The organism is Inquilinus limosus DSM 16000, from assembly GCF_000423185.1.
Taxonomy (GTDB): Bacteria; Pseudomonadota; Alphaproteobacteria; order DSM-16000; family Inquilinaceae; genus Inquilinus; species Inquilinus limosus.
In genome coordinates this window covers 56,652-150,116 of the sequence record NZ_AUHM01000019.1, presented here as the reverse complement: position 1 = coordinate 150,116, position 93,465 = coordinate 56,652, and the positions used below count along the sequence as shown (strand labels likewise).

86 protein-coding genes and 1 other RNA gene (1 of these 87 cut by a window edge) are annotated in these 93,465 nt (G+C 69.7%); 56 read left to right on the top strand and 31 right to left on the bottom strand.

Translation table 11 applies throughout. The annotated features are described in order from the left end of the window. Together aac(6') and G537_RS0117800 are read left to right on the top strand one after the other, a co-directional pair. Positions 1 to 328 (top strand): aminoglycoside 6'-N-acetyltransferase (aac(6'), locus tag G537_RS42965; RefSeq protein ID WP_081688884.1); only part of this gene is annotated, 328 nt, incomplete at its 5' end. A 518-nt stretch (positions 329 to 846) separates the two neighbouring features. Continuing rightward, positions 847 to 1,833, top strand: a complete 987-nt coding sequence (locus G537_RS0117800; RefSeq protein ID WP_034852075.1) for a methyltransferase — start codon at positions 847 to 849, stop codon at positions 1,831 to 1,833. 310 nt (positions 1,834 to 2,143) lie between these two features. Here the strand turns inward: G537_RS0117800 and G537_RS0117795 are convergent, their stop codons facing one another. Then, the gene (locus G537_RS0117795) at positions 2,144 to 2,761 is read right to left on the bottom strand and encodes a uridine kinase family protein (protein ID WP_162146123.1); all 618 of its coding nucleotides are present in this window, start codon (positions 2,759 to 2,761) and stop codon (positions 2,144 to 2,146) included. A gap of 824 nt (positions 2,762 to 3,585) precedes the next feature. Here G537_RS0117795 and G537_RS0117790 point away from each other — a divergent pair. After that, positions 3,586 to 4,095 (top strand): AAA family ATPase, encoded by a 510-nt coding sequence (locus tag G537_RS0117790; protein WP_026871272.1) that lies wholly within the window; start codon positions 3,586 to 3,588, stop codon positions 4,093 to 4,095. A 446-nt stretch (positions 4,096 to 4,541) separates the two neighbouring features. On the opposite strand, the gene G537_RS0117785 is transcribed toward G537_RS0117790, so the two are convergent. The 3 genes from G537_RS0117785 to G537_RS0117775 all read right to left on the bottom strand — a co-directional run bounded on the left by G537_RS0117785 (position 4,542) and on the right by G537_RS0117775 (position 7,778). Then, entirely contained in the window at positions 4,542 to 5,459 is a 918-nt protein-coding gene (locus G537_RS0117785) for a homocysteine S-methyltransferase family protein (protein WP_034852073.1), read from the bottom strand. 256 nt (positions 5,460 to 5,715) lie between these two features. Beyond that, complete coding sequence (locus G537_RS0117780) at positions 5,716 to 6,384, bottom strand: response regulator (RefSeq protein WP_026871270.1); 669 nt, start codon at positions 6,382 to 6,384, stop codon at positions 5,716 to 5,718. Next, positions 6,381 to 7,778 carry a histidine kinase gene (locus tag G537_RS0117775; protein WP_026871269.1) on the bottom strand — a complete coding sequence of 466 codons (1,398 nt, stop codon included), beginning with the start codon at positions 7,776 to 7,778 and terminating at the stop codon, positions 6,381 to 6,383. Before G537_RS0117775 ends, G537_RS0117780 begins: the two co-directional genes overlap by 4 nt. 199 nt (positions 7,779 to 7,977) lie before the next feature. Between G537_RS0117775 and G537_RS0117770 the strand changes: the two genes are divergently transcribed. The 3 genes from G537_RS0117770 to G537_RS38540 are packed head-to-tail and all read left to right on the top strand — an operon-like array spanning position 7,978 to position 9,943. Next, positions 7,978 to 8,718 (top strand): MotA/TolQ/ExbB proton channel family protein, encoded by a 741-nt coding sequence (locus tag G537_RS0117770; RefSeq protein ID WP_026871268.1) that lies wholly within the window; start codon positions 7,978 to 7,980, stop codon positions 8,716 to 8,718. After that, positions 8,715 to 9,347, top strand: a complete 633-nt coding sequence (locus G537_RS38545) for a hypothetical protein (RefSeq protein WP_034852070.1) — start codon at positions 8,715 to 8,717, stop codon at positions 9,345 to 9,347. Before G537_RS0117770 ends, G537_RS38545 begins: the two co-directional genes overlap by 4 nt. Continuing rightward, on the top strand, positions 9,344 to 9,943 hold the full coding sequence (locus tag G537_RS38540; RefSeq protein WP_051248554.1) for a hypothetical protein: 600 nt from the start codon (positions 9,344 to 9,346) through the stop codon (positions 9,941 to 9,943). The genes G537_RS38545 and G537_RS38540 overlap by 4 nt, the downstream gene beginning before the upstream one ends. A gap of 6 nt (positions 9,944 to 9,949) precedes the next feature. On the opposite strand, the gene G537_RS0117755 is transcribed toward G537_RS38540, so the two are convergent. Beyond that, on the bottom strand, positions 9,950 to 10,408 hold the full coding sequence (locus G537_RS0117755; protein ID WP_026871267.1) for a YcgN family cysteine cluster protein: 459 nt from the start codon (positions 10,406 to 10,408) through the stop codon (positions 9,950 to 9,952). Continuing rightward, on the bottom strand, positions 10,405 to 11,805 hold the full coding sequence (locus tag G537_RS0117750; RefSeq protein WP_026871266.1) for an amidase: 1,401 nt from the start codon (positions 11,803 to 11,805) through the stop codon (positions 10,405 to 10,407). Before G537_RS0117750 ends, G537_RS0117755 begins: the two co-directional genes overlap by 4 nt. A gap of 147 nt (positions 11,806 to 11,952) precedes the next feature. Between G537_RS0117750 and pxpB the strand changes: the two genes are divergently transcribed. The 6 genes from pxpB (at position 11,953) to G537_RS38535 (ending at position 17,561) form a co-directional block, all read left to right on the top strand. Beyond that, positions 11,953 to 12,663, top strand: coding sequence for a 5-oxoprolinase subunit PxpB (gene pxpB / locus G537_RS0117745; protein WP_026871265.1), 711 nt, complete (start codon positions 11,953 to 11,955; stop codon positions 12,661 to 12,663). Then, complete coding sequence (locus G537_RS0117740; RefSeq protein ID WP_026871264.1) at positions 12,660 to 13,667, top strand: 5-oxoprolinase subunit C family protein; 1,008 nt, start codon at positions 12,660 to 12,662, stop codon at positions 13,665 to 13,667. Before pxpB ends, G537_RS0117740 begins: the two co-directional genes overlap by 4 nt. A gap of 10 nt (positions 13,668 to 13,677) precedes the next feature. Further along, positions 13,678 to 14,538, top strand: coding sequence for an alpha/beta fold hydrolase (locus G537_RS0117735; RefSeq protein ID WP_026871263.1), 861 nt, complete (start codon positions 13,678 to 13,680; stop codon positions 14,536 to 14,538). Between the two features lie 120 nt (positions 14,539 to 14,658). Further along, entirely contained in the window at positions 14,659 to 16,248 is a 1,590-nt protein-coding gene (locus G537_RS0117730) for a peptide ABC transporter substrate-binding protein (RefSeq protein WP_026871262.1), read from the top strand. A gap of 208 nt (positions 16,249 to 16,456) precedes the next feature. Next, positions 16,457 to 16,930 carry an NUDIX domain-containing protein gene (locus tag G537_RS0117725; RefSeq protein ID WP_026871261.1) on the top strand — a complete coding sequence of 158 codons (474 nt, stop codon included), beginning with the start codon at positions 16,457 to 16,459 and terminating at the stop codon, positions 16,928 to 16,930. Positions 16,931 to 16,934: 4 nt separating this feature from the next. Continuing rightward, complete coding sequence (locus G537_RS38535) at positions 16,935 to 17,561, top strand: HD domain-containing protein (protein ID WP_051248552.1); 627 nt, start codon at positions 16,935 to 16,937, stop codon at positions 17,559 to 17,561. Between the two features lie 145 nt (positions 17,562 to 17,706). Here the strand turns inward: G537_RS38535 and G537_RS0117715 are convergent, their stop codons facing one another. After that, on the bottom strand, positions 17,707 to 18,573 hold the full coding sequence (locus tag G537_RS0117715) for a LysR family transcriptional regulator (protein ID WP_026871260.1): 867 nt from the start codon (positions 18,571 to 18,573) through the stop codon (positions 17,707 to 17,709). 93 nt (positions 18,574 to 18,666) lie between these two features. Here G537_RS0117715 and G537_RS0117710 point away from each other — a divergent pair, with 93 nt between their 5' ends. Both G537_RS0117710 and G537_RS0117705 read left to right on the top strand, forming a co-directional pair. Beyond that, positions 18,667 to 19,260, top strand: coding sequence for a cysteine hydrolase family protein (locus tag G537_RS0117710; RefSeq protein WP_034852068.1), 594 nt, complete (start codon positions 18,667 to 18,669; stop codon positions 19,258 to 19,260). Positions 19,261 to 19,325: 65 nt separating this feature from the next. Further along, positions 19,326 to 19,700 carry a 4a-hydroxytetrahydrobiopterin dehydratase gene (locus tag G537_RS0117705; RefSeq protein WP_026871258.1) on the top strand — a complete coding sequence of 125 codons (375 nt, stop codon included), beginning with the start codon at positions 19,326 to 19,328 and terminating at the stop codon, positions 19,698 to 19,700. Positions 19,701 to 19,860: 160 nt separating this feature from the next. Here G537_RS0117705 and G537_RS0117700 read toward each other — a convergent pair whose 3' ends face one another. Together G537_RS0117700 and G537_RS0117695 are read right to left on the bottom strand one after the other, a co-directional pair. Further along, positions 19,861 to 20,316, bottom strand: a complete 456-nt coding sequence (locus G537_RS0117700; RefSeq protein ID WP_051248550.1) for a dihydroneopterin aldolase — start codon at positions 20,314 to 20,316, stop codon at positions 19,861 to 19,863. Positions 20,317 to 20,512: 196 nt separating this feature from the next. After that, positions 20,513 to 21,652 carry a succinylglutamate desuccinylase/aspartoacylase family protein gene (locus G537_RS0117695; protein ID WP_026871256.1) on the bottom strand — a complete coding sequence of 380 codons (1,140 nt, stop codon included), beginning with the start codon at positions 21,650 to 21,652 and terminating at the stop codon, positions 20,513 to 20,515. Positions 21,653 to 21,921: 269 nt separating this feature from the next. On the opposite strand from G537_RS0117695, the gene G537_RS0117690 reads away from it, so the two are divergent. Beyond that, complete coding sequence (locus G537_RS0117690) at positions 21,922 to 23,229, top strand: ammonium transporter (protein WP_026871255.1); 1,308 nt, start codon at positions 21,922 to 21,924, stop codon at positions 23,227 to 23,229. A gap of 302 nt (positions 23,230 to 23,531) precedes the next feature. Here the strand turns inward: G537_RS0117690 and gap are convergent, their stop codons facing one another. Together gap and tkt are read right to left on the bottom strand one after the other, a co-directional pair. Continuing rightward, positions 23,532 to 24,539 (bottom strand): type I glyceraldehyde-3-phosphate dehydrogenase, encoded by a 1,008-nt coding sequence (gene gap / locus G537_RS0117685; RefSeq protein WP_026871254.1) that lies wholly within the window; start codon positions 24,537 to 24,539, stop codon positions 23,532 to 23,534. A gap of 202 nt (positions 24,540 to 24,741) precedes the next feature. Beyond that, positions 24,742 to 26,733 carry a transketolase gene (tkt, locus tag G537_RS0117680; RefSeq protein WP_081688878.1) on the bottom strand — a complete coding sequence of 664 codons (1,992 nt, stop codon included), beginning with the start codon at positions 26,731 to 26,733 and terminating at the stop codon, positions 24,742 to 24,744. A gap of 355 nt (positions 26,734 to 27,088) precedes the next feature. Here tkt and G537_RS44680 point away from each other — a divergent pair, with 355 nt between their 5' ends. The 25 genes from G537_RS44680 to serA all read left to right on the top strand — a co-directional run bounded on the left by G537_RS44680 (position 27,089) and on the right by serA (position 51,108). Then, entirely contained in the window at positions 27,089 to 28,372 is a 1,284-nt protein-coding gene (locus tag G537_RS44680) for a glycoside hydrolase family 3 protein (protein ID WP_211230418.1), read from the top strand. 212 nt (positions 28,373 to 28,584) lie between these two features. Continuing rightward, the gene (locus G537_RS45070) at positions 28,585 to 29,112 is read left to right on the top strand and encodes a glycoside hydrolase family 3 C-terminal domain-containing protein (protein ID WP_245579048.1); all 528 of its coding nucleotides are present in this window, start codon (positions 28,585 to 28,587) and stop codon (positions 29,110 to 29,112) included. A gap of 84 nt (positions 29,113 to 29,196) precedes the next feature. Further along, positions 29,197 to 30,294 (top strand): Ldh family oxidoreductase, encoded by a 1,098-nt coding sequence (locus G537_RS38525; RefSeq protein WP_051248548.1) that lies wholly within the window; start codon positions 29,197 to 29,199, stop codon positions 30,292 to 30,294. 36 nt (positions 30,295 to 30,330) lie between these two features. Then, positions 30,331 to 30,561 carry a hypothetical protein gene (locus tag G537_RS0117665; protein ID WP_026871252.1) on the top strand — a complete coding sequence of 77 codons (231 nt, stop codon included), beginning with the start codon at positions 30,331 to 30,333 and terminating at the stop codon, positions 30,559 to 30,561. Positions 30,562 to 30,565: 4 nt separating this feature from the next. After that, complete coding sequence (locus tag G537_RS0117660; RefSeq protein WP_026871251.1) at positions 30,566 to 30,898, top strand: cell division protein ZapA; 333 nt, start codon at positions 30,566 to 30,568, stop codon at positions 30,896 to 30,898. Positions 30,899 to 30,911: 13 nt separating this feature from the next. Next, a non-coding RNA gene (gene ssrS / locus G537_RS42685) (6S RNA) lies at positions 30,912 to 31,072 on the top strand. A gap of 22 nt (positions 31,073 to 31,094) precedes the next feature. Further along, complete coding sequence (locus G537_RS0117655; protein WP_034852066.1) at positions 31,095 to 31,685, top strand: 5-formyltetrahydrofolate cyclo-ligase; 591 nt, start codon at positions 31,095 to 31,097, stop codon at positions 31,683 to 31,685. 18 nt (positions 31,686 to 31,703) lie between these two features. Then, the gene (locus G537_RS0117650; protein ID WP_026871249.1) at positions 31,704 to 32,543 is read left to right on the top strand and encodes a TIGR00282 family metallophosphoesterase; all 840 of its coding nucleotides are present in this window, start codon (positions 31,704 to 31,706) and stop codon (positions 32,541 to 32,543) included. Positions 32,544 to 32,760: 217 nt separating this feature from the next. Further along, complete coding sequence (locus G537_RS0117645; RefSeq protein WP_026871248.1) at positions 32,761 to 33,510, top strand: YebC/PmpR family DNA-binding transcriptional regulator; 750 nt, start codon at positions 32,761 to 32,763, stop codon at positions 33,508 to 33,510. A gap of 59 nt (positions 33,511 to 33,569) precedes the next feature. Continuing rightward, a complete protein-coding gene (gene ruvC / locus G537_RS0117640) occupies positions 33,570 to 34,079 on the top strand; it encodes a crossover junction endodeoxyribonuclease RuvC (protein WP_026871247.1) in 510 nt (169 codons plus the stop codon). Continuing rightward, positions 34,076 to 34,699 (top strand): Holliday junction branch migration protein RuvA, encoded by a 624-nt coding sequence (gene ruvA / locus G537_RS0117635; protein ID WP_026871246.1) that lies wholly within the window; start codon positions 34,076 to 34,078, stop codon positions 34,697 to 34,699. Before ruvC ends, ruvA begins: the two co-directional genes overlap by 4 nt. Continuing rightward, the gene (ruvB, locus tag G537_RS0117630; protein ID WP_026871245.1) at positions 34,696 to 35,739 is read left to right on the top strand and encodes a Holliday junction branch migration DNA helicase RuvB; all 1,044 of its coding nucleotides are present in this window, start codon (positions 34,696 to 34,698) and stop codon (positions 35,737 to 35,739) included. The genes ruvA and ruvB overlap by 4 nt, the downstream gene beginning before the upstream one ends. Then, positions 35,736 to 36,167, top strand: a complete 432-nt coding sequence (gene ybgC / locus G537_RS38520) for a tol-pal system-associated acyl-CoA thioesterase (RefSeq protein WP_034852064.1) — start codon at positions 35,736 to 35,738, stop codon at positions 36,165 to 36,167. Before ruvB ends, ybgC begins: the two co-directional genes overlap by 4 nt. Before the next feature lie 11 nt (positions 36,168 to 36,178). Continuing rightward, complete coding sequence (gene tolQ, locus G537_RS0117620) at positions 36,179 to 36,910, top strand: protein TolQ (RefSeq protein ID WP_034852063.1); 732 nt, start codon at positions 36,179 to 36,181, stop codon at positions 36,908 to 36,910. After that, positions 36,910 to 37,434 carry a protein TolR gene (tolR, locus tag G537_RS0117615; protein ID WP_026871243.1) on the top strand — a complete coding sequence of 175 codons (525 nt, stop codon included), beginning with the start codon at positions 36,910 to 36,912 and terminating at the stop codon, positions 37,432 to 37,434. Before tolQ ends, tolR begins: the two co-directional genes overlap by 1 nt. A 9-nt stretch (positions 37,435 to 37,443) precedes the next feature. After that, the gene (locus G537_RS43695; RefSeq protein WP_155888643.1) at positions 37,444 to 38,610 is read left to right on the top strand and encodes a cell envelope integrity TolA family protein; all 1,167 of its coding nucleotides are present in this window, start codon (positions 37,444 to 37,446) and stop codon (positions 38,608 to 38,610) included. 16 nt (positions 38,611 to 38,626) lie between these two features. Continuing rightward, positions 38,627 to 39,940 carry a Tol-Pal system beta propeller repeat protein TolB gene (gene tolB / locus G537_RS0117600; RefSeq protein ID WP_211230417.1) on the top strand — a complete coding sequence of 438 codons (1,314 nt, stop codon included), beginning with the start codon at positions 38,627 to 38,629 and terminating at the stop codon, positions 39,938 to 39,940. Positions 39,941 to 40,062: 122 nt separating this feature from the next. Beyond that, positions 40,063 to 40,539, top strand: a complete 477-nt coding sequence (gene pal / locus G537_RS0117595; RefSeq protein WP_026871240.1) for a peptidoglycan-associated lipoprotein Pal — start codon at positions 40,063 to 40,065, stop codon at positions 40,537 to 40,539. Between the two features lie 234 nt (positions 40,540 to 40,773). Next, complete coding sequence (gene ybgF / locus G537_RS0117590; protein ID WP_026871239.1) at positions 40,774 to 41,655, top strand: tol-pal system protein YbgF; 882 nt, start codon at positions 40,774 to 40,776, stop codon at positions 41,653 to 41,655. Positions 41,656 to 41,658: 3 nt separating this feature from the next. Continuing rightward, positions 41,659 to 42,960 carry a tRNA lysidine(34) synthetase TilS gene (gene tilS, locus G537_RS38510; protein WP_081688876.1) on the top strand — a complete coding sequence of 434 codons (1,302 nt, stop codon included), beginning with the start codon at positions 41,659 to 41,661 and terminating at the stop codon, positions 42,958 to 42,960. An 89-nt stretch (positions 42,961 to 43,049) separates the two neighbouring features. Beyond that, positions 43,050 to 44,987: an ATP-dependent zinc metalloprotease FtsH gene (ftsH, locus tag G537_RS0117580; RefSeq protein ID WP_051248562.1), complete on the top strand. Its 1,938-nt coding sequence runs from the start codon at positions 43,050 to 43,052 to the stop codon at positions 44,985 to 44,987. Between the two features lie 298 nt (positions 44,988 to 45,285). Further along, complete coding sequence (folP, locus tag G537_RS38505; protein WP_064742163.1) at positions 45,286 to 46,314, top strand: dihydropteroate synthase; 1,029 nt, start codon at positions 45,286 to 45,288, stop codon at positions 46,312 to 46,314. A 268-nt stretch (positions 46,315 to 46,582) separates the two neighbouring features. Further along, positions 46,583 to 47,941: a phosphoglucosamine mutase gene (glmM, locus tag G537_RS0117570; RefSeq protein WP_026871236.1), complete on the top strand. Its 1,359-nt coding sequence runs from the start codon at positions 46,583 to 46,585 to the stop codon at positions 47,939 to 47,941. A 276-nt stretch (positions 47,942 to 48,217) separates the two neighbouring features. Continuing rightward, positions 48,218 to 49,402, top strand: a complete 1,185-nt coding sequence (locus tag G537_RS0117565) for a phosphoserine transaminase (protein WP_026871235.1) — start codon at positions 48,218 to 48,220, stop codon at positions 49,400 to 49,402. Between the two features lie 128 nt (positions 49,403 to 49,530). Further along, entirely contained in the window at positions 49,531 to 51,108 is a 1,578-nt protein-coding gene (gene serA / locus G537_RS0117560) for a phosphoglycerate dehydrogenase (RefSeq protein ID WP_026871234.1), read from the top strand. A gap of 137 nt (positions 51,109 to 51,245) precedes the next feature. Here the strand turns inward: serA and G537_RS0117555 are convergent, their stop codons facing one another. Genes G537_RS0117555 through G537_RS0117540 form a run of 4 tightly spaced genes read right to left on the bottom strand, consistent with a single transcriptional unit; the run spans position 51,246 to position 55,820 of the window. Continuing rightward, a complete protein-coding gene (locus tag G537_RS0117555; RefSeq protein WP_026871233.1) occupies positions 51,246 to 52,187 on the bottom strand; it encodes an ABC transporter substrate-binding protein in 942 nt (313 codons plus the stop codon). A gap of 53 nt (positions 52,188 to 52,240) precedes the next feature. Next, complete coding sequence (locus G537_RS0117550) at positions 52,241 to 53,242, bottom strand: ABC transporter permease (RefSeq protein ID WP_026871232.1); 1,002 nt, start codon at positions 53,240 to 53,242, stop codon at positions 52,241 to 52,243. Next, positions 53,239 to 54,798, bottom strand: a complete 1,560-nt coding sequence (locus tag G537_RS38500) for a sugar ABC transporter ATP-binding protein (RefSeq protein ID WP_051248535.1) — start codon at positions 54,796 to 54,798, stop codon at positions 53,239 to 53,241. Before G537_RS38500 ends, G537_RS0117550 begins: the two co-directional genes overlap by 4 nt. Continuing rightward, on the bottom strand, positions 54,795 to 55,820 hold the full coding sequence (locus G537_RS0117540) for a LacI family DNA-binding transcriptional regulator (RefSeq protein WP_245579046.1): 1,026 nt from the start codon (positions 55,818 to 55,820) through the stop codon (positions 54,795 to 54,797). Before G537_RS0117540 ends, G537_RS38500 begins: the two co-directional genes overlap by 4 nt. A gap of 245 nt (positions 55,821 to 56,065) precedes the next feature. Between G537_RS0117540 and G537_RS38495 the strand changes: the two genes are divergently transcribed. Further along, a complete protein-coding gene (locus G537_RS38495) occupies positions 56,066 to 57,979 on the top strand; it encodes a calcium-binding protein (RefSeq protein ID WP_051248533.1) in 1,914 nt (637 codons plus the stop codon). A gap of 29 nt (positions 57,980 to 58,008) precedes the next feature. On the opposite strand, the gene G537_RS38490 is transcribed toward G537_RS38495, so the two are convergent. Further along, the gene (locus G537_RS38490) at positions 58,009 to 58,656 is read right to left on the bottom strand and encodes a TetR/AcrR family transcriptional regulator (RefSeq protein WP_034852060.1); all 648 of its coding nucleotides are present in this window, start codon (positions 58,654 to 58,656) and stop codon (positions 58,009 to 58,011) included. A gap of 150 nt (positions 58,657 to 58,806) precedes the next feature. Between G537_RS38490 and G537_RS38485 the strand changes: the two genes are divergently transcribed. Both G537_RS38485 and G537_RS0117520 read left to right on the top strand, forming a co-directional pair. Then, positions 58,807 to 59,943 carry an HlyD family secretion protein gene (locus G537_RS38485; protein ID WP_051248531.1) on the top strand — a complete coding sequence of 379 codons (1,137 nt, stop codon included), beginning with the start codon at positions 58,807 to 58,809 and terminating at the stop codon, positions 59,941 to 59,943. A gap of 25 nt (positions 59,944 to 59,968) precedes the next feature. Next, positions 59,969 to 61,573: an MDR family MFS transporter gene (locus G537_RS0117520; RefSeq protein WP_026871230.1), complete on the top strand. Its 1,605-nt coding sequence runs from the start codon at positions 59,969 to 59,971 to the stop codon at positions 61,571 to 61,573. Between the two features lie 45 nt (positions 61,574 to 61,618). Here G537_RS0117520 and G537_RS0117515 read toward each other — a convergent pair whose 3' ends face one another. Continuing rightward, complete coding sequence (locus G537_RS0117515; RefSeq protein WP_081688874.1) at positions 61,619 to 62,479, bottom strand: DUF2189 domain-containing protein; 861 nt, start codon at positions 62,477 to 62,479, stop codon at positions 61,619 to 61,621. A gap of 269 nt (positions 62,480 to 62,748) precedes the next feature. Here G537_RS0117515 and G537_RS0117510 point away from each other — a divergent pair, with 269 nt between their 5' ends. From G537_RS0117510 to G537_RS0117485, 6 genes are all read left to right on the top strand, one after another. Beyond that, the gene (locus tag G537_RS0117510; protein WP_026871228.1) at positions 62,749 to 63,138 is read left to right on the top strand and encodes a c-type cytochrome; all 390 of its coding nucleotides are present in this window, start codon (positions 62,749 to 62,751) and stop codon (positions 63,136 to 63,138) included. 357 nt (positions 63,139 to 63,495) lie between these two features. After that, entirely contained in the window at positions 63,496 to 64,329 is an 834-nt protein-coding gene (locus G537_RS0117505) for a cytochrome c oxidase subunit II (RefSeq protein ID WP_026871227.1), read from the top strand. Between the two features lie 99 nt (positions 64,330 to 64,428). After that, complete coding sequence (gene ctaD, locus G537_RS0117500) at positions 64,429 to 66,192, top strand: cytochrome c oxidase subunit I (RefSeq protein ID WP_026871226.1); 1,764 nt, start codon at positions 64,429 to 64,431, stop codon at positions 66,190 to 66,192. 11 nt (positions 66,193 to 66,203) lie between these two features. Beyond that, on the top strand, positions 66,204 to 66,908 hold the full coding sequence (locus G537_RS0117495) for a cytochrome c oxidase subunit 3 (protein WP_026871225.1): 705 nt from the start codon (positions 66,204 to 66,206) through the stop codon (positions 66,906 to 66,908). Between the two features lie 15 nt (positions 66,909 to 66,923). Further along, positions 66,924 to 67,652 carry a heme-copper oxidase subunit III family protein gene (locus G537_RS0117490; RefSeq protein WP_026871224.1) on the top strand — a complete coding sequence of 243 codons (729 nt, stop codon included), beginning with the start codon at positions 66,924 to 66,926 and terminating at the stop codon, positions 67,650 to 67,652. Between the two features lie 11 nt (positions 67,653 to 67,663). Further along, positions 67,664 to 68,035 (top strand): cytochrome C oxidase subunit IV family protein, encoded by a 372-nt coding sequence (locus G537_RS0117485; RefSeq protein WP_026871223.1) that lies wholly within the window; start codon positions 67,664 to 67,666, stop codon positions 68,033 to 68,035. Positions 68,036 to 68,072: 37 nt separating this feature from the next. Here the strand turns inward: G537_RS0117485 and G537_RS0117480 are convergent, their stop codons facing one another. Both G537_RS0117480 and G537_RS0117475 read right to left on the bottom strand, forming a co-directional pair. After that, a complete protein-coding gene (locus G537_RS0117480) occupies positions 68,073 to 69,683 on the bottom strand; it encodes a M20/M25/M40 family metallo-hydrolase (RefSeq protein WP_026871222.1) in 1,611 nt (536 codons plus the stop codon). A gap of 20 nt (positions 69,684 to 69,703) precedes the next feature. Next, complete coding sequence (locus G537_RS0117475; protein ID WP_026871221.1) at positions 69,704 to 69,955, bottom strand: Lrp/AsnC ligand binding domain-containing protein; 252 nt, start codon at positions 69,953 to 69,955, stop codon at positions 69,704 to 69,706. A gap of 65 nt (positions 69,956 to 70,020) precedes the next feature. On the opposite strand from G537_RS0117475, the gene G537_RS45430 reads away from it, so the two are divergent. Beyond that, on the top strand, positions 70,021 to 71,925 hold the full coding sequence (locus G537_RS45430) for a calcium-binding protein (protein ID WP_162146122.1): 1,905 nt from the start codon (positions 70,021 to 70,023) through the stop codon (positions 71,923 to 71,925). A 6-nt stretch (positions 71,926 to 71,931) separates the two neighbouring features. Here the strand turns inward: G537_RS45430 and G537_RS0117465 are convergent, their stop codons facing one another. Next, positions 71,932 to 72,957 carry a LacI family DNA-binding transcriptional regulator gene (locus G537_RS0117465; RefSeq protein ID WP_026871220.1) on the bottom strand — a complete coding sequence of 342 codons (1,026 nt, stop codon included), beginning with the start codon at positions 72,955 to 72,957 and terminating at the stop codon, positions 71,932 to 71,934. Positions 72,958 to 73,285: 328 nt separating this feature from the next. On the opposite strand from G537_RS0117465, the gene hisE reads away from it, so the two are divergent. Next, positions 73,286 to 73,618: a phosphoribosyl-ATP diphosphatase gene (gene hisE / locus G537_RS38475; protein ID WP_051248528.1), complete on the top strand. Its 333-nt coding sequence runs from the start codon at positions 73,286 to 73,288 to the stop codon at positions 73,616 to 73,618. A gap of 103 nt (positions 73,619 to 73,721) precedes the next feature. Here the strand turns inward: hisE and G537_RS38470 are convergent, their stop codons facing one another. Further along, entirely contained in the window at positions 73,722 to 75,032 is a 1,311-nt protein-coding gene (locus tag G537_RS38470) for a calcium-binding protein (protein WP_051248527.1), read from the bottom strand. Between the two features lie 399 nt (positions 75,033 to 75,431). Between G537_RS38470 and G537_RS0117450 the strand changes: the two genes are divergently transcribed. Further along, the gene (locus tag G537_RS0117450) at positions 75,432 to 75,911 is read left to right on the top strand and encodes a cupin domain-containing protein (protein WP_026871219.1); all 480 of its coding nucleotides are present in this window, start codon (positions 75,432 to 75,434) and stop codon (positions 75,909 to 75,911) included. Positions 75,912 to 75,945: 34 nt separating this feature from the next. Beyond that, positions 75,946 to 77,445, top strand: a complete 1,500-nt coding sequence (locus tag G537_RS0117445) for a M81 family metallopeptidase (protein ID WP_026871218.1) — start codon at positions 75,946 to 75,948, stop codon at positions 77,443 to 77,445. A 163-nt stretch (positions 77,446 to 77,608) separates the two neighbouring features. Here G537_RS0117445 and G537_RS38465 read toward each other — a convergent pair whose 3' ends face one another. The 3 genes from G537_RS38465 to G537_RS0117430 form a co-directional block, all read right to left on the bottom strand. After that, the gene (locus G537_RS38465; RefSeq protein WP_051248526.1) at positions 77,609 to 80,740 is read right to left on the bottom strand and encodes an efflux RND transporter permease subunit; all 3,132 of its coding nucleotides are present in this window, start codon (positions 80,738 to 80,740) and stop codon (positions 77,609 to 77,611) included. Positions 80,741 to 81,090: 350 nt separating this feature from the next. Next, on the bottom strand, positions 81,091 to 82,332 hold the full coding sequence (locus tag G537_RS0117435) for an efflux RND transporter periplasmic adaptor subunit (RefSeq protein ID WP_026871217.1): 1,242 nt from the start codon (positions 82,330 to 82,332) through the stop codon (positions 81,091 to 81,093). 181 nt (positions 82,333 to 82,513) lie between these two features. Continuing rightward, positions 82,514 to 83,410 carry an AraC family transcriptional regulator gene (locus tag G537_RS0117430; protein ID WP_026871216.1) on the bottom strand — a complete coding sequence of 299 codons (897 nt, stop codon included), beginning with the start codon at positions 83,408 to 83,410 and terminating at the stop codon, positions 82,514 to 82,516. Between the two features lie 134 nt (positions 83,411 to 83,544). Here G537_RS0117430 and G537_RS0117425 point away from each other — a divergent pair, with 134 nt between their 5' ends. Next, on the top strand, positions 83,545 to 84,300 hold the full coding sequence (locus tag G537_RS0117425) for an SDR family NAD(P)-dependent oxidoreductase (protein ID WP_026871215.1): 756 nt from the start codon (positions 83,545 to 83,547) through the stop codon (positions 84,298 to 84,300). 66 nt (positions 84,301 to 84,366) lie between these two features. Here the strand turns inward: G537_RS0117425 and G537_RS0117420 are convergent, their stop codons facing one another. The 3 genes from G537_RS0117420 to G537_RS0117410 form a co-directional block, all read right to left on the bottom strand. Further along, complete coding sequence (locus G537_RS0117420) at positions 84,367 to 85,524, bottom strand: iron-containing alcohol dehydrogenase (RefSeq protein WP_425402298.1); 1,158 nt, start codon at positions 85,522 to 85,524, stop codon at positions 84,367 to 84,369. A gap of 139 nt (positions 85,525 to 85,663) precedes the next feature. After that, positions 85,664 to 87,049, bottom strand: coding sequence for an aldehyde dehydrogenase family protein (locus G537_RS0117415; RefSeq protein ID WP_026871213.1), 1,386 nt, complete (start codon positions 87,047 to 87,049; stop codon positions 85,664 to 85,666). A 106-nt stretch (positions 87,050 to 87,155) separates the two neighbouring features. Next, entirely contained in the window at positions 87,156 to 88,253 is a 1,098-nt protein-coding gene (locus G537_RS0117410; protein WP_026871212.1) for a nucleoside hydrolase, read from the bottom strand. A 141-nt stretch (positions 88,254 to 88,394) separates the two neighbouring features. Between G537_RS0117410 and G537_RS38460 the strand changes: the two genes are divergently transcribed. Next, positions 88,395 to 88,901 carry a GNAT family N-acetyltransferase gene (locus G537_RS38460; RefSeq protein WP_051248525.1) on the top strand — a complete coding sequence of 169 codons (507 nt, stop codon included), beginning with the start codon at positions 88,395 to 88,397 and terminating at the stop codon, positions 88,899 to 88,901. A 44-nt stretch (positions 88,902 to 88,945) separates the two neighbouring features. Here the strand turns inward: G537_RS38460 and G537_RS0117400 are convergent, their stop codons facing one another. From G537_RS0117400 to G537_RS0117385, 4 genes are all read right to left on the bottom strand, one after another. Further along, complete coding sequence (locus G537_RS0117400) at positions 88,946 to 89,938, bottom strand: methyltransferase (protein ID WP_026871211.1); 993 nt, start codon at positions 89,936 to 89,938, stop codon at positions 88,946 to 88,948. 106 nt (positions 89,939 to 90,044) lie between these two features. Further along, a complete protein-coding gene (locus G537_RS0117395; protein WP_026871210.1) occupies positions 90,045 to 90,461 on the bottom strand; it encodes a nuclear transport factor 2 family protein in 417 nt (138 codons plus the stop codon). A gap of 30 nt (positions 90,462 to 90,491) precedes the next feature. Next, positions 90,492 to 91,427: an aldo/keto reductase gene (locus G537_RS38455; protein ID WP_155888641.1), complete on the bottom strand. Its 936-nt coding sequence runs from the start codon at positions 91,425 to 91,427 to the stop codon at positions 90,492 to 90,494. Further along, the gene (locus tag G537_RS0117385) at positions 91,424 to 92,524 is read right to left on the bottom strand and encodes a type III polyketide synthase (protein WP_026871209.1); all 1,101 of its coding nucleotides are present in this window, start codon (positions 92,522 to 92,524) and stop codon (positions 91,424 to 91,426) included. The genes G537_RS38455 and G537_RS0117385 overlap by 4 nt, the downstream gene beginning before the upstream one ends. Before the next feature lie 705 nt (positions 92,525 to 93,229). Here G537_RS0117385 and G537_RS0117380 point away from each other — a divergent pair. Then, positions 93,230 to 93,465 carry the 5' end (the start) of an NADPH-dependent FMN reductase gene (locus G537_RS0117380; protein ID WP_064742162.1) on the top strand. Its footprint extends 340 nt past the window's final position, so only the first 236 of its 576 coding nucleotides appear in the window; its start codon is at positions 93,230 to 93,232; its stop codon lies beyond the right edge, outside the window.

Sequence of the window (93,465 nt, the reverse complement as noted above, 5' to 3'; positions counted from 1 at the left end):
CGGAGACGGCCGAGCTGTCGCGTTCATCTGTGAAACCAATGAAGGCGAAGTGATCGGATTTGCTGAAGGCACGCTGCGCAGTGATTACGTCAATGGATGCAAAACCTCTCCCGTTCTCTTCCTTGAAGGAATCTATGTTCTGCCCGGCCACAGGCAAAAGGGCGCGGCGCGACTGCTCTGCGATGCAATTGCCGAATGGGGCGAGTCTATCGGCTGTGCTGAGTTCGCATCCGATGCCCTATTGGACAACGTCGTGAGCCACAAGTTTCATGCGGCGCTAGGTTTCGAGGAGACAAAACGCGTCGTCTTCTTTCGCAAAAGCCTGTAGGACCACTCTCCGCCCTTTGCCGTCGGCCAGGCCGAACTGCGGGCACCGGAAGCGGCCGTCGACTCGGTGCGGAAAAGCCGATCTGACCCGATTGAACCCAAAGCGATCCTGTCCGCTTCGGGGCAAGATTGGATCGCCGGAAATGTCCGCTTCCGGGTAGCCAGGAGGGCCGGTGATCGACCGCAAAGAGCCGGATCCGGCCTCCGGGATGTCACCTCCGACGACCCGGCTGCCGCGCCATCCGACCGCAAAGTGTGAGAAGCGAAAGCCAAGCCCAGCGCCCTGAATGACCGCTTCGTAGGAAGGCGGGCATGGCCGGCTGCCACCCTATGCAGCCCGTCAGGCGAGCCGGTGCGCGAGCAGAAATGCCATGGTACCACGCCGCGATGTGCGGCCTCTTGTCTTGCCATCTGACCATCCGCATTGCAGGTGGAATGCGGCATGGAACAACCTGGCGGAAGCAGCGAGGCTTCCAAGCGGCTTCAAAGTCGGCCCTGGATCGCGGAAGGGGGGGTGACGTGGTGGATTCTGATCGGATCGACAACCTGATCGCAGCGGTGCCCCCCGCCTTGGCGCTTCTCGCCGGGCTGGACCTTGGCATCTTCACCCGGCTCGGTGGCAGCGCGATGACTGCCGACAGCCTCGGGGCCGCGCTCAAAGTCGAGCCCGATCGTCTGTCGCGGCTCCTCTACGCGCTCGCCAGCATCGGTCTCCTCGAAGTCAAGGATGGCCAGTTTCGCAACGGAGCCGAAGCGTCGGCCTTCCTCGACGCGTCCAAGCCGACCTATCGCGGCGGCGATCATGCGCTCCTGCGCGAGCTCTGGGGAGCCGACCTGCTGACCGCAGAGTCGCTGCGACAGAACCGGCCCGCTGCGCTGCACGACTTTTCCGAAGCGGGGCCCGAGGCCGCGGCGTCCTTCAGCCGCATGCTCGCACCGGGCGGGGTGATTTTCGGCCGAGATCTGGCCCGGGAGATGGATCTCTCGGCGATCGGTTCGGTGATCGACATCGGCGGGGGCCCTGGGACCACTCTTGTCGGACTTCGCGAGCGGCGGCCGCAGATCGCGGCGACGCTGATGGAACTCCCAACGGTCGCAGCGGTCGCGCGAGATATCCTGTCAGAATACGGTGCCGACGACGTGATTGTCGAAGAGGGGGACATAACCGTCGCGCCATCGATCGGTCGGCACGATCTGGCGATCCTGAAGGCCGTCGTCCAGGTCCTTCCGCCGGACCAGGCGCGCAGCTCGATTCTGAACGCGGCGCGTTGCCTCACACCCGGAGGCGAGATCGCAATTGCGGGGTGTGGTGTCGTCGATGACGACCGCCTCGGCCCGCCTGAGGGTGTCTTTCTGAATCTCACCTTCCTGAACCTCTATCGCCACGGCGAATCGTACACTGAGGGTCAGTATCGCGCGTGGATGACCGAGGCTGGATTCCAGGATATCTCCAGGTCGCGCCTGACGGACGGCTGCACATTGTTTCGTGCGCGCCTCACCGGCTGATCGTGGCTGGATGGTTGGTTTCGGACGCAAGGCTCTCCGACGCGTCCCGCCCCTATCCGGGCAGCCCTGCAACCTTCAGCGCCGAGAGCGTTCGCTCGAGGTTCTCCGTCACACGATAGCCGAGCGCAAGGCGCACATGGCCGATCCTGATCGTCCGCAAAGAGTAACATGCCAGAAGTCGTGCTTTTGATCAGCGATCGGCGGCTGCGGGTCGAGTCGGGTCAGGTCCGCTTCGCGGCGCCGAGGGTGACGACCGCTTTCGGACTCCCTGCTGTTGACCTAGCCGGCCGAGAGGGCGGGAACGCGACATTCAGCAGGCATCCCGCCCTGCCACACGAAGCTCGGCACGCTCCCAAGGTTTGGTCTGCAGATAGAGGTTCACACTTGGCAAGAACAGTTCACGCCATTCCCGTTGCCAAGCGCCCACACCTCGCTGAAGCGCTGCTGAAAGTGTGGTTGCTGCGTCGCTGTCGACCCAGATCCGCAAGTCGTATAGCGGCGCCAACTCGGGGTGCAGCGCCGAGACGCCCTCAATGATGACAGGCTTCACGAGCCGGATGGTCCGGGGCTCATCTCGCACCCGGCCCGATTCCCAATCATATGGTCGGAAGGTGCATTTTTTGTCTCGGGCCAGGGACTTCACCGTTTCGAGGAACTCATCGTAACGGATGTAGTCGAAGGGAAACGATGGCTGGTTCCGAGACCGCCACTCGCTCTCGGGCTTTACGAAGTCGTCCAGGTAAATGCAGTCGGCGTGCAAAGCCCCGGCGATCCGCTCGGCGAGAGTCGACTTGCCCGACACTGGAAACCCGTCGATTGCAATAAGGCGCGCCGCGGGGTTCGCAAGAGCCAACGCTACTGCGTCATCAAAGCTAAGCTCTTGGCCGGCGAGTGGCTTCATCCGTCTGAGCATCGCCGACAGGACCATCGTCCACAACTTCCGGATTGGGTCGCATCCGGTCATGTCCGCTTCGTAGAGCCGGCTGGGACGGCCCGGGCGGATCGAGAAGGGCTGGTTCTGCGGGATCGAGCGATGCCCGGTATCGGGGCGCCTCAGCTATGGCCGGAAATGGCGCACCTCGGCCTGGTCGCGCCGGCCGAGAAGGGCAGAAAGCTGACACCGAGGCCCTTCATGAATCCCGCTCCTCAGCGTAGCGTAACGCTATGAGCATCGAATTCGTTCGTCCATGGAGACGGCTTCCAGATAGTGATGAGGCAACCGCTATCCAGCGTCGCCTCGAGTTCGAAGTCACCCAGGTGCACCCGTTATGGGACAAGGGGCTCGGGTCATCGGCCGAAGCGACGCAAACGATGATATCGTTGTTGCTTTGAGTGATGGCCGATACGCCATCGTCCACTTGGTCTGGGGTGAAGCTCCGGGTAACGCTAGGTGGCCGGCCACCTATTTCTTCTCTTTGGCCGATGAGATTTCACGCGCTATGCACGATTGGTCACGCGAAGCCGGCTATCTCAATGAGGAATAGTAAGGTCAGCCTTTGGATCGATCGGGTTACGTCCGCTTTCCGGAGCCGAGGGCGCTGACCGCTCTGGGGTAGCCTCCCGCCGGCCCGGCTGACCGAAGAGGGTGGAAAGCGGTCGATCACGCTGTTGTATGACTGACGTAGGACGGCACCACTTGTGTCCGCTGGCACCCCGGGGGCACGTGGCCGTTTCAGAACGGGAGCAACCGAGTGAAGGCAATCGCGCCGTCACACCCGACGGCCCGTGAGGGACCGGTCAACGAGAGCAGAAATGGGCGTCAGGAACTATTTGATCGAAGGCGTTTCCGGCACCGGCAAAACCGCGGTGTGTGAAGAGCTGCGACGGCGCGGTTACCATGCCATTAACGGTGACCGGGAGTTGTCTTATCAAGGCGATCCAGAGACTGGCGACCCGCTGGATGGCTTTGTGCACGAGCACCATATTTGGGATGTAGACAAGGTCAAATCCTTGGTCGCCGATCAACGCAACGCGATTTCCTTCTTCTGCGGCGGCTCCAGAAACTTTCCCCGCTTTATCGATTTGTTTGACGGGGTCTTCGTTCTCGAGGTCGATGTCGACACGTTGAACCGGCGGCTTGCCGGGAGGCCGGAAGACGAGTGGGGCGGAAGATCGAGCGAACGGGAGCTGATTGCGCGACTGCATGCAACGAAAGAGGATGTTCCGAAGAATGCGGTGAGCATCGACGCCACCGCGCCACTCGACCGTGTTGTCGACGAAATTCTCTCGAAATGCAGAGAGGCAGACCAGGGGGGCCACTAGCAAGCTCCGTGCCCTCCGCTGATCCGGCCGGGACTCCTCGACGCGAGCACCCGGACCACCGCGTTGAACCGACTTCCGGCGTCTCAGCGTGAACTTCGGTTTCGGGTCGCATGCGGTCAGTAGGCCATAGACCCCGCCGGATCAGAGTAAGTGGCGCACGAGAACGAGGTGTTTGGTCCCGGCATTTGGCAGAGTGAGTTGAGCCTGAATCGCCGGGGCTCATTGTCCAGATCTCGCAGGTACACACGAAGTGTGTGTGATACCGACGCCCCGTGATCGGACTCTCCTGCGAAAGAACCGTCATTGCGAGGAGGCGAAGCCGACGAAGCAATCCATGCCTCCGCTCGTGCGGCCCTGGATTGCTTCGCTGCGCTCGCAATGACGATCCTTTCATAGGCTCACCGGTATGAGGCCGGTGAGGGTCTCGAGACGGCGCCCGGCAGCCCTCAGGCCGCCGCCAACTCCGGCAGGGCCGCGCGGATGCGGGCGATGTGCTCCGGACCGATGCCGCAGCAGCCGCCGACCAGGGTGGCGCCGAGCCCGACCCAGCGGCGGATCCAGCCGAGATAGCTGTCGGGGTCGAGATCGGCCCGCAGCTCCGACAGGCCCTCATTGGCCGTCGCATCTTCGGGCTGAGGCGGGAAGGCGTTGGCGTAGACGCCGATCCGGGCCAGCGACCGTGCCTCGCCGATGATCCGGGCCGCCACGGCGACTGCGTCGCCCATCGCCTCGGGCTGGCTGCAGTTGAACAGCACCGCCTCGGCGCCGAGATCGAGCGCGGCCCGCACCGCCTCCTCGACCGGCTCGCCGGAGCGCAGCTGTGGTGCGCCGGGTTCGGGCCGCTCGTCCTCGATGGTGTAGGAGATCCACAAAGGCCGGCCGCGCCCGGCGACGGCCGCGGCCGCCGCGGCGACCTCGCGGATCGAGCTTTGGGTCTCGGCCAGCCAGAGATCGACATGCGGCGCCAAGCCTTCGACCAGGACCCGGGCGATCTCCGGCGCGCGCTCCGGCTCGAACAGGTCGGGGCGGTACGATCCGAACAGCGGCGGCAAGGACCCCGCCACGCGCACCGGCGTGCCGGCCGAAGCGGCGGCCTGCCGGGCCAGCCGGCCTGACAGGTCGGCCAGCTCCCGGCCCCGCGCGGCGAACCGCTCCTCGCCGATATGGAAGGGCACCAGCGCGTAGCTGTTGCTGGTGATCACCTCGGCCCCGGCGGCGATGAAGGCCTCGTGGGCCGCCTGCACCGTCTCGGGCGCCTCCATCAGCGCCAGCGCCGACCATTCCGGCTGCCGGAACGGCGCGCCCATCCGGGCCAGCTGCCGTCCCATGCCGCCATCCAGCAGCGTCACGCCGGGTCCTGACATGTCGACTCCGTCGGTTCTGTTCGGAATCCGACACTGCAGCCTCGACGGCTCGGCCGCCAACACAAACTGACGGCCGAAGTTATTGACTCGTCATGGCGAACCCCGCCCCTTACGCCTATTCGGGGGCGCGGCCATCCAGCGGCTCGATCTCTGGATGGCCACGGCGCTTCGCGCCTCGCCATGACGGGGAAGGGGCCGAAGAGGCGATCTCAAGGACACTGGTGCGGCTCGTCCTCCGCATCCTGGGGAGCCTCAATCACTTCGGCGCGGTCGCCGGACCCTGCGGCCCGGCCTGGACCAGGCCCATGCCCATGGCCAGCCATACCAGATGGGCGTCGGTGCGGGCGCCGACCTTGGCCTTGATCTGGTAATGGTAGTTGCGGACGGTCTTGAGGCTGAGATGCAGCGAGGCCGAGATCTCCTCATCCGACCAGCCCGAGGCGAGGAGGCGGAGGATCTCGGCCTCGCGCGGGCTGAGCTCGTCCAGCGGAGAGCTCGGCCGGGAGAGGCGCTCGGCGGCGATCTCCTGGGCCACGTCGTCGCTCATGGCCCGGCCGCCCCGGGCCACGACCGCGACCGAGCTGACCAGCTCGGCGGCGTCGCTGCCCTTGGTGACGTAGCCGGCGGCGCCGGCCTCGAACGCCTTCAGCGCGAAGCCGGCGCCGCTGTGCATGGTGAAGACGAGGATGCGGGCGTCGCGGTCCCACTGCCGGATGTGCCGCAGCGCCTCGATCCCGCCGACGCCGGGAAGCGACAGGTCCATGACCACGACGTCGGGCTTCGTCCTCTGATAGGCTTGGTAGGCGGAGGCGGCGTCGTGGGCCTCCGCCACCACCCGGTAGCCCGGCGTGCGCTCCAGCAGCCGCCGGTAGCCTTCCCGCACGATGGGATGGTCATCGACCAGGAGGATGGTGAGCTCGGTCACGCCGGAACCGCCGCAGCCGGTGTCTCCGCGGCGGGCATCAGGGGGATCAGGGCCGCGACACGGACACCCCAGCGCGCCTGGCTGATCGACAGGCTGCCGCCCAGCGCCGCCACCCGCTCGCGGATGCCGAGAAGGCCGTAGCCCGGCGCCCAGTTCAGCCGGGCCAGGGTGCCGCCGCCATCATCCTCCACGCTGACGGCAACGGCGTCGCGTCCCTCCGCATCGACCCGCTGCACCTGCAGGCGGACATCGCGCGGCTTGCCGTGGCGGGCGGCGTTGGTCAGGCATTCCTGGGCGATGCGGTAGATGCTGAGGCTGGTCGCCTCGGGCAGCCCGGCGAGGCTGCCGACGATGTCGAGATGGAAGGCCGCTCGCCGGTCCTTCTGCGCGTTCCACCCGGCGACCAGCCGCGCCAGGCTGGCCTCCAGGCCCAGCTCCTCCACCTCCTGCGACCGCAGCCGGGCCAGCGCGCCGCGCAGCGTCGCCGCCATACGCTTGCTGGTGTCGCGGATCGAGCGCGCATCCTTCGCGATCTCCGGCCGGTCCGCCGCCTCCATCTCGATCACGGTGGCCAGGGCGCCGACGGCGGCGAGGCATTGGCCGAACTCGTCATGGAGGTCCCGCGCCAGGGCGCGGCGCTCCTCCTCCTGCACCTGGAACAGGCGGTTGGTCAGCGCCACGCGCTGCGCCGTGGTTTCGGCCAGGCGGGCGGTCAGGTCGTTGACCGCGCGGGAGATCCGGTCGAACTCCGCCGTCCCGTAGCGGGGCAGGCGGTAGCTGTAGTCGCCGCGCTCCAGGCGGCGCAGCCCGGCGATGATGGTCCGGGCCGGCATCAGCGAATGGCCGATGAACAGGGCGGCGAGGATGCCGATGCCGGCGGCGAGCAGCGCCGCGACGCTCAGCACGACGGCGATCTGGTGCCAGGCCTGGCGGACCGCGGCGCCCCGGTCCGGCTCGGCGGTGACGACGCCGGCCAGGGGCTGCCGCGCGGACAGGGGCCGCTCGGTACGGGAGTAGGGGCCGAAGACGTGGTCGTAGAAGGCCCGGAACCATGCCGGCGCCGGAGCGCCGATCGCCTCCAGCTGGCTGCACAGGCGCCGCGGCGCCTCGTCGCCCGGGGAGAAGGTCACGCAGACGCCCGGCGAGATGACCTTCATCGTCGCCATCGTCTCCCAGTCCGGCGGCGGCACCAGATGCTCGCGGCGAAGCCCGCCGCGCCACAGCAATTCGCGCCAGTAGAGCGTCTCCAGGGCGCCGGCGACCCGGTCGGCGGAGGCCGCCGCCTCCTTCTCGATGGCCCGATGCGTGTCGACCAGCACCCAGCCGACGGCGCAGGCCAGGCAGAGCAGGACGACGCCGGCGAGGCGCAAGACGAGATGAACGAACAGGTTCATTTTTCGCTCTCGTCCGAATGGATCTTGCTCATCCTGACCCTGCGGTCCCCGGCTGGCAAGCGCACCGGCCCGGGCCGGCCGGTCCTGAGGCGCAGTTCGGGCATATTGCCCAAAGCGGCTCGGGATCGATGCCCAGGCCTTCCGGCCGGCCCAGCCGATAGGCTCCGGATCCGTTGCCTTGAGCGTCGGAGCCCTCCGCATGAGCGAGCGCAGAGTCGAACTGGCCGGGCGCGACCCGCTGCTGCCCTGGCTGATCTTCACCGGCGTCAGCCTCTTCGCCTTCGTCCTCTTGTGGTATTTCGGCCTGATCGGGCGGATGGTCGCCAGCGACCCGACCACCATCTCCTCGATCATCTCGCTGCTCTATGTCGCGAGCAGCCTGCATTGCCTGTGGCGCGTCCTCGTCATCTCGCGGGAGGGCGATGCGGCCGTGCGGACGGCCCGGGCCGTCGTCCGCGACGGGAGGGGGATCCTCGAGCCCGCCGGGGAGGGGCTGCCGCCCGGCCTGGTCTCGGTCCATATCCGCGATCTCGTCACCAAGGCCGGGCTGCAGCGGGGCGAGCGCCTGGACCAGACGCTGCTGCTGCGGGTCCTCGCCAGCCGGCTGCGCGGGTCGAACGCGTTCGGCGCCTTCGCCAGCGACGCGCTGATGAAGCTCGGCCTGCTGGGCACCATCATCGGCTTCATCATGATGCTGGCGCCGATCGCCGGGCTGGACACCGAGAACCGGGAGGCGGTGCGGTCGTCGATGTCGCTGATGAGCGACGGCATGGCGGTCGCCATGTACACGACGCTGGTCGGACTGGTGGGGTCGATCCTCCTCAAGATCCAGTATTCGTTCCTGGACAGCGCCACGGCCAGGATCTTCGCCTTCGCCGTCGATCTCACCGAGGTGCATGTCGTCTCGGCGCTCGAAGGCCGCGCGGCCGCCGCCGAATGATCGACGATTTCGACCTCCTGCCGCGCGACGAGGCCTTCGACCCGTTCAGCGTGGTGCTGTTCAAGGCCCTGCAGATCCTGGCCTTCCTGTTCTTCATCGTGCTGCTGATCGTCGCGCCGGAGGCGAAGACCGGGAAGGTCGACAGCAAGGCCGAATTCCTGATCAGCATGGACTGGCCGGACAACCACCCCGACGATTTCGACATCTTCGTCCAGGACCCGCTCGGCAACATCGTCTGGTTCCGCCGGCGCGAGGCCGGCTTCATGCTGCTGGACCGCGACGACCGCGGCGGCCTCAACGACTTCGTCATGGTCAACGGCCGGAAGGTGCCGACGGCGACCCGGCAGGAGCTGGTCAGCATCCGCGGCATCGTGGCCGGCGAGTACACGGTGAACGTCTATCACTTCACCGCGCTGACCGGTCAGAAGGTGCCGGTGACGGTGACCGTCCAGAAGCTCAACCCCGTGGTGACGATCGTCGCCAAGGAGACGGTCGATCTCGACCAGGGCGGGGCGGAGAAGACCGCCGTGCGCTTCACCCTGGACGCGACGGGCGCGGTCACGGAGACCAGCCATATCGCGCGATCGATCCTGCAGACCTTCCACAACTCCTGGCGGAACGGCGGATGATGTCGCTGCAGACCAGCGTTCTCGGCCTCTCCCTGGCCTATGCGCTGCTGAGCGTGCTGCTGCTCGCCGTGATGATCCGGCTGCCGGTCCGGCGGCTGTTCAAGATCGCCGCTGTCGCCACGGCCAGCGTCTTCTATGTCGTGGTCTTCTTCGCGACGCAGGGCCTGCTCGGCTGGTCGGCGCCGGTGGCCGTGCCGGACCGGTTCCAGGTGCTGTGGACCCGCGTGCTCGAGCCGAACCCGGCGCGCGGCGAGCCCGGGGCGATCCATCTCTGGCTGGAGGAGCTGGACGACGCGAACCTGCCGAGCGGCGTGCCGCGGGCCTATCTCCTGCCGTATTCGCGGGAGCTGGCCGGCCGGGTGTCCGCGGCGCAGGCGGAGATCGAGAAGGGCAATCCGCAGGGCGGCCGGTCGCAGTTCTTCGGCAACCCGGTCCACAACGCCGGAGTGATCGGCCCGGTGAACGCCGGCGCGCCGCCGGGGGGCGACCCGTCGGGCGGCGGGCTGCTCGATCCGGAGTTCCTCGGCGGCCAGTCCAAGTCGGTCGAGCTGGCGCCCCTGCCGAAGCCGGTGCTGCCGCGGAAGGACATCCCCTAAGGGCTCTTACGCCGGCCAGTCGACGATGTGGTACTCGTACTCGTCCTCCTCGACCTCGGTCTCGGAGATCACCTTGCCGCGCACGCTGATGCCGGCGACGTGCACCGTCTCCGGGTCGCCGGAAACCAGCGGGTGCCACCAGTACAGATCGTGGCCCTCGGCCAGCAGGCGGTAGGCGCAGGTCGAGGGCATCCAGCCGAGATGGTCGACATTCTTCGGCGTCAGCCGGACGCAGTCGGGCACGTAGCGCCGCCGGGTGGGGTAGTGCTTGCAGCGGCAGCTGTGCAGGTCGAGCAGCTTGCAGGCGATGTCGGTGTAGTCGACATTCGGCGTGTCCGGCGGCTCGTCGGCGTCGCGCAGCTTGTGCAGGCAGCAGCGGCCGCAGCCGTCGCACAGCGACTCCCACTCCGCACGGGTCATCTGGTCCAGGCGCTTGCGGCGCCAGAAGGGTTCGGCTTCGGTCACGATCGGGCGAGGGGCGGCAGCGGCGCCGGCCGCACCGCCTCGAAGGCGCGGGCGGCGCGCAGCACCAGCGCATCCTGGAACATCGGGCCGACGATCTGCAAGCCGATCGGCAGGCCCGACGCGGTCAGGCCGCAGGGCACGCTGGCCGCCGGCTGCTGCGTCAGGTTGAAGGGGTAGGTGAAGGGCGTCCAGTCGGCCCAGGTCGACCCGTCCGGCGCGGTCGGCAGGTTCTGCCCGGCGGCGAAGGCCGGGATCGGCAGGGACGGCATCAGCAGCAGGTCCCAGTCCTGGTGGAACCGGTTCATCGCCACGCCCAGCCGGCCGCGCGCCAGCGTCGCCTTGGTGTAGTCGAGCAGCGGGATCGCCGCCCCCTCCGCCGCCACGGCGCGCAGGCCCGGGTCGATCAGCGCGTGCTTCTCCTCGGGGATCGAGGCCAGCAGCGTGGCCGCACCGACGAACCAATGGGCGCGGAAGATGGGGCCGGTGTCGGGCAGGTCCAGCGTCACCGTCTCGACCCGGGCGCCGAGGTCGGCGAAGACCTCCACCGCCTGGGCGACCGACGCCGCGACCTCGGGGTCGACCGGGGCGCCGTCCAGGGTCGGGGCATAGGCGATGCGCAGCCCGCGCACGCCGTCCTCCAGCCCCTTGGTGAAGTCGGTCGCCGGGAAGGGCAAGGCGGTCCAGTCGCGCGGGTCGGGCCGCGCCATCACCGACAGCATCAGCGCCGCGTCGCGCACCGTGCGGGTCATCGGCCCGATATGGGCGACCGTGCCGAAGGGGCTCAGCGGGTAGGCCGGCACCCGGCCGAAGCTGGGCTTGAGGCCGAAGATGCCGGTGAAGCCGGCCGGGATGCGGATCGACCCGCCGCCGTCGGTGCCGATGTTCAGCGCCGCCATGCCGGCCGCCGCCGCCACCGCCGCGCCGCCGGAGGAGCCGCCGGGCGTCTTCGTCGTGTCCCAGGGATTGCGGGTGATGCCGGTCAGGGCCGAATCGGTGACGCCCTTCCAGCCGAATTCCGGCGTGGTGGTGCGGCCGACCAGCACCGCCCCGGCCTCGCGCAGCCGCGCCACCGACGGCGCGTCCTGGTCCCAGGGGCCGGACGGATCGACGGTCTTCGACCCGCGCAGCGTCGGCCAGCCGCGGGCCAGAACCAGATCCTTGACCGAGGTCGGCACGCCGTCGATCGGGCTCAGCGGCCGGCCCTCGCGCCAGCGCGCCTCCGACTGCCGCGCCGCGGCCAGCGCCTCCTCGGCATAGACGCCGCAGAAGGCGTTGAGCTGCGGGTCCAGCCGCTCGATCCGGGCGAGGCTGGCCTGCGCTGCCTCGACCGGGGACAGGTCACGGGCGGCGTAGAGGCTCGACAGCTCGGCTGCCGACAACAGGGCCGGATCGGTCACGCAAGGTCTCCTGGGTCGCGGGGCAGGGCGGCGCACGGGGCACCGCGCCCATCATCGCCGCCCCGGCGGCGGGATCAAGAGCCGTCGCGGCTTCCGCCCGCGGCGCCACCGCGCTATGGCTTGGCGGCCGGTAGAGAGGAGAGCCCCGTGACCGCTGCGTCGATCGCCGTGATGACCGAGACCGCGATGGTGGTGCGCTTCGGCGAGACCATCGATCCCGTGATCGCCGATGCGATCCACGCCCTGACCGCCTCGCTGGAGGCCGACCCGTTCCCCGGCTTCGTCGAGGCCTCGCCCGGCTTCGCCACGCTGGCCGTGTTCTTCGACCCCGACGCCGTGCCGCGTGACCGCGACGAGCCGCCGGCCGCCACGGTGCAGCGGCTGCTGGAGGCGCGCCTCTCCCACCCCGGCCGGGCAGCCGCGGCGGAGCCCCGGCTGGTCGAGATCCCGGTCGCCTATGGCGGCGCCTTCGGCCCGGACCTGGCCGAGCTGGCGCAGCATCACGGCCTGACCGAGGAGGAGGTGGTCGCGCTGCATTCCGGCGGCGAGTACCGGGTGCACATGATCGGCTTCAGCCCCGGCTTCCCCTTCCTCGGCGGCCTGCCGGACCGGCTGGCGACGCCGCGCCGCGCCTCGCCGCGGCTGAGGATCCCGGCCGGCACGGTCGCGATCGGCGGGCCGCAGACCGGGATCTATCCGATGGAATCGCCGGGCGGCTGGAACCTGATCGGCCGCACACCGCTGGCCCTGTTCCTGCCGCAGCAGGAGCCGCCCAGCCTGCTGGCGGCCGGCGACCGCGTCCGTTTCCGCCCGATCGCGGCGGGGGAGTTCGAGGCCCTGGCCGGAGACGCCAAGTGACCATCGCCGTTCTCGAACCCGGCCTCTTGTCGACCGTGCAGGATCTCGGCCGCTTCGGCCATCGCCGCCACGGCGTCGTGGTCGGCGGCGCGATGGACCGGCGTTCGCACGCCGTCGCCAACATCCTGGTCGGCAACGATCCCGGCGCCGCCACGGTCGAGATGACGCTGATGGGCGCCGCCCTTCGCTTCGAGGCCGAAGCGCTGATCGCGCTGGCCGGCGGCGGCATGCGCGGCGCGATCGGCGGCGAGCCGGTGCCGGTGCGCCGGCCGGTGCTGGTGCCGAAGGGGGCGGAGCTGCGCTTCACCCCGACCAATATCGGCTGCCGTACCTATCTCGCGGTCGCCGGCGGCATCGCCGTGCCGCCGGTGCTCGGCAGCCGCTCGACCTATCTGCGCGCCGGGCTGGGCGGGCTCGAAGGCCGGGCGCTGAAGGCGGGCGACCGGCTGCCGGCCGGCGCGCCGACGGCGCTGGGCGAGCGCTTGAGGAAGCTGCTGGCGGCGGAGCGGGGCGACCGGCCCTTCGCCACCACCGGCTGGTCCGCCGCGTCCGATCTCGATCCGTCGCTGCGGCGGTCGCCGCATGTCCGGGTGCTGCCCGGGCTGCAGGCGACGGCGTTCGACCGCGACAGCCTGGCCGCGTTCCATGGCGAGCGCTTCACGATCAGCCCGCGCTCCGACCGCATGGGCTACCGGCTGGACGGGCCGGAGCTGCGCCTGTCGCAGCCGCGCGACCTGCTGTCCGAGGCGGTGACCACCGGCACGGTGCAGGTGCCGCCGGAGGGCAAGCCGATCGTGCTGATGGCCGACGCCCAGACCACCGGCGGCTATCCCCGGATCGCCCAGGTGATCGATGCCGACCTGCCGGTGCTGGGCCAGCTGCGCCCCGGCGACTTGCTGCGTTTCGTCCCGGTCGGGCTGGCCGAGGCGGAGGAGCGGCGCCGGCAGGCGCGGCTGGACCTGCGCCGCCTGGCCGCCGGGGTGGCGGTTCACGCCGGACTGTGAGGGGGACTGCATGCGCGCGAAGATCCGCGACACCGAGATCTGGTTCGACATCGACGGCGCCGGGCTGGTGCCGGACGGCAGCACGATGCGGGAGCGGCCGGTCGGGTTCCTGATCCATGGCGGCCCGGGCTCCGACCACAGCGGCTTCAAGCCGAGCATGAGCCCGCTGGCCCAGCACATGCAGCTGGTCTATTTCGACCACCGCGGCCAGGGCCGCTCCGCCCGCGGCGACCCGGCGCGCTACACGCTCGACGAGAATGTCGAGGACATGGAGGCGCTGCGCCGCCATCTCGGCTTCGGGCCGATCGCCAGCATCGGCACCAGCTATGGCGGCATGGTCGCGATGGCGCACGCCGCACGCTATCCGGAGGCGGTGTCGCATCTGGTGCTGATCGTCACCGCCGCGCATGCCGGCTTCCACGAGCGGGCGCAGCAGATCCTGCGCGAGCGCGGCAATGCGGAGCAGGTCGCGGTCGGCGAGATGCTGTGGGCCGGCGGATTTCGGAGCGAAGCGGATCTCGAAGCCTATTACGCGGCGATGGGGCCGCTCTATTCCCGCCGCTACGACCCGGCGGCAGCCGCGGCGACGCGCGGCCGGGCGATCCACTCGCCCGAGGCGATCAACCGCGCCTTCGGTCCTGACGGCTTCCTGCGCCGGCTGGACCTGCGGCCGGAACTGGCGCGGATCACCGCGCCGACCCTGATCCTGGCCGGCCTCCACGACTGGATCTGCCCGCCCGAGTTCTCGGAGGAGATCCACCGCCTGATCCCGGGCTCGACGCTGCGGATCTTCGAGAACAGCAGCCACTCGATCCGGGTCGACGAGCCGGAGGCGCTGCGGGCGGCGATCGCGGGGTTCGTGGCGGGGTAGGAGGCCTTGTGTTGGGTTCGCATTCGCGAACCCAACCTACGATTCAGCAAAAATCTTATGTTGTTGATCTGCATTCCACATGGTGGCACGCCTTCCGGCACCAGAAGGAAGGACGATTCGATGCGCCATCACGGCAAGATCCTCACCGCCGGCCTGCTCGCGGCCGCGCTCTGGAGCGGCGCGGCGGGGGCCGAGACCCTGCTGTCCCGCGGCAATGGCGGCCAGCCGGAGACGCTGGACGTGCACAAATCCGTCGGCATCCCGGAAGCCTGGATCGAGCTCGACCTGTTCGAGGGGCTGCTGGCGCCCGGGCCGAAGGGCGAGCTGGTGCCGGGCGCGGCCGAGAGCTGGACCGTCTCCGACGACGGCCGGACCTACAGCTTCAAGCTGCGCGCCGACGGCAAGTGGTCGGACGGCGGCCCGGTCAGGGCGCAGGATTTCGTCTATTCCTGGCGCCGGCTGGTCGACCCGAAGACGGCGGCGCCCTACGCCTATTTCCTCGACCGGGTGGCCGGCGCGAAAGAGGTGCGGCTGGGCCAGAAGCCGCCCGAGGCGCTGGGCGTGCGTGCGGTCGACGACCGCACCTTCGAGGTCCACCTCGTCGGCCCGACCTCCTACTTCCTGTCGATGCTGGTCAACAACGCGACCTTCCCGGTGAACCGGGCCAATGTCGAAAAGTTCGGCGACGCCTTCGCCCGGCCGGGCAACCTCGTCTCGAACGGCGCCTATGTGCTGGTGGACGACGTGCCGCAGTCGCACATGACGCTTCGCAGGAACCCGCAGTTCCATGACGCGGCGAACGTCAAGGTCGACGCCGTCCGCTACGTGGTGACCGAGGACCTCGACAGCGAGCTGGCGCGGTTCAAGGCCGGCGAGCTCGACGTCACCAGCGAGGTGCCGAGCCAGCAGGTGCCGGCGCTGAAGCAGAGCCATGCCGGGGAGCTGCACATCGCGCCCTATCTCGGCATCTACTTCTACGCCATCAACCTGAACCACGAGCCGTGGAAGAGCGGCCCGGAGCTGCGCCGCGCCCTGTCGCTGGCCGTCGACCGCGACGTGATCATCGACAAGGTGTTTCAGGGCAACCAGACCCCGGCCTACAGCTTCGTGCCGCCGGGCACCGACGGCTTCCCGGCCTGGCAGCCGGAGGAGGCGGGCTGGACCCAGGCGCGGCGCGACGAGGAGGCGAAGGCGCTGCTGGCCAAGGCCGGATTCGGGCCGGAGAAGCCGCTGCAGGTGAAGATCACCTACAACACCTCGGAGAACCACAAGAAGATCGCCGTGGCGATCGCCGCGATGTGGAAGCAGAAGCTCGGGGTCGAGGCCACGCTCGAGAATCTGGAATGGTCGACCTACCTGACCGTCCACCACCGGAAGGAGTTCCAGGATTTCGCCCGCACCGGCTGGATCGGCCAGTACAACGACGCGAACTTCTTCCTCGAGCTGCAGCGCAGCGGCATTGGCGAGCTCAGCACCTCGGACTATGCCAACCCCGCGTATGACGCGCTGCTCGACCAGGCCTCGGCCGAGACCGATGCGGCCAGGCGGGGGCAGATCCTGCAGCAGGCGGAGCGGATGATGATCGCCGACACGCCGGTGATCCCGCTGTTCTTCTACACCAGCCGGCACCTGGTCTCGCCGGCGGTGAAGGGCTGGGAGGACAATCTGCGCGACCTGCACCCGACCCGCTGGCTGTCGGTCGAGCGGTAGGGAAGGCCCCTCTGTCGGTGGTCGGGGCCTCCTTCGCCGCCATTGCGAGGAGGCGAAGCCGACGAAGCAATCCAGGGGCCTGAGCGAGCCGCCCTGGATTGCTTCGCTGCGCTCGCAATGACGACATTGACGACGGGGAGAAGATGTCTGGGCCGCCTTGCCTCTCCGGCGGTTGACACGGCACCGCTCCGCCGGGTCATCTGCGGCCATGAATCCGGCCCGCCGCACCCTGCCGCTCCTGCTGCACCGCGCCCACAACGCCTATCTGCGGCTGCGCAAGCCGCTGACCCTCGGCGCCCGCATGGTGGTGCGGGACGGGGATGGGCGCTTCCTCCTGGTCCATCACACCTACCGGCCCGGCTGGTTCTTCCCCGGCGGCGGGGTGAAGAAATGGGAGAGCTTCGAGGCCTGCGCCGTGCGCGAGGCACGGGAGGAGGCGGCGGTCGAGGTCGAATCGGTCGACCGGCTGTTCGCCGTCTATGCCCATTTCGACGAGCTGCGCTGCGACCACGTCGCGCTGTTCCTGGCCGACCGCTGGCGCCCCTCCGGCGGCCGCCTGTCCTTCGAGATCGCCGAGGCCCGCTTCTTCCCGGCCGACGACCTGCCGCGCGACATCCACGGCGCGACCCACCGCCGGATCCAGGAGATCCTCGGCCTCCGCAGCATCGACCCCGTCTGGTGACGACATGACCGAAGCCGCCCCGCCCGCCGACCGCCTGGCCCAGATCCAGGAGTTCCTGCTGGTCTGCGACAAGTTCAAGCAGGTCACCCGGCAGAACTACCTGACCGACGGCAGCCGGCGCGAGACCGATGCCGAGCACACCTGGCACATGGCGCTCTACGCCCTGCTGCTGAAGGACGAGATCGGCTTCGAGGTCGACATCGCCAAGGTGCTGTCGCTGGTGCTGACGCACGACCTGGTCGAGATCTACGCCGGCGACACCTTCGCCTATGACGATGTCGGCCGGCAGGATCAGGCGGCGCGCGAGGCCGAGGCGGCGGCGAAGCTGTTCGGCCTGCTGCCGCCGGACCTGCGCGACAAGGTGCATGGCTGGTGGACGGAGTTCGAGGCCGGCGAGACGCCGGAGGCGCGCTTCGCCCGCGCGCTCGACCGGCTGCAGGCCTTCGCCCAGAACGTGGTCAGCGGCGGCAAGTCCTGGCACGAGCACGGCGTCACCCGGACCCGGACCTTCAGCCGGATGCAGGAGGCGCTGGACAGCGACCCGACGCTCCGCCTGCTGGTCGAGCGGCTCTACGCCCGCGCCGACCGGGAGGAGAGCTGGGTGCCGGAGCCTGCTTCTGCAGGCAGCTAGTCAGGCGGATAGGCCGGGACCACCCCCTCACCCCTGAGGAGAGGTGAAGGAAGCGCTGCTTCGATTCCCCTCTCCTCGGGGAGAGGGAGGGGCCCGACGCCGAAGGCGGCGGGAGGGTGAGGGGGCGACCTCACCGTCGAGCCGATCAATCCACTTCGGTCTGAACGCCCTCCAGCCTTCCACGGTCTTCCGCCAGAACTTCAGCCAGCCAGTCGGCCACCGCCCGGATGCGCGGCACGTCCCTGGCCGGGCCGGGCAGCACCAGCCAGAGCTCGCGCGTGACCACCGGGACGGGACCTGACAGTCGCTCCAGATCCGGCTCGCCATCGGCGACGTAGCAGGGGAGAACGGCGCGGCCGAGCCCGGCCTTGGCGGCCGCCAGCATCTCGGTCCCGCCGCTGACCCGAAGCGCCGGTTCCAGCCCGCCCGGCTGGTCGCGCAGCCAGACCATCTGCGCCACCGCCTCATGTGCCTCATCCAAGGCGATCCAGCCGTCGCCGGCGGCGCCGCGGGCGCGATAGACCGCATGGCCGATCCGGGCGCCGAGCCGCGCCGCCAGGTTGCCGGCGCGCGGCCGCGCCAGGCGCAGGGCGATGTCGGCGTCGCGGCGCTCGAGATCGGCATTGGTCTCGGCGCCGAGGATCGTCGGCTGCAGGCCGGGATGGCGCCGCTGCAGCGCGCCCAGGCGCGGGATCAGCCACTCCGCGGCGAAGCTGGGCAGCGCCGCGATCCGGATCGGGCCGGAAACCGCGGCGTCGCGGTCGCGCGCCGCGTGCTCGATGGCGATCGCCGCACGCTCCATCGTCTCCGCCTGGGCCGCCACGGCGGCGCCGACCGGTGTCGGCCGGAAGCGCCGGTCGATGCGCTCGAACAGCGGCGTGCCCAGCGCCGCCTCGGCGGCGGCGAGGCGGCGCGACACGGTGGTCTGGTCGACGCCCAGCGCCTGCGCCGCGGCCGAGGCGGTGCCGTGCCGGGCGATCGCCAGGACGAAGCGGGCGAGGTCCCAATCCATGCCTGCAATATTGCAGCTTCAATCGGCAGAATCTCGGCTTTTCTGCAGAGCCGACCGGCGCCAGCTTCGGGCCATCGCAACCGGAGATCATTGATGCTTCCCAAGACCCTGCTCGACCATGCCGGCATCCGGCCGGAACCCGCCGCCCTGTCGGAGGCGGTCCTGGTGCTGATCGACATGCAGCGCGAATACAGCGACGGCCAGCTGTCTCTGCCCGGATGGGAGGCTGCGGTCGAGGAGGCCGCCGGCCTGCTGGCCCGGGCGCGCCGCCTCGGCACCCCGGTCATCCATGTGCTGAACGAACGGAAGGGCGGGCTGTTCGACGTCGACGGCCCCTATGTCGCCCCGATCGCCGCGGTAACGCCGGCGGCCGGGGAGGTGGTGGTGAGGAAGGGGCTGCCCAATGCCTTCGCCGGCACCGATCTGGCCGAGCGCATCGCCGCGACCGGCCGCGGCAAGCTCGTGACGGTCGGCTTCATGACCCATATGTGCGTCGACGCCACCACCCGTTCGGCCGTCGACCACGGCCTGTTCACGACGGTCGTCGCATCGGCCTGCGCCAGCCGCGACCTGCCGGACCCGCTCGGCGGCGTGCGGCCGGCAGCGGAGGTGCACCGGGCGGCGCTGACCGCCCTGGCCGACCGCTACGCCGTCGTGGTCGCCAAGGGGGATGCCGTGCCCGACTGACGCGCTATCCTTCCGGGATGTGACGGCGGCCCGCCGGTGCCGCCGGTTCCCTCGGGAGGATTGCCATGGCCGCGAAGCTCCAAGCCTATCCCGCCGCCGAGGTCGAGGCCCGCCTGCGCCGCGACCTGCCGCACTGGCGCTACGAGGACGGCAGCATCCGCCGGCGCTACGAGACCCATGGCTGGAAAGGCACGATGCTGGCGATCGGCGCCATCGGCCACCTGGCCGAGGCCGCCTGGCACCATCCCGAGATCGCCGCCTCCTGGGGCTGGGTCGAGGTCCGGCTGAACACGCATGACGCCGGCGGCGGCATCACCGACCGGGACTTCGCCCTGGCCCGCAAGATCGAGGAGGTGGTGGCCTGGCGGCCGGCCCGCGAGGGCGCGGGGCTGGAGGGCACGCCCATCGACCCGCGCTTCGCCTACATCAAGTACGAGTGAGTGACGCCGTAGAGAGCCGGCCAAGCCGATCCCAAATCGTCATGGCGAGCGAAGCGTGGCCATCCAGTCCCACGGCCGGAGCTGACTCCGCCAACCTGGATGGCCACGCCCCTTCGGGGCTCGCCATGACGGTTCTGGGAGCCACCCGGCCGGCGACGTCTCAGCCCTCGCGGCGGCGCTCGAAGCGGACGCCGATGGAATCGGCCTCGGGGAAGACGTCGAGCTTCTCGATCTCGGCCACCGCCCAGACCACCATCGGATGGGCCATGGCGAGGTCGAGCACGTGCTCGGCCACCGTCTCGATCAGCCGCACATGCTCCTTCTCTGCCAGGGCCCGCAGGCCCTGCACCAGCCCTTCATAGGAGGGGACGCGGCCGATGTCGTCGCCGATGCCGCCCGGCAGCAGCTCGACCTCCATCTCGACGCTGATGCGGACGCGCTGGCGCCGCTCCTCCTCATGGGCGTAGACGCCGATCGACATCGGCACGATGAAGTGGCGCAGCCGGATCAGATAGGTGGCCGGGCGCGCCGGCTCGGCCGCGGGGAAGGCGGATGACGCAGGCTTGGTCCCGGCGCGCGTGACGAGCGGGATCGGGGTACGGGACGGGGCACTCATGGCTCGGGCTATCCGATTGGCGGACGCCGGCCGTGGCTCTGCCGGCCGCGGGTCCGTTGGCGAGGCACGGGCAGTCTGGCCGTGCGGTCTCCGAGGAAGAGGCATCCTGCCGCGATCCGGCCGGGAAGGCGAGAGGGAAGTGCACGCGCCGCGCGCATGGCTCCCGCCAACCGGGCGGAGCGGCCCGGGGCGGCTCTCAGCTGGTCAGCAGGTTCGATCCGCGGCCCTCGATCGGCTCGGCGCCGGCGATCTTGGCGACGATGTCTCCCGGCCGGACCAGGCGATGGATGCAGAGCGACCACAGGACCCCGTCGACTCCGGCGTGCAGCGGCGTGCGCGCCCGGGCCGGGTCGGCGGTGGGGTCGACGATATCGGCGACATGGTCGCCGCGGCGCAGCCGGGCGCCGAGCGGTTGGGCATAGGCGATGATGCCGGCGACCGGGGAGCGCAGCATCTCGTTGCCGGCCAGCGGCGTGGCGCCGCACAGCGCCTCGGGCAGCGGCCCGGGGTCACCGGCGACGACGCCGCGGCGCTGCAGGAAGCGCAGCAGCGCCTCGGCATCGGCCTGGGCCGTGCCGTCGTCGACATCGGCCTGGCCGCGCAGCTCGATCGTCGCCGCCAGGCAGGCCGGCGGCAGCGGATGCCCGTCGCCGAGCAGCTTGCGCAGGACCCACCAGGGCGCGGAATTCGCCTCGTCGAACGGGTTGTCGCCGGAGTCCTCGGCCAGCAGCACCACCTCGGCGCGCAGATCGCGGGCCAGGTCCTCGGCGTCCGGCCACAGCGGCGTGCCGAGATAGACGTGCACCGGCGCCTGGTTGTCGCAGTGCAGGTCGAGCACGAAGTCGGCGTCGATCGACAGGCCGAGCAGCAGCTTTCTCAGCGCGCCGGTCTCGTCGGCCGGCTGCTGCTCCGCCAGCGCCGCCAGCAGGGCGGCGCGCACCAGCCGGATGTTGCGGTCGGCGTCGTCGGTGAGCTGGCCGGCGATGCGCGGCGCCACGATCGGGGCCAGGTCGGGGTAGTGGCGGTTGAAGTTGCCGCGCCCGTCCAGGGCGAAGCGGCCGACATGGTACTCCAGCACCGATTGCGACAGCCCGATCGGGTTGGCGGCCGGCACCACCACGATCTCGCCGCGGATCGCCCCGGCGGCGTCCAGCGCGTCGAGGCGGCGCAGCAGGTGATGCGCCGCCAGCATCCCGGGCAGCTCGTCGGCATGCAGGCCGGCCTGGATATAGGCCTTGGGCCGCGCCCCGGGCTGGCCGTAGCCGTAGACGGTGATGGCCCGGCTGGTTCCGGGGGCGCTCGAAGGCAGCGGGATCTGGCGGACGGTCTTGCTCATCTCGGCACTCTGGACAAGGGCGCCGCACCCTAGCGCGGCGGCAGCCGGAAGGCACTAGTTGTGCATCTGTCCAAATTTTAATCAGTGCTGTGCCAATCGCTCATAATTTCATCAATTGCGCGTGATCAACCTGCTGCGGCGCTGGGCGCGGCCCGTGCCGGCAAAATCGGCACGGCACTTGCTTGAACCCCGGCGAAGGGCGGTTCGTGCCGGTGCCGACAGGGCGGCTGCCGACCGTCAGCCGGGAAGATGAGGCTGGAGAGAACTCTATGAAGCGGACGTTTTGGGGATTGGGAGGCGTAGCTGCCGCCTTGCTGACGGCGCTGCCGGCCTGGGCGCAGGATGCGGCGGCGACGCCGACGCTGAGCTCGGGTGACACGGCCTGGATGCAGACGTCGATCGCGCTGGTCCTGATGATGACCATCCCGGGGCTGGCGCTGTTCTATGGCGGCATGGTCCGCAAGGCCAATGTGCTGTCCATCCTGATGCAGTGCTTCGCCATCACCTGCCTGGTGAGCATCATCTGGATGGTGCTGGGGTACAGCCTCGCCTTCGGTCCGGGCGGCGCCTATGTCGGCGACCTGTCGCGCGGCTTCCTGAAGGGCCTGTCGGTCGACGCGCTGAGCGGGACGATCCCCGAGAGCGTGTTCATGATGTTCCAGATGACCTTCGCGATCATCACGCCGGCGCTGATCGTCGGCGCCTTCGCCGACCGCATGAAGTTCTCGTCGCTGCTGGTCTTCATCACCCTGTGGTCGATCATCGTCTATTCGCCGGTCGCGCACTGGGTCTGGCAGTCGAACGGCTGGCTGTTCGGGGCCGGCGTCCTCGATTTCGCCGGCGGCACGGTGGTGCACATCAATGCCGGGATCGCCGGCCTCGTGGCCTGCATCGTGATCGGCAAGCGGCACGGCTACGGCGCCGGCGTGGTGCACGCCTTCGCGCCGCACAACCTGGTGCTCAGCGTGATCGGCGCCTCGCTGCTGTGGGTCGGCTGGTTCGGCTTCAACGCCGGCTCGGCGCTGGCGGCGGGCGGGCTGTCCGGCATGGCCTTCGCCGTGACCCATATCGCCACCGCGGCCGCGGCGCTGGCCTGGATGTTCGTCGAGTGGGGCGCCAAGGGTAAGCCGAGCGTGCTCGGCGTCATCTCCGGCGCCGTCGCTGGCCTCGTCGCCATCACCCCTGCCTCCGGCTTCGTCAACCCGACCGGAGCGCTGGTGATCGGCATTGTCGCCGGCATCGTCTGCTACTTCGCCGCGACCTCGGTGAAGAAGGCGCTGGGCTACGACGACTCGCTCGACGTCTTCGGCGTGCACTGCGTCGGCGGCATCGTCGGCGCGATCCTGACCGGCGTCTTCGCCGATCCGTCGGTCAACTCGCTCGGCACCGGCCTGCTCTACGGCAACCCCGGCCAGGTCTGGATCCAGATCGAAGGCGTCCTCGCCACCCTGATCTGGAGCGGCGTGGTCACCGCGGTGCTGCTGGTCCTGATCAAGGCGGTCATGGGTCTGCGGGTTTCGGAAGAGGCGGAGCGCGACGGCCTCGACCTCGCCCTGCACGGCGAGGCGGTGCAATAGCGCGTCGCACCGGATGGCGGCCAGACTTGGGGCGTCCCTCGGGACGCCCCTCTTTTTTGCCTGCCAGTGATACCAGCAGCCTTTGAGAACGACTCCCGGCCCCTCTGTCGTCATGGCGAGGCGCGCAGCGCCGTGGCCATCCAGGGGGCGGGGCGGTGCGAGCGGCCCTGGATGGCCGCGCCCCTTCGGGGCTCGCCATGACGGATCGGTATTTCGGGCAGCCGGTATGATCTGCCGAATCTTCAGGCAAAAAAGAGGGCGGCCGAAGCCGCCCTCTCGTGTTCCGGAACCGAAGCTCCGCGTCAACGGGCCTCGGACATGGCGATCACGGTGTCGCCCATCCGGTTCGAGAAGCCCCATTCGTTGTCGTACCAGCTCATCACCCGGACGAAGGTGCCGTCGATCACCTTGGTTTCCTTGATCGCGAAGATCGAGGAATGGGTGTCGTGGTTGAAGTCGGTCGACACCAGGTCCTCCTCGTAGAAGCTGAGGATGCCCTTCAGCTTGCCGCCGGCGGCCTGCTTGATCGCCGCCGAGATCTCCTCGACGGTGGTCGGACGCTTGGCGACGAACTTGAAGTCGACGACCGAGACGTTCGGCGACGGCACGCGGATCGAGGTGCCGTCCAGCTTGCCCTTCAGCTCCGGCAGCACCTTGCCGACCGCCTTGGCGGCGCCGGTCGAGGTCGGGATCAGGTTCAGCGCCGCGGCGCGGGCCCGGTGCAGGTCCTTGTGCATCGTGTCGACGATGCGCTGGTCGCCGGTGTAGCTGTGGATCGTGGTCATGAAGCCGTGATCGATCCCGATCGCCTCGTGCAGCACCCAGGCGACCGGCGCCAGGCAGTTTGTGGTGCAGGAGGCGTTGGAGACGATCTTGTGCTCGGCCTTCAGCTTGTCGTGGTTGACGCCGTAGACGACGGTCAGGTCCTCGTCGGTCGCCGGGGCCGAGATCAGCACCTTCTGGGCGCCGGCCGCCAGATGCTTGGCGGCGTCGTCGCGCTTGGTGAAGATGCCGGAGCATTCGAGCGCGATCTCGACGCCGAGATCGCCCCAGGGCAGCTGGGTGGGGTCGCGCTGCTGCAGCGCCTTGATGCCGCGGCCGTTGACGAGCAGCGTGTCGCCCTCGGCCCCGACCTCGAACGGCGCCCGGCCGTGCACGCTGTCGTATTTCAGCAGATGCGCGTTGGTCTTGACGTCGGCGAGGTCGTTGATCGCGACCACCTCGATGTCCTTGCGCCCGGATTCGATCAGCGCCCGCAGCACCAGGCGCCCGATGCGCCCGAACCCGTTGATGGCAACTTTCACGGCCATGTCGTCTTCTCCGATCCGATGATCTCGTACCGATAGCCTATAAGGACCGACCCGTCCCCCTCCTTGTCATGCCCGTCCTCGGACTTGATCCGAGGATTGATCCGGGCATCCAGGGCGGCCAGAGCCGCTCTCGGTGGCCCCTGGATCGCCGGGTCAAGCCCGGCGATGACAACTCAGGAAGGGGCGGTCCTCGGTATCCGCGTTACAGCTTGGCCTTGGCGGCGGCGACGACCGCCTCGGCCGTGATCCCGAAATGCTTGTACAGCTGGTCGTACGGGCCCGAGGCACCGAAGCCGGTCATGCCGACGAAGGCGCCCTCCGGACCGATATAGTGATCCCAGCCCTGGCGCACACCCGCTTCCACGGCGATGCGGACCACGCCCTGGCCCAGCACCCGGCGGCGGTAGTCCGACGGCTGGCGGTCGAACAGCGACGTGCAGGGCATGGAGACGAGGCGGGTGCCGATGCCTTCGGCCTCCAGCGCGTCGCGCGCTTCCTTGGCGATCGCGACCTCGGAGCCGGTGGCGATCAGCAGCACGCGCGGCGTGCCGGTCGCCTCCTCCAAGATGTAGCCGCCCTTGGCCGAGAGGTTCTCGGCGTTGGCGTTGCGGCGCAGCGTCGGCAGGTTCTGGCGGGTCAGCGCCAGAACCGACGGGGCATCCTCGGTCTCCAGCGCGATCTGCCAGGCCTCCGCCGTCTCGACCGCGTCGCAGGGGCGGAACACCAGGAGATGCGGGATCGCCCGCAGCGCCGCGACATGCTCCACCGGCTGGTGGGTCGGGCCGTCCTCGCCGAGGCCGATCGAGTCATGGGTCATGACGAAGACGACGCGCTGGCGCATCAGCGCCGCCAGGCGGATCGACGGGCGGGCGTAGTCGGTGAAGGTCAGGAAGGTGGCGCCGTAGGGGATGATGCCGCCATGCAGGGCCAGCCCGTTCATCGCCGCCGCCATGCCGTGCTCGCGCACGCCGTAGCGGACATAGCGGCCGTCGTACTTGCCGGGCTCGATGTCGGTCGAGACCTTGGTCTTGGTGTTGTTCGACGGCGTCAGGTCGGCCGAGCCACCAATCAGCTCCGGGATCGCCGGCACCAGCAGCTCCAGTACCTGGCCCGAGGCGACGCGGGTGGCCAGGCTCGGCTTGGCCTCCGAGGTCTCGGCCTTGAACTTGGCCAGGATGCCGTCGAGGCCGGAGGGCAGGGCGCCGGTCATGGCCTGGCGGAAGGCGGCGCGGGTCTCGGCCGGCGTCTTCAAGAGGCGGGCGTCCCAGGCCAGGCGCTCGGCCTCGCCGCGCTTGCCGATCTCGCGCCAGGCGGCCAGGGTCGCCTCCGGCACCTCGAAGGGCGGGTAGGTCCAGCCGAGATGCTCGCGGGCCGCCGCCACCTCGTCCTTGCCGAGGGGCGAGCCGTGGGTGGCGCTGGTGCCCTGCTTGTTCGGGGCGCCCCAGCCGATGATGGTCTTGCAGGCGATCAGGCTCGGCCGCTGGTCCGCCAGCGCCGCGTCGATGGCGGCGGCGATCGCCTCGGTGTCGTGGCCGTCGATGCGCTGGACGTGCCAGCCATAGGCCTCGAAGCGCTTCTGGGTGTCGTCGCTGAAGGACAGCTTGGTCGGGCCGTCGATCGTGATGCTGTTGTCGTCGTAGAACACGATCAGCCGGCCGAGCTTCAGGTGCCCGGCCAGCGAGCAGGCCTCGTGGCTGATCCCTTCCTCGAGGTCCCCGTCACCGCAGGTGACCCAGGTGTGGTGGTTGACCAGGTCGTCGCCGAAGCGGGCGTTGAGGATGCGCTCGGCCAGCGCGAAGCCGACGGCGTTGCCCAGCCCCTGGCCCAGCGGCCCGGTCGTGGTCTCGATCCCGGCCTCGTGATCGACCTCGGGATGGCCCGCGGTGTGGCTGCCCAGCTGGCGGAACCGCTTGATCTCGTCGAGTGTGATCTTGCTGTTCCCGGTCAGGTACATCAGCGAGTACAGCAGCATCGAGCCGTGGCCGCCGGACAGGATGAAGCGGTCGCGGTCGGCCCAGGTCGGGGCGGCGGCGTCGAACTTCAGATAGCGGCTGAACAGCACCGTGGCGACGTCGGCCATGCCCATCGGCATGCCGGGATGGCCGCTCTTCACCGCCTCGACCGCATCCATGGACAGGAAGCGGATGGCGTTCGCCATGTCTGAGTGGGTCACGGTCCGGGGGCTGTCGCTCATGGCATCGATCCGTTGCGGGCACGGGGATCCGACGATGGCCCGCCCGGTCTCTCGTCAAGGCAGGTGCTCGTCGGGGCGGGCGGCACCATGCAGCCCCGGTCGCCCCGCGTCAATGCCACCAAATGCCCATTTCGGGCCGAAAATGCCGGCGGAAAGGTCGGACATTGGCGACGCGGACTACCCCGGTAAACCCACGACCGATAACCAGCCTCATCGGCTTGAAATCGTAAAGTTTTAGAGAATTCAAATCGAAATCTCGGAATCTCTCTGCATAAACATTCTCGGTCGCGGATTTGAATTGATGAAACGTGGAATCGCTCTATAGCGAGCAAAGATATCGGAGGAGGGGAGGACAATGCGTAGGTCTCGTTTCTGGTCCGCCGCGGCCGCCATCGGCCTGGGCGGATGGCTGGCCTGCGGCCCGGCCTTTGCCGATGCGACGCCCGGCCTGGCCGCGCGCTCGGCGCCGGTGCTGACGGAGCGCGGTTTCCAATACAAGGACCTGAACCGCAACGGCCGGCTGGACCCCTATGAGGACCGGCGCCTGCCGCCGGCGGTGCGGGCCCGGGACCTGGTCCGGCGCATGACGCTGGAGGAGAAGGCCGGCCAGATGCTGCACGCCACGCCGGCCTCGACCGCCACCGGCGACGGCTGGACCGCGGACTCGCTGTCGTCGCTGCTCGCGGGCCGGCATGCCGGCGCCATGATCAGCCGCCTGTCCGGCACGGCGGAGGCGCAGGCCAGGGCCGCCAACGAGGCGCAGGAGATCGCCGAGCAGACCCGGCTGGGCATCCCGGTGATGCTCAGCTCCGATCCCCGCAATCATTTCCAGTACGTCCCCGGCGCCAGCGTCGAGAACAGGGCCTTCTCGCAATGGCCGGAGACGACGGGGCTGGCGGCGATCGGCGACCCCCGGCTGGTGCGCCGCTTCGGCGACATCGCCCGGCAGGAATACGAGGCGATCGGCCTGCGCATGACCCTGTCGCCGCAGGCCGACCTGTCCACCGAGCCGCGCTGGCCGCGCATCAACGGCACCTTCGGCGAGGACCCGGATCTGGCGAGCCGCCTGGTCGAGGCCTATGTCGCCGGCTTCCAGAACGGCGAGCGCGGCCTGAACCGCGGCAGCGTCGTCGCCGTGGTCAAGCACTGGGTCGGCTACGGCGCCGCGGTCGACGGCTTCGACGGCCACAACCACTACGGCCAGGACCTGACCTTCCCGGCCGGCCGCTTCCAGGACCATGTCCGCGCCTTCCGCGGCGCCTTCGCCGCGAATGTGGCCGGGGTGATGCCGACCTATTCGGTGCCGCCCGCGGGCCTGACCCTGTTCGGCCGGCCGCTGGAGCGGGTCGGCGCCGGCTTCAGCAAGCAGCTCCTGACCGACCTGCTGCGCGGCCGCTTCGGCTTCGACGGGCTGGTCCTCAGCGACTGGGCCATCACCCAGGACTGCGACGCCAACTGCCGCGACGGCTGGCCGGAGGGGCAGGCGCCGGGCTTCGCCGGCTTCGGCACGCCCTGGGGATGGAGCAGGCCACGGTCCAGCAGCGCTTCGTCAAGGCGATCGACGCCGGCATCGACCAGTTCGGCGGCACCAGCGACGACCCGGCGCCGATCGTGCAGGCGGTTCATGCCGGCCAGGTGAGCGAGCGCCGGATCGACCAGTCGGTGGTCCGGATCCTGGAGCAGAAATTCGCGCTCGGCCTGTTCGAGAACCCCTATGTCGACGAGGCGGCGGCCGGCCGCATCGCCGGCAATGCCCGCTTCGTCGCGGAGGGGAGGGCAGCCCAGCAGGCCTCGCTGGTGCTTCTCGAGAACAAGCCGGTGGCGGCGCGCGGCGCCGGCCGCGGCCGGCCGATGCTGCCGCTGAACCCGTCGCTGAAGCGGGTCTGGCTGCACAATGTGGATGCGGCGACGGTCAAGGCCCGGGGCTTCACCGTGGTCGACGACCCGGCCCAGGCCGATTTCGCGCTGGTGCGGACGGCGGCGCCCTACGAGATCCTGCACCCGAACTACACCTTCGGCAGCCGGCAGCACGAGGGGCGGCTGGACTTCCGCGACGGCGACCCGGATTACGAGGCGATCAAGCGCGCCTCGGCCGTGGCGCCGACGGTGGTCACCGTCTATCTCGACCGGCCGGCGGTGCTGACCAATGTCAGCAGCCGCGCCGCCGCGTTGATCGGCAATTTCGGGATCACCGACGACGCGCTGCTGGACGTGCTGCAGGGCAAGGCCCGGCCGCGCGGCCGCCTGCCGTTCGAGCTGCCGTCCTCGATGGCCGCCGTCCTGGCCCAGGCGTCGGACGCGCCCTATGACAGCCGGGCGCCGCTGTACCCCTTCGGCTACGGCCTGCGCTACCAGGGGCATATCGCCTCGTCCCGATAAGGTCTGGAGCCCCTCTCGGCTGTGCGCTAGACAGGTCGGACAAAACGGCCAGGGCGACGGCCGAGAGGGATTCGGAGAGACGGGATGGAACGGTTCGAGGGCGTGCGCCTGCAGCGGGCGGTGCTGGAAGACTTCGCGGCGGCGCTGCTGCGCGGCGCCGGAATGTCTGCGGACAGCGCGGCGGCGACGGCGCGGGCGATGACCGACGCCTCGGCCCGCGGCGTCGACACCCATGGCGTGCGGCTGGTGCCGTTCTACCTCGACCAGCTCGAGAACCGGCGGGTCAACCCGACCCCGGCGGTGACCGCGACGCGCACCGCGCCGGCCTGCGTCGTCGTCGACGCCGATGGCGGCCTCGGCCATCTCGCCAGCTACCGCGCCGTCGAGGAGGCGGCGCGGGTGGCGGAGGAGACGGGCCTGGCCGCAGCCGTCGTCACCCGCTCGGCCCATCACGGCGCCACCGGCGTCTACACCCTGGCGGCGGCGAAGCGCGGCTTCGTCGCCTTCGGCTGCACCCATGCCGATGCGCTGGTGGTGCCGCATGGCGGGGTGAAGCCCTTCTACGGTACCAACCCGGTCAGCTTCGCCGCCCCGGCGCCGGGCGAGGAGCCGGTGCTGCTCGACATGGCGACCAGCGCCGTCCCGCTCAACCGCGTGCATCTGCGCCGCGACACCGGCACGCCGCTGCCGCCGGAGGTCGCGGTCGGCCCCGACGGAATCGCCACCACCGACCCGCATGTCGCCACCGGCCTGATTCCGGTCGGCGGCCTCGGCTACGGCTACAAGGGCGCCGGCCTCGCGATGATGGTCGAGATCCTGTGCGCGGCCCTGACCGGCATGCCGCACGGCCTGCGCATGGGCAAGTTCACGGGGCCGGGCAAGCCGGTCTCCATCGGGCACTTCTTCCTGCTGCTGAAGCCGCAGGCCTTCGCCGCGACGGGCTTCGAGTCGTCGATCGGGGCGATTCTCGCCGATCTGCGGGCGCAGCCGGCCCAGCCGGGGCAGGAGGTGATGGCGCCGGGCGACCCGGAGAAGCGCGAGGCGCTCGAGCGCGCGGCGCTCGGCGTGCCGCTCGACCGCCGCACCTGGGAACGGCTGGTCGCCTTCGCCGGCACCGTCGGGGTGGCCGTGCCCGAGGCTCGTCCCGATGCTTCCGTTGACGCAGACCGGAGCGGCGCATAGTTTCACCCGGATGACGCTGGATCTGGAGTCCCGCCGATGAGCGGGTTGGCCGCCGAGCTGGACCGCCTGGAACGCGCCCTGGAGCGCCTGGACGCCGCCGTCGCGGCCCAGGCGGAGCGTCGCCAGAAGCAGATCGACGAGATCGCGGACCGCGTGCGCACGCAGGCGATGACCGAGATCGAGACCGAGCTGCGCGAGGACACGGCGACGGTGGCGGCGCGGGTCAACCAGGTGATCCAGCGCATCGAGACCCTTTTGGAAAAGTAGCGCCGTGGCCCGGGTCGAAATCACTCTGAACAACCGCGTGTATCCGATCGCCTGCGAGGACGGGCAGGAAGGGCGCGTCCGCGAGGTCGCCGCCTTCCTGGCGGAGCGGATTCGCGAGATCCAGGGATCGGTGCGCTCGGCGACCGACATGCATCTCATGGTCATGGTCGGGCTGATGCTGGGCGACGAGCTGCTCGACCTGCGCGAGGGCAAGGTGCCGGGCGCGCCGGCGGCCGCCCCGGCGCCGTCGCCGCTGGAGGACCCGGAGCTGGCGGCGCGGCTGCAGAAACTCGCGGATCGGATCGAGGCCATTGCAGCCCGGGTCGAGACACCCTAAATCTGTTCCTCCAGCGGGGCTGCGCGGTACGACAGGTCGCTTTGTCCCTGGGGCCGATGCGCTTCTCTTTGGGAGCTGTCCCTGCCGGGACCGTGGTCTCGGACACACGGCGCCCACCTGCTGTTGCAGGGCCCAAGAGGAGACAACATGACCACCGGCCGAGGCGGCTCCGCTGCGACTTCCTTCTCTTCCAGCCATGCCTGACGGGACCGAGCTGCGCGACGCCAAGAAGGCGTTCCGGGCCGCCGCGCGGGAACGGCGTGCCGCCTATCACCGAGAGCACGGCGCCGGCGCGGGCGAGCGATTGCGCGACATCGCGCTCGAGGCGATTGCCTTGCCTCGCGGCGGCGTGGTCAGCGGCTATCTGCCGATCGAGGACGAGCTCGACCCCCTCCCGCTCCTGGCCGCCGCGATCGATCGCGGCCACGCCGCCTGCGTGCCGGTGGTGCAGGGCAAGGGGCAGCCGCTGATCTTCCGCGACTGGACCCCCGGAACGCAGCTCGTTCCCGGCGTGTTCGGCGTATCGGTGCCCGCGCCCTCGGCGCCGGAATGGGTGCCGGACCTGCTGTTCGTGCCGCTGCTCGGCTTCGACCGCAAGGGCTTCCGCATGGGCTACGGCGCCGGCTTCTACGACCGCACGCTCGCGAAGCTGCGGGCGGAACGGCCCGTAGTGGCGGTCGGCGTCGGCTACGCCGGGCAGGAGGTCACGGCGGTGCCGGTCGGCTTGCACGACGAGGCTTTGGATTGGATCGTGACGGATCGCGAGGCGATCCGCATCGAGCGTTAGGACGAGTACGGATTTCGGATGCGCATTTTGTTCCTCGGGGATGTCGTCGGCCGCGCGGCCCGCACCGCGGTGATAGCGCAGCTGCCGCGGCTGCGGCAGCGCCTCGACCTCGATTTCGTGGTGGTCAACGGCGAGAACTCGGCCGGCGGCTTCGGCATCACCCCGAAGATCGCCGAGGAGTTCTACGATGCCGGGGTCGACTGCCTGACCACCGGCAACCATGTCTGGGACCAGCGCGAGCTGCTGGGCGCCATCGACCGCGATCCGCGGATGGTGCGCCCGGCCAACTATCCGGCCGGCACGCCGGGGCGGGGGGCGACCCTGCTGCCGGCCCGCGGCGGCCGCCAAGTGCTGGTGATCAACCTGATGGCGCGGCTGTTCATGGACGCGCTCGACGACCCCTTCGCCGCCGCCGACAAGCTGCTGGCCGACACCGCCATGCCGGGCATGGCCGACGCCATCATCGTCGATTTCCACGGCGAGGCGTCGAGCGAGAAGATGGCGATGGGCCACCATCTCGACGGCCGCGCGACGCTGGTGGTCGGCACCCACACCCATATCCCGACCGCGGATCTGCAGATCCTGCCCGGCGGCACCGCCTACCAGACCGATGCCGGCATGTGCGGCGACTACGACAGCGTCATCGGCATGGTGAAGGAGCCGGCGATCGCCCGCTTCGTCCGCAAGATGCCGACCGAGCGGCTGACCCCGGCCGAAGGCCAGCCGACGATCTGCGGCTTGGTGCTGGAGACCGACGAGGCCACGGGACTCGCCCGGCGGGTCGAGCCGCTGCGCGTCGGCGGCCGCCTGGCGCCGGCCTGGCCGAGCGGCTTCGCCCCGGCCGAGGCGGCAAGCTAATCTATTCATCCTGTTTCTGCAGGATCGCAGCTATCTGATTGCGTCGTAATAGAATCTTGCTCGTGCGAAAATTCGTCGAGTCTTCCCTGCGGGCCACAAAACCGCCATAGTCTGGGCCTAACGCGGCACGGGTGACCGTGCGGTGGCGCTTGCCGTCGCCGGGCCGGCCGCATATGTCTCCCGCCGCGAGTTTCCAAAGTCAGTCAGGCGCAGCCCCATGGCCGGTCATTCACAGTTCAAGAACATCATGCACCGCAAAGGCGCCCAGGACGCCAAGCGGGCCAAGATCTTCACCAAGCTCCAGCGCGAGATCACGGTTTCGGCCAAGCTCGGCCTGCCCGATCCGGCGATGAATCCGCGCCTGCGCGCCGCCATCCAGGCCGCGCGCAAGGAGAACATGCCGAAGGACAACATCGAGCGGGCGATCAAGCGCGCCGCCGGCGGCGCCGACGACAGCGACTATGTGGAGATCCGGTACGAGGGCTACGGCCCGGCCGGCATCGCCGTCATCGTCGAGGCGCTGACCGACAACCGCAACCGCACCGCCGCCGAGGTCCGCTCGACCTTCACCAAGCACGGCGGGTCGCTGGGCGAGACCAACTCGGTCAGCTTCATGTTCAACCGGGTCGGCGAGCTGGTATTCCCGGCCAAGGCGGCCGATGCCGACGCGATGTTCGAGGCGGCGCTGGAGGCGGGCGCCGACGACGTGCAGAGCGACGGCGAGACCCACACCGTCACCACCTCGGTCGAAGGCTTCGCCGCCGTGCGCGACGCGCTGGAGGAGAAGTTCGGCACGCCGGATTCGTCCGGCCTGGTCTGGCGGCCGCTCAACACCGTGGCGCTGAACGAGGAGCAGGCGGCGTCGCTGCTGAAGCTGCTGGAGACGCTCGAGGACAACGACGACGTGCAGCGGGTCTCGGCCAATTACGAGATCCCGGACGAGGTCATGGCGCGGCTCACGGCCTGAGCCGGCGGAGGGGTGATGGCATTGCGGGGGACGGCCAGGGCAGGGGGGACGGAGCGCCGATGAGGATCCTCGGCCTCGATCCCGGGCTGCGCCACACCGGCTGGGGCATCCTCGACGTCGACGGCAACCGGCTGCGCTACGTCGCCGACGGCAGCGTCGATTCCGACGACAAGGCCGACCTCGCCACGCGACTCGTGCAGCTGCATGACGGCCTGGCCGAAGTGCTGCGGGAGTGGACGCCCGACGAGGCGGCGGTCGAGGAGACCTTCGTCAACAAGAACCCGACCTCGACCCTGAAGCTGGGCCTCGCCCGCGGCGTGGTGCTGCTGGTGCCCGCGCTGGCCGGCCTCCGGGTCGCGGAATACGGCGCCAACCACATCAAGAAGTCGGTGGTCGGCGCCGGCCATGCCGACAAGACCCAGGTCCAGCACATGGTGCGGATGCTGCTGCCCGGCGCCACCTTCCGGACCCCGGACGCGGCCGACGCGCTGGCGGTCGCGGTCTGCCACGCCCATCACCGCCAGACCGAGGCCAGCATCGCCGGCATCCGGCTGCAGGTGGCGCGATGATCGCGCGGCTGCGAGGCCTCCTGGACAGCGCCGGGGCCGACCACGCCGTGGTCGACTGCAACGGCGTCGGCTATCTCGTCTTCTGCTCGCGCCGCACGCTCGGCCTGCTCGGCGGCCCGCGCGAGGCGGTGTCGCTGCATGTCGAGACGCATGTGCGCGAGGACCACATCCATCTCTACGGCTTCGCCGACACGGCGGAGCGCGACTGGTTCCGCCTGCTGACCACGGTGCAGGGGGTGGGGGCCAAGGTCGCCCTCGCCATCCTGTCGGTGCTGTCGCCGGACCAGGTGGCGACCGCGGTCGCCGCCGGCGACAAGGCGATGCTGGCCCGGGCCGAGGGAGTCGGCCCGAAGCTGGCCGGCCGCATCGCGTCGGAGCTGAAGGACAAGGTCGGCGGCATCGCGCTCGGGCCGGCCGTCGCGGCCTTCCACGCTGGGCCTGCCGGCGCTGCGGCCCCGGCGGAATCGGGCGTCGCGGCCGACGCCGTCTCGGCGCTGGTCAATCTCGGCTACGGCCGGGCCGAGGCCTTCGCCGCGGTGGCCAAGGCCGGCGGCAAGCTGGGGCCCGAGGCGACCGTGTCGGCGATCATCCCCGCGGCCCTGCGTGAGCTGGCGTCATGAGCGGCCCCGACAACGAGCGCATCGTCACCGGCGAGCGCCTGGGCGACGACGACGCCTCGCTGCGGCCGCAGACGCTGGAGGATTTCGTCGGCCAGCGCGAGGTCTGCGACAACCTCCGCGTCTTCGTCACCGCAGCGCGCGGCCGGGCCGAGGCGCTGGACCACGTGCTGCTGTTCGGCCCGCCGGGCCTGGGCAAGACCACGCTGGCCCAGATCGTGGCGCGCGAGCTCGGCGTCGGCTTCCGCGCCACCTCCGGTCCGGTGATCGCCCGCGCCGGCGACCTGGCGGCGATCCTGACCAACCTGCAGCCGCGCGACGTGCTGTTCATCGACGAGATCCACCGCATGAACCCGGCGGTGGAGGAGATCCTCTACCCGGCGATGGAGGACTTCCAACTCGACCTGATCATCGGCGAGGGCCCGGCGGCGCGGTCGGTCCGCATCGACCTGCCGCCCTTCACCCTGGTCGGGGCCACCACCCGGTCGGGCCTGATCACCACGCCGCTGCGCGACCGCTTCGGCATCCCGCTGCGCCTGAACTTCTACGGCACGCCGGAGCTGGAATCGATCGTCAGCCGCGGCGCCCGGCTGCTCGGCTGCCCGCTGACGGAGGAGGGGGCGCACGAGATCGCCAAACGGTCCCGCGGCACCCCGCGCATCGCCGGCCGCCTGCTGCGCCGGGTGCGCGACTTCGGTGCGGTGGCGGGGCTGGACCGGATCGACGCCCGCGCCGCCGACCAGGCGCTGCGCCGCCTCGACGTCGACGAGGCCGGACTCGACGCCATGGACCGGCGCTATCTGCGCATGATCGCGGAGAACTACGGCGGCGGCCCGGTCGGCGTCGAGACGCTGGCGGCGGCGCTGAGCGAGCAGCGCGACATGATCGAGGAAGTGATCGAGCCCTATCTGCTGCAGCAGGGGCTGCTGCTGCGCACCCCGCGCGGCCGCATGCTGGGCGACCGCGGCTACCGAGCGCTCGGCCTTGCGGCGCCGAAGCGCGAGACGCCGCAGCTCGACCTCCTGTCGGAAGACGAGCCTTGACCGCGCCTCATGTCTTCCCTGTCCGGGTCTATTGGGAGGACACGGACGGGTCGGGGATCGTCTATCACGCCTCCTATCTGCGCTTCGCCGAGCGGGCGCGGACGGAGCTCCTGCGCACGGCGGGGTTCGAGCAGTGGTCGATGCTGGAACAGACCGGCATCGCCTTCGCCGTGCGCCACTGCGCCATCGACTACCGCCGGTCCGCCCGGCTCGACGACCAGCTCACGGTCGAGACCCGGGTGACGGCGATCGGCGGCGCCAGTCTCGAAATGTCGCAGGCGATCCGGCGCGGTGGCGATGAGATCGTCACAATCCTGCTGAAATTGGCCTGCATCACTCGCGACGGCCGGGCGGCGCGCATGCCGTCCCGGCTTCGCGAGGTCTTCAACGCGATCAAGGACCAGACCGCGTCGCACGCGGCGGAGTGAAGGGCGAAGGTATGGAGCAGTCGGTGATCGAAACCGCCCAGGCGGTCGGGCAGGGTGCCGTGCACAACATGACCATGTGGGGCTTGTTCCTGCAGGCCGACGTGATCGTCAAATTCGTGATGCTGCTGCTGCTGGCGGCATCCGTCTGGTGCTGGGCGATCATCTTCGAGAAGTGGGTGCGGGTCCGGCGGCTGAACCGCCAGGCCGACGCCTTCGAGGATGCGTTCTGGTCCGGCGGCTCGCTCGACGACCTCTACGACCAGGTCGGCGCCAACCCGCCCGACCCGATGGCCGCCACCTTCTCCGCCGGGATGAAGGAATGGCGCATCGCCGCCGATCGCGGCCTCGGCGCCTCCGGCAGCATGCGCGCCGGGCTGCAGCAGCGCATCGACCGGGTGATGCAGGTGACCATGACGCGCGAGCTCGGCCGGGTCGAGCGCGGCATGACCGTGCTGGCCTCGGTCGGGTCGACCGCGCCCTTCGTCGGCCTGTTCGGCACGGTCTGGGGCATCATGAACTCGTTCCAGTCGATCGCCGCCCAGGCCGACACCAGCCTCGCCGTGGTGGCGCCGGGCATCGCCGAGGCGCTGTTCGCCACCGCCATCGGCCTGTTCGCCGCCATCCCGGCCACCACCGCCTACAACAAGTTCTCGAACGACCTGAACAAGTATGCCGAGCGGCTAGAGAACTTCGCCGGCGAATTCGGCGCGATCCTGTCGCGCTATCTCGAGGACCGCAGCTGATGGGTGTCTCGCTCTCCCACGCCACCGGCCGCGGGCGCGGCGGACGCCGCACCCTGCGCCCCAATTCGGACATCAACGTCACGCCCTTCGTCGACGTCATGCTGGTGCTGCTGATCGTGTTCATGGTCACGGCGCCGCTGCTGACCGTCGGCGTGCCGGTCGACCTGCCGCAGACCCGGGCCCAGAACATCCCGACCAAGGAAGAGCCGCTCCAGGTCACCATCGACGCCCAGGGCCAGATCTACGTGCAGAAGAAGCAGGTGGCGACGGAGGAGCTGGTGCCGATGCTGACCGCGATCGCCAAGGCCCAGGCCTCGGCGGCCGGCAATGCGGGCGGCCCGAACGAGACCCGGATCTTCGTGTTCGGCGACCAGGCGCTGGCCTATGGCCGGATCATGCAGGTGATGGGCGCCATCACCGCCGCCGGCTTCACCCGCGTGGCGCTGATCTCCGAGACGCCGAAGGGCCAGGCCGCCGCCGCGGCGCCGGCTGGTGCAAGCTCCACCCCGGCCCCGAGGCGCTGACCGAGCCCCATGCGTCCCAGTCTCATCATCTCCCTGGCCCTTCACGCGATCCTGCTGATCGTGCTGATGTTCGGGCTGCCGCTGTTCCGGCGCGACGCGCCGGCCATCGCGGTCGTGCCGGTGGAGATCGTCAGCGCCGATGCGGTCGGCGAAGGCGCGACCGGCGAGATCGCGCCGGAGCGGCCGCCGGCCCCCGAGGCCACCGGCGACGCCGACGCGCCGCCGCCGCCGGCCGCGGCGAAATCCCCGCCGGCGCCGAAGCCGCCGGCGCAGCGGCCGGAGCCGCCGAAGGTGGCGCAGCTGCCGCAGCCGCGCCAGTCCGAGCCGACGCCGCAGGCGCGGCCGGCGCCGGAGCCCGAGCCGGCTTCGCCGCCGCCTCCGCCGCCGACCCCGCCGACGCCCAGGGCCACGCCGCAGGCGCCGGAGCTGCCGACGCCGCCGACCCCGACGCCGCCGCCGCCCGCGCCGCCGCCTCCGCCGGTGCAGGCGCCGTCGCCCGACGCGACGCGTCCTCCGCCGCCGCCCCCGCCGACGACGCAGCCGCCGCCGCCTCCGCCGCCGCAGCGGCCGAACCCGCCATCCGGCAAGCCGCAGGCCGAGCCGACCCCGACTCCGTCCCCGCCGACTCCGCCGGCCGAGACGGCGCAGGCCGACCCGATGGCGATCTCGCCGACCGAGGCGCCGCGTCCAGGCTCGCGCCCGAAGGCGCCGCCGCCGGCGCCGACGCAGCAGTCGGCCACGCCGACGCGGTCGACCGCGCCGGCCCAGCAGCAGGAGAGCGACCAGATCGCGGGGCTTCTGGATGGCCAGGCGGGCGGGCGCCAGTCCAGCCGGCAGTCGAACCGCCAGCAGCGGGCGACGGGGCAGAGCGGTCGCGAGACCCGGCTGTCGCGTGGCGACGAAGGGGCCATCCGCGACACGGTCAAGCAGTGCTGGAACATCGACACGGCCGCCTTGAACAAGCCGGTCGTGAAGATCCGCGTCGCCCAGGTCCAGCCCGACGGCACCATCCGGCCGCAGGACGTCACCATCGAGGACGATGGCGGCGATCGGGCCTGGGGGAATGCGGCGCGCCGCGCCGTCGCGAACCCGGCCTGCCAGCCCTGGCCGATGCCGAGCGGTGGCTGGCCGAACGATGCGTTCGTCCTGTATTTCGACCCGAAAGACTTCTTCTGACCAGCCAGGAACCGAGGTGCAGAGAATGAAACGAGGCTTCCTCCTGACCACGCTGGCCGCCCTGGCTGCGGTCGCATCCCTCGCCCTGGCGCCGGCTCCGGCGCAGGCCGAGATCCGGATCGACATCAACCAGGGCGTCACCCAGCCGATGCCGATCGCGATCACCGACTTCCCGGGCGATGCGGTCGGCAGCCAGATCAGCCAGATCATCACGGCGGATCTGCAGCGCTCGGGCCTGTTCGCGCCGATCGACCCGCGCGCCTTCACCCAGGACGCGGCCTCGCTGCAGCAGGGCCCGCGCTTCGCCGACTGGAAGGTGCTGGCGGCCCAGGCGCTGGTCACCGGCCAGGTTCGGCCGCGCGGCGACGGCCGCTTCGACGTCGACTTCCGTCTCTGGGATGTGGCGGCCGAGCAGCAGCTTACCGGCCTGACCCTGACCGGCGACAGCAGCCTGATGCGCCGCGTCGCCCACAAGATCGCGGATGAGATCTATCGCGCCGTGACCGGCGAGGACGGCTATTTCGACACCCGCGTCGTCTATGTCTCGGAGACCGGGCCGCAGACCAACCGGGTCAAGCGCCTGGCGATCATGGACCAGGACGGGGCGAACCATCAGTTCCTGACCGACGGCTCGCAGCTGGTGCTGACCCCGCGCTTCTCGCCCAGCACCCAGCAGATCACCTACATGGCCTATGTGAACAACAAGCCGCGGGTGTATCTGCTCGACATCGGCAGCGGCCGGCAGGAATCGCTCGGCGACTTCCCGAACATGACCTTCTCGCCGCGCTTCAGCCCGGACGGCAACCGGGTGATCTTCAGCATGGCGCAGAACGGCAACACCGACATCTACGTCATGGACCTGCGCACCCGCTCGGCGCAGCGCCTGACCTCGGACCCGTCGATCGAGACCTCGCCTTCCTATTCGAAGGACGGGTCGCAGATCGTGTTCGAGAGCGACCGTGGCGGCAGCCAGCAGATCTACATCATGAACGCCGACGGGTCGGGCGTGCGCCGGCTCAGCTTCGGCCAGGGCCGCTACGCCACCCCGGTGTGGTCGCCGCGCGGCGACCTGATCGCCTTCACCAAGCTGTCGGGCGGCCAGTTCTCGATCGGCGTGATGCGGCCGGACGGGACCGGCGAGCGCGACCTGGCCTCCGGCTTCCTGGCCGAAGGCCCGACCTGGGCGCCGAACGGCCGCGTGCTGATGTACACGGCCAGCGGCGGGGGCGGCAGCAAGCTGGTCACGGTCGACATCACCGGCCGGGTCAGCGCCGCGGTGCCGACGCCCTTCGACGCGTCCGACCCGGCCTGGTCGCCGCTGCTGCCGTAACTAAATCACTGGGAACGGCAGAAATAATGCGAGAAATACCTTGCGGAGCGGGCGGTAACCTGCTTTTCCCTCCAACCGATTTCCGAATCGTAAAGTCGGATCCACGTCAGGGGCAAAAAACCATGCGTCTCAAGATTGTGTCCCTCATGGGGGCTCTGCTGCTGGCCACCGCCTGCAGCTCCAGCCAGAACGCCGCCGGCACGGCCGGCCAGGGCGGCCTCGGCACCGCCGGCACCGCTGTCCCCGGCTCGCAGCAGGATCTGGCGCAGAACATCGGCGACCGCGTCTTCTTCGCCTTCGACGCCTTCGACCTGAGCCCGGAGGCCCAGGCCACGCTGACCAAGCAGAGCGGCTGGCTACAGCAGTACCAGAACGTCGCCGTGACCGTCGAAGGCCACGCCGACGAGCGCGGCACGCGCGAATACAATCTCGCCCTCGGCGACCGGCGCGCCAATTCGGTGCGCAACTACCTGATCGCCAACGGCGTGGCCCCGTCGCGGATCTCGACGATCAGCTACGGCAAGGAGCGTCCGGCGGTGCCGGGCAACGACGAGTCGGCCTGGGCGCAGAACCGCCGGGCGGTCACCGTCGTCAACTGATCCCGCCGGGACGGCGGGCCGGCACCCTCGCGGTGCCGCCCGCCGCCGGATGGACGATTTGCGCGCCGGACGGCGGCAGCGGCCTCGCCGTTGCTGCCGTGCCCGGCGCGTCTTATTTTCGCCGCCGGGATCGGTCCAGGATCGGTCCCGCGGCCAAGGCCGAACCCATGCCCCAACCAAGGAGGTGGAGGCGACATGCCGGCTTCGCAGAGGCGATGGAGTGTTTTCGCGGCCGTGGCGCTCGCCGTCGCGGCCCTGGCCCCGTCCGGCCCCGGCCGGGCGCAGAGCTATGAGGCCCAGCTCGAGGTCCGGGTCAGCACGCTGGAGCAGCAGATCTCGCAGCTCACCGGCCAGGTCGAGCAGCTGCAGTACCAGAACCAGCAGCTTCAGGACCGGCTGCAACGGGCCCTGGCCGATATCGAGTTCCGGCTGAACGAGCTCGAGGGCGGTGGTGGTGGCGCCAATGCCGCGCCGGCTCCGGCCCCGGCCAAGAAGCCGCCGGCCCAGGGCAGCGCCCCGGCCGCGCCGCGGACGCCGCAGCCCTTCGCCCCGACGCCGCTGGTGCCCCCGAAGCGCTCCGACGCCGGGCCGCTGGCCCCGGGCTACGATAGCCAGGGCGACAGCCTGGGCGCGCCGCAGGAGATGGGGGCGGCCGATCCGGGCCTGGCGGCGCCGGCGGTTCCGGGCTTCGCCTCCGCCGAGCCGCAACCCACCGGCTTCGCCGCGGCGCCGGGCGACGTCACCGGCTGGTACAATCAGGCCCAGGGCCTGTACAACCAGGGCGACTATGACGGCGCCATCGCCGGCTTCAGCCAGGTCGTCGCCGCCGATCCCGGCGGCGGCCTGGCCGGCAACGCCCAGTACTGGCTCGGCGAATCCCTGCTGGCGAAGGGCCGCCCGGGCGAGGCGGCCTCCGCCTTCAACGCCGCCTGGTCGATGGATCCGCGCGGCCCCAAGGCGCCCGACGCGCTGATGCGGCTGGGCCAGTCCCTGGTCGCCGCCCGCCAGGACGCCTCCGCCTGCGATGCCTTCGCCAGGCTGGTGGCGGACTACCCCGATGCCCCGGCGCAGATGCTGCGCCGCGCCAAGGACCAGCAGGCGCTGCTGCGCTGCTGATGCATGACCAATCCGGTCGCTCCCGAGCCCGTCTCGGATGAGGAATTCGCCGCGCGACTCGACCGCCTCGGCCCGTTCGACCGGCCTCTCCGCCTTGCCGTCGCCGTCTCCGGAGGACCCGACAGCATGGCGCTCTGCCTTCTCGCCGCACGCTGGGGCCGGCAGAGAGGCGGCCAGATCCTGGCCCTGACCGTCGACCACCGGCTGCGCCCGGACTCGACCGCCGAAGCCGCCGCCGTCGGCGCTTCCCTGGCCCGGCACGACATTCCCCACCGCATCCTGACCTGGAGCGATGCGCCCGCACGGGCCTCGCAGGACGAGGCGCGCCGCGCCCGTTACGCCCTGCTGGAGCAGGCCTGCCGCGAGGCCGGCATCCGCGACCTGCTGGTCGCCCATCACCGCGAGGACCAGGCCGAGACGGTGCTGCTGCGCCTGGCCAAGGGCACCGGCGTCGACGGGCTGGCCGGCATGGCCGTCTGGCGCCCGGCGCCCTGGGGCCGGCTGCTGCGGCCGCTGCTGGACCTGCCGAAGGCCCGCCTCGTCGCCACCTGCGCCGGATTCGGCGTGGTCCCGGTCGACGACCCGTCCAACCGCCGCAGCCGCTATGCCCGGGCCCGGCTGCGCGCCGCCCGCGAGGTGCTGGCGGCGGAGGGGCTGACCGACGACCGGCTGTGGGACCTGGCACGCCGCGCCGGCCTGGCCCGGGCCGCGCTGGAGCGGATCACCGCCGAGCTGGGGCGCCGCGCCGTGGCGCTCGACCCCGCCGGCTATGCCGCGGTCGACCTGCCGGCCCTGCGGGATGCGGATCCGGAGATCGCGCGGCGCCTGCTCGATTCCGTGACCGCCTGCATCGGTGGCGGCGCGGAGGCTCGCTTCGACGCGCTGGAGCGGTTGGCCCAGGCGCTGCGCGATGGTGCGCTGCTGGGTCGCACCTCAGGCCGCACCCTGGGCCGCTGCCGCCTGCGCGCCGCCGGCGACCGGCTGCTGGTGTTCCGTGAGCGCCGCGGCCTGCCGGAGATCGCCGATCCGGCCCCCGGCATATCCTTGCTCTGGGACGGCCGCTTCCGTATCGAAATTCCCGCCGATGCCCGGCCGGGCGATCGGATCGCTGGCTGGGGAGACGCCGCGGCCGGGGAAGGGAGGGCCGAAGGCCTGCCCTTCGACGCGGCCGCGGTGCTGCCGGCACTGTGGCGCGCCGGCCACGTCCTGCGGCCGCCGCGCCTCGGCACCGCGGCGGAAACCGGCCTTTTTCTGCGCTTCGAGCCGCTGCGGCCGCTCTTTCCGAATGGATTCCCGGTTGTTTAGGCGCGGCGCTATATTATCTACTACCGAGCCCCCGGAGCGGTCCGGGGACCCACGACGCCGTGGTGCCGCGCAAGCGGTATGCGCGGGACATGAGGCGACCGTCCGTGAACAATTTCGGCAAGAACTTTGCGCTCTGGATCATCATCGGCCTGCTCCTCCTGGCGCTGTTCAACCTGTTTCAGACCTCCGGCGGGCGCAGCTCGCAGGGTGAGCTGGCCTATAGCGAGCTGGTGAAGGCGGTCGAGGACAAGCAGATCGCCGATGCCCGGATTCAGGGCAACACCATCTCCGGCCACTACACCAACGGCCAGAGCTTCCAGACCTATTCGCCGGACGGCACCGACATCGTCAACCGGATGACCGAGGCCGGCGTCCGCGTGCAGGCCGCGGCGCCCGAGGGGCCGAACCTGCTGCTGACCACGCTGATGTCGTGGCTGCCGATGCTGCTGCTGATCGGCGTCTGGATCTTCTTCATGCGCCAGATGCAGTCCGGCGGCGGCAAGGCCATGGGCTTCGGCAAGAGCCGCGCCCGGCTGCTGACCGAGCGCACCGGCCGCGTCACCTTCGACGACGTCGCCGGCATCGACGAGGCGAAGCAGGAGCTCGAGGAGATCGTCGAGTTCCTGAAGGACCCGCAGAAGTTCCAGCGCCTGGGCGGCAAGATCCCGAAGGGCGTGCTGCTGGTCGGCCCGCCGGGCACCGGCAAGACCCTGACCGCGCGCGCGGTGGCGGGCGAGGCGAACGTGCCGTTCTTCACCATCTCCGGCTCGGACTTCGTCGAGATGTTCGTCGGCGTCGGCGCCTCGCGCGTCCGCGACATGTTCGAGCAGGGCAAGAAGAACGCCCCCTGCATCATCTTCATCGACGAGATCGACGCGGTCGGCCGCCATCGCGGCGCCGGCCTGGGCGGCGGCAACGACGAGCGCGAGCAGACGCTGAACCAGCTGCTGGTCGAGATGGACGGCTTCGAGGCGAATGAAGGCGTGATCCTGATCGCCGCCACCAACCGCCCGGACGTGCTGGACCCGGCGCTGCTGCGCCCCGGCCGCTTCGACCGCCAGGTGGTGGTGCCGAACCCGGACATCGTCGGCCGCGAGAAGATCCTCAAGGTCCATATGCGCAAGGTGCCGCTGGCGCCGGACGTCGACGCCAAGACCATCGCGCGCGGCACCCCCGGCTTCTCCGGCGCCGACCTCGCCAACCTGGTCAACGAGGCGGCGCTGCTGGCGGCCCGGCGCGGCAAGCGCGTGGTCTCGCACGCCGAGTTCGAGGAGGCCAAGGACAAGGTCATGATGGGCGCCGAGCGGCGCTCCATGGTGATGACCGAGAAGGACAAGAAGCTGACCGCCTTCCACGAGGCGGGGCACGCCCTGGTCGGCCTCTACGTGCCGGAGCACGACCCGCTGCACAAGGTCACGATCATCCCGCGCGGCCGCGCGCTGGGCGTGACCATGAGCCTGCCGGAGCGCGACCGCACCAACTGGTCCAAGGTCGAGATGGAATCGCGCCTGGCCATGATGTTCGGCGGCCGCATCGCGGAGGAGCTGATCTTCGGGGCGGAGCACGTGACCACCGGCGCCTCGAACGACATCCAGCAGGCGACGCGGATGGCGCGGGCGATGGTGACCGAGTTCGGCATGTCCCAGAAGCTCGGCCGGCTGCGCTACAGCGCCAATGAGCAGGAGATCTTCCTCGGCCACTCGGTCGCCCAGCAGCAGAACGTCTCGGAGGAGACGGCCCGCCTGATCGATGAGGAGATGCGGCGCCTGATCGACGAGGCCGAGAGCAAGGCCCGGACGATCCTGACCGAGCATCTCGACCAGCTGCACCTGATCGCCAACGCCCTGCTCGAATACGAGACGCTGACGGGCGAGGAGGTCCAGGGGCTGCTGCGCGGCGAACCGATCGTGCGGCCGGAGCCGAACGACGAGCCGCCGCCGCCGAAGCGCCCGACCAGCGGCAAGCGGACCTCGGTGCCCTCCGGCGGCGCCAAGGGCATGGATCCGGAGCCGCAGCCGGGAACCTGACCGGGTGACGACTCAGGCTGACCACGGGCCGCGTCGAGACGCGGCCCGTGCCGTTTCCCTCTCCGACGATTTCGCGCCCCGGGCTGCCGAACCCGGGGTGCGGCTGTATCTGCGTCCGCTGGGCCTCACCGACGCCGCGCCCGGCGCGCTGCCGCTGGCCGGCGGGCCGCTGTCCTTCGATCGGGTCGAGCTGATCCTGCGGCATCCGATGCAGCGAGCAGATGCGTTGCCTCTCCCGCTTGCGGGAGAGGTCGGAGCCGCGCCAGCGGCTCCGGGTGAGGGGAGGGCGTCACCGCCTGTGCCAGCCCTCACCCGGAAATCCTCCGGATTTCCGACCTCTCCCGCCCCGCGGGAGAGGCAACATGAAAACGCGTCGAGTTGCGTCCGGGCCATCGCCGACCTCGCCACGCTGCGGCGCTGGGCCGGGCGCCACGGCCTCGCCGCCGCGGTCGACGACCGGCTCGACCGGCTCAGCCGGCCGCGGCCGGATTTCGGCGGCATCGCCCTCGACCGGCCGCGGCTGATGGGCATCGTCAACGTCACCCCGGACAGCTTCTCCGACGGCGGCGATTTCGCCGAGTCCGGCCGCGCGGTCGCGCATGGGCTGGCCCTGGCAGAGGCGGGGGCGGAAATCCTCGACATCGGCGGCGAATCGACCCGGCCCGGCTCCGCCCCGGTGTCGCCGGAGGAGGAGATCGCCCGGATCCAGCCGGTGATCCGCGAACTGGCGAATCGCGGCCTGACCGTGTCGATCGACACCCGCCATGCCGCGGTGATGCAGGCGGCCCTGGCCGCCGGCGCCCGGATCGTCAACGACGTCACCGGCCTGACCGGCGATCCCGCCAGCCTGGGCGTGGTCGCCCGCGCCGGCTGCCCGGTGGTGCTGATGCACATCCAGGGCGAGCCGCAGACGATGCAGCGGAATCCGGCCTATGAGGATGTCCTGCTCGACGTGTTCGACTGGCTGGAGGAGCGGGTCGCCGCCTGCGACGCCGCCGGCATCCCGGCCGGGCGCATCGCGGCCGATCCCGGCATCGGCTTCGGCAAGAAGTCGCTGACCCACAACCTGCCGCTGCTGCGCGGCCTCTCGCTGCTGCACGGGCTCGGCTGCGCCGTGCTGCTCGGCGTGTCGCGCAAGCGCTTCATCGGCACCATCTCGGGTGCGGCCGAGCCGAAGGCCCGGGCGCCGGGGTCGATCGCCGCGGGGCTGTACGGCGTGGCTCAGGGGGTGCAGATTTTACGGGTTCATGACGTCGCGGAGACGCGGCAGGCGCTGGCCGTGTGGTCGGCGCTGCAGGTGGGGATCGAGTCGGAGGCAGGGGAATAGCCCGCATCTCTTACACTCCTTGCGCCCTGCGTCGCCTTGCGGCGAGTCGGATGCGGGGGCGGGACGCGAAGAGCGTAGCGGGCACTACGGTCGAGCGGCCCGCGCCCGCAGGCGGCCGCCGCAAGGCGACCCTTCGGGCCGTCGCCACATGCCGATATGGTGCGTCGAACGGCTTGCCCGATGTGCCACATCGCGCTACGCCGTTCTCCTGCCCTGTCGGCATGTGGCGACGGCGCAGGACGCAACGAGTGTAAGAGATGCGGGCTCAATGACGCGCAAGCTGTTCGGGACCGACGGCATCCGCGGTCGCGCGAATGTCGAGCCGATGACGGCTGAGACGGCGCTGAAGGTGGCGACGGCGGCGGCGGCGCAGTTCCGGCGCGGCGATCATCGCCACCTGGTGGTGATCGGCAAGGACACCCGCCTGTCCGGCTATCTGCTGGAGCCGGCGCTGACCGCGGGCTTCATCGGCGCCGGCATGGACGTCACCCTGGTCGGCCCGATCCCGACCCCGGCCATCGCCATGCTGACCCGGTCGCTGCGCGCCGATCTCGGCGTGATGATCTCGGCCTCGCACAACCCGTTCGAGGACAACGGCATCAAACTGTTCGGCCCGGACGGCTACAAGCTGTCGGACGAGGTCGAGCGCGAGATCGAGGACCGCATCGCCCAGCCGGCCGACGACCAGCTGGCGCCGCCGGCCCGGCTCGGCCGCGCCCGGCGGCTGGACGATGCCTCCGGCCGCTATATCGAATATGCCAAGAACACCTTCCCCAAGGGGCTGCGGCTCGACGGGCTCAAGGTCGTGGTCGACTGCGCCAACGGCGCCGCCTACAAGGTCGCCCCCGCGGTGCTGTGGGAGCTGGGGGCCGAGGTCGTGACCATCGGCGTGTCGCCGGACGGCCTCAACATCAACAAGGGCTGCGGCGCCACCGCGACCGATGTGATGCAGCAGGCGGTGGTGGCGCACGGCGCCCATCTCGGCCTGTCCCTGGACGGCGACGCCGACCGGCTGATCATGGCCGACGAGACCGGCCGCCAGATCGACGGCGACCAGCTGATGGCGATGATCGCGCGCGACTGGCACAGCGGCGGCCGGCTGGCGCAGCCGGCGGTGGCGGCGACGGTGATGTCGAATCTCGGCATGGAGCGGTTCCTGGGCGGGATCGGCCTCGGCCTGATCCGCACCGCAGTCGGCGACCGCTACGTGGTCGAGACGATGCGCGAGCGAGGCCTCAATCTCGGCGGCGAGCAGTCCGGCCACATCGTCATGAGCGACTACGCCACCACCGGCGACGGGCTGATCGCGGCGCTGCAGGTGCTGGCGGTAATCCAGCAGGCCGGCCGGCCGTCCAGCGAGGTGTTCCGGGTGTTCGAGCCGCTGCCGCAGCGGCTGCGCAGCGTCCGCTTCAAGCCGGTGCCGGGGGCGCCGTCCCCGCTGGAGCAGGCGCTGGTGAAGGATGCGATCGCCGCGGCCGAGGCAAGGCTGGGCAAGGACGGCCGCCTGCTGATCCGCAAATCCGGCACCGAGCCGGTGATCCGGGTGATGGCGGAAGGCGAGGACGCGGCGCTGATCGAGAGCCTAGTCGGCGAGATCTGCGCCACGATCGAGACTGCGGCGGCGTAGGCACTGCTCCTGCCTCACAGCGTCATGGCGAGGCGCGGAGCCCCGTGGCCATTCAGGGCCGCTCGCACCGGCCCCTGGATGGCCACACCCCTGCGGGGCTCGCCATGACGGGGCAGGGCAGGGCGGCCCGGTCGAAGCACCCACTTTGCGCAATATTGCGCTGCCTGACCTGCGCCGGACGCTTCACAGATAGCGATTGACGCGGACCCGCCGATCCATATGCTCGGCGGCGGGCCACGTCCCCCCACCGGGACGCTGCTATCTGGAAGGATAGACATGACTGCGAGTGCGCTCGCCCCCACGCCCGGACTCCGTCCGCGCAACCCCAATTTCTCCTCCGGTCCCTGTGCCAAGCGCCCCGGCTGGTCGCTCGAGGCGCTGCAGAATGCCGCCCTCGGCCGGTCGCATCGCGCCGGCATCGGCAAGGCCAAGCTCGCCGACGTCATCGAGCGGTCGAAGCGCGTGCTGCGCATGCCCGCCGACTGGCGCCTGGCCATCGTGCCGGGATCGGACACCGGCGCCGTCGAGATGGCGCTGTGGACCCTGCTCGGCGCCCGCGGCGTCGACCTGCTGGCGTGGGAAAGCTTCGGCGAAGGCTGGGTGACCGACGTGGTCAAGCAGCTGAAGCTGCCGGATGTCCGCACCTTCAAGGCGCCCTATGGGGAGCTGCCGGATCTGGCGCAGGTCGATTTCGACCGCGACGTGGTCCTGACCTGGAACGGCACCACCTCCGGCGTGCGCATGCCGAACGGCGACGCCATCCCGGCCGGCCGCCAGGGCCTGGTGATCTGCGACGCCACCTCGGCCGCCTTCGCCATGGACCTGCCCTGGGACAAGCTCGACGTCGTCACCTGGTCCTGGCAGAAGGTGCTGGGTGGGGAGGGGGCGCACGGCATGCTGGCCCTGTCGCCCCGCGCGGTGGAGCGGCTGGAGAGCCATACCCCGGCCTGGCCGCTGCCGAAGGTGTTCCGCCTGACCTCCAAGGGCAAGCTGGCCGAGGGCCCGTTCAAGGGCGAGACCATCAACACCCCGTCGATGCTGTGCGTCGAGGACGCGATCGACGGCCTCGCCTGGGCCGAGGGGATCGGCGGCCTGGATAAGCTGATCGAGCGGTCGGAGAACAATCTCGCCGCCATCGCCGCCTGGGTCGCGCGCACCCCCTGGGTCGACTTCCTGGCCGCGGATCCGGCGGTCCGCTCCTGCACCTCGATCTGCCTGAAGATCGTCGATCCGGCGGTCACGGCGCTGGATGCCGACGCGCAGGCCGCGGTACCGAAGAAGATCGCCTCGATCCTGGAGAAGGAAGGCGTCGCCTTCGACATCAACGGCTACCGCGACGCGCCCCCGGGCCTGCGCATCTGGGGCGGCGCCACGATCGAGACCGCCGATCTCGAGGCGCTGCTGCCCTGGCTCGACTGGGCCTTCGACCGCGCCCGGGCCGAGCTGAAGCTGGCCGCCTAAACCCTCCCGTTCTTCCCATTGAACCCGTCATCCCCGCGAAAGCGGGGATCTCTTCCGGACAGAGCCGTCCGACGCCATCGAGATTCCCGCGTTCGCGGGAATGACGGGGGATTTCTGGAGCAGATCCGATGCCCAAGGTTCTCATTTCCGACAGCCTGTCCCCGGCCGCCGTCGCCATCTTCCGCGACCGCGGCGTCGAGGTCGACGTTAAGACCGACCTGAAGCCCGAGGAGCTGAAGGCGATCATCGGCCAGTATGACGGCCTCGCCATCCGCTCGGCCACCAAGGTGACCAAGGAGGTGCTGGCCGCCGCGACCAACCTCAAGGTCGTCGGCCGCGCCGGCATCGGCGTCGACAATGTCGACGTCCCGGCCGCCACCCAGCGCGGCGTGGTGGTGATGAACACGCCCTTCGGCAACTCCATCACCACCGCCGAGCACGCCATCGCCATGATGTTCGCGCTGGCCCGGCAGCTGCCGGACGCCAACGCGTCGACCCATGCCGGCAAGTGGGAGAAGTCCCGCTTCATGGGGGTCGAGCTGTTCGGCAAGACGCTCGGCCTGATCGGCTGCGGCAACATCGGCTCGATCGTCGCCGACCGCGCCATCGGGCTGAAGATGAAGGTGATCGCCTACGACCCGTTCCTGTCGCCGGAGCGGGCGCTGGACCTGGGCGTGGAGAAGGTCGAGCTCGACGGGCTGTTCCAGCGCGCCGACTTCATCAGCCTGCACACGCCGCTGACCGACCAGACCCGCAACATCATCGACGCCGCGGCGATCGCCAAGATGAAGCCGGGCGTGCGCATCATCAACTGCGCCCGCGGCGGTCTGATCGTCGAGGAGGACCTGCTGGCGGCGCTGAAGTCCGGCCATGTCGCCGGCGCCGCGCTCGACGTCTTCGCGGTCGAGCCGGCGAAGGAGAGCGCCTTCTTCGGCCTGCCGAACGTGGTCTGCACCCCGCATCTCGGCGCCGCCACCACCGAGGCACAGGAGAATGTGGCGCTGCAGGTGGCCGAGCAGATCTCGGACTTCCTCCTCTCCGGCGCCGTGACCAACGCGCTGAACATGCCGTCGGTGACGGCGGAGGAGGCGCCGAAGCTGAAGCCGTATCTCGCCCTGGTCGAGCAGCTCGGCAGCTTCGCCGGCCAGATCACCGAGACCCGGCTGAAGGCGGTCAACATCACCTATGAAGGCGACGTCGCCCAGCTCAACACCAAGCCGATCACCAGCGTGATCCTGGCCGGGCTGCTGCGGCCGCTGCTGGACAGCGTCAACATGGTGTCGGCGCCGGTGGTGGCGCGCGAATACGACATCGACGTCAGCGAGACCAAGCGCGAGACCTGCGAGGACTACCACACGCTGGTGCGGCTGACGGTGACGACCGAGCGCCAGACCCGGACCGTCGCCGGCTCGCTCTTCGCCGGCACCAAGCCGCGGATCGTCGAGGTCGAGGGCATCGCGCTCGAGGCCGAGGTGGCGCGCAACATGCTGTTCGTGCGCAACGAGGACAAGCCGGGCTTCATCGGCCGCCTCGGCACGGTGCTGGGCGACGCCAAGATCAACATCGCCAACTTCAACCTCGGCCGCCGGCCGGAAGGCGGCAGCGCGCTCGCCCTGGTCTCGGTCGACAGCCCGGTGCCGGAGGAAATCGTCAAGACCGTGCTGGGCCTGCCCAGCGTGGTCCAGGCCAAGGCGCTGAACTTCTGACATGAAAACCCCGGCCTCAGGCCGGGGTTTTCTGTTCCTCGTCATTGCGAGGAGGCGAAGCCGACGAAGCAATCCAGGGGCCACGGCAAACGGCCCTGAATTGCTTCGCTGCGCTCGCAACGACGCGAAGGCCAGCCTCAGAACGGCGAGTCCGGATAGTAGAACTCCTTGGCGTTCTCCTTGGTCACCAGCGTGGCGTCCAGGATGTAGCGGCCGCGGACCGGCAGCTGGTCGTAGAGATGGGCCGCGGTCAGGTCCATGGCGACGGCGACCATGGCCGGCGGGTACAGCACGTCGACCGGGATCATCTTGTCGCCGTCCATCACCTTCTTGACCATGTCCTTCATGCCGGCGCCGCCGACCACGAACTTGATGTCGGTGCGGTTGGCCTGCTGGATCGCCTCCAGCACGCCCACGGCCATGTCGTCGTCCTGGCACCACACGGCGTCGATCTTCGGGTACTTGGCCAGGTAGTCCTGCATCACCTTGAAGGCGTCGTCGCGGCTCCAGTTGCCGAACTGCTTGTCCAGCACCTTGATGCCGCTGCCGGCGATCGCCTCCTCGAAGCCCTTGATCCGCTCCTCGTCGATGACGATCGGCAGGCCGCGGATGACCACCACGTCGCCGGTGCCCAGCGTGTCCTTGATGTACTTGCCGGCGACGCGCCCCAGCTCCGGGTTGTTGCCGGCGACGTAAAGGTCCTGGATCGTCTGGTCGCTCAGCGCCCGGTCGACCACGGTGACGAAGACGCCCTTCTCCTTCACCTGGCGGATCGGGTCGGTCAGCTCGTCGGAATTGTGCGGCAGGGCCACCAGCGCGTCGATGCCCTGGGTGGTCAGGTCCTCCAGCGCATTGGCCTGGGACGCGCCGTCCGGCGAGGTCTTGACGATCACCTTCAGCCCCGGATAGCGGGCCTCCAGCGCCTTCGCCTGCTCCTGCGCGTGGTAGACGACGCCGCCGGTCCAGCCATGGTCGGCGGCAGGGATCGACACGGCGATGGTCTTGCTTTCCTGCGCCTGGGCGCTGCCGATCGCCGCCAACAGGGCCGCGGCGGCCAGGCCCATCAATCTGAAACGCATCAAATTCCTCCCCACAAATCGAGCCTGTTGCGGAACGGGCGGCTCCGGCCCGCTTATGCACCAGGCCGGCGCAGCAGCGACCGCTGCACCAGCATGGCGATGATGATGATGGCGCCCTGTACCGCGCCGATCAGGTATTCGCTGACCAGGTTGGACAGGGTCATGATGTTTCCGACGACCTCGAGGATCAGGGCGCCGCAGATCGTGCCCCAGATCCGGCCGACCCCCCCGCGCAGCGCGGTGCCGCCGACCACCACGGCGGTGATCGCCTGCAGCTCCCACAACAGCCCGGTGGTCGAGGTGGCGGAACCGAGCCGCGGCACATAGACCAGCACGGCCACCGCGACGCAGACGCCCTGGATGACGTAGGTCAGGGTGCGCACCCGGTCGACGGCGATGCCGGAGTAGCGGGCGACGTCCTCGTTCGACCCGACGGCGCGGACATGGCGGCCGAAGGCGGTGCGGTACAGCACGAAGGCGCCGAGCGCGCCGACCGCCAGGATCACCAGGATCGGCACCGGCACGCCGAACACCGTGCCGAAATAGACCGGCCGGTAGAGCGCCCGCAGATCCGACGCCTTCATCGCGATCGAGCCGCCCTCGGCCAGCCAGATCAAGAGGCCGCGGAAGATGCCCATGGTGCCGAGGGTGACGATGAAGGGCTCGATCCGCCCGACCGTGGTGATCAGCCCGTTGCCCAGGCCGCACAGGGCGCCGAGCATGATCGCCGAGGCCATGGCCAGCGCGATCAGGCTGACCCCGTCGCCGAGCGGCGCCGCGTTCATCAGGAGGATCATGGCGCCGGCGACGAAGCCGGACATCGACCCGACCGAGAGGTCGAGCCCGCCCGCGGTGATCACGAAGGTGGCGCCGACCGCGATGATGGCGATGAAGGCGCTGCGCGTGGCCACGTTCAGAAGGTTGTCGGCGCTGAGGAAGTTCGGGTTCAGCAGGGCGCCGACGACGATCAGCACGGCCAGTGCGAAGAACGGCGCGGCGACGCGCAGGTCGAAGCGAAGCCCGCGCGCGGCGGGTGTTGTGGTCGTTGTGCTCATGCCTCCCTCACCGGCACGTCTGCCGCTGTCATTGTCCTCACGCCGGTGGCGTAGGTCACGATCTCCGCCTCGGTCATGGCGCCGCCCGCGACCTCGCCGACGATGCGGCCGGACCGCATCACCAGGATGCGGTGGCACAGGCCGATCAGCTCCTGCATCTCCGAGGAGATGACGATCACCGACTTGCCCTGGGCCGCCAGCTCGGCGACGAAGCGGTAGATCTGCTGCTTGGTGCCGATGTCGATGCCGCGGGTCGGCTCGTCGATCACCACGATCTCCGGCTCCAGCAGCATCATCTTGCCCAGCAGAAGCTTCTGCTGGTTGCCGCCCGAAAGCTGCCCGGCCAGCAGGTCCTTGCGGCGCGTGCGCACGTCGAAGGCAGCAATGGCGCGGTCCAGCTCCTGCCACTCCTTCGCCGTGTCGATCACCGGCCCGCGGGTGAAGCGCTTCAGCGCCGCCAGGGTCAGGTTGATGCGCAGGTCCTGCGCCAGCAAGAGGCCTTTGCCTTTGCGGTCCTCGCTCAGATAGACGATGCCCGCCGCCATGCTGTCGCGCACGGTGGCGAAGCGGACCGGCTTGCCGTCGCGGAAGACCTCGCCATGGGCCGTGCGCAGGCCCAGCACGCCCTCCAGCAGCTCGGTGCGGCCGGCGCCGACCAGCCCGGCGAAGCCCAGGATCTCGCCGCGCCGCAGGACGAAGGACGCGTCCTCGGCATGGCGCGGCACGGTCATGCCGCGGACCTCCAGCACCGGATCGCCGGCCGGGGCGTCGGTGCGCGGCGGATAGAGATTGGCCATGTCGCGGCCGACCATCATCCGCGCCATGTCCAGCGGCTCCAGCTCGGCGGTGGGGCGGGTGCCGACCAGCCGGCCATCGCGCAGCACCGTCACCCGGTCGGCGATCGCCTTCACCTCCGGCAGCCGGTGCGAGACGTAGAGCACGGCCACGCCCTTCTTCCGGATGTCGCGAATGACGCCGAGCAGCGCATCGGTCTCGTGCGAGGTCAGCGACGCCGTCGGCTCGTCGAAGATCACCACGCTGTGGGGCACCAGGAGGGCCCGGGCGATCTGCACCAGCTGGCGCTGCGCGATCGACAGCTGGGCGACGATGGCGGCCGGATCGATCTCCGCCCCCAGCGACCGCACCGCCTCGGCCGCGCGGGCGTTCATGGCGCGGTCGTCGACGCTGAACCCACCGGGCAGGCCTCGCCGCAGCTCGCGCCCCAGGAACAGGTTCTCGGCGACCGTCAGATGCGGCGCCAGCAGGATCTCCTGATGCACCAGCACGATGCCGTGCCGCTCCGCATCCACCGGGCCGGAGAAGCGGATCGGCGCGCCGTCCAGGGTGATGGTGCCGGCGGTCGGCTCCAGATGGCCGGCCAGGATCTTCATCAGCGTCGACTTGCCGGCGCCGTTCTCGCCGATCACGGCATGCACCTCGCCCGGCTGCAGGTCGAAGCCGACATCCTGCAGCACGGCCACGGTGCCGAAGGTCTTGCCGAGGCCCTGGACGGACAGCACCGGCCCGGGGGCGGCGGGGGAGGGGACGGCGGTCATGGCAGGTTGTCCCGGATGAAGATGTCGATCCGGATCCGCTCCTGGTCCGGCACGATCGGCACGCCCTCGCGCAGGGCCAGCAGCACCCGGATGCTGCTGCGCGCCATGTGGCCCGCATCCTGGTTGATGACGGCGTCGATGGTGCCGCGGATCAGGTGGCGGCGGGTGAACTCGGTCAGCTCATGGCCGATGAAGACCACGTCGCGGGCGCGGCCGGTCGCCTCCAGCGCGGCCACCACCCCCTGCTGGCCGCCGCCCACATTGTACAGCCCGACGAGGTCCGGGTTCTCGTCCAGCAGGGTGCGGGCGGCGGCCTCCACCCGGGCGGGGTCGTCGCGGGCCTCGCGCAGCGGCAGCACCTCGAGCTGCGGGTATTCCCGGGCGATGATCTGCTCGAAACCGAATTGCCGCTCGATATGGTCGCGCAGCTGCAGGGAGCCCGCGATCAGCCCGACCTTGCCGCGGCGCGGGTCGAGGAACCGGCCCAGCAGGCTGGCCGCGGTGCGGCCGGCGGCGTGGTTGTCGAGGCCGACATAGTGGCGCCGCTTGGCGCCGGGCAGGTCGGAGACCAGCGTGACCACGATGGTGCCGCGCGCCGCCAGGGCGTTCAGGGCTTCGGCCACCGCCGGATGGTCCAGCGCCACCACGGCGACACCGTCGATCTCCAGCGGCAGAGCCTCCAGCGCCTCGGCCAGGGCCTCGCCGTCGAAGACATCGACCTGCAGGATGTCGATCGCCACCCGCTCGGCCGCGTAGCGGCGGGTGAGGGTGCGGAACTCCCGCTCCAGATTGTCCATGAAGTCGTTGGCGCCGACCGGGAGGATCGCGGTGAAGCGGAAATCGCGCGCCCGGGACAGGCGCGAGGCCAGCCGGTCCGGCTCGTAGTTCAGCCGTTCGACCGCCGCCTTCACGCGGTCGACCATGCGCGCATGGATGCCGGCACGCCCGTTCAGCACGCGATCCACGGTCGCGACGCTGACGCCGGCTTCCCGTGCGACGTCTTGCAGCGTCGTCCTGGCCACGGAAGCCCCTCCCTGGATTGAAGGGATAACATCAAAATTTGAGGAAGGGAAATCAAACCGGGTGAGAAGCGCCCCCGCTTTGCGGTTCGACCCTGGGTTTTCGATATCGTCGTGATCCAGGCGGAATCGAACCGTGTCCCAGCAATTTTTCGCTGGATTCCGCCGCAAAGGTCGCGTTCCTTTCTGCGGCTTCATACCGATCCGTGACGGCGTCGCCGGTCACGATTATGACGGAGATCGTTGGAATGGCGGATTTCATGGGAACGCCGGGCGCGGATTTCTACCCCGGCACGGCCGATGCCGACACGGTCAGCGGCCTCGGCGGCAATGATGTGCTCGGCGGCGCCGGCGGCGACGATACGATCGATGGCGGTGACGGGGACGACCAGGTCACCGGAAACATCGGGAATGACATCCTCCACGGCGGGGCGGACCAGGACACGGTCGACGGCGGCGACGGCAACGACATCCTCAACGGCGATGACGGTGACGATGTCCTCGTCGGGAGGGCAGGGGCCGATGTGCTGAACGGCGGGGCCGGCAGCGACTTTGTCGATTATTTCAGCTCGCCGGCCGCCGTGACCATCGATCTCGGATCGGGCGGCGCCGGGGCCGGCGGCGAGGCCGAAGGCGACACCTATTCGGGCATCGAGAAGCTGAACGGCAGCAATTTCGCCGACCATCTGACGGGCGATGCGGGCGACAACCAGCTCTGGGGCTGGGACGGCGACGACACCCTCTCGGCCGCCGGGGGCGACGACCTCGTCAACGCCGGCTCGGGCGCGGACCGGCTCGCGGGTGGTGACGGCAACGACCAGCTGAACGGGGGGCTCGGCGATGACCGGCTCGACGGCGGCGCCGGGGCCGACCAGCTGGGCGGGCAGGATGGCATCGATACCGCCGACTACACGACCTCGTCCGCGGGGGTCACCATCGACCTGGCGGCCGGCACCGGCAGCGGCGGCGACGCCCAGGGCGATACGCTGGCCAACATCGAGAACATTACCGGCTCCGCCCTCGCCGACCGCCTTTCGGGCAACGCCGGCGCCAATACACTGGATGGCGGCGCGGGTGACGACACGCTTCACGGCGGCGCGGGGGCGGACCAACTGATCGGCGGTGACGGGTCGGATTTCGCGAACTACCAGGGCTCGACGGCGGCGGTGATCGTCGACCTGGCCACCCACACCGCCAACGGCGGCGACGCCGAGGGTGACACGCTCACCGGCATCGAGAATCTCTACGGCTCGAGCCATGACGACAGCCTGACCGGCGATGGAGGCCGCAACATCCTGGGTGGTGAGCTCGGCAACGACACGCTCGTCGGCAATGGCGGCGACGACGCGCTCTCGGGCGAGGACGGCGACGACGGCCTCGACGGCGGCGACGGCGCCGACCGTCTCGTCGGCGGCGGCGGGTTCGACGCCATCCATGGCGGCACCGGCAACGACTCGGTCGACGCCGGGCTCGGCAGCGACGAGGTCTTCGGCGAGGCCGGCCACGACAATGTCTATGGCGGTGTGGGCGACGACACGATCGACGGCGGTGACGGCAACGACATCATCGAAGGTGCCGCCGGGGCGGACACGATCATCGGCGCGGCCGGCATCGACACGGCCGTCTACGCCGGCTCTGCCGGGGCGGTGTCGGTCGACCTGGCGACCGGCGCGATGTCGGGTGGCGATGCTGCGGGCGATACGCTGAGCGGGATCGAACAGGTGCAGGGCTCCGGCTTCAACGACACGCTGACCGGCGACGACAATGCCAACACCCTCTGGGGCATAGCCGGCGATGACGTCCTCACCGGCGGCGGCGGCGCTGACGTGCTGAAGGGCGGGGCCGGCAACGATCGCTTCGTCTACACCAGCACCACCGAGAGCACCGTGGCCGGGTCGGGCAAAGACACGATCGCGGACTTCGCCATGGGTGACAGGATCGACCTCTCGGCGATCGACGCGGACGGCAACGTTGGGAACGGCGACACCGCCTTCACCTTCGGCACCGGCGGCTTCGGCGGCTTCGCGGGCGAGCTGCGGGTCGTCGATTTCGGCGACGGCCGCCAGGGCGTCTATCTGGATGTGAACGGAGACAAGCAGCCGGATTCGATCATTACCGTCCTGTCCGATCACGCCCTGACGGCGGCGGATTTCGTGCTGTGAGGCCGTAGCCCCACGGCGGCCGCGGGCGCCTAGCGCGGCACCAAGCTGCCGCGCAGGAAGATCTCGACCGCCTCGTCGACCCGGCGGTCGATCTCCTCCTGCGTCGGCAGTGGGGCGACGCCGAGCGTGGTGGCGCGCAGCGGCTCCGCGATCACCATTGAGATCAGCATCCGCGCCGTGTCCATGCCGCCGTCGAAACGCAGCACGCCGTGCCGGTGCTGCGCCTGCAGCCAGTCCGCCAGCGCCTCCGCGTTGCGCACCGGCCCGGCCTGGTAGAAGGCCTTCGCCATCTCCGGGAAGCGCAGGGCCTCGGCATGGACCAGGCGGTTCAGCGCCACCGTCTCCTCCGACAGCACCAGCCGCGCCAGCTCCTGCAGGAACTGGCGCAACGCCTGCTCCGCCGCCGCCGGGTCGGGGCCGGCATCGCGCCCGATCGGCGACCGCAGCGCTTCCGACCGCGCATCGATCACCGCCTCCAGCAGCTGCTCCTTGGTGTCGACGAAGCGGTAGATCGTCTTCTTCGACACGCCGGCCGCCTGCGCCACCGCCTCCATGCTGGTGCCGCCGAAGCCCTGGGCCAGGAAGATCCGGGTCGCCGCCGCCAGGATCAGGCGCTTCGTCTCCTCGTCGCTGCGCAGCGGTGGACGGCCGCGCGGCCGTTTCGGCGTTTCCTGCATGTCTGGCCCCTCGGTCGCGCATTTGCGCAATCAACCCGCATCTCCCATCTTTTGCTGGAAACCGTCAAGTTTCCTAAATCGCCTGAACGTTCCCGCCGCCTTTTGAAGTCGGCCGGCGACCGGCGGTTTCGGCTTTGGAGGGCAACAGCCATGACGCACCAGGTTCAGCCGGCCCAGCTCCGCACCGCGCCGGCGCCGGACGCCAGCGAGACCGTGCCGGCCGCGCCGGCGACCCCGCGCCGCCGCTTCGGGCGCAAGGCGCTGCTGCTGCCGCTCGGGGTCGTCGTCCTGGCCGGCGCCGCCTGGTTCGGCTGGAACTGGTGGACCGTCGGCCGATTTCTCGAATCGACTGACGACGCCTATGTGAAGGCGGACTCGACCATCATCGCGCCGAAGGTCTCCGGCTACATCGCCGAGGTCCTGGTGCAGGACAACCAAGCGGTCACGGCGGGCCAACCGCTGGCCCGGATCGACGACCGCGACTATGCCGTGGCGCTGGACCGGGCCAAGGCCGATGTCCTGGCCGCCCAGGCCGATGTCGCCAATGCCGAGGCCGCGATCCAGCAGCAGGCGGCGGCGATCGACCAGGCCCGCGCCACCGTCGGGGTGGACCAGGCGGCGGTGACCTTCGCCCAGCAGCAATTCGACCGCTACACGGCGCTGGCCAAGACCGGCAACGGCAGCGTCCAGCAGGCGCAGCAGGTCACCTCCAACCTGCAGTCGGCGACCGCCACGCTGCAGCGCGACCAGGCGGCGGTGACCGCGGCCGAGAAGCAGCTTGACGTGCTGCGCGCCCAGCTGGAGAAGGCGAAGGCCGCGCTCGCGGCCGACCAGGCGGCGCAGCGCCAGGCCGAGCTCAACCTCGGCTACACCACCATCACCGCTCCGGTGGCCGGCACGATCGGCAACCGCAGCCTGCGGGTCGGGCAGTATGTCCAGGCCGGCACCCAGCTGATGGCTGTGGTGCCGCTGGCCGAGACCTATGTCGTCGCCAACTTCAAGGAGACGCAGCTGACCGACGTGCATCTGGGCCAGCCGGTCGACATCTCGGTCGACACCTATCCGGACGCCGAGATCCACGGCCATGTCGACAGCCTGTCCCCGGCCAGCGGCCAGGAATTCGCCCTGCTGCCGCCGGACAACGCCACCGGCAACTTCACCAAGATCGTCCAGCGCATCCCGGTGAAGATCGTGCTCGACCGCGACGAGCCGCTGGCGGGCCAGCTGCGCCCCGGAATGTCGGTGATCGCCACGATCGATACCAAGGACGCCGCCGCGGCGCATTGAGCGCCGCGGCCGGAGGGCCACAGCCATGTCTTCCCCCAGCGTTGCCGCCGGCGCCCCGCCGGCCGGGCCTGCCGCCGGCTCCGCCGACCGCGCCAGCCTGACCACCTGGATCTCGGTCTTCTCCGGCCTGCTCGGCGCCTTCATGGCGGTGCTGAACATCCAGATCACCAACGCCTCGCTGCCGCAGATCGAGGGCGGCATCGGCACCGGCGTGGACAACGGCGCCTGGATCTCGACCTCCTATCTGATCGGCGAGATCATCGTCATCCCGCTGACCGCCTATCTCAGCCAGGTCTTCTCCTTCCGCCGCTTCCTGCTGGTCAACACCGCGCTGTTCCTGGTGTTCTCGGTGGCCTGCGCCTTCGCCGCCAATCTCGGCGAGATGATCCTGCTGCGCGGCATCCAGGGCTTCACCGGCGGCGTGCTGATCCCGATGGCGTTCACGCTGGTGATGACCAGGCTGCCGCTGGCGCAGCGGCCGATGGGCATGGCGCTGTTCGCCATCACCGCCACCTTCGCGCCGGCGATCGGCCCGACCATCGGCGGCTGGCTGACCGACAATTACGGCTGGCAGTACATCTTCTACATCAACCTGGTGCCGGGCGCCTTCATGCTGGCCGGGCTGGCCGCGACGCTGGAGCGCGAGCCGATGCGGCTTCACCTGCTGAAGGAGGGCGACTGGCTCGGCATCGGCACCATGGCGATCGGCCTGGCGGCGCTGCAGACGGTGCTGGAGGAGGGCAACAAGAACGACTGGTTCGGGTCGCCCTTCATCGTCCGGCTGACCGCGGTCGCCATCGTCTTCCTGTCGCTGTTCCTGTGGATCGAGCTGAAGGTGGCGAAGAAGCCGGCGGTCGATCTCCGCCTGCTGACGCGGCGGAACTTCGGCTTCGGCACCCTGGCGAACGTCTTCCTCGGCTTCGCCCTCTACGGCGCCGCCTATCTGCTGCCGCAGTACCTGGCCCAGGTCCAGGGCTACGACTCCGAGCAGATCGGCATGGTGGTGGCCTGGACCGGCCTGCCGCAGCTGCTGATCATCCCACTGGTGCCGATGCTGATGGGGCGGATGGATGCGCGCTGGCTGGTGGCCGGGGGGCTGCTGGTCTTCGCCGGCAGCTGCTTCATGAACACGCATATGTCGCTGGTCTACGGCAGCGACCAGCTGTGGCTGCCGAACATCGTCCGCGCCCTCGGCCAGGCGGTGGTGATGGCGCCGCTCTCGGCCATCGCCATGGCCGGCATCGCCCGGCACGAATCCGCCGCGGCCTCGGGCCTGTTCAACATGCTGCGCAACCTCGGCGGCGCCTTCGGCACGGCGCTGCTGGGCACCATCGTGACCAAGCGCGAGCAGTACCACTCCAACATCATCGGCCAGTCGGTGACGCTGTTCCGGGAGGAGACGCGGGCGCGGATCGACCAGCTGACCCAGTATTTCCTGTCGAGCGGCGTGTCCGACCCGGCCACCGCCAAGCACCAGGCGGTGATCGCCATCGGCAAGACCGTGCGGGCGCAGTCGCTGGTGATGGGCTTCAGCGATACCTTCGCCGTGCTGGGCGTGATCCTGCTGGCCTCGGCCGCCTGCGTCTTCGTCATGCGGAAGGGGGCCGGCGGCGGAGGCGGAGGGCATTGACCCCGCGTCCGGCCGCCAGCTCAGGCCGGCGGCCGGGCAGGGGGATCAATTCACCAGCTTGCGGTACAGGTGCCAGGTGGCGTGGCCGAGCACCGGCATGACCACGATCAGCCCGACGAAAAGCGGGATCGAGCCGACCACGAGGCCGGCGGCGACGATCAGGCCCCAGGCCGCCATCGGGATCGGGTTCGCCGCGACGGCGCGGATCGAGGTCCAGATCGCGGTGTCGGCGCCGACGTCGCGGTCCAGCAGCAGCGGGAAGGACACCACGCCGATCGCCATCGCCGCGACGGCGAAGACGAAGCCGATGCCGCAGCCGACGACGATCATCGTCCAGCCGGCCGAGGTGCCGAACACGTCGCCCAGGAACAACCCGAGCGACTCGGGCTCGCCCGGGCCGAGGGTGTTGTTGTAGATGACCCAGGCCAGGAACATCCACAGCACGAAGATCGCCGCCAGGATCGCGCCGACCATCAGGATCACGCCGAAGCGGGGCGTGCGCAGCACGTCGAAGGCGGCGCCCCAGCTGCACGGCTGGCCCATCTCCCGCCGCCGGCTCATCTCGTACAGGCCGATCGCGGCGAAGGGGCCGATCAGGGCGAAGCCCGAGGCCAGCGGGAACAGCAGCGGGATCATGTCCTGCCCGACCATGGCCCGGGCCAGCACCAGGCCGACCACCGGGTAGATCAGGCACAGATACAGCACGTCGGTGCGGTAATGGCCGAAATCCTCGAGGCCCTTGGCCAGGGCGTCGCGCAGATCGGCCAGGCCGATGCGGTGCACCGCCGGGGCCAGGGCATTCGGATTCTCCTCGGCGTGGAACACGGTCCGGCTGCCGGAGCGCACGGCGTGCCCGCCGAATTTGAGCTGGTCCGCTCCCCATTCCAGGGGGTTTCGGATGGTCATGTCCGTTCCTCCCGAACTTGGTTCGAGGGTGGCCCGCGTCGACCGTGGCACTGCGACCGGCATGGCCGCCGGTCACGCCCGCCGCGACCCGCCATGGACCAAAGTATAACCCGGATGCGACATTCCGTCCCCTGTCATTCTCGACACGATTCTCGTCCGGAACGATTCGCAGCGGCGCCGGCCGCGTGCGCGGGCCTTGAAGCCCGCGGCCGAAAGCCGGAGTATCTGGGCGGCGGCAACGCCCCGATCCCAGCAGGAGGAATGCGGTGATGATGCGTTCGACCCTGATCGCGGCCCTGGCCCTCGCGGCCCTGACCACGAGCGCCCGGGCGGATGGCGACCCGGCGGCGGGCGAGAAGGTGTTCCAGCAGTGCCGGGCCTGCCACCAGGTCGGCGAAACCGCCAAGAACGGCGTCGGGCCCAAGTTGAACGGGCTGTTCGGCCGCCATTCCGGCTCGGTCGAGGGCTACAACTATTCCGAGGCCAACAAGAACTCCGGCATCACCTGGGACGAGGCGGTGTTCCGCGAATACATCAAGGCCCCGCGGACCAAGATTCCCGGCACCAAGATGGCCTATGTCGGCCTGAAGAACGACAAGCAGATCGACGACCTGATCGCCTTCCTCAAGCAGTACGACGCCGACGGCAAGAAGAAGTGAGCGGGCAGGGGCGCCGGCTGCTGCCCGACATCGGTTGACAACGCAGCGCCCCGCCACGCATCATCGATCTACAGGCCAAGGCCGGACAAGTCCGAAGCGGTAGGGTCGTCCTCGCGTCGACCGTGATGCGGGACGGCCCGGGCCGAGGAAAGAAGCCGGCCGGCCTCGACGAGTGCGAAGGCCGCCATCGATGAAGATGTGGCCACCATCAGGGGGAGACCGCCGCGCCGGCCACACGGGCCGGGGTGCAGGACGCCCCCGCGCTGTGCCGCATCCCCATCCCACCCGAAACCGACCTCGGCTCCGATCCCGGCCTTTCTCGTCCGTGCAACCGCATCAAGACGGGGATGACCGGAGATGAAGACCGCGCTCGTCCTGGTTCTGGTCGCCGTGGGCTCGGTGGTGTTCCACCTGCTGAGCCCGTGGTGGTGGACGCCGATCGCCTCCAACTGGCACTACATCGACGGCACCATCGAGATCACCTTCTGGATCACGGGTGTCGTGTTCACCGCGATCGTCCTGTTCATCGCCTATTGCGTCTGGCGCTTCCGCCACCGCGAGGGCAACGTCGCCGACTACAAGCCGGAGAACAAGCGGCTGGAGGGCTGGCTGACGGTCGCCACCGCGGTCGGCGTCATCGCCATGCTGGCGCCCGGCCTCGTGGTCTGGGCCCAGTTCGTCACCGTGCCGGACGACGCGGCCGAGGTCGAGGTGCTGGGCCAGCAATGGCAATGGGCCTACCGGCTGCCGGGCCAGGACGGCAAGCTGGGCACGGCCTCGACCGAGGCGGTGACGCCGGAGAACCCGTTCGGCATCCATGCCGACGATCCCGCCGGCCAGGACGATGTGCTGATCCAGGGCGGCGACCTGCATCTGCCGGTCGACAAGCCGGTCAAGATCCTGCTGCGCGCCACCGACGTGCTGCACGACTTCTACGTGCCGCAGTTCCGGGCGAAGATGGACATGATCCCGGGCTCGGTCACCTACTACTGGTTCACCCCGACCCGGACCGGCAGCTTCGAGGTGCTGTGCGCCGAGCTGTGCGGGGTCGGCCATCCCTACATGCGCGGCATCGTCATGGTCGACGCCCAGCCCGACTACGACGCCTGGCTGGCGCAGCAGACCACCTTCTCCCAGGTCTCGGCCGCGTCGCCGCCGCCGGGGGCCAGCGAGGTGGCGGCCGTGAACTGATCCGGCCCCCGCCGAAGGGGAGGGGGCAGGAGGGAGCATCGTACGGCCGGGCCGATCCCCGTCGAGCCCCGGCCGGGGAGGAAGCAGGAGGACACGCCCATGGTGGACGTCATCCGCGAACCCGTCGAACCGGTCCCGCCGGCCGAGGTGCCCGACGTCGAGCTGTACCATCCGAAGAGCTGGCTCACGACCTGGGTGTTCTCGCAGGACGCCAAGGTCATCGCCATCCAGTATGCCGGGACGGCGCTGGCGATCGGCTTCGTCGCGCTGGTCCTGTCCTGGATGATGCGGCTGCAACTGGCCTTCCCGGAGGTCTTCCCGTTCATCGACGCCAACGGCTACTACCAGTTCATCACCATGCACGGGATGATCATGGTGATCTACCTGCTGACGGCGCTGTTCCTGGGCGGCTTCGGCAACTACCTGATCCCGCTGATGCTCGGCGCGCGGGACATGGTGTTCCCCTACGTCAACATGCTGAGCTACTGGATCTACCTGCTGGCCGTGCTGGTGCTGGTGGCGAGCTTCTTCGTCCCCGGCGGGCCGACCGGGGCCGGCTGGACCCTGTACCCGCCGCAGGCGATCATGTCCGGCACCCCCGGCGGCCGCGACCTGGGCATCATCCTAATGCTGGCGTCGCTGATCCTGTTCATCATCGGCTTCACCATGGGCGGGCTGAACTACGTCGTCACCGTGCTGCAGGGGCGCACGCGCGGGATGACGCTGATGCGGATGCCGCTGACGGTGTGGGGCATCTTCACCGCCACGATCATGGCCCTCTTGGCCTTCCCGGCGCTGTTCGTCGCCTGCGTGATGATGCTGATCGACCGGCTGCTCGGCACCAGCTTCTTCATGCCGGCCCTGGTCGAGATGGGCGAGCAGCTGAAATACGGCGGCGGCAGCCCGATCCTGTTCCAGCACCTGTTCTGGTTCTTCGGCCATCCGGAGGTCTACATCGTCGCCCTGCCGGCCTTCGGCATCGTCTCCGACCTGATCAGCACCCACGCGCGCAAGAACATCTTCGGCTACCGCATGATGGTGTGGGCGATCGTCGCCATCGGCGCCCTCAGCTTCGTGGTCTGGGCGCACCACATGTATGTCAGCGGCATGCACCCGTATTTCGGGTTCTTCTTCGCCACCACGACGCTGATCATCGCCATCCCGACGGCGATCAAGGTCTACAACTGGATCCTGACGCTGTGGCGCGGCGACATCCACCTGACGGCGCCGATGCTGTTCGCCATCGCCTTCATCGTCACCTTCGTCAATGGCGGGCTGACCGGGCTGTTCCTCGGCAATGTCGTGGTCGACGTGCCGCTGTCCGACACCATGTTCGTGGTCGCCCATTTCCACATGGTGATGGGGGTGGCGCCGATCTTCGTGATCTTCGGCGCGATCTATCACTGGTACCCGAAGATCACCGGGCGGATGCTCGACGACACCATGGGCAAGATCCATTTCTGGGTCAGCTTCATCGGCGCCTACGCGATCTTCTTCCCGATGCACTATATCGGGCTGATCGGCGTGCCGCGGCGCTACTACGAGATCGGCGAGACCGCCTTCGTCCCGGCCTCGGCCCATGATCTGAACGTCTTCATCACCGTCGCGGCGCTGATCGTCGGCGCCGCCCAGCTGCTGTTCCTGTTCAACCTGATCTGGAGCCTGCGGCGGGGCCGCGAGGCCGGCGGCAACCCGTGGCGGGCGACCACGCTCGAATGGCAGACGCCGACCACCCCGCCGCCGCACGGCAACTGGGGCCGCGAGCTGCCGGTGGTCTATCGCTGGGCCTATGACTACAGCGTGCCCGGGGCGGCGCAGGACTTCCTGCCGCAGAACATGCCCCGCACCACGCCGACGGGCTGAGGGAGCCGGCCATGATCGTCGTCACCCTGTTCATGCTGGCGGTCGCGGCGGTCGCGCTGTGGTGGCTGGCCCGCCAGGGGCTGACGGCGAAGCCGTGGCTGGAGGAGAGCACGGCCGGCAACGTGCCGGCCACCGGCGCCTCGCTGCAGCCCACCGCCAAGATCGGGCTCGGCGTGTTCCTGACCGTCGCCGGGGCGCTGTTCGCGCTGATGATCAGCGCCTATGCCATGCGCATGGCGATGCCCGACTGGCGGTCGCTGCCGGTGCCGGCGCTGCTGTGGGTCAACACCGCGGCCCTCGTGGTCAGCAGCGCCGCCCTGCAATGCGCCCAGGGCGCCGCCCGGCGGCACGAGCTGGCGGATGTCCGCACCGGCCTCCTGGCCGGCGGCGCGGCGGCGCTGGTGTTCCTGGTCGGCCAGCTCCTGGCCTGGCAGCAGCTGCATCTGCTGGGCTATTTCCTGGCCACCAACCCGGCCAATTCCTTCTTCTACCTGGTCACCGCGGTGCACGGCGCGCATGTGCTGGGCGGCCTCGTCGCCCTGGCGCGCACTGGTGTCCGGGCCTGGCGTGACGACGAGCCCGGGCGGCTGCGCCTGAGCGTCGAGCTGTGCACGCTGTACTGGCATTTCCTGCTGCTGGTCTGGCTGATCCTGCTCGCCCTCCTGACCGGATGGGCGGGCCGCTTCGCCGAGATCTGCCAGCGATTGCTGAGCTAGGGGAGGTCCACGCCGATGGCCGAGACGCATCTGGCCGAACCGCATCCGGCAGGATCGATCGCACGCCCCGAGGGCTGGCGCGGCGTCGCCGCCGACTGGTCGTCCGACCAGCGCGCCTTCAAGAGCGCGTCCTGGGGCAAGGCGATGATGTGGATCTTCCTGCTCAGCGACACCTTCGTGTTCGGCTGCTTCCTGCTGTCCTACATGACGGTGCGGATGTCGACCACCGATCCCTGGCCGAACCCGAGCGAGGTGTTCGCGCTGACCATCGGCGGGGAATCGGTGCCGCTGATCCTGATCGCGATCATGACCTTCGTCCTGATCAGCAGCAGCGGCACCATGGCCATGGCGGTCAATTACGGCTACCGCCGCGACCGGGTGAAGACGGCGGTGCTGATGCTGGTGACCGCGGCCTTCGGCGCCACCTTCGTCGGCATGCAGGCCTTCGAGTGGAGCAAGCTGATCCATGAAGGGGTGCGGCCCTGGGGCAATCCCTGGGGCGCGCCGCAATTCGGCTCCTCCTTCTTCATGATCACCGGCTTCCATGGCACCCATGTCACCATCGGGGTCATTTTCCTGCTGATCATCGCCCGCAAGGTGCTGCGCGGCGACTTCGACACGGGCAAGCGCGGTTTCTTCACCAGCCGCCGGGGCCATTACGAGATCGTCGAGATCACCGGCCTGTACTGGCACTTCGTCGATCTGGTCTGGGTGTTCATCTTCGCGCTGTTCTATCTGTGGTGAGGGACGGGGCCATGGCACACGCCGCACATGTCGAGGAAACCCACGGGCAGGCGCCCGCCGTCGCCCATGCCGAGGGCCAGCAGCACCCGATCAGGCTCTACCTGGTGGTCTGGGGCTGGCTGTTCGTGCTCAGCCTCTGCTCTTACCTGGTCGACTACTTCGCTCTGCAGGGCCTGCTGCGCTGGAGCCTGATCCTGATCTTCATGATGCTGAAGGCGGGGCTGATCGTCGCCGTGTTCATGCACATGAAGTGGGAACGGCTGGCCCTGGTCTATGCCATCACGCTGCCGCCCCTGGCGCTGCTGGTCTTCGTCGCCATCATGGTGTTCGAGTCCGACTACACGCTGCTGAGCCGGGTGCTGTTCATGGGCGGCGGACGGTAGGATGGGGTTGGGTTCGCTGCCGCGAACCCAACCGACGTCAATCCTTCAACACCCCGTCCGCGATCTCCCGGATCAGCTCCGGCAGCACCTGGAAGGCGTAGGGACGGTGGATGCGCTCCAGCGGCGTGTGGTAGTCGCGGCCCCAGGGGCCGGCATTGACGATCGGGATCTGCGCCAGGGCCGGGCCGTCCGGCCAGGGCAGGCCGGCGCCCCAGGCCGGGGTGTCGGCGGCGATGGCGGTGACCGAGCCTTCGTCGCCCCGGCCCAGGAAGCTCATATCCGAGATGCCGGGGAACCAGGGCTCGAGCCCGATCGTGGTGCCGTGGCGCCCGGCGATCTTGGCCGCGGCGTCGCGCACCGCCCGCTCCAGCCGCTGCCCGGCCCGGTCCCCGCCCAAAGTCACCGGCAGATAGGGCATCGAGGCGAGGCCCAGCACCACCGCCGGCCCGCTGCGGCCGCTCAACCGCCACAGCGCCTCGGTGATCCGCCGGCACTGCTCCGGCAGGTCGAGGCCGGCCGCCGCCACCTCGGCAGCCACAGCGGCGAGCGCCGCGTCGGCCTCGGGCGAGCGCGCCAGCACCTCGCGCCGCAGCTCGGCGAAGCGCAGCACCGGCACGTCCGGAACGTCGGCGCCGCCGCGTTGCCGCAGCTGCGCCGCGACACCCGCGACCGCGTCCCCGATCAGCCGGGCGAGGGGGCCCAGCACATCCTCCGGCCCGCGTCGGTACAACGCGGTGTTCCAGAACATCCAGACGGTGCCGGGGGTGGTGACGTCGTAGCCGGCCTTTCCGTCCTTCATGCCCAGCAGCGTCGCCGGGGTGCCGGAGGCGTTGCCCAGGCTCTCGGTCAGCTCCGGCGCCCATTCCACGGCGGCGGCGATGGCGCCGGCCAAGGCGGCGGCGCTGACCCCACGGATGGTGTCGGCGACATGGGTCGCCCGGCCGATCACCAGCGCGCTCGGCAGCAGCTTGCCGACGCTGCCCAGCGCCACCGACCGGCCGAAGCGGCCGTCGCCGGTGTCGCCCAGGCAGTCGAGATTGATCGCGGCGTCGAGGCTGAGGCCCAGCCGCTCGGCCAGTCCGGGCAGGGCGCGGGCGGCGCTGCGGGCGCCGGCGGAGTTGACCTCCTCGTCCGGCACGGCGAGGAACAGCAGGTTGCCCTCGCGCTCCGGCTCCGCGGCCGCCGCCTCCAGCACCGCGAGCCCGGCGGCGAGCCCGCCCTTCATGTCCAGCAGGCCACGCCCGGGCAGGAAGTCCGGCCCGGACAGGTCTTCCAGCGCCAGCCGCTCCGCCTCGCTGCGCGCATCCCGCCGCAGCCGGGCCAGCAGGGCGTCCTTCAGCCGCTCCGGCTCGGTCGCCAGCGGCTGCAGCTCGCCGTAATCGGCGGTCGTCACCGTGTCGAAATGGCCGGTCAGCACCACGGTGCGTGGGCCGCGGCCGCGCAGCAGCGCGGCGACGCTGGCGCGGCCCAGCCGGTCGCCGGCGGGGATGGTCCAAACATCCTGCGGCCGGTCGCGGAAGGCCGGGCTGGCGCGCAGCAGGCCGCACAGCGTCTCGGCGAAGGCCACCTCGTCGGCCGTGCCGGTGACGCTGGGGATGCGGGTGAGGGTCAGCGCCCAGTGCTCGGCGCGGGTGGCGAGATCGGTCATGGTCGGGGGCGTCCTTCGCCTCAGCCCTTGCCGGCGAAGGCGTTGAAGGTGATCAGCGTCATCGTGTCCTTGACATGCGGCAGGGCGTGGATGCGGCTGTTGACGAAGCGGCCGACATCCATGCTCTCCGGCAGGTAGCATTTGACCATCAGGTCGTACTGGCCGGAGATCGAGTAGATCTCCGACACCTCCTCGATCTCGTCCACCGCATGCTCGGCCGTGTCGTAGGCGCGGCCCAGCTCGCATTTCACCATGATGAAGATCGGACGCATCCCGCGGCCTCCGTGACTCGGGTTCGGCCGATCCTAGCCCGGCCATGGCGCGAGGTCATGAGAAGATGGCCACCCTGCGGCATTGCTCCGGAGAGGCGGCTGCGGTTGCTTACGACGCGGATAGTCCGGCATATAATCCTCTGCCGCTGCGCCGATTGCCAAAGGGGGACGCCGTCATGGCGACTGTCAGCTATTCCTGGGCCAATGTTGTCTCAGATTTTACTTTGAACGACTTCGAGATCGGAAATCAGGGGGATGTCGCCATTGCGGCGACCAGCGGCGGACTCGGCTACAGGGGGGCCTGGTGCTACGTCGATGACCATGTCGAGGCGCGGACCGTCGGTGCCGACGGGACGCCGACGGGTGGTTCGATCCTGGTCAACGCCACGACGGAAGGCAACCAGTTCGACCCGAGCGCGGCGACGCTGAGCAACGGCGGCACGGTCGTCAGCTTCACCGACCAGAGCACGGGCACCGATGTTGTCCGTTGGCGCATCCTCGGCACCAACAACCGGTACGAGGATTTCGCGCTGCCCGGCACGGACCAGCCCCAGCGCGAATCCGACGTGACGGCGCTGAGCTCGGGCGGGTTCGCGATCGCCTTCACCCGCGACTGGGGCAGCGGCAACACCGACCTCCAGGTGCAGCGGTACAACGCGGACGGAACCCTCAACGGCGGAGCGATCCTCGTCGATACCTCGACCACGCTGGCCACCGATCACGCCTCGGTCGCCGGCCTCGCCTCCGGAGGTCTGGTCGTGGCCTGGGAGCAGTCCGCGAGCGCCGGGGGCAGCCACTCGGTCTGGTTCCAGCTCTACAATTCCGCGGGCGCCGCGGTGGGCGGCCATCATTCGATCGACAGCACCGGCACGATCAACCAGGACATCCAGGTGGCCGCCCTGCGGGACGGCGGCTTCGTCGTGGCCTACACCGACAATGGCTGGGGGACCGGCACCGATATCGCCGTCCAGGTCTTCAATGCGGACGGATCGGCGCGCAGCGGCCACCTCAGGGCCAACTCCACCACCGCGGGCGATCAGGGTCTCCCGACGATCACCGTCCTCTCCAACGGCTATTTCGTGGTCGGCTGGAACGATGGGGAGTCGTTCTACTATCAAGCCTATAATCAGAGCAGCGCCGCCCTCGGCGCCAACCATGCCGTCGACACTCTCACCCTCGAAGGCGAGATCGCCGGCCTGGCCGATGGGCTCATCGCCAGTGTGCGCGAGAGCGAGTTCGGCGACGACAGCGGCACCGCGATCCGCAGCTCGGTGGATGCGCTGGTCCGCACGACCGTCGGGACGGCGGCCAACGAAGTCCTGGATGGCGATTCGCTGCGCGACGTCATGGACGGCGGAGCCGGCGACGACGTGCTCCGCGGTGGGACAGGCGGGGACACGCTCAATGGCGGCGCTGGCGTCGATACGGCCAGCTACTACACCGGCTCCACCGGGATCACGGTCAGCCTGCTCACCGGTACTGGCAGCGGCGGCGATGCCGCTGGCGACACGCTGACCGGAATCGAGAACATCTCCGGCAGCCAAGGCGTCGACAGCCTGGTCGGAAACGACGGGGCCAACGTGCTGCAAGGCTGGGGGGGCAGCGACATCCTCAACGGTGCTCGCGGGAAGGACACGCTGACCGGCGGCGCCGGGGCCGACCGCTTCGTCTATGGCGGCACGATCCACAGCCCGGTCGGGGCCGGTGCCGACCGGATCACCGATTTCAGCCACGCGCAGGGCGACAGGATCGACCTGTCGGTGATTGACGCCAACACGGGCGCCACCGGTAACCAAGCCTTCACCTTCATCGGCACCGGCCTCTACACCGGCACCGCAGGGCAGCTCCGTTATGCCGTCAGCGGCGGCGTCACCACCGTCGCCGGCGACGTCAACGGCGACGGCACCTCGGACTTCCACATCCAGCTCACGGGCAGCATCGCGCTTGTGGCGGGCGACTTCGTGCTCTGAGCCGCTTCAGCGCGCCCGGTCCGGCGCCGGGCCGCGCACGGTCCGGCGCCAGACCAGCGGCGCCGGGATCGTCAGCCGCAACGGCACCGCACCCTCCGGCGCGTCCAGGGCGGCCATCACCGCGTCGCCGGTCGCCTCGACCGACTGGTCGAAGGTGGTCAGGTCATAGGCGGACCAGCCGGCCTGCTCGGTGTTGTCGAAGCCGATGACGCAGAGGTCCTCGGGCACGCGCAGGCCCAGGTCGTGGCGGGCGGCGTCGAGGAAGCCGAAGGCGACCAGGTCGTTGATGCAGAAGGCGGCGTCCGGCCGGTCCGGCCGCAGCAGCAGGTCGTGCGCCGCGGCCCGGCCGGTGGCGTAGACGGTGCGGCCGCCGCGCCAGACCGCCGGCTCGAGCCCCTCCGCCCGGGCGGCGGCGAGGAAGCTCGCCTCGCGGGCCAGGAGCGCGGGCGTGCCCTGGGCCGAGGTGACCAGGCACGGCCGCCGGCAGCCGGCGCGGCGGAAGGCTGCCACCGCCACCCGGCCGGGCAGGGCGCTGTCGACCGCGATGTTGTCCGGCCCCTCGATCCGGTCGTCGCGGTTGATCAGCACCACACGTTGGCCGGCGGCGATGCACAGCCGGGTGATCTCCTCCGACGGCGTGCCGGACAGCACGACCGTGGCGTCGGCGCGGTAGTTCAGGATCTGCCGCAGCGCCGACTGGGCGTCGGCGTCGCCCCGGCCGCTGGTGCCGATCAGCATGGCGACTCGGCCGCTGTGCTGCAGCCGGTCGGTCAGGGCGCCGACCATCCGCGACCGCAGCGGCGTCTCCAGGTCCGAGGCGACGATGCAGACGATGTTGCTGGACCGCCGGGTCAGGCCGCGGGCCAGGTGGTTGACGTGGTAGCCCAGCGCCTCCGCCGCCTCCAGCACCCGGCGGCGCGTCTCGGCCGAGACGCTGGCCCCGGGGGTGAAGGTGCGCGAGACGGCGGAGCGGGAGACGCCCGCCCGGTCGGCCACCTGCTGGGCGCTGGCGAAGCTGCGGCGACGCGTCAATACGGAAACCTGCCGGTGTGAGGCCGCCCGTCCGGACGGCCGACCGATGATCATATGCACGGCCGTGCATATGGCAACCACCACAATTAGGCGTAATCCCCAGGGTGGTATGCCATGAATAGTTGACAGGCCGGTCCTTTCATGTCGAGCTTGCACAGGTGTGCAAATTGCAGGTTCTGGCGCTGGCCGATGGAATTCGGTCGCGTCCCGGACAGCCCGGGGCGGCTGTGTGGCGGAAGGGACAATCGGGCGCCGCTTTTGCGGCGCAGCATCTCGCGAGGGCCGTTGGGAGGCGGTTCCCGGAGGGAAGCGGATCAGGGGGACGGATATGGGCCGGGCGCTTGAATGGGATCGGTTGCAGGCTCTGGCAGAGGATCTGCGGGAGCGGCGGTCGCGCATGCAGTTCAGTTCGCGCACCGCGAAGCTGATCGACAGCGGCGTGCCGAAGATGGCGCAGAAGCTGGTCGAGGAAGCGGCCGAGGTGGCGATCGACGCGGTCCAGGGCGAGCGCCAGGCGGTGATCGAGGAAACGGCCGACCTGATGTTCAATCTGACCGTGCTGCTGACCGAGCTGGAGATCAGCCCCGGCGAGATCTGGGAAGAAATGGATCGCCGCCAGAAGCTCTACGGCATCGCCGAGAAGCTGCCGAAGGACAGGTAAGGCCGGCAATAGGCCCCTGAGGTGAGACAGGCAGGCGGCCTCTCGCAAAAAGGGCCGCCCGGCGACCGGGCGGCCCATGTCCCCTCGGCGGGGAGGCTGCGGATTACAGGACGAAATCGTCCGCCGTCAGCGTGACCGCCCCACCTGTGAGGCGGACCTGCGCATCGGCCGTGCCGTCGCCATTGGCATCGATGTAGACGGCGGTCTGGGTGACACCCACATTGATACGGACTTCGCCGGCGACGCCGCTGAACGCGTCCGTGCCGATGAAGCTGCCGTTCCCGCCGGTGATGCCCGACACGTCGATCGTATCGCCCTGGCTCTGGGAGAAGTCCCTGATCACGTCGGGCGCCCTGGCGGAGGCGTCGGCGATGGAGGAGAAGACGAAGGTGTCCGCGCCGGCGCCACCGTGCAGGATGTCGGCGCCGCCGCGGCCGTTGAGCGTGTCGTCGCCGCGCCAGCCTTGTAGATAGTTGGAGCCGTTGTCGCCGGTCAGGACGTCATTGAAGGCGCTGCCGACGAGGTTCTCGATGCTGCTGTAGCTGTCGCCGGCGGCATCCCCGTTATTCGCCGCGGGGTTGAGCAGGCTCGCCGTCACGCCGGCGGAGGCGTTGTCGTAGAGGGCAGTGTCGAAACCGGCGCCCCCGGTCAGGGTGTCCTGCCCGGCGCCGCCGATCAACTGATCATTGCCGGCACCGCCATCGAGCGTGTCCGTGCCGGCGAGGCCGGACAGGCGGTTGGCGTTGCCGTCGCCGGTCAGAGCGTCGTTGAAGGCGCTGCCGCGCAGCCATTCGATGCCGGTCAGGGTGTCGCCCGCGGCGTGGCCGCCGGTGCCGGTGCCGGTGACGAGGCTGACCGTCACCCCGGCGTTGGAGGAGATATAGTCCGCCATGTCCTGGGTGCCGGCGCCGCCGTTCAGGACATCAGCGCCGCCGTTGCCCGCGAGATTGTCGTTGCCGGCGCCGCCGATCAGGGTGTTTTCGTTGACGTTGCCACCCAGGTAGTCATCGAAGGCCGACCCGGTGAGGCTGGTCATGCCGACCAGGCTGTCGCCTTCCGCATCGCCGCCGCGGCCGGTGGTGACGCCGGTGAGCCCGAGATTGATGCCCAGAATGTCGATGTCCAGGGCGCCCGTGCTGGCGAGGTTGACGAACACGGCCGATGCGGATGTCGAGTAGTCCGCCGTGTCGACGCCGGAGAGCTGGATACTGCCGATCCCGCCGACGACGTTGAGAATGCCGCCGATGATGACATCGGCGCCGGTGCCGCCGGAGATGACGTCATTGCCGGAATATCCGGCGATGAGGTCGTTGCCGCCCAGGCCGCTGATCGTATCGTTTCCGATCCCGACGACCGCGCCCGTGAGGACTGGAGGGATGATGTCTGCGCCGGCAGTACCTTCGAAATTCGCCATGTCCTGTCCTCCGAAACCAAGCTTGATAATATCCAAATTCGATCATCCATCCTGATTTTTTTCAACGGAGAATTGCACTGTATTTTGAAATTTGTATCTTAATCATTGCATATAAAAATATTATTTCTCATTTATATAATAAAATTACCTTCTATGAGTTCAAATTGCTCGGCAAGATCGGTAGAATTGTTCTTCAATTTTTACGCATCTTGTTCTGAATGAGGACCGTCGCTGTCGAGAGACGTGATGCCGGCGGTGACCACCGGCAAGCTGGATCAAGTCCGGCGGGCGGCGGGCCTTGACGACGGGGTTGCGCCCGCCGCCGTCCGGAGGCAGGGTGACCGCGGCTCGAGCCTGGCGAGGCTGCCACGCCGCGGGAGTTTCCGGACGGACCCAAGCATGACCGAGCATCATCACCACGAAGCCCCGGATTGGCGCCTGAACGGGGTGCGCGTGATTCGCGGCACCGATCTCGACCCCAACACCGCCCAGACGCCGGGCATGGACCGCAAGGCGGCGATCAACGCCGCCCGGGTCGGGGCGCAGAAGATCTGGGCCGGCACCGTCACCATCCATCCCGACGCCAAGACCGGCGCGCACCACCACGGCCCGCTGGAGAGCGTGATCTACGTCGTCCGCGGCCGCGCCCGCATGCGCTGGGGCGAGAAGCTGGAATACGTGGCCGAGGCCGAGGCGGGCGACTTCATCTTCGTGCCGCCCTATGTGCCGCATCAGGAGATCAACGCCTCGACCGACGAGCCGCTGGAATGCGTGCTGGTGCGCAGCGACAACGAGGCGGTGGTGGTCAATCTCGACATCGAGCCGGTGGAAAAACCGGAGACCGTCTACTGGGTCGACCCGATCCACAAGCATCCGTGACCGCCCGGACGGCGGGGGTGGGGGGAGCAGCGGCATGAGGATCGCGGTCGGCGGGTTCCTGCACGAGACCAACAGCTTCGCCGGCGTGAAGGCGGGCTACGGCCAGTTCGAGATGGCCGATGGCTGGCCCGGCCTGTCGCGGGGCGAGGCGCTGGCGCCGGCGCTGGCCGGGATCAACCTGCCGGCGGCCGGCTTCATCGAGGCCGCCACGGCGGCGGGGCACGGCATCGCGCCGCTGCTGTGGTGCTCGGCCGCGCCCTCGGCGCCGGTCACCGACGACGCCTTCGAGCGGATCACGGCGATGCTGGTCGAGGATCTGCGCGCCGCCGGGCCGGTCGACGCCGTCTATCTCGACCTGCACGGCGCGATGGTCACCGAGAGCGTGGCGGACGGCGAGGGCGAGATCCTGGCCCGCATCCGCGCCGTGACCGGGCCGGACGTCCCGGTGGTGGCGAGCCTCGACCTGCATGCCAACGTCACCCGGCGGATGGTCGACCTCGCCGACCTCCTGGTGCCCTTCCGCACCTATCCGCATGTCGACATGGCCGAGACCGGGGCGCGGGCGGCGGCGCTGCTGGACCGCATCTTCGCCGGCTGGCGTCCGGACAAGGCGCTCCGGCAGACGGAGTTCCTGGTCTCGCTGGTGGCGCAATGCACCCTGGCCGACCCGGCGCGCCGCCTCTACGCCCTGATGGCCGAGTTGGAGCGTCAGCACGGCGTCTTGCTCGGCTTCTCCATGGGCTTTCCGGCGGCGGATTTCGCCGATTGCGGCCCCAGCCTGGTCGGCTACGGCACCGATCCCCATGCGCTGGCCGCGGCGGTGGACGAGATGACGGCCGCGATCGCCGCGGCCGAGCCGGATTTCGTCGCCGCGCTGCTGCCGCCCGACGCGGCGGTGGCGGAGGCGAAGCGGCTGGCAGCCGGGGCGCGGCGGCCGGTGGTGCTGGCCGACACCCAGGACAATCCCGGCGGCGGTGCCGAATCCGACGGGGTGGTGCTGCTGGAGGCGCTGATCCGCGGCGGCGCGGAAGGGGCGGTGCTGGGCCTGCTGGCGGATCCCGCGACCGCCGAGGCGGCGCATGCGGCGGGGCAGGGGGCAGTGCTGAATCGCGGCATCGGCGCGGGCAGCTTCTACGCCGGGCAGCGGCCGCTCGAGGCGGCCTGGACGGTGGAGGCCTTGGGCGACGGCCGATTCATCGGCACCGGCCCGTTCTACGGCGGCAACCGCATGCAGCTCGGCCCGATGGCGCTGCTGCGCCACCCGGGCGGCGTCCGCGTCGCGGTGTGCAGCCGCAAGCAGCAGGCGGCCGACCAGGCGATGTTCCGCCATCTCGGCGTCGAGCCCGCGGCGCAGAAGATCCTGGCGCTGAAGAGTTCGGTCCATTTCCGCGCCGATTTCAAGCCGATCGCCGAGGCGGTGCTGGTGGTCGAGGCCCCGGGCCCGAACCTGGCCGACCCGGCGGCCCAGCCCTTCACCCGGCTGCGCGAAGGGGTGCGGCTGCGGCCGCTGGGACCGGTGTTCCGGCGGCGGTGAAGCTGCCGGCCGGCTTTCCCCCCTCACCCGAAATCGCTGCGCGATTTCGACCTCTCCCCAAGGAGAGGTGAAGGGTACGGCGCTTCGGTATCCCTCTCCTCGGGGAGAGGGAGGGCTCATCGCGTCGGCGATGGGAGGGTGAGGGGGTTCTCACCAGCGGCGACTATTCTGCCGGGGCGTGGCCGGTGGCGCTTCCTACATCCGGCGCACGCCGGAAGCGGCGGCCCAGCGCCAGGGCACCACGGGTCAGGTCCTCGACATAGAGGTACAGCACCGGAGTGATGTAGAGCGTCAGCAGCTGCGACACCAGGAGGCCGCCGACCACGGCGAGGCCCAGCGGCTGGCGCAGCTCGGCGCTGGCGCCCTGGCCGACCGCGATCGGCAGGGCGCCCATCAGCGCCGCCATGGTGGTCATCATGATCGGCCGAAAGCGCAGCGTGCAGGCGCGGTAGATCGCGTCGCGCGGCGCCAGCCCGTCGTTGCGCTGCGCCCCGAGCGCGAAGTCGATCATCATGATCGCGTTCTTCTTGACGATGCCGATCAGCATCAGGACGCCGATGATCGCGATCACCGACAGGTCGGTGCGGAACAGCATCAGCGTGCCCAGCGCGCCGATCGCGGCCGAGGGCAGGCCGGACAGGATCACCAGCGGGTGGGTGAAGCTCTCGTACAGGATGCCGAGCACGATATAGATCGTCAGCACCGCGCCGAGCAGCAGCAGGCCCTGATTGGCCAGCGAATCCTGGAACACCTGGGCCGTGCCGGCATAGCCGGTGGTGATGGTGACGGGCAGGCCGATCTCGGCCTTGATCCGGTCGATCTCCGCCGTGGCGTCACCGAGCGAACGGTTCGCGGCCAGGTTGAAGGAGATGGTGACCGAGGGCAGCTGGCCCTGCTGGTTCACCGACAGCGGCCCGGCGGTGCGGGTGACCGTGGCGAAGGCGCTGAGCGGCACCAGCGACCCGTTCGACGACCGGACATAGATTTTGTCGAGCGAGTCGGCGCCCCACGGCGTCGAAGGGTCGACCTCCAGGATCACCTCGTAGCTGTCGGCCGCGGTGTAGATGGTCGAGATCTGCTGCGTGCCGAAGCCGCCATAGAGCGTGGCCCGCAGGTCCTCGTTCGCGATGCCGAGCTGCGCCGCCTTGTCCCGGTCGATGGTCAGCGTCGCCTGCAGGGCGTTGAGCTGCAGGTCGCTGGACACGTCCTGCAGCACCGGCGAGCGGCGCATCTCCGTCGTCATCCTGCCGGCCCAGTCGTAGAGCTGCTTCTGGTCCAGCCCCTGCATCACGAACTGGTACTGGGCGGAGGAGGAGCGGCCGCCGATCCGCAGGTTCTGGACCGGCACCATGTATGTGTCGATGCCGGAGATGCCGGCGAGCTGCCGGCGCAGGGTCGGGATCACGGTGTCGAGCGGCGGCCGCTGGTCCTTGGGCTTGAGCTGGACGAAGAGCCGGCCGGTGTTGAGCGTGCCGCCGTAGCCGACCGCCCCGACCGAGGAGCCGACGCTGTCGACGAAGGGCGAGTGCAGGAACACGTCGCGCACCTGGCTCTGCAGCGCGACCATGGCGTCGAAGGAGATGTCCTGCCGTGCCTGGGTGGTGACCTGCAGCTGGCCGATATCCTCGGTCGGGAAGAAGCCCTTCGGGATCGTCGTGAACAGGAGCCAGGTGCCGGCGATGGTGCCGAAGAAGACCAGCAGCATCGCCGCGCGGTGGCGCAGGCACCAGGCCAGCGTGCGGGAATAGAGGCCGAGCACGGCGTCGAAGCCGGCTTCCAGCGTCCGGCCGATCCGGCCTTCCGGCTTCTCCTCGTCATGGCCGCGCAGGAAGCGCGAGCACATCATCGGCGTCAGCGTCAGCGAGACGAAGGCCGAGGCCGCGATCGCCATGGTCACCACGACCGCGAACTCGTTGAAGATCCGGCCGACCACGCCGCCCATCAGCAGCACCGGGATGAACACCGCCACCAGCGACAGAGTGATCGACAGGATGGTGAAGCCGATCTCGCGCGCGCCCTTCAGCGCCGCCTCGAAGGGCTTCATGCCCTTCTCGATGTAGCGGACGATGTTCTCCAGCATCACGATCGCGTCGTCGACCACGAGGCCGACGGACAGCGTCAGGCCCAGCAGCGAGATGTTGTCGATCGAGAAGCCGCACAGATACATGCCGGCCACCGTGGCGACCAGCGAGATCGGCACGGTGACGGTCGGGATGATGGTGGCCGAGAGGCGGCGCAGGAACAGGAAGATCACCATCACCACCAGAGCGATGGTGAGGCCGAGCGTGAACTGCACATCCTCGATCGCCTGGCGGATCGAGGTCGACCGGTCGTTCAGCACGTGCAGCGACACCGAAGGCGGCAGATCGGCCTGGAACTTCGGCAGCAGGTCCTTGACCGCGTCGACGATGGCGACGGTGTTGGCGTCCGGCTGGCGCTGCACCGCGAGGATGATCGACCTCGTGTCGCCGTACCAGCTGGCCACCTGGTCGTTCTCGACGGAATCGATCACCTTGGCGACGTCGCCGAGGCGGACCGGCATGCCGTTCGGCGAGGCGACGATCAGGCTGGCGAAGGCCTTGGCGTCGTAGAGCTGGGTGTTGGCCTGCAGGATCAGCTGCTGCTGCGGCCCCTGCAGCGTGCCGACCGGCGAGTTGTCGTTGGCCTTGGCGACGGCGCTGCGGATGTCGTCGATGCTGATGCCGCGATGGCTCAGGGCGTCGGGGTCGACCTGGATCCGCACCGCATATTTCTGGCTGCCGTAGATCTGCACCTGGGCCACGCCCGACAGGGTCGACAGGCTGGGCGAGATCACCTGCTCGGCATAGGCGTCGAGGGTCGACAGCGGCAGGGTCGGGCTGCTGATCGCCAGCAGCAGGATCGGCGCATCGGCCGGGTTGACCTTGCGGTAGCTCGGCGGCGTCGTCATCTCGGTCGGCAGCTGGCGCTGCACGGCGGTGATCGCCGATTGCACGTCGGCCGCGGCGGCGTCGATGTTGCGGCTCAGGTCGAATTCCAGGGTGATCGAGGTCTGGCCCTGGGTCGAGGTGGCGCTGATCGTCTGGATGCCGGCGATGGTCTCGAACTGCTTCTCCAGCGGCGTCGCCACCGAGCTCGCCATCGTGTCCGGGCTGGCGCCCGGCAGGCTGGCGGAGACGTTGATCACCGGGAAATCGGTGTTCGGCAGCGCCGCGACCGGCAGCTGGTTGTAGGCGAAGGCGCCGGCCAGCACCATCGCCGCGGTCAGCAGCGTCGTCATCACCGGCCGGCGGATGCACAGCTCCGAGAGGATCATGGCTGGATCTCCGTCTCTGGGGCTACCGGATTTGCGGATGTGCCCGATCGCCGATCGTGGACGAGCAAACAGATTGCCTCTCCCGCTTGCGGGAGAGGTCGGACATCCGCAGGATGTCCGGGTGAGGGCATCGCGGCCGTGCCGAGTTCACAGGCTTCGCCACAGGCGAGCGGGCGATCCGCTCTCGATGTTGGAGCAGTGCTCCTATGAGGACGATCGAGCCACCCTCACCCGGAACCGCTGCCGCGGTTCCGACCTCTCCCGCAAGCGGGAGAGGCAAAGGGATATCGCTGGCGAGACCCGCGAAGGCGATGGTATCGGGCAGGAGAGGGGACATCGACTAGGGCTGGTCAGGCCGGATTGGCGGCGGGGCCCGTGCTGCCGGCGGGCGCCGGCGCGGCACCGCGGACGGCGATCCGCGACCCCTGCATCAGCCGCAGCTGGCCTTCCGTTACCACCTGCTCGCCGGGCTTCAGCCCCTGGGCGATCACCGCCTCGTCGCCGTTCGTGCGCGCCACCGTGACCGGGCGCTGCTCGGCGGTGCCGTCCGGCCGGGCGACGAAGACATAGGCGCCGTCCTGGCCGGCCTGCAGCGCCACCGTGGGCACGGTGACCGCGTCCTGCTGGGTGCCGAGCGTGAGCGAGACCTGGACGAACTGGCCGGGCCACAGGGCCTGGCCGGTGTTGTCGAAGGTGGCCTTCAGCGGGATCGTGCCCGACTTGGTGTCGACCGTGCTGTTGACGAAGGTCAGGGTCCCGGTCGCGAGATGGGTCTTGCCGTCGTTGCTGAAGGCGTCGACCTTCGGCGGGGTCGGGCCCGCCATCGCCGCGCGGACGGCGTCGAGGTTCCGCTCCGGCACGGTGAAGGCGATCCGGATCGGCGTCATCTGGGTGATGGTGACGAGGCCGGTGGCGGCGGTGCCGGAATCGGAGCTGCTGCCGCTGCTGCCGTTGGCCTTGACCAGGTTGCCGGCGGTCACCGCCACGACGCCGAGCCGCCCGGTGATCGGCGCCCGGATCTGGGTGTAGGAGAGGGTCAGCTGCGCCTGGTCCAGGCTGGCCTGGTCAGCGGCGACGGTGGCCTCGGCCGCCTTGGCCGTCGCGACCGCCTGCTCATAGGCCTGCTGCGAGACGGCGCCGGTCTTGACCAGCGGCTTGTCGCGCTCGACATCCGCCTCGGCCTGGCCGCGCATCGCCTGGTCCTTGGCGAGATTGGCCTGGGCCAGCGCCTCCTGGGCCTTGGGCGGCTTGTCGTCCAGGGTGAACAGCAGGTCGCCGGCCTGGACGGTCTGGCCGTCGGCGACATGCACCTGCATCACCTGGCTGTCGATGCGCGAGCTGACCTGGACGGTCGAGATCGGCTCGACCGTGCCGATGGCGGACAGGGTGGTGGCGACCGATTTCTGCTGCACCGGCGCCGTCGCCACGGGGATGGCCCGGCCCGCGCTCTTCGACCCGGGCTGGCCTGCGCCGCCCGCCTCGGCGGTCTTGCCGCTGCGCTCGATCGCATCCGCGTTGCCGAAACGCTGCCACGCGACGGCGGCAACGGCGATGCCCAGGACCGCGACGATCCCTAAAACCGAGCGCTTCATGTCCGAACCCCATAGCCGGGGCACACCGCAGGCGCTGTCCGGCCTGGGTGCCCGGACCACATCTACGGCCGCCGTGCACCGCGATGGAGTTAATAATTTTCAATGCGACACGGTCGACGGAATGCAATCTGTCGCGCGAGTAGAGGGCAACCGGCGCAGCCGCCGCCGGTCATCCCGGCGGTCATCCCGGCCCGCCCGCCCGGGTTTCGTCCTTCGCCGCCTTCGTCTCCCGGACGGGCGGCAGGCCGAACATCCGGCCGTACTCCCGCGTAAACTGCGACACGCTCTCGTAGCCGACGGCGAACGCCGCACTGCTCGCGGTCGCTCCTTCCGACAGCATCAGCCGGCGCGCCTCGATCAGGCGCAACTGCTTCTGGAACTGCAGCGGCGAGAGCGAGGTCACGGCGCGGAAATGATGGTGGAACGACGACGGGCTCATCCCCGCCACCGCCGCCAGGCGCTCGACCGGCAGCGGCTGCGCGAATTCGGTCCGGAGCACCGCGACCGCACGGGCCACGCGCCGCACATGGCCATCCGGCCAGCCGAGACGCCGGATCGCCGCGCCGTGCCGTCCGGCCAGAAGCCAGTAGTGCATCTCGCGCACGAGCTGCGCCTGCAGCACCGGCACCGATGCCGGACGGTCGAGCAGGCGCATCAGCCGCAGCGCCGCGTCGGCGACCTCGGCATCGGTCGGCTCGATCCGCACGGGCGCGTGCTCGGGCACCGTCACGGTCCCCATCTGCACCGCCAGATCCGCGATGACCGCCGGGTCGAGCTCCAGCACCAGCGAATAATAGGGGGCGGCGACGCTCGCCTGCGTGATCTGGCTCACGGTCGGCACGTCCGCGGTGATCAGCAGCGAATCGCCGGCGGCGAAGGAGAAGGCCCGGGCTCCCATCGCGATATGCTTGCGTCCCTGCAGCACGAGGCAGGCGAGCGGCCGGGAGATCGCGTATTCGAGGCCGCTGGGGACGGTGGCGCGCACGGCCGTGAGGCCCGGGATCGGGGTCCGCGCCACGCCGTTCGCGTCGGCGTTCGCCTCCGCGTAGCGGCGTACGGCATCGAGCAGAGTGGTCATGCAGGGAGCCTACCGCGTCGCGGCCGGCAGCGCTCGCCGTTTCGGAGGATTAGGCAAAGAAGATCGAGCTTCCGGCAACAACGTCCGGCTCCCCGGCCCGATATCGGGGTGGTCGTTTCCACAGGAGTCGGACCATGACCAAGATCACCCTCGTGACCGGCGGCAGCCGCGGGCTCGGCCGCAACACCGCGCTCAGCATCGCCCGCCGCGGCGGCGACGTCATCCTCACCTACCGCAGCCGGGGCGAAGACGCCCAGGCTGTCGTCGCCGAGATCCAGGCGATGGGCCGCAAGGCGGTCGCCTTCCAGCTCGACACCGGCGACGTCGCCGCCTTCGCGCCCTTCGCCGAACGCCTGCGGACGGCGCTGCGCGAAACCTGGTCGCGGGAGACGTTCGACCATCTCGTGAACAATGCCGGCCACGGCGACTACGCCCTGATCGGCCAGACGACCGAGGCGCAGTTCGACGGGCTGGTCAATGTTCACTTCAAGGGCGTGTACTTCCTCACCCAGACGCTGCTGCCGCTGATCGCCGATGGCGGCCGCATCGTGAACCTGTCCTCCGGCCTGACCCGGACGTCCTATCCCGGCTATGCCGCCTACGCGGCGGTGAAGGGCGCGGTCGAGGTGCTGACCCGGTACATGGCCAAGGAGCTGGGCGGCCGCGGGATCGCGGTCAACACGGTGGCGCCGGGCGCGATCGAGACCGATTTCGGCGGCGGCGCCGTCCGCGACAACCCGGAGATCAACAGGATCTTCGCGGACATCACCGCGCTCGGCCGCGCCGGCCTGCCGGACGACATCGGGCCGATGATCGCGAGCCTGCTGTCCGAGGACAACCGCTGGGTGAATGCGCAGCGGATCGAGGTGTCGGGCGGCCAGGGCATCTGAGCGGGGCGCTGCGGCGCCGGCGGAGGCTCTCCGCCGGCGCCCCGCCGCCGCGCACAACGGCCGGCGTCAGAGCCGGCCGTTCACCGCGTCGACGAACACCGCGCGCAGGTCGTCGGCCTTGACCGGCTTGGCGTTGCTGCCGGTCGACGGGTCGGCCTCGGCCATGCGGCCGATCTCCTCGGCCCGGTTGTCGCCGATGCCGATCTCCTTCAGCGTGTGCGGGATGCCGATCTCGCGGCGCAGATCCAGCACCCAGACCAGCACGGTGTCGAAGCCGGGCTTCGACAGGTCGATGTAGCGGCCGAGGCGCTCCATCCGCCCCTCGATGGCGTCGCGGTTGTGGACCATGCAGTAGGGCATCAGGATGCCGTTCAAGAGGCCGTGATGGGCGTCGTACAGCGCGCCCAGCGGGTGGGCGAGGGAATGGATCGACCCCAGCCCCTTCTGGAAGGCGGTGGCGCCCATGCTGGCGGCGACCAGCATGTTGCTGCGCGCCTCCAGGTTCCGGCCGTCCTTCACCGCGACCGGCAGCCATTCCCGGATCAGCCGGATGCCTTCCAGCGCGATGCCGTCGGCCATCGGGTGGAAGCCGGGGGCGCAGAAGGCCTCGAGGCAATGCGCCAGCGCGTCCATGCCGGTGGCGGCGGTGACGTGCGGCGGCAGGCCCAGGGTCAGCTCCGGGTCGGCGATGACCGCGACCGGCATCATCTTCGGGTGGAAGATGATGCGCTTCACATGCGCCTCCTCGTCGGTGATGACGCCGGCGCGCCCGACCTCCGACCCGGTGCCGGCGGTGGTCGGGACGGCGATCACCGGGGCGATCCTCGACGCGTCGGCGCGGGTCCACCAGTCGCCGATATCCTCGAAGTCCCACAGCGGGCGCGACTGGCCGGCATGGAAGGCGATGGCCTTGCCGGCGTCCAGCGGGCTGCCGCCGCCGAAAGCGATGACGCCGTCATGGCCGCCGGCCTTGTAGACGGCGACGCCGTCGGCGACGTTCTTCCCGGTCGGGTTCGGCTTGACGTCGCTGAACACCACGGTGGGGACGCCGGCCGCCTCGTTGGCGGCAACGGCGTCGCCGATCATCGCCAGCTTCGCCAGGCCGGGATCGGTCACCAGCAGCGGCCGCTTCAGGCCATGGGCCTTGCACAGGTCCGGCAGCTCCTTGATCCGGCCGGGGCCGAACTTCACCGCGGTCGGGTAATTCCAGTTGCCTTTGAGCATCGTCGCCTTCATCCGCCCTGTCTTTGACCGCCTCTTTGCTGTCATGCCCGGGCTTGACCCGGGCATCCAGAGACCGTCGACATTTTCTGGATTGCCGGGTCAAGCCCGGCAATGACAATCAAAAGAACAAACAGCTGGCCTACCCCGGCAGCCGCAGATGGAAGGATTTCGGCCGGGTGAGATAGTCGTAGCCGAGCGTCGAGAGGGTGCAGCCGCGGCCGGAGTCCTTGACCCCGGTCCAGGCCAGGGCCGGGTCGAGATAGTCGCAGCGGTTCAGGAACCAGGTGCCGGTCGCGACCTGGTCGCCGATGGCGATGGCGGCGTCGACGTCGCGGGTGAAGACCGCGGCGGTCAGGCCATAGGGGCTGTCGTTCATCAGCCGCACCGCCTCCTCGTCCGACGCCACCTTCATGATGCCGACGACCGGGCCGAAGCTCTCCTCGGTCATCACCCGCATCGAATGGTCGACTTGGGTCAGGATCTGCGGCGCCAGATAGGGCGTGCCGGGCTTGTCGGCGGCAAAGCCGTTGGCGTCGATCAGGGCGCGGGCGCCCCGGCGCACCGCCTCCTCGGTCTGGCCGCGCACGAAATCGGCGGCCGAGGCCCGGACCATCGGCCCCAGCGTCGTCGCCTCCTCGGTCGGGTCGCCCAGCACGTATTGCTTGGTCAGTTCGACCGCGCCCTCGACGAAGGCGTCGTAGACCGAGGCGTGGACATAGATCCGCTCGATGCCGCAGCAGGATTGGCCGGAGTTGAAGAAGGCGCCGTCGACCAGCGTCTCGACCGCGTGCTTCAGGTCGGCATCGGCGCGGACATAGCCGGGGTCCTTGCCGCCGAGCTCGAGCCCGACGCCGACGAAGCGGCCGGACGCCGCTTCCTCGACCGCCCGGCCGCCGGGGACCGATCCGGTGAAGGCGACGAAGTCGACCGCGCCGCTGCCGATCATCTTCGCCGTGGTCTCGTGATCGGCATGGATGTGCTGGAACACGCCGGGCGGCAGATCGGCCAGGGCCTCGGCGAAGCGCTCGGCGCAGAGCGGCGTCTGGTGCGAATGCTTCAGGATCACCGCATTGCCGGCCATCAGCGCCGGGACCACGGCGTTGACCGCGGTCAGGTAGGGGTAGTTCCAGGGCGCGACGACGAAGACGGTGCCCAGCGGCTCGCGCCGAATGAAACGGCGGAAGCCTTCCTTCGGCCCGACATCGATGTCGGCCAGCGCGCCCTCGGCGACCGAGATCATGTAGCGCGCCCGCTCCTCGAAGCCGCGCACCTCGCCGGGGGTGTAGCGGACCGGCCGGCCCATCTGCCAGGTGATCTCGCGCGCGATCTCCGGCCCCGCGGCGACGAAGGCGTCGACCGCGGCGGACAAGAGGCGCGCGCGTTCGGAGACCGGCACGCGCCGCCATTCCGCCTGGGCGGTCCGGGCGCGGGCCAGCGCCACCTCGGCCTCGGCCGGCGTCGCCAGCGGCCGTTCGACATAGATGCCGCCGTTCACCGGCGTGATGGTCTTCAGGATCCGGGTCATTCCTCGTCTCGGGACAGCCTCTCTGCGGCGCGCATCTTGCGGCCTTCGCCCCGGATTTCCCAAGAGGGATCGCGGCCCGAGCCGGGCCGCGTCCGGCGCATGAGTCTCAGTTCGCCGTCATGACCGGCACCGGCCGAGTCATCAGGTCGACATAGAGGTCGAAGAAGCGGCGGTTGTCGAACTGCTTCACCACCTTGATCTTCTGCAGCAGCCTGGTCGGCTGCTCCTGCCAATAGCCGTAGGTGCGGCCGTAGCCGGGGCCGAAGGCGATGTCGACATCGACGAACAGCTCCTCGACCCTGGTGGCGTAGCCGGGATCGACCAGATAGGCGAGGGCGAGCGTGTCGAAGACGTTGACGGTCGCCGCCGGGTCCTTGGCGAATCTCTTCGCCATCCAGCTGTCCTTGAACAGCGCCGCGATCGGCCCGTCGCCGGCGATAACGCGGTCGAAATCGGCCTTCGAGAGCTGGGTGATGTCGGTGACGTCGAGCGGGATGATCGCCTGGTCGATTGGCTCACGCATCACGATCCGCGCCGCCTCCGGGTCGATCCAGACATTCATCTCGGCGGCCGGGGTGGTGTTGCCCCGGACATCGAAGGCGCCGGCCATGTACACGATCCGCTTGATCAGCGGGACGATCTCCGGGTTCTTGCGGACGGCCAGCGCGATGTTGGTGGCCGGGCCGATGACCAGCAGCGACACCTCGTGCGGGTTCGCCTTGACCGTGTCGACGATGAAGTCGACCGCGTCCTCGCTCTGCGGCTTGGCCGTCTTGGCGAAGCCGTCGGGCGGGGCCACGAGATCGGCGTCGCCCGGCTGCGGCCGGTGGAACGCGGTCTTGTAGCTCTCGCCGAAGCCGAACAGGGTGCGCTCGCTCTCGAAGCTCTCCGGGTCGTGCACCAGCGGCAGGTTGGCGCCGGCATAGACGCCGACCCGGTCCGCGATCCCCAGGCGCTCGACCGCGCGCAGCGCGTCCGCGACCTCCTGTTTCAGCCAGTTGTTGCCGGTCACGATCGTGACGCCCAAGAGGTCGATCACCCCCTGGCGGTCGAGCTGCGCCGCCATGATCAGGACCTGGCCGTCGTCGCCGGCGGTGCTGAAATCGGTGTCGAGGATGACCTTCTCGGCGGCCCGGGCCGGCGCCGCGGCCATTGCTCCCGCCAGCGCCCATGCCGCCAGGGCGGCGGCGATCCATCGCTGCATTCTCGTGTCTCCTCCTTCGCCGACCGGCGTCCCCCGGTCGCCGGGCCCACCATGGCACGCTTTCGCCGCCCGCCGCAGCGCGGATCGCGACGGGCCGGCCGCCGATGTATAGGTTGCGCCCGTTGGATATCGGAATCGGCCATGGCGATCGAACTGCGCGCATTGCACCCCGAGGATCACGCCCGGATCGCCGCGGTCGGCGGCGGCGCGGCCTGGAACGCGGACCCCGCGCTCTGGGCCGGCTATCTCGCCGACCAGGCCGCCGGCCGGCGCGCGGTGCTGCTGGCCTGCGACGGCGGCCGCCCGGTCGGCTACGGCACCCTGGTCTGGGACTCGGACTACCCGCCGTTCCGGGCCGCCGCGGTGCCGGAGGTCAACAACCTGGTCGTGGCCGCCCCGGCGCGCGGCCGCGGCATCGGCTCGGCGCTGATCCGTGCCTTCGAGGACCTGGCCCGCGCGGCCGGCCGGCGGCAGATCGGCCTGGGCGTCGGCCTCTACGCCGATTACGGCCCGGCCCAGCGGCTCTATGCCGGGCTTGGCTACCGGCCGGACGGCCGCGGCGTCACCTGGCGCGAGCAGCCGGTCGAGCCGGGCGCGCCGGTGCCGGTCGACGACGACCTCGTGCTGTGGCTGATCAAGCCGCTGTGAGCGCCGCCGATTGGCAAGCGTGGGCCGGGCCCGAAGTGCGGAGCTCAGGGCTTTCGGCCGAGGACCGCTCCGTTGGCGGCGGGCGCATCGAAGCGGATCGTCTCGATGCCGGTGAACCCGGCCACGGTGAGCCAGGCACCATACTCGGCTGCGGTGTAGTTCCGCCCCCAGGTCTCGACGAGCATGTTGAGGCTCATCAGGGCCGCGCCGACCGGTCCGTCCTTGGTGTCGTCGACCAGCTGGTCCGAGATGATGATGCGCCCTCCGGACGGCAGCGCGGCAAAGCATTTGCCGAGGATGGCGCGGCAATCGTCCTCGGCCCAGTCGTGCAGGATCATCGACAGCAGGATGGCGTCGTGTCCCGCGGGCAACTCCGCATCGGCGAAGAAATCGCCTTCGACGAGGCTGATGCGATCACCCAGCCCGGCCTGATCGATCTTGGGTTTGGTCAATGCACACACGAAGGGCAGGTCGTACACGGTCGCCGTCAGTTGCGGGTAGTGGTTGCACAGGGTGATGTCGTTGGCCGCTCCGCCGCCCCCCAGATCGAGCAGCCTCCTGGCGGTGGACATGTCCACCGCGTCCGCCAGCACGCGGGAGGTGGTGATGGACAGTGAATACATCGCCTCCCAGAAGATGTTCACCAGCGTCGGGTCTTCGCCGTCGAACAACGATTTCTGACGGGTCGGGTCCCAGGTGAGGGGCCGGTTGCTGTACAGCGCTTCCTTCAAGCGCATCCAGGCCGGGTACTCCCGGCGGTCGGCCATCTCGACCCAGCCGCCGAAGTAGCGGGGCTTGCCGCGGACCAGATATTCCTCCGACATCGGGGAATTGACGTAGTGCTCGCCGCGCCGCTCGAGCAGTCCCAGCGCGGCGCATGCGGTGAGGAGCATTTCCGACGGGCGGCGCTCCATGCCGTATTGCTCCGCGCACCCGTCGATGGTGAGGCCCGGGGTGCCGGAGAGGTGGGTGAACAGCTGGAGTTCATGCGCCACTGCCAGCGTCTTCGCGGCCCAGAAGCCGGTGACCAGGGCCATGAGGGGCTGGGCGCTCGGGGCAGATGCCAGGTCGGGAGAGGTCACGACAGTCGGTTCCTTCGGCGAGAGTGGCTGATGGTCGTGGGCGACCGGCGCGGGCGGGCGGTCAGGTGGCCGCGGGCGGGGCCTCGCCCGCCAGGAAGCGACCGAGAGCGGCCGCGTCGTAGGCGTTCTCCCAGTGCTCGACGATCCGGCCGTTGCGGAAGCGCCACAATCCGCAGAAGGGCATCCCGATTTCGCTGCCGTTGAGGCGCGCGCGCAGGATGCCCAGCACGGCTCCGAAATGGTCGTTGGCGGTGATCTCCTGGACATCCATGACGAGCGTGCTGCCCGTCTGGCGGATCAGCTCAAGCTCCTTGGCGAGAACGGCTGCCTTCCCGGCGACCTGCGGCGGCCGGCCCGAGACGCCCCGATCCGCGGTGTGCAGCACGACGTCGTCGTCGGCGTATTCGGCGATCCGGCTGAGGTCGGCGTAGATGGCGCGCAGCGTCTCGATATTGGGGTGTGCGTTCGGCGTGCTCATGAAGTCCTCCGTCGAGTTGGGGGCGACAGCTCACCGTTCGGGCCGCCAGATCTGGGGCTTCGCCCGGTCGACCGCAGCCGTGATGGCGGCCATGTCGGCAGCGCTCAGCCGGAGGTCGGCGGCGCGCGCGTTCTCCTCGAGATGGGTGATGGAGGTGGTGCCCGGGATCAGCACCGTGGCCGGGGAGTGGTGCAGCAGCCAGGCGAGGGCGAGCTGAGACGGCGTCGCGCCGTATTCGGCGGCGATCGGGGCAAGGACGCTGTCGGGCCCGACGAGGCCGCCATGCCCCAGAGGGAACCAGGGGATGAAGGCGATGTTGTGCTTCTCCGCATGACGCAGGGTTTCCTCGTCGGTGCGGTCGGCGATGTTGAACAGGTTCTCCACCGCGACGATGTCGGCGACCGCGCGGGCCCGGGTCAGCTCGTCGATCGTGACCCCGGGCTGTCCCGACAGCCCGATATGGCGGATCTTGCCCTGCTCCCGGAGGCGGGCCAGTTCGCCGATCTGGTCGGCGAGCGGCACGGCCGGGTCGATGCTGTGCAGCTGGTAGAGCCGGATGCACTCCACGCCGAGATTGCGCAGGCTCAATTCGACCTGCTGGCGCAGATACTCGGGACGGCCCAGCGGCACGATGTACGGAGGGCGGTCCTCGCTGTGGATCCAGTCCTTCGGGCCCGAGCGGAGCATCCCGCCCTTGGTGCAGATGACCAGGTCGTCGGGGTAGGGATGCAGGGCGCGGCGGATGATCTGCTCGTTGTTGCCCGGGCCGTAGGAGTCGGCCGTGTCGATGAAGTTGACGCCGAGCTCGACCGCGCGGCGCAGCAGGCGAATGGCGCCCTCGGGGTCGATCGGGTCGCCCCACATTCCGGGACCGGTCAGGTGCATCGCGCCATAGCCGAGGCGGTTGACGGTCAGGTCGCCTCCGATGGTCAGCTGCCGGGTGATCTCCGTCTGTATCGCGGTCATGATGCGGTCTCCTGGGCTGGAATCAGGGCTTCTGCGTTGGAGGGAGGGGTGCTGGCGGTCCAGGTGCCGAGGGTGATCTCGGCGGTGATGCCTGGCCCGAACCCGGCGACGATGCCCTGTGCGCCATCGGGAACGATGCCCGCGACGAACAGGCGGCGCAGGGCGTCCAGGACGACGGCGGAGGCAATGTTGCCGTGCTCGGTGAGGGTGGCGCGGCTGTGGGCGAACATCCCGGGCTCGACGCCGAGGAAATGCGACAGGTCATCGAGGATGCGCGGCCCGCCGGCGTGGATGATGTAGAAGTCCAGGGCGGAGGCATCCCACCCGTGTTCGGCAGCCACGGACCGCAGCTCGGGGGCGAGCTGCTCCATCGTCCTGGGCACCCTCCGGTCGAGGCGAAAATGGAAACCGGTGGCCTTGACCGCGTAGGAGATCCAATCCTCGGTGCCGAGGACGAGGCGCGACCCGTTGCGGGCCAGGGACATCCCCACGCCTCCCTCGCCGCGCACCACGGCCGCTGCCACGGCATCGCCGAACAGGCCGTTGGAGAGCAGGTTGCCGACGCTCAGGTCGGTGGGCTGGTAGCACAGGGAGCAGAACTCGCACGCGACGATGAGCACATGGGCTCCGGGGTGAGCCAGGCAGAAGTCGTGGGCGCGGTTGATCGCGGCTCCGCCGGCGGCGCAGCCGAGCTGCGCGATGGGCAATTGCCGGGTGTCGCTGCGAAAGCCGAGATGATTGATCATCCAGGCGGTGAGCGACGGCATCATGAAGCCGGTGCACGAGACGTAGATGATCGCGTCGATCTGGTCCGCTGTGAGCCGTGCATTGGCCAGGGCCTCGTCGACCACGGCCGGTACACGCGCCTTGGCCTCGCGCACATAGATGAGGTTGCGTGCCTCGAAACCCGGGTGATGCAGCGCGTCCTCGACCGGCTGCACCAGGTGACGCTTGCGCACGCCGGTGTTGGCGACCAGCCGCAGGACGAGCGGCAACTCTTCATGATCGGCATGGAGCCGCCTGGCCAATTCCAGGGTCTGCTCCATGGTGATGGTGTGTTCGGGCACAGCGACCGCCGGACAGCAAAGTACTGGCATCACACACTCCCGCTGTAGGAACTGGGCAGATGCAGGCCGGCCAACGGGCAGCCCTCGTGACCGAGGCCAGTCGTCTACTGGAGCCGGGCCTCCGCCGGAGGATCCCCACGATCGCCGCAGACCGCGGCCGAGTTGCTCCGGCGCCGGCCGATGACGGCGATCGCCCGTCTCACGCCGACACAAAAACTCCTGGAATGATCAAGATGATCCGCATGCGCCACCCTTTCGATTCGCAGCGGCGAACTCACGGTTGAGCTGATCCTCTCTATTCGCAGAGAGGGATGCAAATCATGTGTAGATAGACTCATATTGATATCCTGGGACGAGTCAAGATGTTATTTTTTGATTATTATGGTATGCAGTTATTTGTTCAGTAATTCAAATTACCGGAAATTTATGACTCACAGTCACGCATAAATTATTGAATTTAAGATATTGTTTGATTAAAATGACTGATGTTCCTGGCGCTCATATCGGATTATCATTTTATGAGTTCTGGCATGTGCCGACGAGATGTGGATGTCTGAGAATCTCGACCAGTAACTGCCGAGTGAATGCCATAGGTGGCGAGCTCTGTTTCGGCAAACCGGTCGGCCCCTGCCATGTCTGCGATCCGCCACGACCGGATCGGAAAAAGCCTCTGGACTTAAAGCTGACTTCAACTTGTAGGGTGCCGGCGACTCGCCATCCAACGAGGGGCACATCATGGACACTCTCCGCATCGGCCTGATCTACGGCAGCGTCCGCGACGGCCGGTTCTGCGACACCGTCGCCGGCTGGGCGGCCGGGGAGATCGAGCGGGCCGGCGGCTTCGCGCTCGACGTCATCGACCCGCGCACGCTCGGCCTGCCGGACTGGAGCGGCCGGCGGGACGGGGAGGGGGTGACCGCCTTCCGCGAACGCATCGACCGGGCCGACGGCTTCGTCGTGGTCACGCCGGA

What these genes read in the sequence shown, in the direction of transcription:
- glmM (WP_026871236.1), top strand. Translation starts at nt 46,583, where the DNA reads ATGACGCGCAAGCTGTTCGGGACCGACGGCATCCGCGGTCGCGCGAAT.
- G537_RS0117715 (WP_026871260.1), bottom strand. Translation starts at nt 18,573, where the DNA reads ATGGATTGGGACCTCGCCCGCTTCGTCCTGGCGATCGCCCGGCACGGC.
- G537_RS0117555 (WP_026871233.1), bottom strand. Translation starts at nt 52,187, where the DNA reads ATGCGTTTCAGATTGATGGGCCTGGCCGCCGCGGCCCTGTTGGCGGCG.
- G537_RS38460 (WP_051248525.1), top strand. Translation starts at nt 88,395, where the DNA reads ATGGCGATCGAACTGCGCGCATTGCACCCCGAGGATCACGCCCGGATC.
- G537_RS38525 (WP_051248548.1), top strand. Translation starts at nt 29,197, where the DNA reads ATGGAACGGTTCGAGGGCGTGCGCCTGCAGCGGGCGGTGCTGGAAGAC.
- G537_RS0117495 (WP_026871225.1), top strand. Translation starts at nt 66,204, where the DNA reads ATGATCGTCGTCACCCTGTTCATGCTGGCGGTCGCGGCGGTCGCGCTG.
- G537_RS0117645 (WP_026871248.1), top strand. Translation starts at nt 32,761, where the DNA reads ATGGCCGGTCATTCACAGTTCAAGAACATCATGCACCGCAAAGGCGCC.
- G537_RS0117415 (WP_026871213.1), bottom strand. Translation starts at nt 87,049, where the DNA reads ATGACCCGGATCCTGAAGACCATCACGCCGGTGAACGGCGGCATCTAT.
- tkt (WP_081688878.1), bottom strand. Translation starts at nt 26,733, where the DNA reads ATGAGCGACAGCCCCCGGACCGTGACCCACTCAGACATGGCGAACGCC.
- G537_RS0117795 (WP_162146123.1), bottom strand. Translation starts at nt 2,761, where the DNA reads ATGGTCCTGTCGGCGATGCTCAGACGGATGAAGCCACTCGCCGGCCAA.
- G537_RS0117655 (WP_034852066.1), top strand. Translation starts at nt 31,095, where the DNA reads ATGCCTGACGGGACCGAGCTGCGCGACGCCAAGAAGGCGTTCCGGGCC.
- G537_RS0117550 (WP_026871232.1), bottom strand. Translation starts at nt 53,242, where the DNA reads ATGAGCACAACGACCACAACACCCGCCGCGCGCGGGCTTCGCTTCGAC.
- ruvB (WP_026871245.1), top strand. Translation starts at nt 34,696, where the DNA reads ATGAGCGGCCCCGACAACGAGCGCATCGTCACCGGCGAGCGCCTGGGC.
- ctaD (WP_026871226.1), top strand. Translation starts at nt 64,429, where the DNA reads ATGGTGGACGTCATCCGCGAACCCGTCGAACCGGTCCCGCCGGCCGAG.
- serA (WP_026871234.1), top strand. Translation starts at nt 49,531, where the DNA reads ATGCCCAAGGTTCTCATTTCCGACAGCCTGTCCCCGGCCGCCGTCGCC.
- G537_RS0117445 (WP_026871218.1), top strand. Translation starts at nt 75,946, where the DNA reads ATGAGGATCGCGGTCGGCGGGTTCCTGCACGAGACCAACAGCTTCGCC.
- G537_RS0117695 (WP_026871256.1), bottom strand. Translation starts at nt 21,652, where the DNA reads ATGAGCAAGACCGTCCGCCAGATCCCGCTGCCTTCGAGCGCCCCCGGA.
- ruvC (WP_026871247.1), top strand. Translation starts at nt 33,570, where the DNA reads ATGAGGATCCTCGGCCTCGATCCCGGGCTGCGCCACACCGGCTGGGGC.
- G537_RS0117775 (WP_026871269.1), bottom strand. Translation starts at nt 7,778, where the DNA reads ATGAACCTGTTCGTTCATCTCGTCTTGCGCCTCGCCGGCGTCGTCCTG.
- hisE (WP_051248528.1), top strand. Translation starts at nt 73,286, where the DNA reads ATGGGCCGGGCGCTTGAATGGGATCGGTTGCAGGCTCTGGCAGAGGAT.
- G537_RS0117705 (WP_026871258.1), top strand. Translation starts at nt 19,326, where the DNA reads ATGGCCGCGAAGCTCCAAGCCTATCCCGCCGCCGAGGTCGAGGCCCGC.
- G537_RS0117665 (WP_026871252.1), top strand. Translation starts at nt 30,331, where the DNA reads ATGAGCGGGTTGGCCGCCGAGCTGGACCGCCTGGAACGCGCCCTGGAG.
- tolQ (WP_034852063.1), top strand. Translation starts at nt 36,179, where the DNA reads ATGGAGCAGTCGGTGATCGAAACCGCCCAGGCGGTCGGGCAGGGTGCC.
- G537_RS0117650 (WP_026871249.1), top strand. Translation starts at nt 31,704, where the DNA reads ATGCGCATTTTGTTCCTCGGGGATGTCGTCGGCCGCGCGGCCCGCACC.
- G537_RS0117425 (WP_026871215.1), top strand. Translation starts at nt 83,545, where the DNA reads ATGACCAAGATCACCCTCGTGACCGGCGGCAGCCGCGGGCTCGGCCGC.
- G537_RS0117435 (WP_026871217.1), bottom strand. Translation starts at nt 82,332, where the DNA reads ATGAAGCGCTCGGTTTTAGGGATCGTCGCGGTCCTGGGCATCGCCGTT.
- G537_RS38455 (WP_155888641.1), bottom strand. Translation starts at nt 91,427, where the DNA reads ATGACCGCGATACAGACGGAGATCACCCGGCAGCTGACCATCGGAGGC.
- pal (WP_026871240.1), top strand. Translation starts at nt 40,063, where the DNA reads ATGCGTCTCAAGATTGTGTCCCTCATGGGGGCTCTGCTGCTGGCCACC.
- G537_RS44680 (WP_211230418.1), top strand. Translation starts at nt 27,089, where the DNA reads ATGCGTAGGTCTCGTTTCTGGTCCGCCGCGGCCGCCATCGGCCTGGGC.
- G537_RS45070 (WP_245579048.1), top strand. Translation starts at nt 28,585, where the DNA reads ATGCTGCCGCTGAACCCGTCGCTGAAGCGGGTCTGGCTGCACAATGTG.
- G537_RS0117480 (WP_026871222.1), bottom strand. Translation starts at nt 69,683, where the DNA reads ATGACCGATCTCGCCACCCGCGCCGAGCACTGGGCGCTGACCCTCACC.
- G537_RS43695 (WP_155888643.1), top strand. Translation starts at nt 37,444, where the DNA reads ATGCGTCCCAGTCTCATCATCTCCCTGGCCCTTCACGCGATCCTGCTG.
- G537_RS0117475 (WP_026871221.1), bottom strand. Translation starts at nt 69,955, where the DNA reads ATGCGTCCGATCTTCATCATGGTGAAATGCGAGCTGGGCCGCGCCTAC.
- G537_RS38540 (WP_051248554.1), top strand. Translation starts at nt 9,344, where the DNA reads ATGATGTCGCTGCAGACCAGCGTTCTCGGCCTCTCCCTGGCCTATGCG.
- G537_RS0117490 (WP_026871224.1), top strand. Translation starts at nt 66,924, where the DNA reads ATGGCCGAGACGCATCTGGCCGAACCGCATCCGGCAGGATCGATCGCA.
- G537_RS0117400 (WP_026871211.1), bottom strand. Translation starts at nt 89,938, where the DNA reads ATGGCCCTGGTCACCGGCTTCTGGGCCGCGAAGACGCTGGCAGTGGCG.
- G537_RS0117785 (WP_034852073.1), bottom strand. Translation starts at nt 5,459, where the DNA reads ATGTCAGGACCCGGCGTGACGCTGCTGGATGGCGGCATGGGACGGCAG.
- G537_RS38470 (WP_051248527.1), bottom strand. Translation starts at nt 75,032, where the DNA reads ATGGCGAATTTCGAAGGTACTGCCGGCGCAGACATCATCCCTCCAGTC.
- tilS (WP_081688876.1), top strand. Translation starts at nt 41,659, where the DNA reads ATGACCAATCCGGTCGCTCCCGAGCCCGTCTCGGATGAGGAATTCGCC.
- G537_RS0117385 (WP_026871209.1), bottom strand. Translation starts at nt 92,524, where the DNA reads ATGCCAGTACTTTGCTGTCCGGCGGTCGCTGTGCCCGAACACACCATC.
- G537_RS0117510 (WP_026871228.1), top strand. Translation starts at nt 62,749, where the DNA reads ATGATGCGTTCGACCCTGATCGCGGCCCTGGCCCTCGCGGCCCTGACC.
- G537_RS0117790 (WP_026871272.1), top strand. Translation starts at nt 3,586, where the DNA reads ATGGGCGTCAGGAACTATTTGATCGAAGGCGTTTCCGGCACCGGCAAA.
- G537_RS38535 (WP_051248552.1), top strand. Translation starts at nt 16,935, where the DNA reads ATGACCGAAGCCGCCCCGCCCGCCGACCGCCTGGCCCAGATCCAGGAG.
- G537_RS0117410 (WP_026871212.1), bottom strand. Translation starts at nt 88,253, where the DNA reads ATGCAGCGATGGATCGCCGCCGCCCTGGCGGCATGGGCGCTGGCGGGA.
- G537_RS0117700 (WP_051248550.1), bottom strand. Translation starts at nt 20,316, where the DNA reads ATGAGTGCCCCGTCCCGTACCCCGATCCCGCTCGTCACGCGCGCCGGG.
- G537_RS0117395 (WP_026871210.1), bottom strand. Translation starts at nt 90,461, where the DNA reads ATGAGCACGCCGAACGCACACCCCAATATCGAGACGCTGCGCGCCATC.
- G537_RS38500 (WP_051248535.1), bottom strand. Translation starts at nt 54,798, where the DNA reads ATGACCGCCGTCCCCTCCCCCGCCGCCCCCGGGCCGGTGCTGTCCGTC.
- gap (WP_026871254.1), bottom strand. Translation starts at nt 24,539, where the DNA reads ATGGCCGTGAAAGTTGCCATCAACGGGTTCGGGCGCATCGGGCGCCTG.
- ruvA (WP_026871246.1), top strand. Translation starts at nt 34,076, where the DNA reads ATGATCGCGCGGCTGCGAGGCCTCCTGGACAGCGCCGGGGCCGACCAC.
- G537_RS0117565 (WP_026871235.1), top strand. Translation starts at nt 48,218, where the DNA reads ATGACTGCGAGTGCGCTCGCCCCCACGCCCGGACTCCGTCCGCGCAAC.
- G537_RS0117485 (WP_026871223.1), top strand. Translation starts at nt 67,664, where the DNA reads ATGGCACACGCCGCACATGTCGAGGAAACCCACGGGCAGGCGCCCGCC.
- G537_RS38495 (WP_051248533.1), top strand. Translation starts at nt 56,066, where the DNA reads ATGGCGGATTTCATGGGAACGCCGGGCGCGGATTTCTACCCCGGCACG.
- ftsH (WP_051248562.1), top strand. Translation starts at nt 43,050, where the DNA reads ATGAGGCGACCGTCCGTGAACAATTTCGGCAAGAACTTTGCGCTCTGG.
- G537_RS45430 (WP_162146122.1), top strand. Translation starts at nt 70,021, where the DNA reads ATGGCCACCCTGCGGCATTGCTCCGGAGAGGCGGCTGCGGTTGCTTAC.
- G537_RS38490 (WP_034852060.1), bottom strand. Translation starts at nt 58,656, where the DNA reads ATGCAGGAAACGCCGAAACGGCCGCGCGGCCGTCCACCGCTGCGCAGC.
- G537_RS0117520 (WP_026871230.1), top strand. Translation starts at nt 59,969, where the DNA reads ATGTCTTCCCCCAGCGTTGCCGCCGGCGCCCCGCCGGCCGGGCCTGCC.
- G537_RS0117505 (WP_026871227.1), top strand. Translation starts at nt 63,496, where the DNA reads ATGAAGACCGCGCTCGTCCTGGTTCTGGTCGCCGTGGGCTCGGTGGTG.
- G537_RS0117430 (WP_026871216.1), bottom strand. Translation starts at nt 83,410, where the DNA reads ATGACCACTCTGCTCGATGCCGTACGCCGCTACGCGGAGGCGAACGCC.
- G537_RS38465 (WP_051248526.1), bottom strand. Translation starts at nt 80,740, where the DNA reads ATGATCCTCTCGGAGCTGTGCATCCGCCGGCCGGTGATGACGACGCTG.
- G537_RS0117710 (WP_034852068.1), top strand. Translation starts at nt 18,667, where the DNA reads ATGCTTCCCAAGACCCTGCTCGACCATGCCGGCATCCGGCCGGAACCC.
- G537_RS38485 (WP_051248531.1), top strand. Translation starts at nt 58,807, where the DNA reads ATGACGCACCAGGTTCAGCCGGCCCAGCTCCGCACCGCGCCGGCGCCG.
- G537_RS0117725 (WP_026871261.1), top strand. Translation starts at nt 16,457, where the DNA reads ATGAATCCGGCCCGCCGCACCCTGCCGCTCCTGCTGCACCGCGCCCAC.
- G537_RS0117420 (WP_425402298.1), bottom strand. Translation starts at nt 85,524, where the DNA reads ATGCTCAAAGGCAACTGGAATTACCCGACCGCGGTGAAGTTCGGCCCC.
- G537_RS0117515 (WP_081688874.1), bottom strand. Translation starts at nt 62,479, where the DNA reads ATGACCATCCGAAACCCCCTGGAATGGGGAGCGGACCAGCTCAAATTC.
- tolR (WP_026871243.1), top strand. Translation starts at nt 36,910, where the DNA reads ATGGGTGTCTCGCTCTCCCACGCCACCGGCCGCGGGCGCGGCGGACGC.
- G537_RS0117735 (WP_026871263.1), top strand. Translation starts at nt 13,678, where the DNA reads ATGCGCGCGAAGATCCGCGACACCGAGATCTGGTTCGACATCGACGGC.
- G537_RS0117770 (WP_026871268.1), top strand. Translation starts at nt 7,978, where the DNA reads ATGAGCGAGCGCAGAGTCGAACTGGCCGGGCGCGACCCGCTGCTGCCC.
- G537_RS0117730 (WP_026871262.1), top strand. Translation starts at nt 14,659, where the DNA reads ATGCGCCATCACGGCAAGATCCTCACCGCCGGCCTGCTCGCGGCCGCG.
- G537_RS38545 (WP_034852070.1), top strand. Translation starts at nt 8,715, where the DNA reads ATGATCGACGATTTCGACCTCCTGCCGCGCGACGAGGCCTTCGACCCG.
- G537_RS0117690 (WP_026871255.1), top strand. Translation starts at nt 21,922, where the DNA reads ATGAAGCGGACGTTTTGGGGATTGGGAGGCGTAGCTGCCGCCTTGCTG.
- G537_RS0117450 (WP_026871219.1), top strand. Translation starts at nt 75,432, where the DNA reads ATGACCGAGCATCATCACCACGAAGCCCCGGATTGGCGCCTGAACGGG.